The 108,460-nt window shown below is 44.2% G+C and carries 94 protein-coding genes and 3 pseudogenes; 60 read left to right on the forward strand and 37 right to left on the reverse strand.

Annotated features, from left to right (window positions below):
* A pseudogene (locus CXF58_RS11945) lies at positions 1-110 on the forward strand (IS982 family transposase); the annotation flags it as partial.
* A gap of 26 nt (positions 111-136) precedes the next feature.
* On the opposite strand, the gene CXF58_RS11950 reads toward CXF58_RS11945, so the two are convergent.
* Positions 137-586, reverse strand: coding sequence for a hypothetical protein (locus tag CXF58_RS11950; protein WP_102077610.1), 450 nt, complete (start codon positions 584-586; stop codon positions 137-139).
* A 183-nt stretch (positions 587-769) separates the two neighbouring features.
* Positions 770-3,676, reverse strand: a complete 2,907-nt coding sequence (uvrA, locus tag CXF58_RS11955; RefSeq protein ID WP_102077611.1) for an excinuclease ABC subunit UvrA — start codon at positions 3,674-3,676, stop codon at positions 770-772.
* Positions 3,677-4,651: 975 nt separating this feature from the next.
* Here uvrA and CXF58_RS11965 point away from each other — a divergent pair.
* From CXF58_RS11965 to CXF58_RS12010, 10 genes are all read left to right on the forward strand, one after another.
* A complete protein-coding gene (locus tag CXF58_RS11965) occupies positions 4,652-6,016 on the forward strand; it encodes an MFS transporter (RefSeq protein WP_102077612.1) in 1,365 nt (454 codons plus the stop codon).
* A 108-nt stretch (positions 6,017-6,124) separates the two neighbouring features.
* Positions 6,125-6,769: a single-stranded DNA-binding protein gene (ssb, locus tag CXF58_RS11970; RefSeq protein WP_102077613.1), complete on the forward strand. Its 645-nt coding sequence runs from the start codon at positions 6,125-6,127 to the stop codon at positions 6,767-6,769.
* 269 nt (positions 6,770-7,038) lie between these two features.
* Entirely contained in the window at positions 7,039-7,362 is a 324-nt protein-coding gene (locus CXF58_RS11975; RefSeq protein WP_068403902.1) for an H-NS histone family protein, read from the forward strand.
* Between the two features lie 209 nt (positions 7,363-7,571).
* The gene (gspN, locus tag CXF58_RS11980; RefSeq protein WP_068403900.1) at positions 7,572-8,396 is read left to right on the forward strand and encodes a type II secretion system protein N; all 825 of its coding nucleotides are present in this window, start codon (positions 7,572-7,574) and stop codon (positions 8,394-8,396) included.
* The gene (locus CXF58_RS11985) at positions 8,397-9,329 is read left to right on the forward strand and encodes a type II secretion system protein N (protein WP_227678611.1); all 933 of its coding nucleotides are present in this window, start codon (positions 8,397-8,399) and stop codon (positions 9,327-9,329) included.
* Positions 9,330-9,440: 111 nt separating this feature from the next.
* Complete coding sequence (gene gspD, locus CXF58_RS11990; RefSeq protein ID WP_102077614.1) at positions 9,441-11,705, forward strand: type II secretion system secretin GspD; 2,265 nt, start codon at positions 9,441-9,443, stop codon at positions 11,703-11,705.
* Between the two features lie 324 nt (positions 11,706-12,029).
* Positions 12,030-12,209, forward strand: coding sequence for a hypothetical protein (locus tag CXF58_RS11995; RefSeq protein WP_102077615.1), 180 nt, complete (start codon positions 12,030-12,032; stop codon positions 12,207-12,209).
* A 51-nt stretch (positions 12,210-12,260) separates the two neighbouring features.
* Complete coding sequence (locus tag CXF58_RS12000) at positions 12,261-13,262, forward strand: TatD family hydrolase (protein WP_180952585.1); 1,002 nt, start codon at positions 12,261-12,263, stop codon at positions 13,260-13,262.
* Between the two features lie 166 nt (positions 13,263-13,428).
* Positions 13,429-14,235 carry a tRNA threonylcarbamoyladenosine dehydratase gene (locus CXF58_RS12005; protein WP_416375582.1) on the forward strand — a complete coding sequence of 269 codons (807 nt, stop codon included), beginning with the start codon at positions 13,429-13,431 and terminating at the stop codon, positions 14,233-14,235.
* 21 nt (positions 14,236-14,256) lie between these two features.
* Positions 14,257-16,071, forward strand: a complete 1,815-nt coding sequence (locus CXF58_RS12010; protein ID WP_228706604.1) for a GAF domain-containing hybrid sensor histidine kinase/response regulator — start codon at positions 14,257-14,259, stop codon at positions 16,069-16,071.
* 116 nt (positions 16,072-16,187) lie between these two features.
* Here the strand turns inward: CXF58_RS12010 and efp are convergent, their stop codons facing one another.
* Positions 16,188-16,760 (reverse strand): elongation factor P, encoded by a 573-nt coding sequence (gene efp / locus CXF58_RS12015; protein ID WP_102077618.1) that lies wholly within the window; start codon positions 16,758-16,760, stop codon positions 16,188-16,190.
* Between the two features lie 173 nt (positions 16,761-16,933).
* On the opposite strand from efp, the gene epmB reads away from it, so the two are divergent.
* The 8 genes and pseudogenes from epmB to CXF58_RS12055 all read left to right on the forward strand — a co-directional run bounded on the left by epmB (position 16,934) and on the right by CXF58_RS12055 (position 26,252).
* Entirely contained in the window at positions 16,934-17,941 is a 1,008-nt protein-coding gene (gene epmB, locus CXF58_RS12020) for an EF-P beta-lysylation protein EpmB (protein WP_102077619.1), read from the forward strand.
* A gap of 294 nt (positions 17,942-18,235) precedes the next feature.
* Complete coding sequence (locus CXF58_RS12025) at positions 18,236-19,771, forward strand: hypothetical protein (RefSeq protein WP_102077620.1); 1,536 nt, start codon at positions 18,236-18,238, stop codon at positions 19,769-19,771.
* A 266-nt stretch (positions 19,772-20,037) separates the two neighbouring features.
* Positions 20,038-20,862, forward strand: a pseudogene (locus tag CXF58_RS12030) (EAL domain-containing protein).
* Between the two features lie 160 nt (positions 20,863-21,022).
* A complete protein-coding gene (locus CXF58_RS12035; protein ID WP_068403883.1) occupies positions 21,023-21,478 on the forward strand; it encodes a c-type cytochrome in 456 nt (151 codons plus the stop codon).
* Positions 21,479-21,562: 84 nt separating this feature from the next.
* The gene (locus tag CXF58_RS12040) at positions 21,563-22,522 is read left to right on the forward strand and encodes an AAA family ATPase (RefSeq protein WP_226928936.1); all 960 of its coding nucleotides are present in this window, start codon (positions 21,563-21,565) and stop codon (positions 22,520-22,522) included.
* A gap of 35 nt (positions 22,523-22,557) precedes the next feature.
* Positions 22,558-23,646 carry a hypothetical protein gene (locus tag CXF58_RS12045; RefSeq protein WP_068403880.1) on the forward strand — a complete coding sequence of 363 codons (1,089 nt, stop codon included), beginning with the start codon at positions 22,558-22,560 and terminating at the stop codon, positions 23,644-23,646.
* A complete protein-coding gene (locus CXF58_RS12050) occupies positions 23,643-25,883 on the forward strand; it encodes a transglutaminase TgpA family protein (protein ID WP_102077622.1) in 2,241 nt (746 codons plus the stop codon). The genes CXF58_RS12045 and CXF58_RS12050 overlap by 4 nt, the downstream gene beginning before the upstream one ends.
* A 67-nt stretch (positions 25,884-25,950) precedes the next feature.
* A pseudogene (locus tag CXF58_RS12055) lies at positions 25,951-26,252 on the forward strand (DUF4031 domain-containing protein).
* A gap of 61 nt (positions 26,253-26,313) precedes the next feature.
* On the opposite strand, the gene CXF58_RS12060 reads toward CXF58_RS12055, so the two are convergent.
* On the reverse strand, positions 26,314-27,192 hold the full coding sequence (locus CXF58_RS12060) for a LysR family transcriptional regulator (protein ID WP_068403872.1): 879 nt from the start codon (positions 27,190-27,192) through the stop codon (positions 26,314-26,316).
* Positions 27,193-27,402: 210 nt separating this feature from the next.
* Here CXF58_RS12060 and CXF58_RS12065 point away from each other — a divergent pair, with 210 nt between their 5' ends.
* Complete coding sequence (locus CXF58_RS12065; RefSeq protein ID WP_068403870.1) at positions 27,403-28,527, forward strand: S-(hydroxymethyl)glutathione dehydrogenase/class III alcohol dehydrogenase; 1,125 nt, start codon at positions 27,403-27,405, stop codon at positions 28,525-28,527.
* A gap of 86 nt (positions 28,528-28,613) precedes the next feature.
* On the opposite strand, the gene CXF58_RS12070 is transcribed toward CXF58_RS12065, so the two are convergent.
* Both CXF58_RS12070 and CXF58_RS12075 read right to left on the reverse strand, forming a co-directional pair.
* Positions 28,614-28,862, reverse strand: a complete 249-nt coding sequence (locus CXF58_RS12070) for a DUF2164 domain-containing protein (RefSeq protein WP_068403868.1) — start codon at positions 28,860-28,862, stop codon at positions 28,614-28,616.
* A 29-nt stretch (positions 28,863-28,891) separates the two neighbouring features.
* The gene (locus CXF58_RS12075; RefSeq protein WP_102077623.1) at positions 28,892-29,566 is read right to left on the reverse strand and encodes a DsbA family oxidoreductase; all 675 of its coding nucleotides are present in this window, start codon (positions 29,564-29,566) and stop codon (positions 28,892-28,894) included.
* 341 nt (positions 29,567-29,907) lie between these two features.
* On the opposite strand from CXF58_RS12075, the gene CXF58_RS12080 reads away from it, so the two are divergent.
* The 6 genes from CXF58_RS12080 (at position 29,908) to CXF58_RS12105 (ending at position 36,895) form a co-directional block, all read left to right on the forward strand.
* Positions 29,908-30,600, forward strand: coding sequence for a 2Fe-2S iron-sulfur cluster-binding protein (locus CXF58_RS12080; RefSeq protein ID WP_068403865.1), 693 nt, complete (start codon positions 29,908-29,910; stop codon positions 30,598-30,600).
* A complete protein-coding gene (locus CXF58_RS12085; RefSeq protein WP_068403864.1) occupies positions 30,597-31,589 on the forward strand; it encodes an FAD binding domain-containing protein in 993 nt (330 codons plus the stop codon). The genes CXF58_RS12080 and CXF58_RS12085 overlap by 4 nt, the downstream gene beginning before the upstream one ends.
* 2 nt (positions 31,590-31,591) lie before the next feature.
* On the forward strand, positions 31,592-34,012 hold the full coding sequence (locus CXF58_RS12090; RefSeq protein WP_068403862.1) for a xanthine dehydrogenase family protein molybdopterin-binding subunit: 2,421 nt from the start codon (positions 31,592-31,594) through the stop codon (positions 34,010-34,012).
* Positions 34,013-34,165: 153 nt separating this feature from the next.
* Positions 34,166-35,416 carry an XdhC family protein gene (locus tag CXF58_RS12095; protein WP_068403860.1) on the forward strand — a complete coding sequence of 417 codons (1,251 nt, stop codon included), beginning with the start codon at positions 34,166-34,168 and terminating at the stop codon, positions 35,414-35,416.
* Complete coding sequence (locus CXF58_RS12100; protein ID WP_068403858.1) at positions 35,413-36,186, forward strand: NTP transferase domain-containing protein; 774 nt, start codon at positions 35,413-35,415, stop codon at positions 36,184-36,186. Before CXF58_RS12095 ends, CXF58_RS12100 begins: the two co-directional genes overlap by 4 nt.
* Positions 36,187-36,373: 187 nt before the next feature.
* On the forward strand, positions 36,374-36,895 hold the full coding sequence (locus tag CXF58_RS12105) for an HdeD family acid-resistance protein (RefSeq protein ID WP_068407267.1): 522 nt from the start codon (positions 36,374-36,376) through the stop codon (positions 36,893-36,895).
* 111 nt (positions 36,896-37,006) lie between these two features.
* On the opposite strand, the gene CXF58_RS12110 is transcribed toward CXF58_RS12105, so the two are convergent.
* The 6 genes from CXF58_RS12110 to CXF58_RS12140 form a co-directional block, all read right to left on the reverse strand.
* On the reverse strand, positions 37,007-37,666 hold the full coding sequence (locus tag CXF58_RS12110) for a class I SAM-dependent methyltransferase (protein ID WP_102077624.1): 660 nt from the start codon (positions 37,664-37,666) through the stop codon (positions 37,007-37,009).
* 375 nt (positions 37,667-38,041) lie between these two features.
* Positions 38,042-38,656, reverse strand: a complete 615-nt coding sequence (locus CXF58_RS12120; protein ID WP_068407263.1) for a hypothetical protein — start codon at positions 38,654-38,656, stop codon at positions 38,042-38,044.
* A gap of 50 nt (positions 38,657-38,706) precedes the next feature.
* On the reverse strand, positions 38,707-39,333 hold the full coding sequence (locus tag CXF58_RS12125; RefSeq protein ID WP_102077626.1) for a hypothetical protein: 627 nt from the start codon (positions 39,331-39,333) through the stop codon (positions 38,707-38,709).
* Positions 39,334-39,519: 186 nt separating this feature from the next.
* Positions 39,520-40,269, reverse strand: coding sequence for a PhnD/SsuA/transferrin family substrate-binding protein (locus CXF58_RS12130; protein WP_102077627.1), 750 nt, complete (start codon positions 40,267-40,269; stop codon positions 39,520-39,522).
* Between the two features lie 3 nt (positions 40,270-40,272).
* Positions 40,273-40,767 carry a PAS domain-containing protein gene (locus CXF58_RS12135; protein WP_082894364.1) on the reverse strand — a complete coding sequence of 165 codons (495 nt, stop codon included), beginning with the start codon at positions 40,765-40,767 and terminating at the stop codon, positions 40,273-40,275.
* A 284-nt stretch (positions 40,768-41,051) separates the two neighbouring features.
* On the reverse strand, positions 41,052-41,414 hold the full coding sequence (locus CXF58_RS12140; RefSeq protein ID WP_010201036.1) for a roadblock/LC7 domain-containing protein: 363 nt from the start codon (positions 41,412-41,414) through the stop codon (positions 41,052-41,054).
* A 657-nt stretch (positions 41,415-42,071) separates the two neighbouring features.
* Between CXF58_RS12140 and gdhA the strand changes: the two genes are divergently transcribed.
* The 5 genes from gdhA (at position 42,072) to CXF58_RS12165 (ending at position 47,139) form a co-directional block, all read left to right on the forward strand.
* Positions 42,072-43,418 carry an NADP-specific glutamate dehydrogenase gene (gene gdhA, locus CXF58_RS12145; RefSeq protein WP_102077628.1) on the forward strand — a complete coding sequence of 449 codons (1,347 nt, stop codon included), beginning with the start codon at positions 42,072-42,074 and terminating at the stop codon, positions 43,416-43,418.
* A 216-nt stretch (positions 43,419-43,634) separates the two neighbouring features.
* On the forward strand, positions 43,635-44,219 hold the full coding sequence (locus tag CXF58_RS12150; protein ID WP_102077629.1) for a PepSY domain-containing protein: 585 nt from the start codon (positions 43,635-43,637) through the stop codon (positions 44,217-44,219).
* A 528-nt stretch (positions 44,220-44,747) separates the two neighbouring features.
* On the forward strand, positions 44,748-45,584 hold the full coding sequence (locus CXF58_RS12155) for an amino acid ABC transporter substrate-binding protein (RefSeq protein WP_102077630.1): 837 nt from the start codon (positions 44,748-44,750) through the stop codon (positions 45,582-45,584).
* A gap of 53 nt (positions 45,585-45,637) precedes the next feature.
* Entirely contained in the window at positions 45,638-46,321 is a 684-nt protein-coding gene (locus CXF58_RS12160) for an amino acid ABC transporter permease (protein WP_180952590.1), read from the forward strand.
* A gap of 74 nt (positions 46,322-46,395) precedes the next feature.
* Positions 46,396-47,139: an amino acid ABC transporter ATP-binding protein gene (locus tag CXF58_RS12165; RefSeq protein WP_102077631.1), complete on the forward strand. Its 744-nt coding sequence runs from the start codon at positions 46,396-46,398 to the stop codon at positions 47,137-47,139.
* A gap of 138 nt (positions 47,140-47,277) precedes the next feature.
* Here CXF58_RS12165 and CXF58_RS12170 read toward each other — a convergent pair whose 3' ends face one another.
* The 9 genes from CXF58_RS12170 to uraD all read right to left on the reverse strand — a co-directional run bounded on the left by CXF58_RS12170 (position 47,278) and on the right by uraD (position 55,002).
* Positions 47,278-47,940 (reverse strand): anthranilate synthase component II, encoded by a 663-nt coding sequence (locus CXF58_RS12170; protein WP_102077632.1) that lies wholly within the window; start codon positions 47,938-47,940, stop codon positions 47,278-47,280.
* Between the two features lie 34 nt (positions 47,941-47,974).
* On the reverse strand, positions 47,975-49,393 hold the full coding sequence (locus tag CXF58_RS12175) for an anthranilate synthase component I family protein (protein WP_102077633.1): 1,419 nt from the start codon (positions 49,391-49,393) through the stop codon (positions 47,975-47,977).
* Positions 49,394-49,462: 69 nt separating this feature from the next.
* Positions 49,463-49,753: a Trp family transcriptional regulator gene (locus CXF58_RS12180; protein WP_102077634.1), complete on the reverse strand. Its 291-nt coding sequence runs from the start codon at positions 49,751-49,753 to the stop codon at positions 49,463-49,465.
* Positions 49,754-49,964: 211 nt separating this feature from the next.
* Positions 49,965-50,801 (reverse strand): bifunctional allantoicase/(S)-ureidoglycine aminohydrolase, encoded by an 837-nt coding sequence (locus tag CXF58_RS12185; protein ID WP_068407228.1) that lies wholly within the window; start codon positions 50,799-50,801, stop codon positions 49,965-49,967.
* A 112-nt stretch (positions 50,802-50,913) separates the two neighbouring features.
* Positions 50,914-51,474, reverse strand: a complete 561-nt coding sequence (locus CXF58_RS12190; RefSeq protein ID WP_102077635.1) for an ureidoglycolate lyase — start codon at positions 51,472-51,474, stop codon at positions 50,914-50,916.
* A 59-nt stretch (positions 51,475-51,533) separates the two neighbouring features.
* Positions 51,534-52,526 carry an allantoinase PuuE gene (puuE, locus tag CXF58_RS12195; protein WP_102077636.1) on the reverse strand — a complete coding sequence of 331 codons (993 nt, stop codon included), beginning with the start codon at positions 52,524-52,526 and terminating at the stop codon, positions 51,534-51,536.
* 118 nt (positions 52,527-52,644) lie between these two features.
* The gene (locus tag CXF58_RS12200) at positions 52,645-53,973 is read right to left on the reverse strand and encodes a urate hydroxylase PuuD (RefSeq protein WP_102077637.1); all 1,329 of its coding nucleotides are present in this window, start codon (positions 53,971-53,973) and stop codon (positions 52,645-52,647) included.
* A 99-nt stretch (positions 53,974-54,072) separates the two neighbouring features.
* Positions 54,073-54,441, reverse strand: coding sequence for a hydroxyisourate hydrolase (gene uraH, locus CXF58_RS12205; protein ID WP_102077638.1), 369 nt, complete (start codon positions 54,439-54,441; stop codon positions 54,073-54,075).
* A 39-nt stretch (positions 54,442-54,480) separates the two neighbouring features.
* Complete coding sequence (gene uraD / locus CXF58_RS12210) at positions 54,481-55,002, reverse strand: 2-oxo-4-hydroxy-4-carboxy-5-ureidoimidazoline decarboxylase (RefSeq protein WP_102077639.1); 522 nt, start codon at positions 55,000-55,002, stop codon at positions 54,481-54,483.
* A gap of 247 nt (positions 55,003-55,249) precedes the next feature.
* On the opposite strand from uraD, the gene CXF58_RS12215 reads away from it, so the two are divergent.
* Positions 55,250-55,915, forward strand: coding sequence for a TetR/AcrR family transcriptional regulator (locus CXF58_RS12215; protein ID WP_102077640.1), 666 nt, complete (start codon positions 55,250-55,252; stop codon positions 55,913-55,915).
* A 45-nt stretch (positions 55,916-55,960) separates the two neighbouring features.
* Here the strand turns inward: CXF58_RS12215 and CXF58_RS12220 are convergent, their stop codons facing one another.
* A complete protein-coding gene (locus CXF58_RS12220) occupies positions 55,961-57,394 on the reverse strand; it encodes a nucleobase:cation symporter-2 family protein (protein WP_102077641.1) in 1,434 nt (477 codons plus the stop codon).
* A gap of 742 nt (positions 57,395-58,136) precedes the next feature.
* Between CXF58_RS12220 and CXF58_RS12225 the strand changes: the two genes are divergently transcribed.
* Both CXF58_RS12225 and CXF58_RS12230 read left to right on the forward strand, forming a co-directional pair.
* Positions 58,137-60,200 carry a TonB-dependent receptor domain-containing protein gene (locus CXF58_RS12225; RefSeq protein WP_102077642.1) on the forward strand — a complete coding sequence of 688 codons (2,064 nt, stop codon included), beginning with the start codon at positions 58,137-58,139 and terminating at the stop codon, positions 60,198-60,200.
* Between the two features lie 155 nt (positions 60,201-60,355).
* Positions 60,356-61,747, forward strand: coding sequence for a PepSY-associated TM helix domain-containing protein (locus CXF58_RS12230; protein WP_102077643.1), 1,392 nt, complete (start codon positions 60,356-60,358; stop codon positions 61,745-61,747).
* 12 nt (positions 61,748-61,759) lie between these two features.
* Here CXF58_RS12230 and CXF58_RS12235 read toward each other — a convergent pair whose 3' ends face one another.
* The 4 genes from CXF58_RS12235 to CXF58_RS12250 all read right to left on the reverse strand — a co-directional run bounded on the left by CXF58_RS12235 (position 61,760) and on the right by CXF58_RS12250 (position 66,062).
* Complete coding sequence (locus CXF58_RS12235; protein ID WP_102077644.1) at positions 61,760-62,530, reverse strand: iron ABC transporter ATP-binding protein; 771 nt, start codon at positions 62,528-62,530, stop codon at positions 61,760-61,762.
* Positions 62,531-62,582: 52 nt separating this feature from the next.
* Positions 62,583-63,677 carry an iron chelate uptake ABC transporter family permease subunit gene (locus tag CXF58_RS12240; RefSeq protein WP_102077645.1) on the reverse strand — a complete coding sequence of 365 codons (1,095 nt, stop codon included), beginning with the start codon at positions 63,675-63,677 and terminating at the stop codon, positions 62,583-62,585.
* Positions 63,678-63,797: 120 nt separating this feature from the next.
* A complete protein-coding gene (locus CXF58_RS12245; RefSeq protein WP_228706605.1) occupies positions 63,798-64,907 on the reverse strand; it encodes an ABC transporter permease in 1,110 nt (369 codons plus the stop codon).
* 99 nt (positions 64,908-65,006) lie between these two features.
* Positions 65,007-66,062 carry a siderophore ABC transporter substrate-binding protein gene (locus tag CXF58_RS12250; RefSeq protein WP_102077646.1) on the reverse strand — a complete coding sequence of 352 codons (1,056 nt, stop codon included), beginning with the start codon at positions 66,060-66,062 and terminating at the stop codon, positions 65,007-65,009.
* Between the two features lie 356 nt (positions 66,063-66,418).
* Here CXF58_RS12250 and CXF58_RS12255 point away from each other — a divergent pair, with 356 nt between their 5' ends.
* From CXF58_RS12255 to CXF58_RS12265, 3 genes are all read left to right on the forward strand, one after another.
* The gene (locus CXF58_RS12255) at positions 66,419-67,393 is read left to right on the forward strand and encodes an energy transducer TonB (RefSeq protein WP_102077647.1); all 975 of its coding nucleotides are present in this window, start codon (positions 66,419-66,421) and stop codon (positions 67,391-67,393) included.
* A 191-nt stretch (positions 67,394-67,584) separates the two neighbouring features.
* Positions 67,585-68,277, forward strand: coding sequence for a MotA/TolQ/ExbB proton channel family protein (locus CXF58_RS12260; protein ID WP_102077648.1), 693 nt, complete (start codon positions 67,585-67,587; stop codon positions 68,275-68,277).
* Positions 68,278-68,352: 75 nt separating this feature from the next.
* Positions 68,353-68,754, forward strand: coding sequence for an ExbD/TolR family protein (locus CXF58_RS12265; protein WP_102077649.1), 402 nt, complete (start codon positions 68,353-68,355; stop codon positions 68,752-68,754).
* Between the two features lie 388 nt (positions 68,755-69,142).
* On the opposite strand, the gene CXF58_RS12270 is transcribed toward CXF58_RS12265, so the two are convergent.
* Complete coding sequence (locus CXF58_RS12270; protein WP_228706606.1) at positions 69,143-69,682, reverse strand: DUF2799 domain-containing protein; 540 nt, start codon at positions 69,680-69,682, stop codon at positions 69,143-69,145.
* Positions 69,683-70,022: 340 nt separating this feature from the next.
* Here CXF58_RS12270 and CXF58_RS12275 point away from each other — a divergent pair, with 340 nt between their 5' ends.
* Entirely contained in the window at positions 70,023-70,574 is a 552-nt protein-coding gene (locus CXF58_RS12275) for a hypothetical protein (protein ID WP_102077650.1), read from the forward strand.
* Positions 70,575-70,855: 281 nt separating this feature from the next.
* Complete coding sequence (gene topA / locus CXF58_RS12280) at positions 70,856-73,522, forward strand: type I DNA topoisomerase (protein ID WP_102077651.1); 2,667 nt, start codon at positions 70,856-70,858, stop codon at positions 73,520-73,522.
* Positions 73,523-73,611: 89 nt separating this feature from the next.
* Here the strand turns inward: topA and CXF58_RS12285 are convergent, their stop codons facing one another.
* The 3 genes from CXF58_RS12285 to lon all read right to left on the reverse strand — a co-directional run bounded on the left by CXF58_RS12285 (position 73,612) and on the right by lon (position 78,153).
* Positions 73,612-74,169 (reverse strand): superoxide dismutase family protein, encoded by a 558-nt coding sequence (locus tag CXF58_RS12285; RefSeq protein ID WP_102077652.1) that lies wholly within the window; start codon positions 74,167-74,169, stop codon positions 73,612-73,614.
* Between the two features lie 169 nt (positions 74,170-74,338).
* On the reverse strand, positions 74,339-75,298 hold the full coding sequence (locus CXF58_RS12290) for an META domain-containing protein (RefSeq protein ID WP_180952586.1): 960 nt from the start codon (positions 75,296-75,298) through the stop codon (positions 74,339-74,341).
* Positions 75,299-75,555: 257 nt separating this feature from the next.
* Positions 75,556-78,153, reverse strand: a complete 2,598-nt coding sequence (gene lon / locus CXF58_RS12295) for an endopeptidase La (protein WP_102077654.1) — start codon at positions 78,151-78,153, stop codon at positions 75,556-75,558.
* A gap of 71 nt (positions 78,154-78,224) precedes the next feature.
* On the opposite strand from lon, the gene CXF58_RS13875 reads away from it, so the two are divergent.
* Both CXF58_RS13875 and CXF58_RS12300 read left to right on the forward strand, forming a co-directional pair.
* Positions 78,225-78,380: a hypothetical protein gene (locus CXF58_RS13875; RefSeq protein ID WP_180952587.1), complete on the forward strand. Its 156-nt coding sequence runs from the start codon at positions 78,225-78,227 to the stop codon at positions 78,378-78,380.
* Positions 78,381-78,500: 120 nt separating this feature from the next.
* Complete coding sequence (locus CXF58_RS12300; protein ID WP_068407169.1) at positions 78,501-79,874, forward strand: Na+/H+ antiporter family protein; 1,374 nt, start codon at positions 78,501-78,503, stop codon at positions 79,872-79,874.
* 516 nt (positions 79,875-80,390) lie between these two features.
* Here CXF58_RS12300 and CXF58_RS12310 read toward each other — a convergent pair.
* Both CXF58_RS12310 and CXF58_RS12315 read right to left on the reverse strand, forming a co-directional pair.
* Entirely contained in the window at positions 80,391-80,642 is a 252-nt protein-coding gene (locus CXF58_RS12310) for a hypothetical protein (protein ID WP_228706607.1), read from the reverse strand.
* Positions 80,642-81,361: a 5-formyltetrahydrofolate cyclo-ligase gene (locus tag CXF58_RS12315; RefSeq protein ID WP_102077657.1), complete on the reverse strand. Its 720-nt coding sequence runs from the start codon at positions 81,359-81,361 to the stop codon at positions 80,642-80,644. The genes CXF58_RS12310 and CXF58_RS12315 overlap by 1 nt, the downstream gene beginning before the upstream one ends.
* A 141-nt stretch (positions 81,362-81,502) precedes the next feature.
* Here CXF58_RS12315 and fumC point away from each other — a divergent pair, with 141 nt between their 5' ends.
* Entirely contained in the window at positions 81,503-82,906 is a 1,404-nt protein-coding gene (fumC, locus tag CXF58_RS12320; protein WP_102077658.1) for a class II fumarate hydratase, read from the forward strand.
* A 149-nt stretch (positions 82,907-83,055) separates the two neighbouring features.
* Positions 83,056-83,262: a hypothetical protein gene (locus CXF58_RS12325; protein WP_102077659.1), complete on the forward strand. Its 207-nt coding sequence runs from the start codon at positions 83,056-83,058 to the stop codon at positions 83,260-83,262.
* Positions 83,263-83,737: 475 nt separating this feature from the next.
* On the opposite strand, the gene CXF58_RS12335 is transcribed toward CXF58_RS12325, so the two are convergent.
* The 4 genes from CXF58_RS12335 to CXF58_RS12350 all read right to left on the reverse strand — a co-directional run bounded on the left by CXF58_RS12335 (position 83,738) and on the right by CXF58_RS12350 (position 87,440).
* Positions 83,738-84,550 carry a MipA/OmpV family protein gene (locus CXF58_RS12335; RefSeq protein WP_102077661.1) on the reverse strand — a complete coding sequence of 271 codons (813 nt, stop codon included), beginning with the start codon at positions 84,548-84,550 and terminating at the stop codon, positions 83,738-83,740.
* Positions 84,551-84,636: 86 nt separating this feature from the next.
* Positions 84,637-85,635 carry a rhomboid family intramembrane serine protease gene (locus CXF58_RS12340; protein ID WP_102077662.1) on the reverse strand — a complete coding sequence of 333 codons (999 nt, stop codon included), beginning with the start codon at positions 85,633-85,635 and terminating at the stop codon, positions 84,637-84,639.
* Positions 85,636-85,900: 265 nt separating this feature from the next.
* Complete coding sequence (locus CXF58_RS12345; protein ID WP_102077663.1) at positions 85,901-87,088, reverse strand: alpha-hydroxy acid oxidase; 1,188 nt, start codon at positions 87,086-87,088, stop codon at positions 85,901-85,903.
* A gap of 37 nt (positions 87,089-87,125) precedes the next feature.
* The gene (locus CXF58_RS12350) at positions 87,126-87,440 is read right to left on the reverse strand and encodes a glutaredoxin family protein (RefSeq protein WP_102077664.1); all 315 of its coding nucleotides are present in this window, start codon (positions 87,438-87,440) and stop codon (positions 87,126-87,128) included.
* A 222-nt stretch (positions 87,441-87,662) separates the two neighbouring features.
* Between CXF58_RS12350 and mtgA the strand changes: the two genes are divergently transcribed.
* The 6 genes from mtgA to CXF58_RS12375 all read left to right on the forward strand — a co-directional run bounded on the left by mtgA (position 87,663) and on the right by CXF58_RS12375 (position 92,365).
* Positions 87,663-88,349: a monofunctional biosynthetic peptidoglycan transglycosylase gene (gene mtgA, locus CXF58_RS12355; RefSeq protein ID WP_102077665.1), complete on the forward strand. Its 687-nt coding sequence runs from the start codon at positions 87,663-87,665 to the stop codon at positions 88,347-88,349.
* A gap of 177 nt (positions 88,350-88,526) precedes the next feature.
* The gene (gene ppk1 / locus CXF58_RS12360; protein WP_416375583.1) at positions 88,527-90,713 is read left to right on the forward strand and encodes a polyphosphate kinase 1; all 2,187 of its coding nucleotides are present in this window, start codon (positions 88,527-88,529) and stop codon (positions 90,711-90,713) included.
* Positions 90,714-91,089: 376 nt separating this feature from the next.
* A complete protein-coding gene (locus CXF58_RS13880; protein WP_180952588.1) occupies positions 91,090-91,260 on the forward strand; it encodes a hypothetical protein in 171 nt (56 codons plus the stop codon).
* A 43-nt stretch (positions 91,261-91,303) separates the two neighbouring features.
* Positions 91,304-91,555 carry a hypothetical protein gene (locus tag CXF58_RS12365; protein WP_102077667.1) on the forward strand — a complete coding sequence of 84 codons (252 nt, stop codon included), beginning with the start codon at positions 91,304-91,306 and terminating at the stop codon, positions 91,553-91,555.
* A 67-nt stretch (positions 91,556-91,622) separates the two neighbouring features.
* Positions 91,623-92,012: a hypothetical protein gene (locus CXF58_RS12370; protein WP_228706609.1), complete on the forward strand. Its 390-nt coding sequence runs from the start codon at positions 91,623-91,625 to the stop codon at positions 92,010-92,012.
* A 92-nt stretch (positions 92,013-92,104) separates the two neighbouring features.
* Positions 92,105-92,365: a hypothetical protein gene (locus CXF58_RS12375; RefSeq protein WP_102077668.1), complete on the forward strand. Its 261-nt coding sequence runs from the start codon at positions 92,105-92,107 to the stop codon at positions 92,363-92,365.
* A 162-nt stretch (positions 92,366-92,527) separates the two neighbouring features.
* Here the strand turns inward: CXF58_RS12375 and CXF58_RS12380 are convergent, their stop codons facing one another.
* A complete protein-coding gene (locus CXF58_RS12380) occupies positions 92,528-93,241 on the reverse strand; it encodes a MiaE family protein (RefSeq protein ID WP_228706610.1) in 714 nt (237 codons plus the stop codon).
* Between the two features lie 572 nt (positions 93,242-93,813).
* Here CXF58_RS12380 and CXF58_RS12385 point away from each other — a divergent pair.
* The 11 genes from CXF58_RS12385 to ispD all read left to right on the forward strand — a co-directional run bounded on the left by CXF58_RS12385 (position 93,814) and on the right by ispD (position 108,418).
* Positions 93,814-96,018, forward strand: coding sequence for a malate synthase G (locus CXF58_RS12385; RefSeq protein WP_102077669.1), 2,205 nt, complete (start codon positions 93,814-93,816; stop codon positions 96,016-96,018).
* 526 nt (positions 96,019-96,544) lie between these two features.
* Positions 96,545-97,654: a porin gene (locus CXF58_RS12390; protein ID WP_102077670.1), complete on the forward strand. Its 1,110-nt coding sequence runs from the start codon at positions 96,545-96,547 to the stop codon at positions 97,652-97,654.
* Positions 97,655-97,953: 299 nt separating this feature from the next.
* Positions 97,954-98,991 carry a porin gene (locus CXF58_RS12395; protein WP_102077671.1) on the forward strand — a complete coding sequence of 346 codons (1,038 nt, stop codon included), beginning with the start codon at positions 97,954-97,956 and terminating at the stop codon, positions 98,989-98,991.
* Between the two features lie 230 nt (positions 98,992-99,221).
* Complete coding sequence (locus tag CXF58_RS12400; RefSeq protein ID WP_102077672.1) at positions 99,222-100,856, forward strand: CTP synthase; 1,635 nt, start codon at positions 99,222-99,224, stop codon at positions 100,854-100,856.
* Between the two features lie 247 nt (positions 100,857-101,103).
* The gene (gene kdsA / locus CXF58_RS12405; RefSeq protein ID WP_068407128.1) at positions 101,104-101,979 is read left to right on the forward strand and encodes a 3-deoxy-8-phosphooctulonate synthase; all 876 of its coding nucleotides are present in this window, start codon (positions 101,104-101,106) and stop codon (positions 101,977-101,979) included.
* Between the two features lie 27 nt (positions 101,980-102,006).
* On the forward strand, positions 102,007-102,261 hold the full coding sequence (locus tag CXF58_RS12410; protein ID WP_068407125.1) for a hypothetical protein: 255 nt from the start codon (positions 102,007-102,009) through the stop codon (positions 102,259-102,261).
* Positions 102,262-102,533: 272 nt separating this feature from the next.
* Positions 102,534-102,758 (forward strand): heavy-metal-associated domain-containing protein, encoded by a 225-nt coding sequence (locus tag CXF58_RS12415; RefSeq protein ID WP_068407122.1) that lies wholly within the window; start codon positions 102,534-102,536, stop codon positions 102,756-102,758.
* 313 nt (positions 102,759-103,071) lie between these two features.
* Positions 103,072-105,420 (forward strand): heavy metal translocating P-type ATPase, encoded by a 2,349-nt coding sequence (locus CXF58_RS12420; RefSeq protein ID WP_102077673.1) that lies wholly within the window; start codon positions 103,072-103,074, stop codon positions 105,418-105,420.
* 331 nt (positions 105,421-105,751) lie between these two features.
* A complete protein-coding gene (eno, locus tag CXF58_RS12425) occupies positions 105,752-107,068 on the forward strand; it encodes a phosphopyruvate hydratase (RefSeq protein WP_102077674.1) in 1,317 nt (438 codons plus the stop codon).
* A gap of 134 nt (positions 107,069-107,202) precedes the next feature.
* A complete protein-coding gene (locus tag CXF58_RS12430) occupies positions 107,203-107,511 on the forward strand; it encodes an FtsB family cell division protein (protein ID WP_068407112.1) in 309 nt (102 codons plus the stop codon).
* Between the two features lie 115 nt (positions 107,512-107,626).
* Entirely contained in the window at positions 107,627-108,418 is a 792-nt protein-coding gene (gene ispD, locus CXF58_RS12435) for a 2-C-methyl-D-erythritol 4-phosphate cytidylyltransferase (RefSeq protein WP_228706611.1), read from the forward strand.
* Positions 108,419-108,460 lie beyond the last annotated feature (42 nt).

A 108,460-nucleotide genomic window follows, 5' to 3' on the forward strand; every position in this document is an offset into this window, starting at 1 on the left:
TCACGGGGTTTATCACAAACTTGCTGTCAGGTTTGATTGCTTATTGCTGGTTTCTCTATAAACCCACCATCAAAAACATGCCTCAGCAGGGACAGGTAGCCACATTGTAAATAGTATCAATGAGTTACAATGTGGCTTATCCCGAACTGGGGTTAATATCAATAAGTCCTTTATTTGATAGATCTGTTACGATTTCTTGAAGCTCAAGTTTAGAAGCATTCATAATACTATAGTCTAAACTACCTAAATTTAAAAAGTCTTCTCTGCTATCTTCTATCATTACAGCCAAGTTGTATAGAAAAGATCGTTCATGATCTGATAGGCTTAAAGCTCTTACTTCTTGAGTTTTATTATTAATACTTTTAGAGAAGTATTTCCAGATATATGGAATTATCAGAAATAATAATAGTGTGCCAGAGAATAAAAGACCTCCAATTAGTGGAAGTTTCCATTCATCTGGAACCTGAGGGATTATGCTAGGTATAAATGAGTGTCCTAATAATATAGATATGCATACTACAAAAACTGCACTAACAAATGCATGTGAAGTTTGCAATTGTTTTATTATTTCTGTTAGCCAATCCATAGATACTCTTTTAAATTTTTTGCTAAAATTTAGCTTTAGTTTACTCTAAAAAATTTACTTTATAAAAATATTAGCAGTGAAAAAAGCAAAAAGTAAGATTAAGCCATCATAACTAGATTCTAGGCAACAAAAAAGGCCACTCCCTAAAGAGTAGCCTTTTCATCAATTATTACCTAAGTTCTATTAACTCACTTCTTTCATCTTTTGCTTAAGCATTGGTTTCAAGAACTCACCAGTATATGAGCCTTTCACTTCCGCTACTTCCTCAGGCGTGCCTTCCGCGATAATCATGCCGCCACCTTTACCGCCTTCAGGGCCAAGGTCAATCACCCAATCGGCCGTTTTGATGACGTCGAGATTGTGCTCGATGACCACGATGGTATTACCTTTATCGCGAAGGGTGTGGAGGATATGCAGCAGCTTATCGATATCATGGAAATGCAGACCAGTGGTTGGCTCATCCAATATATACAGCGTCTGTCCGGTATCACGTTTGGCAAGCTCACGCGCTAGTTTGACGCGTTGCGCTTCACCGCCTGATAGCGTTGGCGCTGATTGACCCAAACGGATATAGCTCAGACCAACGTCCATCAGCGCTTGCAGGCGACGATGAATCGCTGGAATCGCTGAGAAGAATTCAGTCGCATCTTCAACTGTCATATCAAGCACGTCAGCAATGTTTTTACCTTTATAGTGAATCTCTAGCGTCTCGCGGTTATAGCGTTTACCATGACAGGTATCGCAGGGCACATACATATCAGGTAAGAAATGCATCTCAACTTTGATAAGGCCATCGCCTTGACACATCTCACAGCGACCGCCTTTGACGTTAAAGCTAAAGCGTCCGGCTTTATAACCACGCGCGCGCGCTTCTTGGGTTTGGGCAAACATCTCACGCACTGGCGTAAATACACCGGTATAGGTTGCAGGGTTTGAGCGCGGCGTACGACCAATCGGGCTTTGATCGATATCAACCATTTTATCCAAATGCTCAAGACCGCTAATGCTGTCATGCTTATCAGCGATAAGCGTTGACGCATTGTTTAACTGGGTGGCAGCGATAGGCATTAAGGTGCGGTTAATCAAGGTCGATTTACCAGAACCAGAAACGCCTGTAATACAAGTCATAATGCCAATCGGCAAGCTCAAATCGACATTTTTTAAGTTGTTGCCTGTTGCGCCTTTTAGCTCAATCGACATCGGTACTTGTTTAGGTTTGGCTTTACCTTTTGCTTCAACTTCGATGGTTTTGGCTTTATGACGAATACTTGGAATCTCGATTCGTTTCTCACCGGACATATACTGCCCTGTGAGCGAGCCCTTGGTTGCCATAATGTCATCAACCGACCCTTGCGCAATGATATGACCGCCATGAACGCCCGCGCCGACACCGATATCAATCACGTGATCGGCTTGGCGAATGGCATCTTCATCGTGCTCGACGACCAGTACCGTATTGCCCAAATCGCGTAAACGCGTGAGGGTTTTAAGCAAGCGATCATTATCGCGTTGATGCAGGCCGATTGATGGCTCATCGAGCACATACATGACGCCCATCAGACCCGCACCGATTTGGCTGGCAAGACGAATACGCTGCGCTTCACCGCCTGATAGCGTTTCAGCAGAGCGGGCAAGGGTCAAATAATCAAGCCCGACACTGACAAGGAAGTTAAGACGTTCATTAATTTCTTTAAAGATTTTTTCCGCAACTTCACCTTTATGACCGCCAATCTTGAGCGTTTTATAATAGTCAGCAGCATCACCGATAGACAGCTTGACGATTTGAGCAATGGTTTGATCGTCTACGCGGACGTTGCGTGAGATCTCATTCAGGCGCGCGCCATCACAGACGTTACAAGTAGTATCCGCCAAATATTTCGCCAACTCGTCACGTACTAGGTTGCTTTGGGTTTTGGCATAACGACGCTCTAAATACGGCAGTACGCCTTCAAACGGCACAGTTTTATTGGTTTTACGTCCGCGCTCATCAGTAAAATTAAAGGTCAGTTTCTCTTTACCCGAGCCATGCATGATGATATCTTGCTGCGCTTTTGGCAGGTTTTGCCATGGCGTATCCATGTCGATTTTAAAATGATGACAAACGGTCGATAGCAAACCAAAGTAATAGGCGTGCCGCTTATCCCAGCCATTAATCGCCCCTTGATTGAGCGATTTTTCATGATGGGTAATCAGCTTTTCTGCAGAGAAATACTGACGTTTACCGAGACCGTCACAACTTGGGCAAGCACCATAAGGGTTATTAAAACTAAACATCCGCGGCTCAAGCTCAGAAACCGCGCGATCACAAACAGGGCAAGAATGCTTGGCTGACATGACTTGATTTTCGTCACCGCCTTCTTTTGGATTGCCATCCATAAAGTGCAGCGTGACTAGACCTTGACCTAAGCGTAGGGCGGTCTCTAAACTTTCAGCAACGCGGTTACCCAAATCATCACGGACTTTAAAGCGGTCAACGACCACTTCGATGGTATGCTTTTTCTTTTTATCGAGCGTTGGTAGCTCATCGGTATCATAAACATCACCGTCGACGCGTACGCGGACAAAACCTTGCCCAATTAATTGCTCAAGTAGCACTGTATGCTCGCCTTTACGCTCACGAATCACCGGCGCAAGTATCATGATCTTGGTATCTTCTGGCAGCGCCATGACTTGATCGACCATTTCAGTCACCGACTGTGCAACCATTGGCTCGCCATGCTCAGGGCAATAAGGCGTCCCGATACGCGCATAAAGCAGACGCAAGTAATCATAAATCTCGGTAATCGTCCCAACGGTCGAGCGCGGGTTATGGTTGGTCGATTTTTGCTCGATAGCAATCGCTGGCGACAGGCCTTCGATACTATCAACTTCTGGCTTTTCCATCTGTGAGAGGAACTGACGCGCATACGCCGATAAGCTTTCGACATAACGGCGCTGGCCTTCGGCATAAAGCGTATCAAACGCCAAGGATGACTTACCAGAACCTGATAAACCGGTAATTACCACGAATTTATCGCGTGGAATGTCTAAATCGATGTTTTTTAGATTGTGCGTACGTGCGCCGCGTATTGCAATATGGTCATGTGCCATCGTTGATAGGTTTCCTATTTGCTAATGGTATATAAAATCTAAACGTTAAATATAGTTAATGAAAGGGCTGTTAAAAGCATATTTGGTTGTTAAGTTGCTATGGCTTTATAAAAGTCTGCCGTTATCACGGAATTTTCTTAATAAAACAACAGTTATAAAATGGTTCTTTACAAACTAATAGTTTTTATAAAGCGCCAGTGATAAAGGTTTATATAAGCGTAACGTTCAAAGCTAACTTAAGTCTTAACCTTAAAATCAATAAAATAATCTAAATGAAATGTTTGTTAACTAACATAAGTGCTTTGTTATAGATTGAATCCAGCTTTGTTTTTCCGCATGGTTTGCGAAAAAATGTCTGTTTTGAATATTGTTAGTTGTAAGTACTGCTTGTTTAAGTATTGGTTGTTTATGTCATGCTACTTTAGATTTTATTATTTTAAATATCGTATTTCTTAAAAGCTTGGCTGCTTTAAAAGTTAATATAGTTAAGTCTTTATAAAATCGATACAGCCCTGATCTAAACCCTATCGAGAAAAAATGGGCACAGGCTAAGTTTCTACGCCAAGGATGGATGGAGAATAATCTACCTAAACTGTTTCATGATATGGGCTGTATCGATTTTATAAAGACTTAACTATATACTTGCTATATATCTGTATCATTAAAATCAGTCTAAGAACAGCCCTACGGTCAAGGCAAGTATCTTGTCAACGTCTTACTTTATTGTCATGGCAGCGGCATTATTCAAGGTGTAATGAGCCATTAGATGCACTTGGTAACAAAATTATCGCCTCCATAAAAAGCGCAAGTAAAGGCCAACCGTGCGGCTGCAGCAGTAAGATAAAAGTTTCGGCAAGCAAACGGCGAATGACTTATACTAGTGGGCTTAATTTGTAGGCTAACGCCTTGATAAAGGCGTGATAATACCAGCAAGCCGCAGTGATAAACCAGCAATGATGAACCAGTGAGGCAAGTATGAATAGCGTAGAAAAACGGGCAATTATTGGGGTCGGTGGTATCTTCGCCTTACGGATGATTGGCCTGTTTATGATTGTGCCCGTGTTTTCGGTGTATGGTGATAATTATGCGCACGCAACGCCGTTTCTGATTGGTTTGGCGGTCGGTATTTATGGGCTCGGGCAAGCGTTATTTCAAATACCAATGAGCCTTGCCGCGGATAAATTTCCGCGTAAGCCGATTATCTTTTTGGGGCTTATATTATTTGCTATTGGCGGCATCATCGCTGCCAATGCCACTGATATTTACGAGGTTATTATTGGGCGCGCGCTGGCAGGCAGTGGCGCGGTATCGGCGGTATTGATGGCACTACTTGCTGATGTGACGCGTGAAGAGATGCGCACCAAAGCGATGGCGACCATGGGTTTGACTATTGCTACCTCTATTATGCTGGCCTTTGCCTTCGGGCCTTTATTGGTCGGCTCGCTAGGCATCTCAGGGCTGTTTTGGCTCACCGCTGGTTTCGCTGTTTTAGCAATGTTGCTATTATTGTTCGTACCGACGCCGCTACGCGTGCTTAAGCACAACCTCGATAACAAGTCGATTGGTCAGCAATTGGCTGATGTGCTAAAAATTGGCGATTTAAACCGTTTACATATCGGTATTTTTGCCCTGCATTTAACCATGACGGCTATCTTCGTTATCTTACCGCATCAGCTTAGTGAGGTACTTGGTTTATCGGTACGTCAGCAGGGTTTGGTTTATTTGCCGTTATTATTTATTGGTTTTGCCGTAGCGATACCCTTTATTATTATTGCTGAAAAGAAACGCAAAATGCGCCAAGTATTTTTGGCAGCGATTGCCTTGATGACCGCGGCTCTGGCATTATTAGCACTTGGTAGTCAGGTCGGGGTTGGTATTATTCTAGGCTTGTTGCTGTACTTTATGGGCTTTAATTTACTCGAAGCGACCATTCCCTCATGGATATCGAAGCGTGCGCCCGTTGCCAATAAAGCAACGGCGATGGGGCTAAACTCATCGAGTCAGTTCTTTGGTGCTTTTGTTGGCGGGGCGATGGGCGGTTTATTGTTAACCCAGCCGAATTTACTGGCGTGGGGCGTATTGGCTGTCATTATGGGCGCGGCATTGCTGCTGATTATTCCGATTGCTGATCCACCGTATTTATCAAGCACCACGGTGACCATTCCCAAAGATATTAATATCCAAGACTGGTCACGGCAAATGCTGGCGGTAGACGGCGTTGATGAGCTGGTCGTGATGGCAAAAGAGCAGGTCGCTTATTTAAAATTGGATAAAACGCAATTGACAGATTCTGCACGACAAGAGCTGTCGCATTTAGCGCAAAGCCCCCTAGATATTTAACAGAAAAATGGTTAAAGTGAAGTCATATTACTGCTAGTATTCATACTCTATATTAAATACTCGATTAAAGCTGGCAAACAAATTATTTATAAGTAAAAGGACGATATTATGCGCGGAGTTAATAAAGTTATCATCATCGGTAACCTTGGAGCAGACCCCGAGGCTCGCCAATTCAGTAATGGCGGTAGCGTGACCAACATTTCGGTTGCCACCTCAGAGCAGTGGACTGACAAGCAAAGCGGTGAAAAAAGAGAAGCGACGGAATGGCATCGCATTTCATTGTTTAACCGTCTAGGTGAAATCGCAGCACAATATTTGCGTAAAGGCAGTAAGGTTTATATCGAAGGTAGCTTGCGTACGCGTAAATACCAAGATCCTAACGGCCAAGACCGTTATATTACCGAGATTCGTGCTGAGCAAATGCAAATGCTTGATGGTGCGACTGGCGGTAGTAATGATGGCGGCGGCTTTGGTGGCGCTCAAGGCTCGAATCAATATCAGAACCAAGGCGGCTATGGCAATCAGGGCGGCGGTTTTGCTGGTCAGAACCAAAACCAAGGTGGCCAAAATAACTATGGCCAACAGGGAAATAACCAACAAGGCGGTTATAACCAAGGCGGCGCTCAGGGTAGCAACCAAAACAGCTTTAATAATCAAAATGCGCCTGCACAGCAGAACCAATTTAATAAACCTGCCCAAACAAAACCGACGGCAATGCCTGACGGTCCGGTAGATGATGATATTCCTTTTTAGGATACGTAATCTAATAATGTTGAATGAATCAGAGAAAAGAGCTTACTTTTAGAGGCTCTTTTTTTTATATGATAAATTCTATTTAATATAAAAGTTTATTTTCTCAAAAATAATTATTTGCTTGCTGATATTTATTATTAAATATCAATCAATACTTGTAGCGGTTTATATTTTTGTTTATATTACTGCTACTTACGATTTTTATTACGCATAAGTTTTTAGTAAAAATCCAACTCGGTTATAACCTTAATATAAAAGTGGAGTTTACGATGAACAAAAATAACGTCATAGATTTAAATAGTTTAAACGTTGATGAGCTACGTGCGATTACTGAAAATGCGCAGCAATTGATTGAAGAAAAACAGCATCAGCGTTTATATGACGCCTATATGCAGTTTGAAAAAATCGCTGAAGAAAGCGATGCCAGCATCGAAGAAATTCTACAAGCGGGCGAGAAGCTGGAGAAAAAACGCAGCATTAAATATCGCAATACCGATAATAATGAAGAAACTTGGACTGGACGCGGACGCAAACCGACTTGGTTGGTAGATGCACTAGCGTCAGGTCGCAAGCTTGAGGATTTTGCCATTTAGCCATTTAAAAACTCTTGGTTAAAGGCTTATTCTATTCTGCTTTCATGTATTATTAATTATGATGGTTTTATAAAATAAGTTGCTAGATAAAAGCCAGTCTCTTTATCGCCACTATTTTGGTGCAAAGATACTGGCTTTTTTTCTGTCATCTGTACGCCATTGTTTGCTATGATAATGACGTTTTTGTCTTCTATAAGAGTTAGCTAACCGTGCCTCACGTTTCCACGTCGTCTCACAAGCGTCCCCGCAAGCTCTGGTGGCTACTTGGCTTTATATTATTTGCGCTATTTGCCGTGTTGCAAATGCCTGCCGCGTGGCTGCTTGAAAAATATGCCCCTGATACGCCGTATGTACAACATGTGTCTGGCAATTTATGGCAGGGCTCAGCGATTTGGCAGCTACCTGTGTCAGCAACACCGCTTACCGGTGCTGCTGAGTGGTCGTGGCAGCCATGGCATCTACTATTAGGCAAATTAGGCGCAGAGGTCGATATCAGCTCAGAGCAGACCCGCTTAAATGGTCAGGTGAAAGTAGGCACCAGCTCATGGCAAATTCAAAACATGAGCGGTAAGATTGCCCCTGAAACTTTATCAAATGTGGTCGATTGGCAGCTGCCTAATACCCCCATTCAGGTCAATAACGTTTCATTAAAACGTCAATCTGCTAAAAATTCTGAAGCAGGCAATTCAGATAGAAACGCCGCCGGTTTTAGTGAGGCCAGTGGTCAGTTAACGTGGGTTGGTGGCGAAGTCGGTTATCCTAGCGGTGGTAAGGTTTTTTATCTCACCATGCCTGCGCTGCGAGCTGAGCTCAGTGCCGAGCAAAAAAATAATAAAAATCTGCTGCATGTCAATCTTATCAACAATCAAGATAAGCGCTTGGGCGATTTGTATATCGATGGCGATAATATGCTAGATGTGAGCTTAACCCAGCGTTTACTAGAAAATATGCCAGAATATAAAGGGCAAGCTCCGCAAGACACGCCTGTGGTCAGTGTGCGCCAGCCATTGCTTAGTGGCTTAGGGGCGCGCTAGATGATGAATGTTGCCGATGTATCTAGCCGTTTAAAACCTGTTATTAATACCCTCAATCGCTTTGCCGCAGCACTATTGCTATTAGCGATTATTTGGCTATGCTGGAGTGCTGCGCGTTTACTCTGGTTGCTGCTAGCTGCGCCATTAGCGCCTACCTTACCGCTTGCTCCTTTACAGAGTACAGCGAACACCAGTACAGATCATAGTGGTTTATTTGCCATTTTTGCGGACCCTGATCCTATCGCTGCGCCCGTACAACCGCCGCCCAATGTTTTGTTAAAAGGTGTACTTATCGCCATACCAGAGAGTCTGTCTTCGGCGATGCTGGACGTCAATGGCGAAGTAAAAAATTACCGTATCGGTGACACTTTAAAAGACAGTGACTATACGCTGGTCGCCGTCGATTGGAATGAAGTCATTATCGCCGATGCTTACGATAAAGAAGTCGTCATCAGAATGCCAGAAGCCATGCCGCTTGATCAAAGTGCCATGCTGGCGGGTGCGGTGGGCAATCAGCGTTTGCCTGATAATAGTATGTTGCCAAACCTGTCTAATGCGCCAATGTCCGAGCAAGGCAATCCTGAAACTGAGCAAAATGGCCAAGAAAATGGTCAGGCAACCGATCAAAGCGCGCCGCAGTCGCCAATTGATGAAGCCGTTACCGAATTACAGTCAAACCCAGCCAGTTATTTAAGTCGGATGGGAGTGATGGCATCTGGAGAAAGCTATCAGGTCACCGCCGCCATGCCAGCCAAACTGCGTAACCGTTTAGGGCTAGAGCCGGGCGATAAGGTACTAACTGTTAATGGTCAAAGCGTTGGCAGCAATCCCGGCCAAGATGCCAGTATACTGCAGCAAGTCAAACAATCTGGCGAAGCGCAAATAGAAGTACAGCGCGGCGATCAAGTTATCACCATTCGCCAGCAGTTTTAGTTAAAAAGTTCATCGGTTAATACATTTGGTTCATATTATATTTAGCAAAAGTTTTATTCAGCAAGCACGAAAATCAGTATATCCGCGTCATCACTGTAGGTAATTATCAATATGGTCAGTTCTCAAAATTTTTCGGTCACGCCTTTGTACCATATCTTGCAGCGTTTGATGCGTTTGTGTCGGCCGCTATGTTTAGCCGTTCCGCTATGGGCAGCGAGTACAGGGCTTGTTAGTGCAGAAAGCTGGAAAGTTAATCTGCAAGATGCCGATATCAAAGCATTTATTAATGAAGTGGCGACCATTACCAATCAAAACTTTGTCCTTGATCCGCGTATCAACGGTAACGTCACCGTCATCTCTAATAAAGCGCTATCGCGTGACGAGATTTTTCAGCTGTTTTTAAGTGTCATGCAGGTCAATGGTATTGCCGCTATCGATTCGGGTACGACCATTAAGCTGGTACCAGATAACGTCGCCAAACAATCTGGCGTGGCGGTGGACTTACGCGGGGACAGTGTCGGTGAAGCCTTAGCGACACGGGTGATTTATTTGACCAATACCCAAGCGGCAGAAGTGCTTGGTGTCATTCGGCCCTTGATGCCGCAGTCCGCCCATGCAGCAGCGGTACCGGGCGTTAATGCGCTAGTATTGTCTGACCGTGCTGATAGTCTTAATCAGCTCACGTCACTTATCCGCGATTTAGACAGCAACGTCAATGACAGTTTGCAAGTCATACCGCTGCGTCACGTCGACGCTGAGCGTATGATGGAGTTGATTAGCGCCTTGGTGGCAAGCGCGGGTAGCGGGCAAGCGCAAGGTGGCAGTAATCAGCTAAAAGTCATTGCCGATACCTCTAGCGATAGGCTGCTCGTCAAAGGCAGTCCGGAGATGATTGCCAAAGTTCAAGAAATGGTCAATCAATTAGACACTACGCCTTCGAGACGTTTAAGTGGTCTGCGCGTCTTTCGCTTAAAATATGCCAGTGCCGGTCACATTGCAGAGATGCTGCGCGGCTTGCTTTCCAGTCAGTCTATTAATAGCGCTGGTGCGGCTTCAACCTTAGAGTCAGCTTCGCTAAACGGCGCCAGTAGTACAGGCTCGGCCCTTAACAATAATACTAATGCGCTTACCAACAGTGCTGCAAATACCAATACTGGTGCTACGGGAGCAGCGTTATCTACGGCAAGTTCAGGTGGCACAGGTAATGGTATTGGCGGGCGACCTTTTAGCATTATCGCGGATGAAACGCAAAATGCTGTTATCGTCAATGCCGCGCCCGAGCTGATGTTTGAGATTGAAGATGCCGTCGCTCAGCTCGATAGCCGCCGTGCCCAGGTTTTGATTCAAGCGGCGATTGTTGAGGTTTCAGGCGATGACGCTACCCAACTTGGCGTGCAGTGGGCCCTGGGTAATGCCAATAGTGGCTATGGCGTGGTGAACTTTAATAATGTTGGCGCGAGTGCCGTCTCGCTTGCCGCCGCCGCGTTATCAGGTGGCGCAAATATTAGTGCAGCAGCGGGCTCTATTGCTGGAGCGTTAATTGGTATCGGCGATAGTAAAAAAGACAGCCAAGGTAACACTCAGTTTTATGGTGCAATCTTACAAGCGCTTGATTCGTCGACCAGCGCCAATCTGCTGTCGATGCCATCAATTTTAACCTTGGATAATGAAAAGGCCAGTATTTTAGTCGGTCAAAACGTACCTTTTGTCACCGGCTCTTATACCACCGGCAGTGACTCATCGACCAATCCTTTTCAGACCATTGACCGCCAGGATATTGGTATCAATCTAAATGTCATTCCTCATATTGGTGATAATGGCACCGTACGTCTAGAGGTCTCGCAAGAGGTCTCATCCGTAGTGCCCGGCAGCGCCGCCAATGCCAGCGGTCTTATTACCAATAAAAGCTTGATTAACACCACCATCCTAGCCGATGATCAGCAGACCATTGCTTTGGGCGGTTTAATGCGCGATAACACCACCACTCGCCAACAAAAAGTTCCCGGTTTGGGCAGTGTACCCGTCATCGGACGGCTGTTCCGCTCTGATAATGACAGCACGCAAAAGAGTAACTTAATTATTTTTTTACAGCCGACCATCTTACGTGACGGCGGCGCTGTCGCTAGTGTGACTGAGCGCAAATACAATCAGATGCGCGTCCTGCAACTGGTTATCGATAAAAACGGTACCATTAAACAGCTGCCACTTAGTGGTACAGAAGGCTGGAATGGCAATGTCAGCGCAGACTATGAATTGATGCCCCTCAATCCACTGGTGCCTAAGCGTGACCAAACGCCAAAGCCAACTTCGCAAGGGTTTACTAAAGTAGATACACCTAGTACTAGTGGTATCACCACGTATCCTTTAAAACGCTAAATTCTAATATAGAGCGCTTGCGAATGGATAACGTAGGCGCTAACTTCTTGATTAAAGTAAAGCCCACCTCATCAGTAAATGTACGGCATGATAGCGCTGCCGTACATTAGCTTGCGTATTCATAACACAGATAAACATAGGGCGTCTTCAAGCGGCGTATAATTGTAGTGTCTCTAATAACATATTGCTTTTATAAGCAATTTTTTAAGATAATTATTTAAATAACTGTCATTTAAGTAGACTGGTTTAAGTTAGTAATTTTTAAGTTAATAAGTGAAAAATAGCTAGAATCTTAAAAGTAGCTAGAACCTATAGGCGGCACTAATGAGCAATCTTGATAATGAAAAGAAAAAGAAATGTTTAGCCTTAAGTGCAGTCGCCATGGCTCTATTACTGATTCCGCGGCGTAGTAGTAAAAAGGCCGATAGCCAATTATCAAATCATAATAAAGATGCTAAAGGGCCTGATGAAAAAGCAGCTAACAAATTATCTAATTTGAAATAAACGTCTATATTTAAGGAAAATAATGAAAATTATTAAATTTGGAGTCTATTGATGACTGCGATTGACGCCTCATTTAACGCTAATGAGAAATTGCCTACTATTTTCCCTCTCATTGATACTCATACCCATTTTGACGCTCCTGTGTTTGATGTCGACAGAGAGGAGCAAATACAAAAAGCGTATCAGCGAGGCGTGCGCCATTTGGTATTGGTCGGTTATTTACACAGACACTTTGACCGTTTATACGTAACTAAAGAATTTATTAATAAACAGTCGCACGCTATTTCAGAATTCTCTGTTTCAGAACAGGCATTTAAGCAAAAAGAGAAACCTTTCAATGCGCATATCGCCCTAGGTTTGCATCCTTTTTATATCGACCAACATACCGATGAGCATTTAGAAAATATGGCGCAGATGTTAAATGACAAACGTCCTTTAGCCATTGGTGAAATCGGCTTTGATACCTTTACGGATGAGATGAAACAACCTGATATGGTCGCAAAGCAAGCGCGTTTTTTTAAAGCGCAATTGGATATGGCGGTGAGCCACCAGTTACCTGTGATGCTACATATTCGTAAAGCGCATGCTGAAGCATTGGCGTTGTTAAAGGCGCATGACTATGATGCTCATGAGCTTGGCGGCATTGCCCATAGTTTTAGTGGCGGTGAACAAGAAGCAAAAGCCTTTGTAAAACTGGGCTTTAAACTTGGTGTGACCGGTCAGGTGACCAATCCAAATGCCAAAAAGCTGCGCCGTGCGATTCAAGCAGCGGTCGATACTTATGGTATTGAGTGTTTGGTCATCGAGACGGATTGCCCAGATATGACGCCGATAATGTGCCAAGTTTCGAGCGGTAATCAGTCAGCGCTTGGGCAAAGCCCAGATGATGAATGGGGCGATGCGCCCGCTCATAATAGAAATGTCCCAGCCAACTTACCTTATGTATTAGGCAGTTTAAGTGAATTACTTGCGGTGCCAACTGAGACGCTTGCTGAGCAATTGTGGCACAACAGTTGCAGTGCTTTACGTACCGATTGGCGTTATCCAGCTTAAAAGTAGTCCAAAATACTTATTAATAATAAACAACCTTTTAATCGAGCTTTAATTTGTTATGACCGAAGAGACACAATTGCAGCAAACTATAAATCAAACAGATACTTTAGTTAATAAAGAGGTCACTGCGCGCAGCGAGCAACAACTTGCTGCTAATAGCGTCGATGTGATTGATGAATCGTCAGCGCAGTATGAACGCCGTTTTAAAGGCACGCAAACCCTTTACGGTGCCTCTGCTGTCGATACTTTTGCCGCAGCGCATGTTTACGTTATTGGCGTTGGCGGAGTGGGTTCTTGGGCGGCAGAGGCGCTGGCGCGCACCGCCGTTGGTACGATTACGTTGATTGACTTGGATATATTGGTGGCGTCAAATGTCAATCGTCAGCTGCCAGCGTTAGACAGTACTTTTGGGCAAAGTAAAATCGCGGCAATGGCAACACGTATCCGTGAGATTAATCCGAAAGTTAAAATAAATCTGATAGATGATTTTTTAACACCTGAAAATGTCGCAGCATTATTGCCCACGCGCGAGCAAGCAAAAATGGCTATGCAAAAAAATCCGATTGTTATTTTAGACTGTATCGATGATATGAATGCTAAGCTTGCTATTGTACTGCACTGCCGCTTTAACAAACTAAAATTGGTGTGTGCAGGCGGAGCAGGTGGTAAGATAGACCCAAGCCAGATTCGTATAAGCGACTTACGGGACAGTTATCAAGATCCGCTGTTGGCAAAGCTACGCAATAAGCTGCGCCACGAAAAAGGCATCAATAGTGCGCTAAAAGAAAAATTTGGCATCAAATGTGTCTATTCGACAGAGCCGCCACGTGTTGATAAAAGCTGTCAAACAGGCGGTTTACACTGCGGTGGCTATGGTTCGGCGGTCGTCGTCACCTCAGTGGTCGCGATGCTGATGGTTAGCGAAGCATTACAATTACTGCTCAAACAGGCGGCGGTTAAGTCAAGCGTCTGACCTGAATTAACGGAGTCCATTTTGTCTACATCTAACTCGTCAGAAATCGGTTATCGTTATCCTGTCGCTGCGGAAGACGCTGAGCGTATTAGTAAGCTCAGAAAATATCAGGTACTCAACAATAATGAGGAACCAGCTTTTGCGCGTTTAACCGAGCTTGCGAAATTGTTTTTTAATATGCCAGTCGTAGCCATTACCTTTATGGATGAGGAAACCCAGTATTTAAAATCGCTGCTTGGGCTCGATGGCATTTGTACAACGTCGCGCAAAGTGGCTATTTGTAATTATACTGTCCTGTCGGATGAGGTTTTGGTACTGCCAGATTTGACAGAAGACAGTCGTTTTAGTCAAAACCCGTTGGTGACAGAAGCGCCATATTTGCGTTTTTATGCTGGCGCGCCGATTATTATGCACGAAGATGGTAAGACCTATCGTTTGGGTTCTTTATGTTTGATGGATAGGCAAGCGCACCACGATTTTACCGATAAGGACGCAGATATATTGGCGCAGTTCGCTGCGATGGCTGCCGATGCTTTGAAGCTTCAAGACCAGCAGCGCCATGCCAAGCATGCTAATGAGATGAAGTCAGAGTTTCTGGCCAACATGAGCCACGAAATACGTACGCCGATGAATGGCATCATTGGTATGGTTGAGATGCTCGCTGAGACTAAGCTGAGCGCTGAGCAACAAGAGTACGTCGATAATATTAAAGTCTCAAACGAGCACTTATTGGCGATTATTAACGGTATTTTAGATTTATCAAAGGTTGAGTCGGGCAAAATGACCATCGATTCAATACCGATGAATATATCGAGCCTTTGTAACGAAGTGGTGAGTTTATTTGCGGTCAAAGCTCGTCAACGCAGTTTGACGTTAGATTATCATTATACCGAGGCATTATCGCCTTATATCAAAGGTGATCCGGTACGGCTTAAGCAAATCATGGTAAATTTGGTCAATAACGCGATCAAATTCACCCGTGAAGGCGGACGGGTGTCCATTGACGTTAAACACATGGAAAACAACCCTTGTGAGGATAAATACGGTAATCATAAGTCTATATGCAGTCATGAGCTACAAGTAGAGCAAGCTTCTCATTATAATACTGATGATAGAGGTTCGGTTAATCATCAAGACATGACGCTCTGTATTGAGGTTACAGATACTGGTGTCGGTATCAAGCCAGAATCGCTAGAGGCGATATTTGATACTTATGATCAAGCCAATAAATCGACTCATCGCCTTTATGGTGGAACAGGTCTAGGTCTGTCAGTTTGTAAATCTTTGGTAGAGCTGATGGGCGGCTATATCGAAGTAGATAGTGCCGTCGGTATTGGTACGACTTTTACCGTATTACTGCCGTTACCTATTATTGATGAAGCACATTACGAGAACTGGCAAGGCTCAAACGACTTTGGTATGACAGAACCAAGTAATGAGCTTATTGGTCATATATTGCTGGTCGAAGATGATAGCGTCAATGCCATGATTGCTAAAAAAGCGCTCAATAATAGCGGTCATACGGTCACTCACGTCACGGATGGGCAACAAGCCATAGAGGTTTTTGCGTTAAATCCAGAGCAGTATGATGTTATTTTGATGGACCATCACATGCCGATTATGGATGGCGTACAAGCGACTATTAAGCTGTATGAGCTTTATGACCCGCAAATGCTGCCGCCTATCATTGCCTTGACCGCCAATGCGATGGATGGTGAGCGTAAAAAATATCTTGATGTCGGTATGCAGGATTATTGTACCAAACCCTTTAAACAAGAGCAGCTTAATGCCTTGGTGCAATACTGGCTGATGTATAAGCAATCGATGGAAGAATAATGGAAGAATAATGGAAGAATAATGGAAGAATATTTTTCTCATCTAAAAAGCATTTGACATTAAAAAAGCTTAACCACTAATAGCGGTTAAGCTTTTTTTAAACCGAATGAAAACGCTTAGTTAACGCGCGTTTGATAATCACCGGTACGGGTGTCAACACGAACCACTTCACCTTGCTGGACAAATAACGGCACACGTACCACAGCACCTGTCTCTAGAGTTGCAGGTTTGCCGCCACCACCTGACGTATCTCCGCGCACACCAGGATCGGTTTCAGTAATTTGCAGTTCAACAAAGTTAGGCGGCGTTATAGATAACGGCACACCATTGAATAGGGTGATGGTGCAAAGCGCGTTACTGTTTTCTTTTAGCCATTTTAGCGCATCACCAACCGCGGTTTTGTCGGCTTGTAATTGCTCAAAACTCTCAGGGTGCATAAAGTGCCAAAACTCACCATCGTTATAAAGATAGTTCATTTCTGTATCGATAACATCCGCCGCTTCCAAGCTATCGCCTGATTTAAACGTCTGCTCGAGCACGCGACCACTGCGTAAGTTGCGCATTTTGACACGGTTAAAGGCTTGCCCCTTACCCGGTTTGACAAACTCATTCTCAAGAATGGCATACGGGTTGCCATCGAGCATGACTTTGAGACCAGCTTTAAATTCGTTAGTAGAAAAACTTGCCACGGAAGACTCCTAAGGGTTGTAAGTATTGTCATCAATAATTGGATGTGGGGTTTGCGCCTTGCTGTGCTAAAGCTGTCTATGACGCTCGAGGTTTATGAATAATTCGTATGCTTTGATAGCAGACGTACTAAGAGCGTATAATAGCGGCTTTTGGGCACAGGTATAAGGTTGTCATGATAAACCATTTAATCACACAAAAAAACTGGCAAACGCAATTATCCGAAGCGATAACCTCTATTGATGAGTTGCTTGAGCTACTAAAGCTTGAATCATTGCGCTCAGAGGTCTATATACCTGAGCATTTTATGCTGCGTGTGCCGCGCGGTTTTGTGGCAAAAATGACGGTTGGTGACGTTGATGACCCTTTGCTTAAACAAGTATTGCCCAATAAACAAGAACAAATTGCTGTGACCGGTTATGTGGCAGACCCTTTAAGCGAGAATACGCACAATCCGGTGAAAGGTTTACTGCATAAATACCAATCAAGAGTCTTATTAACCATTACCGGTGCTTGCGCCATCCATTGTCGTTACTGTTTTCGTCAGCATTTTGACTATAGCGCCAATATGCCAACCGCCGATGCCAAAGAGCATATTATCAATTATATTAGCGCCCATTCTGAGATTAACGAGGTGATTTTAAGCGGCGGTGACCCGTTAAATGTTACCAACAGACGCTTATTTGCTTGGCTCGATACCTTAGAGGCGATTCCGCAACTGACCACCATCAGGCTGCATACCCGTTTGCCATTGGTCATTCCAGCGCGTTTAGATGAGGCGCTATTAGAAAGACTGTCGCAAAGTCGCTGCCAAATAGTGATGGTGATTCATTGTAATCATGCCAATGAGATTGATGCGCTGACCGCTGAGTATTTGCAGCGTGCGCGCGCAGCGGGCGTCACTTTATTAAACCAAGCGGTACTGTTAAAGGGTATTAATGATAGCGTGACGGTGCAAACGGCATTGAGTCAGCGCTTGTTTGCTGCTGGCGTCCTGCCTTATTATCTATACGTATTGGATAAGGTAGCTGGTGCTGCCCATTTTGATAGTGACGAGCGCGCAGCTATTCAGCTGTACTGGGCGTTACTCGCCGCTTTGCCTGGTTATTTAGTGCCAAAGTTGGTGCGCGAACTGCCTAATAAACCCTTTAAAGTACCGATTGATATTTACAATGAATCTTAAAATAGGCAATATAATACATCTAAATTTTAGTAAACAAATAACGGTTAAGTGATTATTACAGTTGTTTTTAGTGATAAGTTTAAAAATTTTCATACATAGGCACTGTTAAAGCAATTTGAGTCAAACTCATAGAGCGGTCACTGAGCAGTCAATTTGAAGTCTATGCCTAAATAGTTTGTGCATAAATAGTTTGTGCCCGAGTGGTTTGTGCTTAAGTGTCGTCGTCTATAAAAGTAAACTCTAGAGATAGCGGTCGACTTCTATTGGTAATCTACGCAATTACTAAGGATAGTAATGGTAAATTTATCGACATTTCAGCAGTATTTAACAGCGGATGCGCCCTTATCGCAACCATTGCCTAAATCGTTTAATAGCGATGAGCAGCATTTACGCAAATGGGCGGCGCTGTTGCCTCTGCAGGCAGAGATGCAGCAAATAGAGCAGTTAGAACAAGTGCTCACAGAGCTGCGTACGGCAAATATAGAGGATCGCCAGCGCCTAACGCTATTTAATATTGTATTGGATGCGGCCAATCAGCTGATTGCGCTGCTGCGCCAGCATTATATCTATGAAACGCAGGCTTTTAACGCTTATCAGCTGGACTATGTAGCACATGTGAAATCGCTGTACTATTTAATGATTATGGGTTACGACGGTGTTATAAAGCGAGAGACTGCTTTTTTAGCAGATAATCAACCATCACCATCTACCCATCTGTGGCAGCGCTATTTTACCAATGACAAATCTTCGTCAATTACCTTGGCCATTGCGACCTATCAGACGCTGTTGATGTATCAAAAGTTGCTGTTTGAAGAAGCGCTTTGCTACCAAAAGCCTACAGCGTCTTTATGGTCTAACATCAATCAGCTCTACTATATGGCTTGCCAACAGCGGACAGTTGATATTGATGTCAGTGCTTATATCACCACCCACTGTGCGGATACTATCCATCAGCTATATGCTCAGTTATGTTTGCATAGCTTGTTAAACGTGCGTGCCATGCGCCGAGCCAATATCTTGATGGTACAGCGTTTGCTCTTAGAGTGGAGTGAACACCTTATTATAACGGTAGAGCTGCAGACGGAGACAAAGGTGTTCGTCAATTTAAATAGTGACAGCGCACCGACGTATTTGACCGCCCATTGTGCGATTAATCCTTATGATGCCCATCATGATTGTGTATTTATCGAGTTAGCACCGCTGGTCGCTTATTTGAAATCGCGTAAGGACAAACTTATCAAGGATGGTCGAGAAGGCGCTGAATATTGCTTGCTTAACACGGTTGCCATGACATTAAGCTATCGCTATATCCAGCCTCGCTTGACACTACCCATCAAGCAAAGTGCCAAACAAGAGGCTCACGTCATCACAGGATTCAATGACATTCATTACCGCGTCAGTAACCAGCAAAGCTTATCAAGTTTGATTGTCGCCAAAGCGTTACCAGATTATCAGCAACCCCGCTACGATACCTTGCCAAAAAAACATGCCACCGATAAAGGGTTAGCGGTAGAGACATTTGACGGTAGATTTAATGGTGGCGCTGTCAATAACGACGATTTGTCCGTTTTTCGTACCTTGCGACTATTGCCCAAACCAAAAGAGCCAGTAGCAACGGCTGAGCATATGGCGTGCAAAAACGTTCATTCATTTTTTGGCCCTGAGGCATCAATAAAAAGCAGAGAGACAAATGATACCCTCGAAAAAGACTATGACCCTAAAGCGATAAAAGATATAGCAAGGATTGCTAATAATGACCTGCTAGATTCTATTGAACCGCCATCACTGCGTATTATGAGTCTGTTCTTATTATGTCGCCCTCATCAATAGATGAGCTAATGACAAATGAGATAGAGGGAAACAGCCATGTGAGTCGCTTTAGCGATACCGCTTTTACTATCTTGGTAGAAAATCAAAATACCGCTGCGCTTGAGAAATTGGCTAAGAAAATTGGCTCGACCATTAGTGATATGCTAATTGAAGTGGATAAACGGACGACAAGTACGACGGCAAGTATTGCGATCGTAAAAATAGAAAAAAATACGCCTGAGCCAAAAGTGTTGCTCGAACGGGCTCTGGATGCTATCAATCAAATTATGATTGAAACCTCCAATCATGGTGATAAATACCATTTATATGACGCTAGCGAACATGCCAATAGTGATGATCATGCCCTTGCTGAGTCTTTAGTCGATGCTATTGCTAATAATCGCTTTGAGTTGTCTTTCCAGCCCATATATGATATCAATCATGATCGCAGTGATTTCTTTGAGGTGTATCTACGCCTGCCATTAGCCGATGCAAACAATACCGTACTGACCCCTGACCAGTTTATGGCGGTGGCTAAAGCGCACAAGCTCCTTGAAAAAATTGATCGCTGGATACTGATTAATGCCTGTAAAAAAATCAATGATGTGCGTAAATCCCATCCAGATGCAAGGTTACTGGTACAACTGACCAATGCGTCGTTGATAGATAAAAAACTACCGAGCGTTGCTAGTCAACTCATCAATGCAGTTGGCGGCAGAGCGGGCGCGCTAACCTTGCAGTTTAATGAAAAAGACATTGCTGACCATTTAACCGTGGCGAAATCTCAATTTACGGCGCTTAACTAAGTAAACTGTCAGCTGGGTATTAATAATTTTGGCTCGTCTGCTAAATCGGTTGAGCTGGCCAATTTTGTGCAGCCTGATATGGTGCGCTTAGCCCGAAATTATGTCGATAGCCTTGATAACCCAGAGAATTTAGAAACGGTTAAGTCGCTCATCATGCGTACCAATGAAATTAGCGTTGATGTCTTGATGCCATATATTGAAGATGCGGCGACCATGTCAGTCGCGTGGAGCGTAGGCGCACGCTACTTACAGGGTTATTATTTAGAAGCACCTAGTAATACCATAAAAGTGGCAAGCGAGAGCTAAATTTGGGTAAATAAACTTCATGTTACATTAGCCCTGTTTAACGGTTAGCAACGATATATACTTCTACGCAGCGTTATGTTTGTTTATCCTTTTTACCTTGTATTATGGTGAAGGTAGGCGCATACATAGCCTCTGCTCCTCAATTTAAGATTATTCCACCATGTCTATTATCAAAAAATACTCATTAGGCGCTGTATGTGCCGCTATGCTATTGTTCACCGCTTGTGAAAAAACACCGCCTGATTATCGAGATCCGGTCACGCTGCCGCTTTATACTGAGGGTGATGCCGATAACGGTGCGCTGATATACCAAGACGCATGCGGTCAGTGTCATCAGCTTAACCCTGGGCTCAATAAAAAAGGGCCGCAGCTGATGAATATTTATGGCGCAAAAGCCGCCGAGCTAGAGGATTATACCTATAGCGAAGGGCTTGCGGCATCAGGTTGGGTATGGGATGCTAAGACGCTTGATACTTATATCGCTGATGCTGAAAAAGCCATGCCCGATTCAAAAATGCTGTCAGATCCGATGCCAGATAGTAAGGAGCGTGCCGATGTGATTGCCTATTTATCAACGCTGCGGGCACCGGTACCAACAGTTGATGAAACAAAATAGCAGCAACGCTCGATTGAGAAATACCTAACAGAGAGGTGTTCTTTTTTAAACCTATTTCATTAAAAAATGAGCCAAGAATCGATAATGAACCAAGCCACCAATGACTATCGCCATAATCAGCAAAAAATTGCTCAGCTAATGGCGCAATTAAATCAAATAGTGCTAGATAAACCCGAGGTGGTTAAACTGGCGCTCAGTGGTATTTTGGCAGGCGGGCACTTGTTGTTGCAAGATCTGCCAGGTATGGGTAAAACGACGTTGGCGCAAGGCTTGGCGCAATTGCTCGGGTTAAGCTTTAGCCGCGTGCAATTTACCAATGATATGCTGCCAGCAGATATCTTGGGTATGAGTATTTTTGATCAAAGTCAGCAGCAATTCGAGTTTCGTCCCGGCCCTATCTTTACGCAGCTGTTACTCGCCGACGAGATCAATCGCTCTAGCCCTAAGACACAAAGCGCGTTATTAGAAGCGATGGAGGAGCGGCAAGTGACACAAGATGGGCAAACCTATCTATTGCCGCAGCCATTTTTTGTCATAGCCACCCAAAACCCATTGCAGCAAGCGGGCGTCTATCCGCTGCCTGAATCGCAGCTAGATCGTTTTTTATTGTGTTTGTCGCTTGGTTATCCATCGCCTGCCGCTGAGCGCGAGCTGTTAAAGGGACAAAATCGTCGTGAGCTATTAAAAAAGCTGCCCGCAGTGCTTGATACGCAGGCTGTATTATTAGCGCAGCAAGGGGTCAAGCAAATATATGTCGCCGATGTGGTGTTGGATTATCTGCAAAGACTGGTCGCAAAAACGCGTGCAAGCTTTGATTATCATGGTTTATCACCGCGTGGTGTGCTATCACTACAGCGTGCGGCGCAAGCATATGCTTATGTATCGGGACATATGGAGGTGACGCCTGAAGATATTCAAGCGGTGTTTGCGGCGGTCACTGACCATCGACTTGGCCAGCGTTTCGTGCCTGCGCATGTGACGGGAGGACAAGCGACACAAACCATCGCCCAACGCATTTTGGCAGATGTGGCTGACGTTGTTTAATTGTTTGCATCTTTTATGGTAAGGATAGGGTAGTCATGAGCATATTGCCAAAAGCCTTAACCGTACCAGCTCGCTCAGTGTTAAGCCGTTGGTTTGCCTCGCGTGCGCCCAAAAGTGATAGTGCGACGCTGAATTTGCGTAACGTCTATATCTTTTTTAGCCGTGAAGGGTTGCTGTTTGCCGTTTTATTAATCATCACCTTTATCGCTGGTATCAACTATGGTAATAACTTGGTATTGGGGCTGTGCTTTTATCTCATCAGCGTCTGGCTCATTAGCTTTCATGTAACCTTCGCCCATATCTCGGGTCTGCAAGTCCGTCTGCTTGATATCACCATGGCAGAAGCCGGCGCGCCTGTTTGGGTCACGTTGCAGCTGCGTAATGACAGCCGCCGACCAAGACGGCAGTTATTATTTACCTTTGAGCAAATTGTCTCTGCGCAAACTGAGCAAAAGCCTCATAAAAAGGTCGATAGAAAAGCCAATAAAAACAACGATAACCAACATGAGATTCACGCTGATAGTCAGCCCTCAGTATTGGTCACGCGCCTACAAGACGAGCAAATCATTCGTTTGCCGGTGCAAACACATCGTCGTGGGCAGCTAGAATTACCAAGATTAAAAATAAAAACTGTGTATCCGTTAGGGATTATGCGCGCATGGTCGTATGTTTATTTCGCCCGTAGCGCGTGGGTTTATCCAAAACCTGAAGTATTTGACTGGCAGGCACAATATGCCATTGCCAGTCCGGAGGATTTGCCCATAGGCGGGCAATATCGCCAAGGTCAAGACGACTTTGACCGGCTTGATAATTATATCGAAGGCGAGTCGTTAGCCCGCGTTTCTTGGGGTCACGTGGCGCGCGGCGAAGGGATGTTTACCAAGCATTTCGCTGATCCTGTTGGCCATGAGCAAACCTTAGACTATGCTGATATGCCAGCGGCGCAGCATGAACAAAAACTGGCGCAAATGGCGTATGGGGTGCTGACATTGGGTGAACTTGGCGTCCCATTTAATATACGCTTACCGAATGACATGCGTTTTGATCAATCCTCTCATGCACCGATGGGTGAAGGTGAGGCATTTGCACGAGCATGCTTGTTAAGGTTGGCAAAAGCACCATGACCAACTTTCAAAATTACTCTGCAAATGAGACAGAGATAAATCCTGCGAACTTTGCACAATTGGCTTTGGGTCAACATATCACTTCTCACACTGAGCAGGCTAGCGATGCTAAATGGACTCGCAAGCTATTTGCCTTGCCAGCGTATTATTGGGTATTAATTGCGCAAGTTATTGTTATTTTACCGCATGCCGCGCACTTGCCGTTATGGCTTATAGGTTTTGCGCTGGTCAGTATCATTGCCCAACTACCGCGTATTAAAGCTAAGTTTAAAAAACTGACGCATCTAAAGCGCGTTTATCAAAGCATGCAAATGCTTGGCTTCTTACTTGGGCTTGTGGGCTTATGGGTGACTTATAACACGGCGTTTGGTCTGGATATGGGTGTGGCATTTTTAGTACTGTGCCTTATCAGTAAGCTGTGGGAATTGTACAAGCGCCGTGATGCCTATGTGGTGCTCAATTTATCTTTGTTTGTCCTTGCTTCACTGTTTTTGTTGGATCAAGGCATTGTGACAACACTAGAGGTAATCATCGGTGCGGTCATTGTATTGTTGGCGTTTATAGCGCTTAACGATGATGGCAATACTCGCGGTGATGGTCGCCTGCGTACTTTGGGTGTGCTGGGTATTGGCGCATTGCCGCTGTTGGTCGTGCTGTTTTTATTCTTTCCGCGCTTGCCGCCGCTATGGTCAGTACAGCTCTCAGGTCAGCAAGCGTCTACAGGTGTCTCTGACAGTATGTCGCCCGGCGACTTTGCAAATTTGGGCCAGTCGACTGAGCTGGCTTTTCGGGTAGAGTTTGCAGTTAAGCGCCCGCCACAGCAGCAGCTTTATTGGCGTGGTTTGGTTTTTAGTAATTTTGACGGGGTCACATGGCGTCCCAGTCCGCAGCAACGAGAATGGCAACCCGCGCCGCAAATGCCAAATTGGATAGCGAATGCCTTAGCGACCGTTCCTGATGAGGTGAAAATTACCCCGAATCGTTATCAAATTATCTTAGAGCCAACGCAGCAAAACTGGCTATTTGGCCTTGATTATCCTTTTGCTCAGCAGCAAGATATCAGTATTACCTCAAATTTTACCTTACGAAAAGATCAGCCAGTTACCCAGCAGCTGCGCTACGATGTCTTGCAGTTTGCGCCGATGCGTATCGACCCTGTGCTGTCTGAGGCGTCGCGCCGTCTCAATCTTGCACTACCAAGTAGCGGTAATCCGCAAGCACGCCTACTGGCGCAGCAGTTATTTGCCCAGTCTGGCTCGGATCCCGTGCGCTATATACAGGCAATCGAGCGCTGGATAAATCAAACGAACTTTCGCTATACGCTATCACCGCCACGTTTAAATACCAACCGTATTGACGAGTTTTTATTTGACACCAGAGCGGGGTTTTGTGAGCATTATTCTTCTAGCTTTACTTTTATGCTGCGCGCCGCTGGTATTCCTGCTCGCGTTGTCGCCGGCTATCAAGGCGGAGAGCCTAGTCGTAACGGTAACGTTTGGGAAGTGCGGCAGATGGACGCGCATGCTTGGACGGAAGTCTGGCTTGACGGTCAAGGCTGGGTACGTGTCGATCCGACAGCTTTTGTCGCCCCTGAGCGCGTCGAGCAAGGCATGGATGCGTTGACACAGGCGCGAGGAGCAGCAATGTTTGGCGAGGGCGCTGGGGCACAAATCAGCTATCAGCAGTATCAAATGCTGCAAACCTTACGCCGTCTGTCAGACCAAGCGAGCTACTATTGGCAAAAGGACGTCGTTGGTTACGATCAAGATAAGCAAGCGGATTCGCTACTGAAATGGTTTAATATTCGCTCAATCATGCAGCAAATCACTTGGTTGGCAGTAAGTGCCATTAGCGTTATGGCAATGCTTGTGTTTGTTATCTGGCAGCGTCGCCGCAAACGTTGGCACCCAGCAGACCTGCCGCTTGCCCAACTCTCAAAACGCATCGCTAAAGCGGATAAATCGTTAGCGCGTTCAGAGAGTGAAGGGCAGTTGGCTTGGCTTGCGCGTTTGGCAAGCGCAATCGATGATGACAGTGGTCAAAATAGTAGTAAGCATAATAATGCCAGTAAGCTAACTGCTAGTGGTGATTCAAAAGTTGTCCAAGTAAAAATTGAGCAGATTCAACAACACTATCGCAAGCTACGCTATGGCCGTTTAAGTACCCTTACAACCAGCGATAGCGAATATCAAACGGTGCTTAAACAGCTCAAGAAAGAGACAAGTGAATTGTTTTAATGGCTGTTTTTGAAGGTGCTGTTTAGAGCGTGATAAATTTTTAGTAAAAATAGAGGAGTGCAGGCATATGGCAATTTACGTGGATTTTATGCAAATAGAATTTAAAGGCTATAAATGGTGCCATATGCTGGCTGATACCTTGCTGATACCTTGCAAGAGTTGCACGATTTTGCCGCACTGATTGAAGTAGATAAGCGCTTATTTCATCAATACGCCAGCTATCCGCATTATGACGTCACGGTGCAAATGCGTAAAACCGCGCTTGAATATGGCGCTATAGCGGCCGATCGTAAGAAAATTATTGAATGTGCAAAAAAGCTAAAAGTAGAGTTAAACGCTCCAATAACACGTGCTAAGTCGTCAAAATAAGACTTTACTTAACTTACAACAATAAGTAGCCTTAATCCTAAATCGCCACTTTCAAGCTTTATTAAGATAAGCGCTCTGCTAAATAGTCCACCAGCAATCTGATTTTTGGCGATAAATGACGATTGTGCGGATAAATCGCCCAAATCCCTTCCTCAGGCTCTCTATAGTCATCTAACACGCTAACCAGTGCACCGGACGCTAAGTGTTTTTGTACATAATAATCAGGTAGCTGCACGATACCCAAGCTTTTTAGTGCCGCATCGACTAGGCTGTGACCGCTGTTATATTGCACGCTGCCAGAGACGCGTAAGTTTATTTCCTTATCAGCGTTTTTATCATTTTCTATAAAGTGCCAATAATCCCGCGTACCAAGTAAGCAATTATGTTGTCTTAAGTCGACTAGAGAATATGGTACGCCGTACTTTTCTAGATAAGCGGGCGCGGCACAGACAAAATTGGTACGATGACTAAGTTTTTTTGCCATCATCGTTGAGTCGCTTAATTTGCCAATACGAATCGCCAAATCATAACCACCCTCAATTAAGTCAATTTTTTGATTGCTTAAAAAAGCCGTCACTTCGATATCGCGGTATTGCACCATAAAATCATTGATAAGGGGCAATAACTGCTGTTCGCCATAGGTGACAGGGGCGGTCAGTTTAATTCTGCCTTGGGGTTTGGTTTGTAAATTGCTTACGGCTTGTTCGGCCGCATCTAAGCCGTCAAGCACACCGCGGCAATGCTGATAAAATACCCGACCTTCTTCAGTCAGCGATACCTTGCGCGTCGTACGATAGAGCAATTTAATGTTAAGGCGTTTTTCTAAGGCGCTTATCTGCCGACTGACCTGCGCGGTTGAAATACCCAATTCTTTTGCTGCTCGTGTAAAGCTTTCGTATTCCGCCACATAGACGAACTCGCTAATGCCATCCCAGCGCATGATTATTACCATTGTGTAAAAGATATTTGCAAATATAGCATATTGTTATCACAGCAGAAACAACTATAATGGACAGCATAAAATGAATCCTTTACAAACAGCTCAAATATAAACTGCTATAACTAGCGCTTGCCTCTATCAAGTAAGCGCTATAAGCTAAATTGGTCTGCGGATAATAAACGATAAAATTAATTAAAAAGAGAGAATACTATGTCAGATAACTTTATCAAATCCAAAGCCGCCATTGCGTGGGGGCCAAATGAGCCATTGTCTATCGAAGAAGTGGATGTGATGCTGCCCAAAAAAGGCGAAGTACTGGTGAAAATTGTCGCCAGTGGTGTTTGTCATACCGATGCGTTCACCTTATCTGGTGAAGACCCAGAAGGTGTGTTTCCTGCAATTTTAGGCCACGAAGGCGGCGGTATCGTTGAGCAAATCGGCGAAGGCGTCACCAGCGTGCAAGTCGGCGACCATGTCATTCCTTTATATACTGCAGAGTGCGGCGTCTGTAAAATGTGCCGCTCAGGTAAAACCAACCTGTGCTCGGCGGTACGTGAGACCCAAGGTAAAGGCTTAATGCCAGACGGTACGACGCGCTTTTATAAAGATGGCGAGCCAATTTACCATTATATGGGTTGCTCAACCTTTTCTGAATATACAGTGTTGCCAGAGATTTCATTGGCAAAAGTGAACAAAGAAGCGCCGCTAGAAGAAGTTTGCTTACTTGGTTGCGGCGTGACCACTGGTATGGGCGCTGTCATGAATACTGCAAAAGTCGAAGAAGGTGCAACGGTTGCCATCTTTGGTTTAGGCGGTATCGGACTATCAGCGGTTATCGGTGCACAAATGGCCAAGGCCAGCCGTATTATTGCCATTGATATTAACGAAAGCAAGTTTGAATTGGCCAAAAAATTGGGCGCGACTGATTGCATCAATCCAAAAGACTACGATAAGCCAATCCAAGATGTCATCGTTGAGCTGACCGATGGCGGCGTTGATTATTCGTTTGAATGTATCGGTAATGTTGATGTCATGCGCTCAGCGTTAGAGTGCTGCCATAAAGGTTGGGGCGAGTCAGTCATCATCGGTGTCGCGGGCGCAGGGCAAGAAATATCAACCCGTCCATTCCAGTTAGTCACAGGTCGCGTCTGGCGCGGTTCAGCCTTTGGTGGTGTCAAAGGTCGCTCAGAGTTGCCAGGCTACGTCGAGCGCTACCTAGCAGGAGAAATTCCGTTACAAGACTTTATTACTCATACCATGCCGTTAGAAGATATCAACGAAGCTTTTGACTTGATGCATAAAGGTGAGAGTATTCGCTCTGTGGTGCATTTCTAGAATGATGCTTAGATAGCTAAGCTTTTTTAACGCTATTAAATAAAAATGCCGCTCCTATAATGGGGCGGCGTTTTTTTGTATGCCTTTTAATCTTTTTTAAAGCTGTGCATATCTTCTAAAACGCCTGTAAATCTATCGTATAACCAAGGTTCAATATCGTCGACCACTTGATTGTAGAGAAGTGGTCCCAAGGTTTCGATTATAAAATCCAATAAAAACTTAGCAGGCAGGTTGCCAATATCAACATCAAATTCCTCGCTCATATACTCTCTAAGCTTATCCAAGACAATTTCTTCTGCTTCGTCTGACAGCGTCAGTAATTTTTCTTTACTCATTAATCATAGTCCTATTAGCAAAGCTTTATTTACTCTTGCATAGCAGCCAATTGTTGTAAAATATTGACGTAATTGTCCACGCCTTGCGCGCCGCTGACCAAGTGCCGCTCATTAAAAATCATTGCTGGTACGCTTTGGATACCTTGCTGCTGCCAGTGGCGCTCTTCTGCGCGTACCTCTTTGGCAAAACGCTGATCCTCCAGCACAGCCAGCGCCTCTTCACGATTAAGTCCAACTTCCGCTGCAATATCAGCCAGCACCGTATTATCAGAGATGTTGCGACCATCGGTAAAGTGCGCGCCAAATAACGCCTGCTTTAAGTCATGCATCGGCTTTTGTCCTTGTTGACCTGCCCAATACAACAGCTGATGCAGATTAAAAGTATTGTGTATCCGCGTGTCATCGTTGAAATTAAATTCAAAGCCAACTTCATTGCCCGCTTGCGTCATTCTAAGGCGGCTCGCGTCTGATTCTTCCTTGCTCGAACCGTATTTTTTCATAATGTGCTCGCGCAAATTTTGTCCTGCGCTTGGCATATTAGGATTTAGCTCAAATGGATGCCAGTGTATTTCGTGCTCGGTATTGGTTTGCTTGAGCGCCTCAGCCAATTGACGATAACCGATGATACACCACGGGCAAACCACGTCTGAGACGATATCGATGCGCAGAGGTTTTCCGGATAGCGGTTGATTTGAGTTTTCCATATTTTTATACCTATTTTATTGATTATGTTCGATTTATTTATAGAAGGTTTTATAAAGTTGAATCCATATTAAGAGAATGAAATCGTGATTACAATGGTTGCTAAGTTACAGGTTCTACTAACGAGGTTAAGCAGCCAACCGCAGTTGTAAAGGAGAGTTATCGTAGGTTTAAAAGTTGACAAAAAAGTTTTGTCCTCACTATTTGCTTAAAAAAACTACACTGCAATGACTACAAAGTAAAAACAAAGCGCTGTTTTTGATACGCCATAATGAAACGATTGACGCTGTTTAAGAGCGTGCACACTTATCCTTTTATGAATAACTGCCAGCGAGAAGCCAGCATGTCTACCTTGACGTTAACGATTAATCAGCAAGATTATCAGCTCGATAATCTTGATCCGCGCACGACATTGCTTGATGTCTGCCGCCAGCATCTACAAATTACTGGACCCAAAAAGGGCTGCGACCACGGTCAATGCGGCGCTTGTACCATGCTCATTAATGGGCGACGGGTTAATTCTTGCCTGACCCTTGCGATCATGCACGACGGTGATGAGATTACGACGATTGAAGGCATTGGAATGCCTGAATCGCTCTCAGACTTACAGCAAGCGTTTAAAGACCACGATGCGTTTCAGTGCGGTTACTGTACGCCGGGGCAAATTTGTTCAGCCACTGCTTTGATTGAAGAGATTAAGCAAAACTGGCCAAGCTATGTGACTACCGATTTGCAAAATCCTGATGGCTTGCTGGTACAAGAAATCGCCGAACGCATGAGCGGTAATATTTGTCGCTGTTCGGCTTATCCGAACATTATTAATGCCATCTCGCAAGTCTTGGAAAATAACGTAACAGGTAAAGCTGTCTCTACTACTATAACTACAAAAAATACTATACCTACAAAAGGCTCAGATGCTGCAAGCGTTACCGGTATTTGGTCGCCGCCGCCTAGTGAAACTCAGCTTAGTAAGCCGTCGCAAAATGAGGCGTCACAAAATAAAAACCATAACGCCCAATTAGGAGCTCACTTATGAAACGCTTTGACTATGTCCGTGCCGAAGCTCCTGAGCAAGCAGCGACTGCTGCCAGCCCAAAAGATGCGTCATTTATCGGCGGTGGTACCAATCTCTTAGATTTAATGAAGTTTGAGATTGAAACACCAACCAAATTGGTCGATATCACCCGTCTTGAGCTTGAGCAAATCGAAACGACTGCTGATGGCGGATTACGTATCGGTACGCTGGTCACCAACAGTGATTTGGCGGCGCATCCGGAGGTCATTGCCAATTATCCGGTATTATCGCGCGCTATTTTAGCTGGCGCGACGGGTCAACTGCGTAATAAAGCCACCACTGGCGGTAATTTTTTACAGCGCACGCGTTGTTATTATTTTTATCAGACCGACAGTCCGTGCAATAAACGTGAACCCGGTAGTGGCTGTCCAGCGATTAATGGCGAGAACCGTACCCTAGCTGTTTTAGGTACAAGTGATGCCTGTATTGCTCAGCACCCATCGGATATGGCGGTGGCAATGCGGTTGCTTGACGCTGTCATTGAAACGGTGAAAGCAGATGGTTCGACCCGTTCTATTCCAGTCAAAGACTTTTATTGTCTGCCAAAAGACACGCCGCATATCGAAAATGTCTTGGAGAGTGGCGAGCTTATCACTCATGTTGTTTTACCATCGCCTATCAAAGGCATGCATACTTACGACAAAGTACGTGACCGCGCTTCTTACGCCTTTGCCTTAGTGTCTTGTGCGTCTGTCATAGAGAGCGATGATACGGGTAATTTGGCGACTGTACGTTTGGCGTTTGGTGGTATTGGGGTGATGCCGTGGCGTAATGAAGACGTTGAAGCATTATTAACGGGCACGGCGGGTGATGACGCTACGATCGCACAAGCCGCAGACTTATTATTAAAAGAGGCCAAAGGTCACGGTCAAAACGATTTTAAAATACCATTGACGCGTCGCCTACTTAAACAAGTTATTCAGCGCGCCTTAGCGGGCGAGGGAGCATAATCATGTCATTATTGGACTCAGTATTGCCATCAGAACCTACCAAAAAAATGATGATGAATGAGCCTGTCGATTCGCTTTTTGACAAAACAGCAAGCAATTTGGTCGGCAAACCGATTAACCGTGTTGATGGTTCGTTAAAGGTCAGCGGACAAGCACCTTACTCAGCAGAGTTTTATCGAGAAAATCAAGTTTACGGCGTTTTAGTTGGCGCGAAAATAGCCAAAGGACAAGTGGAAAATATCGATAGCAGTGCTTTAGAAGATATTCCTGGCATCATCAAAGTGGTGACCGATCCTAAGCATTTTTTGCGAAACTCACAGCAAGGCGGTGAGACCGAAGCACCAACCCAAGGCGCTAGCGAGATTTATTATCACGGGCAGCCGATAGCGGTAGTGGTTGCTGAGACTTTTGAAGCGGCGACCGAAGGCGCTAATGCCCTTAAAGTCACTTATAAAAATGAGACCGAACAAGCGGCATTAAACTTTACCCAAGAGCTGCCAAGTGCTCATGATGTCAATGAGCAAAAGGGCCCAGATAAAAATTCTGTTACAGGCGACCCTGAAAAAGGCTTGGCGCAAGCGGAAATTACTCTCGATCGCTTTTACCATACGCCAAGTCAAAGCAACTCGCCGATGGAGCCGCATGCGACGCTGGCTTATTGGGAAGACGATAAGCTCATCATGTATACCTCAAACCAAATGATTGCACCTTGCAAACAGCAAGTGATGGATGCTTTAGATCTAAAAAAAGATCAGGTCCAACTAATTTCTTATTTTGTTGGTGGCGGTTTCGGTAGTAAATTGGGTATCGCGCCTGAGTCGATTGCAGCAGCGATTGCGGCAAAAGAGCTTGGTCGTCCGGTGCTGATCAGTATGACGCGTCCGCAAGTGATGGAAGCGACCGTTAGACGCTCAAACACTCGCCAGCGTATCGCCATTGGCTGTGATAAAGACGGCATCATCAATACCTTTATTCACGATACCGTTGGCAGTAATTTACCGGGTGAGGCATTTTTTGAGCCGACAGCATTATCGACTAAATATTTATACCGCGGTGAAAATCGCCGCGTGAATTATAAACAAGTAGATATGAATTACGTGCTTTCTGGCTCTATGCGCGCACCCGGTGAAGCGGTCGGTATGATTGCGGTTGAATGTGCGATGGATGAATTGGCCACGCAATTGAATATCGATCCGCTTGAGCTGCGACGTCGTAACGAGCCTGAGCAAGACCCAAGCCAAGACATTCCGTTTTCGACGCGGCAGCTACTTGCTTGTATGGAGCAAGGGGCGGCGCAATTCGGTTGGGAGCAGCGCAATCCTAAACCTGTCAGTCAGTTAGAGGGAGATTGGTGGATTGGTACGGGGATGGCGGCATCCGCTCGTGGTAACCAATTAAAACCGTCAGAGGCGCGGGCGACACTGCAAGTTGACGATTCAAAAGCCCTTGGCATTAAAGCCATTATCGAAACCGATATGACCGATATCGGTACGGGCTCTTATACGGTATTTTCTCAGGTTGCCGCTGATTTACTAGGCTTACCAATAGACCATATCGAGATGAAGCTGGGTGATAGTGAGTTGCCACCGGCTTCAGGTTCGGGTGGTAGTGTGGGCGCCGCAAGTGCAGGGAGCGGTATCTATCTTGCCTGTGAGCAACTACGCGATATGTTGGCAGAAAAAGTCGGGCTTTATCCAGACACCATTCAGCTTGATAAAGGTCAGATTAAACGAGCAGGTGAACATGACCCTAGCGTAACAGAAGCAGCGGTTGAAACGCTTAAAGACAAAGCGCTAGATTTAAAAGATACAGTCACTGAAAAAACGGGTTTAGCTTTACCCGAGTCTGCTGCAGAAAAATACGATTTTAGCAATTTTCAGTCTTATGCATTGGCAGATATTATCGCTGCATGCGATGAGAAAAAAATGAGCGCTAAAGGTCAAATCAAACCAGGAAAAAATGCCAAAAGCCATCGCCAAGCGTCGTTTGGTGTCAATTTCGCGGAAGTCGCCGTCCATAGAGTGACTGGCGAGATTCGTCTTAAACGCATGACGGGCGCCTTTGCTGCCGGACGTATTCTTAACCATAAAACCGCCACTTCACAATGCTACGGGGGTATGGTTTTCGGTATTGGTTCGGCGCTTATGGAGGAAATCATCCATGATAAGCGTGATGGTCGCCTATGCAATCATGATCTTGCTGAATACCATGTGCCGGTCAATGCCGATGTGCCGCAACTGGAGGTAATATTGGTCGAAGAAGATGACCCTTATACCAATCCCATGCATATCAAAGGGATTGGCGAAACCGCGATTTCTGGAGCAGCGGCGGCTATTGCTAATGCTATTTATAATGCGGTCGGTGTGCGCGTTTACGATTTCCCAATCACTCTTGATAAGCTGCTTTATGAGTTGCCAGAATAACTATTGTTGATAGTCGATATTAACGAATGGCTAACTGATGCTTGATATAAAAACCCGCTAGCGGCCATCACTAGCGGGTTTTTATAAGGCGAAATGCAATTTTAATCATTAAAACTGAAACTAAAATAAAAATAAATAGAGATAAGAGGCACTATGAATCAGGTCGCTGATATTCTAAAGCTCGCAGGCGAGGCGCAGCAGCAAAACATCGGTGCGGTGTTAGCAACGGTAGTACGTACCGAAGGCTCGGCCTATCGTCGGCCTGGGGCAATGATGCTTATCTGCGCTGATGGACGCTCGGTTGGGATGATTAGCGGTGGTTGCCTAGAACCACATATCATCAAACGTGCTTTTTGGTTGACGCGTCATGGCGCAAACGTGCAGGTTTATCAAACGGGTAGTGATGAGAGTGACGAGGCAGATGATGATAGTGAAAGTAATGGCAATGGAAATGGCGATTTAGAAAATGAGCTAAATTTCGGTTTGGGCTGTAATGGCAAGGTTCATGTACTGTTTGAGCGTTTGACAGCCGCAAGGCCGTTTTTAGAAGTTATTCGTCATGTTCGTCGTAGCCAAAATCCTACAACGATAGCGACGTTAATTCGCGCAAATGATCAATACCATTTACCCATTGGGCTTCGGCTAGATTTGAAAGACTATATTGCTAACGAAAAAATAACTTTTGTCAGTGGCGCTAGTATGGGCAATAAAGGGTTCATTGAGCAATCGAATATTTTTACTCATGAGATTAGAGATACCATTAAAAAACTGTCAACGCATGAAGTTTCTAACAAAAATACCGAATACGTTGTCCTAAAAAACGGTGATATCACCACAGAATGGCTTATCCAGCGTCTACAACCACAACACCGTTTGCTTATTTGCGGGGCAGGGAATGATGTGATGCCGCTTGTGACCATGGCAAAATTACAAGATTGGCATGTCAGCGTTATTGATAGTCGCGTTCACTATGCCACGCGTCTGCGTTTTCCCGAAGCGGATATCGTGATGCCAGTCGCATTGGACGATAATGAGAAACTGCTGAAGCTCAGTCGTCATGCGGCGGTCGCGTTGATGTCGCACAGTTTGACCCAAGACCGTGCCCGTCTTTCACTATTGTTAGAGCATCCTACTCATTATAAATATCTTGGGCAATTAGGCCCAAGTTATCGAACCGAGCGCTTGGTAAATGAGATTCGTGCTGTCAAAGACAATCCGGCAAGTTTAAGTGAGGGCGTGAAAAAACTCCACTATCCGATTGGTTATAAATTAGGCGGTGATGGCCCTGAAGCTTTAGCACTTGGCATCATGGCACAAATAAGCGCCGTTATGCATAAGCAAACTGCGACTGCCAAATTTTCAGCGAGCAATAATACGACATCTGAAATATTGAGCGATGTATGAAGAAAAGTGACTCGACGTCAAATAGCGCCGCAATATCAAATCAAAACCTTGAGCAGCAAACCAACCATGGCATTATTATTTTAGCCAGTGGCCTCAGTCGTCGTCTGGGTCAAGCTAAGCAGCTGCTTTGTAAAAATGGTGTTCCGTTAATTAGCCATATGATAAGACTGGCAGCAAGCACAAATCCGCAAGTTATTATTGTTGTTATTCCTAAAAACAAGGCATCGATAGCTAGTGAGATAGCAAAACTAAGCGACACCCATCTACATATCGAAACTGTCATTAACCAAACGCCCGAAACTGGTATGGGACATAGTCTTTATACTGCTATTGAAGCCTTGACTCAGTTTGTTAATGATAAAGATTTTAATCATGAAGCGCTTGAGCGAGTGTTGATTATGGGGGTTGACCAAGTTTTATTGGATATGGAACATGTTAATGGATTGCTAGCCGGTAAGCATCTAGTGGCTGCTAGCGCTTATGAGTATTGGCAGATTTTCGATACGTTATCAAAAGATGACCATATCGAGCGTAAAGCCGAGGTCAAAAATGAAACGAAAAATCCCATCGTTGGTCTACCGTTAGTTATCGATTATCAGCTACTTAAACAATGGCAGTTTCATATACGTGGAGACAAAGGCCTACGTCATTTAATCAGAGCGCTCTCGCCCAGTGAAATCAGTACAGTCTTCAATAAACAGCTGAGCTATGATATCGATACGCCCGAGCAACTTGCCTATGCCCGACAGCAGGGCTGGGTTGATAAATAATTTGACGCCAAGAATCGTTTGGATGATAGGTATATTACGCCTAAACCGTTAGCAGGGTTATAAGCATAGTACAACGCCTAGGCACCGATGGTAACAGGATTACCTGAATACATTACTACCGTCATACAAGGCTGCCAATAACCTGCGATATCATTTGCGCATTATAAATATAAAGTAAGGGGATCTTATGAGTCGTACACTGTGGCTAGTCGTTGGTATCATCAGTATTCTTGGCGGTATCTTTGCTTTTTTTAATCCGCTTAGCGCCAGTTTCGCTGCCGAACAACTGGCTGGATTCGTCTTTCTTTTGGTTGGTATTTTACAGTTTATTGCCCTGTTCCGTGCTTATACCACGACGGGTAAAGTGTTGGCGGCCATCGGCGGTGTACTTGGCATATTTATTGGTATTGAGCTACTACAAAACCCGCTACAAGGTATTTTGACCCTAACCATGGTGATTGCGATTTTATTTATGGCAACGGGTATTGTCAGAGTAATAGTTGCTTTTGGTTTACGCCGAACCGTGGCTTTTGTGCCAATATTAATCTCAGGGCTTATCTCGATTGCGTTGGCTATCATGATATTCACCAGCTATCCGCAGTCAGCGACTTATATTCTTGGCGTCCTATTGGCCATTGAGCTGATATCTAATGGTATCTCATTAATCATGTATTCACGTGTGCAACCACCTTTGGTTCGACGCTTGTAAATACATAAACTTATAAATGACACTAGCAATAAATCGCGATATAAAATGCATAAAAAAGACGCCGTAAAATGGCGTCTTTTTTTATTCTATAAGTTTTGATTGTTTTAAATATTAACGCGAAAACGTCAAAATATGCCCTTTAAAAGGTAGCTCAAGATAAGTGGTGTCCTCAGGTTTCACGTGCTGACTGCTAAAGCCAAATTCAACCATCTTATGGGTCAGCTTGTTTTTGCGCCCGCGTCCAGGGTCAACGACGATAACCTCACAAGTTGGCAGCGCATGACGTTCGATAAACTCCGCTAAGATATCAATATGCTGGTCTTCATATAGCAAGTCACTACCAATGATGATATCAAACTTGCCAAGATGGCTATTGTCTTCAGCCCAGTCTAAGCGTTCAAAGTTAATTTCTTTATTATTGTTCAACGTGGTATTTCTATCCAAAAAATACTCAACCGTCGGGTGATAATCGGTCGCAGTAATATCGGCATGGCGATGGTTCAGTAGTAGACTTGATAACGCCATACCGCAGCCAACTTCCAAGATACGCTTGCCTGCAATATCATAATCAAGCATATGATTGGCCAGCACCAAGCTTGACGGCCAAATTACGCCGAACATCGGCCACGACGCCGAGCAAATACCAAGGTCCAGCGCCTCGTTATCGGGGTCACTAAATTGTTGATTGTCGCGTAGGGTGCAGATATGAATGTCAGTATTGCCAATTTCAATCGTTTGATAACGTAAGCGCACAGTGGTTAGCGAAGCCATAAACTGTCCTAAAAATAAGCAAGAATGCAAGGTTTGGCAAAAGTTGCCACGTTCGGGGAATGTAGTTATTAATAAAGATGATTTAAAACATTGGAAATGTGAAGATGAGGAAAATCTAGCAATGGAGGTTTTTATTAAAATTATAAATTTAACGGAAAAGTAAACAGTTGCTTATAATAAGTATAATCTAACGTTTAAACCTTTATTGTTAATTCTAAGGGTATTGTTATTACGCGATAAAATTATAAATGGTAATTTTTATTATCATATTCAGTAGTTTAAGTTACAGATACAAAAAATGCACCGCTTATGGTTAAAGAGTGCATTTATAAGAAGCAACTGGTTTTATTAAGTGTAGTTTGCTAAATATTCGGTCTAATTAGTAAATCTAAGCCCAGACGTTTTAAGCGCCCATACCAACTCAACAAAGGCACGGTTGTTGGTTAAAGGTTCGCCATCGATGATAAGCACGTAGCCTGAGCCATCAATCCATAAAAATACAAAACTGGTTTCAGGAATCAGCAAATCAACTTGCTGAAAGAAAGAAATCGCTTGGCTCTCTACTGCCCAGCCGCGTTGTTTTTGGCGTAGCATAAAGCCTGAAAAGTCCGCCGCCGCCACACTGAGCATATCCGCTTCTTCTTGGCTATAGCCAATCCGTGCCAGACAAAACCCTTCATCAGAACCAATCGCCGCGCGGCGTTTACCCGACAAGCTTGAAACCACATACGGTAAAAATTGATCAAGCGGCAAATTTGGCGCGGGCAAAAATAGCGACAGCTTCTCAATCCAGCCATGTTCTAAAAAGCTGTCTAACCATTCATCAGAATAGCGCTCGAGCCAGTCAGCGGCCAGCAGCGTCTCGTTATGCGACAATAAATCTTGCAAGGATAACTGCTCAGGCGTTGGTTCACTTTGCGAAAATGCCTCAAAAATGCCAGCTGGGGTCAAGGTCAGATAGGTTTTATCAGCGTTTAAATAAGAAGACATAGCGGCTACTCGTTAGATGAATGTTGATGATGCTATGAAAAATAAGCACGTTAAGCGTCTTGTGTGTCTTTGGTTTGCTCAAGTTTTTGCTGACAGTCATTCCAGCGCGCATCGAATTGCCAATCGCTTTTACCCAAGCGAAACCAAACCAAGGAGAATGCCAGACGGTCGTGACGCGCGATACAATGGGCAAAAAACTCGTTTTCGATTTGCTCTATGGTATCCCAGTCTTGATTGTCACGCGCGAGCATCAAATCGTTGGTGATGTCTTTAGCGATTTCTTTGGCGTCATCGCTACTGATACGCAGGCGCTGCGTCTGTTCATTTAAAGATGGTGAGACCAGTACGCTCCAGCGCGTTGCCAGCATACTGTTTTTTTGGATATAGCTTTTTTTATCGATACAATCACGAAAGCCTTGCTCGATAGGCGGCAGCATGCGCCCTTGCAGACGGGTAAACATATTGGTGACATCATAAGGGATGTCATACCAGCAGCCATAAAAAAAATCGGCTACCGCGCCTTGTAGTGGTTCTTTTTCGTTTAACAGTAGGGCAGCATTGATACGTTGTTCGTGAAAATGGCGGTTGTTGGGTGCGATAAATATTTTACGCGAATAAAGACGATAGACGCGCCGTGCTGCCATTTCACTTTCTTTGATGAGATCTAAATCAGACATAAGCGTGTCCTGTTAGTCATAGCACTATGCAAAAAGCGATTAAAAAGTTATTCAAAAAGTATTAATAAAAATGCTATTAGGCCACCACTTTGCTCAATCGCTATGACGTGATAGACCATAGCGATGGTTGCTTAGCATTATTGTAGCCTAATAGGCTATGACGGCAGTAAGATGCCAATGAACCTGCTAGTCAAGTAACGTTTGCATCAAATCAATCATAAATTCTGCGTCTTCTTCGTTCATAGCTTCAAAACCTTGCGGCATACCAAGTTCAGTCAACGCTTCTTTACCATCATCATCGTTATGCAGATTCAAAATGGCATCCATCAAAATGTCAGTATCCGGAAAGCCGTCTTTAATCAGCAAAACGTGGCTGATATCGGCCAAAGCGCTTTCGATTAACACTGATAGCTGCGCTTTGGTTAGGCGTGAAAAGCTATGGAAAATCTCTGCCAAAAAGAACGCTGCTTGCGCGTCACCCTTAATCACTTGGCGCGCCGCTGCCTGATATGTTTCAGTCACTGACCAGTTAAGGTCATTATCTTCGATATCGACCGCTTCAAGCAGGCGTAAACCAATCAATTTTACATCGTGGTTATCAGCCATTGCTATAGTAGCGCCAGCTTTGATGTCGTCTAAGCTATTGATATCGCTATTTGCCGCCGCGGCGATGACCATCTCATCAGATTTGCCGATAGGGCGCGCAACCGCATGGTAACCGTGCTCACGGATAAGGGTAGCCGCATCAAAAGGGTTGGCATAAATAACTTGAATATCACCTTCACTGATAACGGTTTCTTGCTCAGCATGCGAGGTAGGGATGTTTAGGTGCATGTTGAGATTGGCACGCTTTTGAATCAAAGTATTAAACATGTGCCAGCCTGCAAAACGCTCCGGCGAAAAATCAGGCGCGATTAACATATTATGTGTCGTCATGATTTAGCCTTCCTCATTTTGTTTCATTTCGGCATATTGGGCGATTGCCGCATCAATCTTGCTGCGCGATGGTTTACGGCGCACAGAAGTATAACCAACCGTTTCGCCGCGGCGCACGTTTGGTACGACAGTCGCGTAAACCCAATAGTGACTGCCATCTTTGCATAAGTTTTTCACATAGCCATGCCATTTTTGCCCAGCGTCGGCGGTCGACCATAGGTCTTTATAAGCCGCTTTTGGCATATCAGGATGGCGTAAAATATAATGCTGCTTACCGATTAATTCATCGACATCATAGCCGCTAATCTCGACAAAGGCATCATTCACGTGCGTCAAAACGCCGTTTAAGTCGGTACGTGAGACGATTAATTTACCGTCAGGATAAGGGCGTTCGATACCAGTGTCATAAACAGTGCGCGAAGTGCCGTCGTGGTAAGTCAGAGTGACTTCTTCTGCTGGCATGTCAGGCTTCATGGCGTCGGGGAGTGGAGAACCCATTGTAATCTCCTTCATTTATCATGGTTGTGATAATTATTAAAAAGCGTAAACCTTATTGAAAAAATATTTGGTTTAAGCGTATGACTTAAATTTATATGGCAAACTGACAATTAAACTCAGGTTTTAAACCGCACTGTTAGATTTATTCAATATAAACGGTATGCAATACCTTAAATAATTTTTATAAGACAAGGCATGATTTTTCATTTAAAGTGTTGTTTATCAAGTAGTTTATAGCGCTGATAGCCCATAAAGTCTTAATGACAGAACTTTAAAAATAAGTATTAGATAAGTTTTGCCAAGGCTTCTGAGGCGCGCTTAATATCTAAGAATATCAAGCCAAGTTTGGCGTTTGGTTTTGCCATAATGGTTAATACCGCCTCATCACCTGATGAGGTCATAATCACATAGCCTTTTTCGCCTTGGATCATAATACGGTCGATGCTACCACGAGCCAATTCACGACCTGCGCGGTCACCTAGTGATAATAAAGCAGCAGACATCGCGCCAACGCGGTCTTCATCAACGCCTGTAGGCAGCGCCGATGCAATCATAAGACCGTCGTTCGAGATAAGGGCAGATGCTTCAACATCGGCAGATGAGCTGTTTAGGTCTTCCAAGATTTGCTGGAATGAGTCTGTACGCATAACGATTTCTCTGTGACGAATAAATAAGGGGATAATTGGGATTGAGGATTTGCTGATTTTAGTCTTCGACTAGCGGGCGATATTATAAATCCTTACTATCACCATTGATATGGCTGAACAACGTTTGAAGCCTTAATATTCGGTGTTTTTTTTACCGCTCAATACTATTTCACTACCGTTTATCGCAATTTCATTGCGATTAATAAATAAAAGTTGGCATAGTTTAAGTTATTTAGTGTTTTTATTTTCTATTAAGATGTTTTTATTATAGAGTCAAAGTAGCAAGTAAAAAAAAGCATTGCCGAAAATGACTCAAATAAGCACGGTCATTTTTTTGACTAACGAGTTTTCACGGCGGGTTTATTGATAGATTATAATGAAATAAATATCCTTTATAAATTTTGATGATGGTGATATTTACTAGACTTATACAGCAAAAAAATGCTATATAGTTATGAGATAAAAATTGTTTGTGCTTCTGGGTTTACGATTTAGAGACACATTCAGTTGGCTTCTAATCCCCCAGTTTCTATATTTACTAGCGTATAGAAACGATTTCAATCTCACATTGGTGTTTTAAATCCCATCGTTTGTATTTAAGCGATAAAACACCCGCGTGAATCAGCACGATGACCATTTTTACCCTAAGGAACCTATATGAGTATCAGTCAGGCAATCGAAAAAGTCGAAGCACGTTACGCCCATCAACCTGAGTTTATTCAGGCGGTAAAAGAAGTTGCAATCACCATTGCTCCGCTATACGACGCCCATCCGGAATATGATACGTTCAAAATATTTGAGCGTCTTGTCGAGCCTGACCGTGTTATCGCTTTTCGTATCAATTGGGAAAACGATAAGGGTGAAGTGCAGGTCAACCGCGGCTGGCGTGTACAATTCAGCAACGCCTTAGGTCCTTATAAAGGCGGCATCCGCTTTCATCCTACCGTCAACCAATCGGTCCTTAAGTTCTTAGGTTTTGAGCAAATTTTCAAAAACGCCTTAACTGGATTGCCGATGGGCGGCGGTAAAGGTGGCGCTGATTTTGATCCTAAAGGTAAGTCTGACAGCGAAATCCGCCGTTTTTGCTATGCCTTTATGCGTGAGCTGCATCCATATGTCAGTAAAGACATCGATGTACCGGCAGGCGATATCGGCGTCGGTGGACGTGAAGTCAGCTATATGTTTGCGATGTATAAGAATCTAACGCGTGAGCACGGCGGCGTCTTGACCGGTAAAGGCGTGGGTTTTGGTGGTAGCTTAATGCGTACTGAAGCGACCGGCTATGGCGCAGTTTACTTCTTAGAAAACATGCTTGCCGCTCAAAACGATAACATCAAAGGCAAAAAAGTGTTGGTATCAGGTGCCGGTAACGTCTCACTCCACGCCGCTGAAAAAGCCCACATGCTGGGTGCAACAGTACTGACCGTATCTGATTCACAAGGCACGCTGCACGATGCAAACGGTATGGACCAAGAAAAAATCAACTGGCTAAAAGAGCAAAAAGCCCAAAGTAAGCCGTTGTGTGATTATGTCGGTGTATTCGGCGGTGAATGGTTGGCTAAGCAAAAACCCTGGCATATCAAAGGTGATATCGCCATTCCATCAGCGACCCAAAACGAAGTTGATGAAGACGATGCCAAATTAATGGTTGAAAACGGCATTAAATATATTGCCGAAGGCGCTAACATGCCACTGACCGCTGATGCGATTGATTATGTGCGTTTGCACCGCGTCCATTATGCACCAGGTAAAGCGGCCAACGCAGGCGGCGTCGCGGTATCGGGTCTTGAGATGTCACAAAACTCTGTACGTCAATATAAAACCTTTGAAGAAGTCGATGAGCGCTTAAAGTGCATTATGAAAAATATCCACGACTGCGCTGCTGACGCTTCAGAAAAATATAACCAGACCGATAACGGTTATATCGACTATATGACAGGGGCAAATATCGTTGGTTTCAAACGCGTTGCTGATGCCTTATGTGCTTATGGTATCTTGAACTAAACTTGTCTTAATACGAAAGCTGTTTTTCATAAACCGCGCTTATCTAAGAAGATAGGCGCGGTTTTTTTGTCTGCAAACAATGATGATACATTAGGATACTTTTTTGCTGCACAGGTCTATCTCATCAGCGTTATGATAAGAAAAACGGTAGAGTTGAATAAAAAATACGGTAAAAAAATCGATAGTAATAAATAAAAATATGAATCAGGAGACGATATGATGAATAAAATTCTCAAAGGTTTTAAGCTAACAACATTGGGTGCTTGTCTGACATTGGCTTTGACGACGGGCGTCATAACTACAGCCGCCAGTGCCGCTACTAATGTAGACGAAATACGCGCCGCGCAAGCCGCGAAAATTAGCTTGAAGCAAGCCATTACTATCGCCAGTAAATCAGCTTCTGGTATTTTAATCAGTGCCGATTTTGATGAGGATGATAGCGATGCCGTCGGCAAAGGTGGCGTCTATGAATTAGAATTCAGTACCGATAGCGTCAATTACGAAATCAAAGTAGATGCCAATACTGGCAAAATTGTAAAAAAGGAAACGGATCGTCTTGATGGCGATGATATCAACGCTTACCAAGTTCAAAAAAAAGTGAAAACCGATATTATGAAGGCCATCAATATCGCTGAAAAACAAACAGGTGGTAAGATATTAGAAATTGAATTTGAGAATGATCGCGATTATGCCAATCATACAGCGTATTATAAAGCTGACCTATTAAAAGGTAACAAGATTGTTAGTATTAATGTCGACGCTAACAGCGGTAAAACATTTGCCAATAAGTTCAAAAAGTAGCAGTTATTTTGATAAAAATAGTATAAAAGACATCAGTCATCAGGTTGATGTCTTTTTTATTGAAAACGGCTTATTTACTATGCGGGCACTCAATATAATAAACGCTTAATATAAGTATAACCAAAGTAAGCTCGTCTTACCCTTATTATGAATAAGTAGTTTCATCTAAAAAGTCGCTATATAAAGCTTTATAAATGAGTAAAGCTTAACAATCTTACGCATACTCACTGTTTTTGTACGTTTATTCTTACCCAACTGCGCTAGTATATAAGCAAGTCATGGTTGCATAAGTAGGCTTGCCGTTAAAAATATTATGAATATTAACCGACACTTAGCCTATTTAATGCAACATAATAGAAAAATAGTATTGAAAAATAGCCGCAGTATCCTCAAATCGGGAAGCCAAAGCCAAAGCCAAGCATGATAGTCAATAGGCACAATTTTTAGTCAAGACTGCTTGTAATGCTTTCACCCTATTTATTGGTTTGCTACTTTTTGCCTTATTCACCTACTTTATAAGGACGTCTTATGAAACGTCGTACGCTTTTAGCCTTTGCCGCCAGTACGGTATTACTTGCCGCTTGTAATCAGTCGCCTACCACTGATGCTGATACCAATGCAGCCGATAGTGCGGCGACTGGTGGTTCTGATTTGCTCCAACGTATCAATAATGGCGGCACTATTAACGTCGGTACTGAAGGTACGTATCCGCCGTTCACCTATCATGATGAGAGCGGCAAACTTACCGGTTATGATGTCGAAGTAACGCGGGCGGTCGCTGATAAACTTGGGGTCGATGTTGAATTTAAAGAAACCCAATGGGATGCCATGCTAGCAGGTTTGGATTCAAAACGTTTTGACATGGTTGCCAATCAGGTAGGTTTGACCACGCCTGAGCGCCTAGCAAAGTACGATAAAGCGACTGAATATAGCTGGTCAGGCGCTGTGGTATTGGCACCGACTGATGACAATCGTTATAGCTCGTGGGAAGCGCTAAAAGGACTGCGTTCTGCACAGTCGCTTAGCAGTAATTATGGTGAGCTGGCAGAGCGTTATGAAGCTGAAATCGTTCCCGTCGATGGTATGGCGCAAGCGATTCAGTTGGTCAAACAAGGCCGCGCTGACTTTACGATGAATGACAACCTTGCCGTATTGGACTATCTAAAAAAATTCCCAGACGCCAATCTTGAGATTAAATTGGTTGCACCTGCCAGTGAGCAGACGGGTTCGGGCTTGGTGCTGCTGAAAGGTGATGACGCAGTTGTCGAAAAACTCAATGGCGCCATGACTGAGCTAAAAGCTGACGGCACGCTAACCAAACTTAGCGAAGAATTCTTCGGTGCTGATATAAGTCAACAAAAATAATGCTAGCGTCTATAACCTCAGTATTAAGCGATTTATTGGCACTATTGCCCTTTATGGATGCTGCACGCGCCCAAATCGTTATCAACTCATTTTGGCCAATGCTCAAAGGCGGTATTTATTATTCGATACCGCTGGCATTGATATCATTTGCGATTGGAATGGTGATTGCGCTGACGGTAGCTTTGATTCGCATCGTGCCGCGTGCAGGATGGTTCCATGAGATACTTTATCGGCTTGCTCGTATCTATGTGTCTGCCATTCGCGGTACGCCGATGTTGGTGCAGCTATTTATTATCTTTTATGGCTTGCCAAGTGTTGGCGTGAAGCTCGACCCGTTTCCGTCAGCGATTATCGCCTTTTCGTTGAACATTGGCGCTTATGCGTCGGAAACGGTGCGTGCGTCGATTCTGTCTATTCCAAAAGGTCAATGGGAAGCGGGCTCCACAGTTGGTTTAACCTATCTACAAACCTTTCGCCATGTGATTTTGCCGCAAGCGCTGCGGGTGTCGGTACCGCCATTGTCCAATACCTTTATCAGTTTGGTAAAAGACACGTCTTTGGCGTCATTGGTGCTGGTCACGGAGCTGTTTAAACAGGCGCAAATCATTACCGCCCGTAATTATGAGTTTATGCTGGTTTATACTGAAGCGGCGTTTATTTATTGGGCAATTTGTCTGTTTTTAACCTTTATTCAGGGCAAACTTGAAACCAGACTTGATCGTTATGTGGCGAAATAAATTTTTGCTAAGAAATACAGCCATATTATCGTTTTTTACCATCAGCGTTTTTTTATTTGTAAGCGGAAACCTCTATGATTCAAGTCACTAATATCCACAAAGCCTTTGGTAGCAATCAAGTGCTCAAAGGCATCGACTTGTCCATTGAAAAAGGCAAGGTAGTGGTCATCTTGGGTCCATCAGGGTCGGGTAAAACCACGTTTTTGCGCTGTCTGAATGCGTTAGAGATTCCTGATCAAGGGGTAATTGCATTTGATGATGGCAGCTTGACCGTCGACTTTGCCACCAAGCCAAAAAAGAAAACCTTACTCGCTTTGCAACGCAAGTCAGGCATGGTATTTCAGTCTTATAATTTATTTCCGCATAAGTCAGCCATTGAGAATTTGATGCTTGGGCCGACGGTGGTACAAGGACAAAGTAAAGCGCAAGCGCGCGAGCAAGCGTTGGCGTTACTTGATAAAGTCGGCTTATCGGATAAAGCAGATTTGTATCCGTTTCAGTTGTCTGGTGGTCAGCAGCAGCGTATTGGTATTGCTCGTGCGCTGGCGATTGAGCCGTCATTGTTGCTATTTGATGAGCCAACTTCGGCGCTTGACCCAGAGTTGGTACAAGATGTGCTTGGAACGATGAAGCAGTTGGCTTCTGAAGGCTGGACGATGGTGGTGGTGACCCATGAGATTAACTTTGCGCGTGATGTTGCTGACCATGTGGTCTTGATTGAAGACGGTCACATAGTCGAAGAGGGTAGCGCCAAGCAGCTATTTGAAGATTCAACGCATCCACGCACGCAAGCGTTTTTGCAGCGTATCGAGCAGTAGTTCATTTTAAAAAAAGACTGGCTTCTAAATAGCCAGTCTTTTTTATTGTATAGTAAGTGAAAAGCAATACCGTAGCGTTTTTAGGACATTTTGACTATACCTTTATGCTTTTTAACATTAGCCTTTTAAAACCCTGCATTACACCTGCAATAAAAAATTCGTTAATAAACGCTTCGCCCCCTCAGTCGCAAACGACTCTGGGTGAAATTGCACACCTTGTATCGGGTAAACAGTGTGCGCAAGTCCCATAATCTCATCACCTGCGACCGCTGCATCTGTCAGTCTTAAGTCATGATGGGCGTCATTACTCACGACGGCGGTAACAGTTAAGCAATCTGGTAACGTATCTGCCTTTACCATCAAGGAATGATAGCGCATGATTTCTATCTCTTGTGGCAAGCCTTGATAGACACCTGCATTATCATGGCGAATGGCTGAGACTTTGCCATGCATTGGTACGCTGGCTCGTACCACTTCGCCGCCAAAGACATGCGCAATGCCCTGCATGCCCAAGCAAACGCCCAATAGCGGCGTCGTCTTGCCCATAACCTCAATCACTTCGGCGCAAATACCAAAATAGGCCGAGTCGTCAGGCGCGCCAGGGCCGGGTGAGATGATAATGCGGTCAAGATTCATCGCCTGCACATCAGCCAAGGTAATTTCGTTATTACGTTTGACGATGACATTTGCCGCTTGTTTAGCGCCGTCTTTATCACCATCCATGGTCTGTAAAATCTCGCCAATATATTGATAAAGGTTAAAGGTAAAAGAGTCGTAGTTGTCGATAATTAAAACATTCATAAGGCATAAGCTCTTTAGCAAAAATATAATGGATTTACGCTGTCATAAAGCTGTCTAACACCACTTTCATCGCTGACAGCTTACGCTGGATTTCTAAGTATTCATCAGCAGGATTGGAGTCGTAAACATTGCCGCCGCAAGTTTGCGCATAAGCCGACTCACCATTGATAAATAGACTGCGAATAGGAATGGCAAAAATACAATCACCATTAAAATTAAATGAGCCAAGTGCGCCGCCATAAGCACCGCGACCATCAGGCTCAAGCTCATTAATCACTTTAATGGCTTCCACTTTTGGCGCCCCTGATAAAGTACCGGCGGGGAAGTTGCTGGCAAGGGCGCTAAACATGTCTTCATCGGGGTGCAAAATTCCGACGATTTCAGAAGAAATGTGCTGCACGTGTGAGAAGCGTTTGATATCCATGAGGCTACGCACCTTTACCGTACCAAATTGTGCCACACGGCCGATATCGTTGCGATGCAAGTCGACCAGCATATTGTGCTCGGCAATCTCTTTGGCATCATTCAGTAGCGCGCGGGCAAGCTTACGGTCTTCTGCGATATCGACGCCGCGCTTAGCAGTGCCTGCTAATGGGTAGGTTTCCATCTCACCTTGGCGCAGGCGAAACAGTAGCTCAGGCGAGGCACCAATAATGCATTGCTGAGCAAATTTCATAAAATACATATGCGGTGACGGATTAACCGCGCGTAGCTTTTCGTAAATCGGCATCTTATCGCCGGCAATGCGATATTTGGATTTAAAGCCAACTTCGCACTGAAAGATGCGCCCAGAGATGATGTCTTCTTTGACTTGCAGCACCGCTTTGGCATGCTCCTCTTGACTCATGCCATCCCCCAAAAACTCTACTGAGGGTGGTTCATAATTGAGGATGGGGGCTTCAAGTAAGGCTTTGATTTGCTCGATGCGATTTTCTTGCTGCGCGGTTGGATAGTAGAAATAGAAAATCTCACCGGTCATCTTATCAAGCGTTAAGCCATCTAAATACACGCCAAATTTAAAGGGTTCAAAATCATCACTGGCTTTGGCGTTGAGACTTGGCTCAAAGAAATTAACACTGTCATAACCCAAGTAGCCAACCAGTCCGCCGCTTTGGTCGCGCGCAATAACGTGCTGCGGGGTGATGCTGCGTAATAGCTGATAAGGATTGTCAGTTTGATAATGTGTGGTTTCGGCGGTTTTATTATCAGTAATTGCTAAGGTGGTACGGTCGATAGCGGCAATAGTCATCACTGGGTCAAAACCAATGGCATGGTGGCGCGCCATATGTCCATCCTCGCCCAATGATTCAAGCAAATAACAAGTTTCAAAAGCGTGCTCAATACGCTTAAATAACGCAAAAAAATCTATATCCTGCGTGAGTTTGATACGCTGTGGTTTGCTAGGAATTTCGATAGCAGCAGGTTGGTCAGGCTTGGAAGTAGAAGCGGTCATAACGATGTCCAAAATAGTTCAATGATTTATCAAAAAAATAAGGCAGAATGAAATTATGTTTTTGCCCAATTAAGCGTCTTTTTTATGCGAATTTTCTCTATGAGTTTTAAGTAGGGCGCTCACATCGTGACTTTGCATGGCTTTCGCACCGCGCGAGACAGTGGCGATACCGACGCCGAGCTGCTCAGATATCTCACGCTGGGTAATACCGCGCTCTAACAAATCAAAAATACGGATGCGATTGGCGATTTCTTGTTGTTCTTTATCGGTCAATAGCGCAGTAAGTAGCTCGTCGATAGCGCTACTATCGTGACAGCTGGCCAAATGAGTTAATAGACTGTGATAAGGATTGGCGCTCATAATATATAATCTTAGTAAGAGAAAGGATAATAAGCAAAATATTGTTTCGTTTCAGTATTCTAGTACAGTAGTACAAGAAAAACAAGTAACGTGTTTGGACGTTTAGCGTTATTTGTTTAACGCTTGATGTTGAAGGTTAAATTGAAAATAAAAATAATAGCCAGCGCATGGTGATATGCTGGCTTTTAGGTCATTTATAATTTTAGATAAATTAACGCTGTGGACGTATAAACGGCATGTGTCTATTTACGTCTTTATAGAGTAAATACCTAAATGGACCAGGACCCCCGGCGTAACAAGATTGCGGGCAAAATGCGCGTAGCCACATAAAATCACCTGCTTCAACTTCGACCCATTCACCGTTTAAGTGATAGACGGCTTTACCTTCTAGCACATATAAACCATGTTCCATGACATGGGTTTCATCAAACGGAATCACGCCGCCTGGTTGAAAAGTAACGATATTGACGTGCATATCGTGACGCATATCAGACTGTTCGGTAAATCTCGTGGTTTTCCAAACACCATTGGTTTCTGGCATCTCAATTGCTTCAACATCATGATCGCTGGTGACAAAGGCTTCTGGCGCATCAAGTCCTTCTACAAACTGATAGGCTTTGCGAATCCAGTGAAATTTAACAGGCTCATTACTATTATTTTTTAGCGTCCATTGACAGGCAGGTGGTAAGAAAGCATAACCACCGGCTTCAAGATGATGGGCTACGCCTTCGATAGTAATATCCATCTCACCTTCAACGACAAACAGCACGGCTTCGGCATTAGTGTCGAGCTCAGGCTTGTCGGAGCCGCCGTTTGGGGCGACTTCAACAATGTACTGTGAAAAAGTTTCTGCAAAACCGCTTAAAGGACGGGCAATCACCCACATGCGCATGCCTTCCCAAAACGGCAGGTAGCTAATCACAATATCAGTGAGTACCCGTTTGGGGATAATTGCATACGCTTCGGTAAAAATAGCGCGGTCAGATAATAATTGAGTTTGCGGCGGCAAGCCGCCAGTTGGGGCATAATAGGTACTTTTAATTGGCATTATTAATAATCCTTAGGGGGTTTTGCCATGAAAATTGGTGTCTGTCTTTAAAGAGCAAAGAGTGAGTATGTTTTATTAGCTAGAACTTTCTCTTTATAAATGGCTTGAAAGACTAAATTGACTTTACGCTTTGTGTATTTGGGTCGGCGTGCGCATTTTCTACTTCAATATTCACTTGCCAATCATCAATCGCCAGTTCGTAGCAGTTATTACCCTCACCGTTGATACGGTCAATGACCAAAAAATCTGAGTCGCGACCAAGTGCCAACAGTGGATGGTGCCAGACATTGGCGTCGTATTGCACGCCTTGATGCGATTTGACATAAAACACTGATAAATCAGCGGCCGAACGTGGTGGTTCACCAGCTGGTGCGACGACGACAATATAATCTTGACCATTCATCGAAAAAAACGCTTGCGACCCAAAGGGGTGATACTCCATCACCGATAAGACGATAGGCAGTTCGCGCTTTTTGGCACGAAAGATACTGAAGCCAACATCGCCGCCGTCAAGCGTAGCCTGCGTAATCGCATGATGCCGACACGCATAGCCTTTATTAATAAAGAAGCAGTTTTCAGAGGTCTGCTCTTCTTTGTCATAGGGTTCAATCACCGTACCATAAGGTGCAAATTCGGCCTTGGTTAAAGGCCTCGCGATGATTGTGGTAGTCATGATGTCACCTTCTAATTAATGAGTAGTTTTATGTATTTAGTTTAGCTAGCGCCAGATGATTACATCCAGTTGGCGATGTTATCGTCAGTAGCTGGATGGTTTTCATACCAGTGTTTGGCAATCTCATCGCGGCGGCATATCCAGACATCGGGCTTACCAGTGATGTATTGCAAGAATTTTTTGAGAGCAGTGATACGGCCCGCACGGCCAATGATGCGGCAGTGCAAACCAATGGTCAGCATTTTAGGTTCGTTTTTACCATTTTTATCGCCTTCTTCGTATAAGGTGTCAAAGCTGTCCTTTAAGTATTGATAAAAAGGCTCAGCATGGGTAAAGCCGGGACTTGAGGCAAAGCGCATGTCATTGGTTTCTAAGGTATAAGGAATCACCAAATGCGGCTTACGAGTGATTTTATCACCATCTTCTACTTTGACATTGAGCCAGTAGGGCAGCTCGTCGGCATAAGAATCTGAATCGTAAATATAACCGCCTTGTTCGGCGACCAGCTCACGTGTGTTGGGGCTATCGCGGCCGGTATACCAACCAAGCGGCTGACGACCAAGCATACGCTCGAAAATTTCGGTGGCGCGGCGCACGTGTTCGCGTTCCGTTTCGCGGTACATGTATTGATAAGTAATCCAGCGTAGCCCGTGACTGGCGATTTCGTGACCATCTTCTAGCACGCGCTCGATAATATGTGGCGTTTTTTCAGCAGCGGCGGCGCAGGTAAAGGTAGTGATGGGTAAACCATACTCTTTAAAGGTATCTAACACGCGCCAAACGCCCACGCGGCTACCATACTCAAAGGCGGATTCGATAGATTGGTGGCGGTTGTTAAATTCGGGCGTCCCTAGTACATCCGATAAAAAACGCTCTGATTGGCCATCGCCATGAATGACGCTATTTTCCGCGCCTTCTTCAATGTTTAGTACAAACTGCACGGCAATTTTCGCGCCGCCCGGCCAATTGGCCTTTGGCGGATTGCCTGCATAGCCTTTTAAATCACGCGGGTAGGTGTCGTGATTAAAATCACTGGTTATTTTTTGACTCATTTTTAAGCTATCCTAAATACAATAAAGCAAATTAAAGGTGAGCATTTCTACTATCAGCTCATTAACTAATTATCTGACTAAATAACTGTTTTATTAAAATAACTGTCTCATTAAATGACTATAGCCCTGAAGCGTAAGCGACGAGTTGTTGGCGTTCTGCATCAGTCAATTGGGTGAGATTGCCCAGTGGCATATAGCCAGTTTGTACCGCTGTGACAATTTTGGCTTGATGGATTTTCATATCTGCTGGCGTCTGCAAAATGATGCCCGCTGGCGGTGCGGCAAATCCTTGCTGGGTTGGCTGCGCCGCGTGGCAAGTGGTACAACGGGTGTGGACGATATTCATAATGGCATCATCTGCTGAGGTAGCCACAGGTACAGCATTGGCAGCGTTTTCATTGGCAGCGCCAGTTTCGGTAGCAGCACTCATTTCCGAGTTATCGGCTGAATCAGCAGTAACTGGCGGCGTAGTGTCTGATGTAGTGTCTGGTGTAGAAACAGAGGCGCTAGCAGTGGGTAATGATTCAACAGGGGCAGGACGCATCCAAATAATCAATAATACCGTTGCTAATGCCGGAATCCAGAGGAACTTTGGTTTGTGATGTCCCAAGTGTTTTTGATTAAAATAATGACGTACCGTTGCCGTGATGATACCGACAAATACCAACACCAACCAACCGTGCGCATGCGAATACATCATCGGATAGTGGTTGCTAATCATGGTAAAGATAAGCGGCAAGGTGAAGTAGTTATTCATCAGCGAGCGGTTTTTTGCTTGTAGCGCCAAATCGGCCACTTCTTTGCCCGGTTTTACGCCGCGGCGCACACAATCTACCAGCGCGCGCTGAGCAGGCATAATACCAAAGAAAACGTTCCCCGCCATTACCGTACCCAAAATAGCACCGATATGGATAAACGAAGCACGGTCACTAAACAGCTGATAAGAACCCCAGCAAGCGATCACTAGTAATATAAAGATAATACTGCTAAAAATCATCGAGTTTTTACCAAGACGGCTACGAACAATCACTTCATACAAAAAGTAGCTACCAAATAAAAACAATAAGCTGGTCGAAATCGCGCCGATACTGCTGCCAAAAGCGACTTTGCTGGGATCAATCAGATAGGCAGTCGCATTGAAATAATAAACGATAGCCAGCATCGCCATGCCGGTAAGCCAAGTGGTATAAGCTTCCCATTTAAACCAATGCAGGGTTTTTGGCATCTCTTCTGGTTCAAGCTTATATTTGGCAATTTCATAAAAGCCGCCGCCGTGTACCGCCCATAAGTCGCCGGATATACCTTTGTCCGCCTTCCACTGTGGCGGCTTACGCAAACTCATGTCTAGCCAAACAAAGTAAAAGGAGGCGCCAATCCAAGCCACGCCAGCGATGACGTGAAACCAGCGGAAAAATAAAGCGACCCAGTCGAGAAGATATGCACCCATGCGCGAATTGTCCTTTTCTTTGCAATACTCTTTTATTCAATATTTGGTTCAGCGTTTTTTAGTTTAAATCTAAAGCGACACCCCTATAAATCCGTTAAGCTATGAGCCGCGATAGGTACTATAGCCGTGTGCGCTGAGCAGTAGCGGTACATGGTAATGACCGCCATCACTGATCATAAAATCGATGACTACTTGCGGGTAAAATGCCGTGAGATTTTGCGCGTCAAAATAGGCTTGGGTTGCAAACGTCAAGGTATAACGCCCAACGTCTAAGTGATATTTAGCGATATCGATACTAGTATCAAATTTCCAGCTGTCAGCGGCAACTCGACCATCGGCGTTGGTGACACCTGTTGCCAATAGATAGGTCTCACCGTCTGCAGGCACGCGGTGTAGCGTGACCGCGATATCAGCGGCAGGTTTGCCAAGATGGGTATCTAAAATGTGGGATGAGAGAGTACCTGACATAATAATTCCTTTTATATAGTAAAAATAGGCACATTTATCTTAAGCAGTGCCGAGTAGTTTTTGTAAGCGTAAACGGGTGATTTTATTTTGCTCAGTAGCCGCATTGAGTAGCTCAGTGGCGCGGTCATTTGGCAGGCGTGCCAGTAATAAATCCAGCATTTCTTGCGCGCTTTTGCCGGTCGCAAAGACGATAAAGATAAAGCCAAATTTAGCGAGATACGCTTGATTGCCTTTTGCCAATGCTTCAATGACATCCATGTCAGCATTATTGGCGCCAGATTGCTCATACGCCGCGCTGTCTTGCGTATTGCGGTATTTTTCTTTTAATGAGTCAACGTTGCCGATTTGTGGATGACCATCAAAGGCCTCAAGCAAATTGGCTTCTTGGGTTTGCGCTTGCTGCCAAGCTTTGTCGCTACTGGCAAGTAGGTCGTTTATATCTGCAAAAGGGCGAGCACCTGCTACGTCATGCGCCCATTTGCTACTGGTGCAGCAGGTCAATAGTTTTGAGAGTGCTTCGGCTGGCGAGAGGGCATTAAATTGCGCTAGTGATAAGCTCACGGTGACATCCTTTTCATTTAAATTTTAAGCTTTTTATTGTTATGTTTTAATTGAGTTGTAAGTGGTTTAATAACATCCATTCTGCTTAAACCTGACCATTTGGTCAACTGTTTTATGCAAAATATTTTTATGCGCTGGCGAAAACCCTGCTATATTTTCGCTAAATAAAAAATAAAATTGGCTTATCAGTGCCGTTATATGTTGCAATATGGCTACTTATTTATCCTTCTATCCAATGGTTTATCTTATGCCCCAACCTAATCAAACATCTCAATTGTCCGATTCTGAGGCGCCTATTCATCGTAATCAGCAAGATATCCGCGCCCAAAATCAAGCAGTAATTTTGGCAGCTGCAGAAGAGGAATTTGTCCTACAAAGTTATCGCGGCGCCACGATGCAGGGCATCGCTGATCGAGCAGGATTGCCAAAAGCCAATGTCCATTACTACTTTAAAAATAAAAAAAACCTCTACAAAATGGTTTTGCGCTCTATTATTGAAGAATGGAACGACGGCTTGGTGACAATGACCGTCGATAGCGACCCAAAAGCCGTGATAGAGAAGTTTGTGCGCACCAAGTTACACCAAGCGTTTGCGCATCCAAACCGTCATAAATTGTTTGCGTTAGAGGTCATCGGCGGCGCCCCATATTTACATGACTTTATGTCGACAACCATGAAAGAGTGGGCGCTTGATAAATCACAAGTAATGAAAACTTGGCACGAGCAAGGCAGAATTGGCATCGCTGACCCATTGCAGCTGTTGATTTTGATTTGGGCAACGACGCAGCGTTATGCAGAATTTGAAACAGAAATCGTCGGTCTGCTGCAAAAAGACGCTTATGATAAGCAAGATGAAGCGCGCGCGGCTGACTTCTTAATACCCTTTATTCTGCGCGGTTGCGGGCTTGAATAGCGGATTTTACATAGCGCGCCATTTATGCAACCAAGCCCGCCGCCGTTATAACGGCTGACCTTCAACCTCACTTTTCGGCAACATGCGCACAGGTTTTAGACCATCTTCTATATGTTGATCAGACGTATCAAACTCGACGCCATAGTTCTTTGGCAAAATCATATCCAACGTGATAGCGACGATACCCGACATGGTCACTGCCGAGCCAAAGATATTGCGGAACAGCTGCGGCGTTTGGGCAAAGACATCAGGAACAAACGCGATACCCATCGATAAACCAAGCGAAGTCGCAATAATCAAAATATTACGATGGGTAAAATTTACCGTGGATAGGATGCGGATACCCGCAGTAGCAACAGTTGCAAACATCAGTAGCGTCACGCCGCCAACCACAGGCTTTGGCAGCTGCGTAAAGACAGCGCCAAGGATAGGGAATAGCCCCATGGTAAATAAAATCGCCGCCACATAAAAACCCACATAGCGGCTGGCGATACCAGTCATTTGAATGACGCCGTTATTTTGGCTAAAGGTAGTGACGGGGAAGGTATTAAATACCGCGGCAATCCATGAATTGACGCCATCACCTAGCACGCCGCCTTTGATACGCTTTTCGTAGACAGGACCTTGAATAGGTTCGCCTGAAATCATTGAGGTTGCGGTCAAATCGCCTGAGGTTTCGATACTGGTAATGATATACATAAAGGCAATCGGAATAAACGCTTGCCAATCAAAGCTTAAACCGTATTTAAAAGGAATAGGGACGGTAAGTAACGGCGCTTCAGAGACTAAAGAGAAGTCAATACGCCCCATCAACATCGCCGCAAATAAACCAAGCATCAAACCGATAAAAATAGCGCTTGAGCGAATCACTTTATTATTGACGATGCTAATCAGCACCACGCTGACCAGCACCCCGCCGCCCAGTAGTAAATTTTCCATACTACCAAAGTTTTCGGCACCAACCCCGCCCGCCAAATCAGTCAGCCCCGTTTTGGTCAATGACAGACCAATGGTGACAATGACGCAGCCAGTAACGATAGGGCTCATCAAAGATTTAAGTTTGGTGATGAATTGGCTTAAACATATCTCAACAAATGCGCCGAAGAAAGACACGCCAAAGATGACAGAGAGAATCTCCTCTGGGCCACCGCCTTTATTTTTTACCACAAAACCTGCGGCAAGGACAGCAGCCAAAAAGCCAAAACTCGTGCCTTGTAAAGCCATCAATCCGGAGCCGATCGGCCCTACCTTGCGAGTCTGAATAAAGGTGGCGACCCCTGATACCATCAGTGACATGCTAATCAGATAGGGGATGTGCTCTCCCAATCCCAAAGCGCCACCAATGATTAAAGAGGGCGTGATAATACCAACGAACGCGGCAAGTACGTGCTGTACCGCGCCTAAGAATGCTTTTGCAGGAGCAGGGCGGTCATGCAGTCCATATAATAAATCAGGGTTTCCTTGAGTAACTTCACTCATTTTGGCTTTCTCCTAAAGTGACTTTTAGTCCAATCTCTGAAGGTAGACCTAAACAGCGTAGAAAAACTGATGATTTGAGAGTTGAGTCTGTAACTTAAAAAAGCCTTTCAGTAACCTCTAAATCTCCATCTTGTTTGTCTAGCTATCTAAGCATTTACTGATTTTCCAACAGAGAGTCGCACTTTTCCGTGTGCTAATAAATAAAAGCAGCTCACCATTATTTATCAATATTGCCAGTTATAGTGATTAAAACCTGACTAATTAGTCAGCTATCTAAGGGTATAGCGAAAGCCTTGCTTATTGCAATGTTTTTTTTGCGATTAAAATATTAATTTGTTTCATCTCGGCGATTTAACAAAAACCTTAACGCGCTTATGACAAATAAAATTGCGACTGCTATTAAGTACTTAATAGCAGTCGATGTTAGGTGCTGCTTAACTTTCACAATGTCATCTATCTGGTTGAATTAAATTCCTCACTTTATTTATTGCCAAATTGTTAATACTTCGTTATTATGCCTGTCATATTTCAAATGCTAATCATTATCATTAGTATTAATCATGTTATTTCTATATGTGTTTATTGACTAAGTAGGCGTGGTCAATCAATAAAACACAAAAGTTTTAATAGAGAGTAAAAAGCAAAATCCCAAACTGTCTTTTTCGGACCATCTTTTTCAAACTGTCTTTCTAAAGTGGCACTTAAATCCTTCAATCCTAATAGTAAGTAAAGTGAGTGTGTTATGCGTGAAGTTAAGTCAGCAACATTTTCTAATCAATTAACGGTGTTATCGGTCGCTGTTTCAGCAATCCTGTGTTCACAGCTGGCGGTTGCGGCAACGGATGTGCCTAGTACGACCTTACAAACCATCACCGTAACTGCCAATAGCTCGGTACGTGAAAAGGTGCAAGAGGACGGCGTCGATGTCGAAGACTATACGCCTGCACAGCAAGCGAGCCATTTAAGCGATTTCTTAAATGTGGTTCCAGGCGTGACCATAGGTGGTACGTCATCGGTCAACCAGCGCATTCGTATTCGCGGTCTTGAAGATAGCAACCTAAAAGTCACCATTGATGGCGCGCGCCAAGAAGGCAAGTTGTTCTATCATATGGGCGATATCACCATTGATCCTGATTTGCTCAAACAAGCGGATGTGGCAGTGGGCAACAATTCTGTCACGCTCGGTAACGATGCACTTGGCGGCGCGGTTGCTTTTAAAACGGTCGATGCCGCTGACTTACTTAAACCTGGTCAAAAGATTGGTGCCAAGCTAAAAGCAGGTTATGCCAGTAATAATGATGAGCTATTGACGTCAGCCACGGTTTTTGGCGCACCATCTGATAATGTCGATTTATTGGCTTATTATGGCAAGCGTGATACCAGCTCAGGTGAAGACGGTGAAGGTCGTGAGTTGTTTGAAGACAGTGAGAGCGAGAGCTTCTTATTAAAAGCCGGTGCTTATGTTGGTAATGACCATCATGTAGGTGCAAGCTTTAGCCGTACTGAGAAAGAAGGGATTTTCCCATTCCGTCCAGATTTTCCGAGTCGCTCTGAGCCACCGATTCCGCAACAGGTAAAGCGCGATACTTATGGTATTGATTATAAGTTTAATCCTAGCAATCCGCTGATTGATATAGATACCAATGTGTATCAGACTAAAACCCGTATTTTGCGCGATTCTGAATATCTTACAAATCCAGGTTTCGATTTTAACGCTGAAGTCCAAACCACAGGCGCAAAAATCCAAAATACCAGTGATATCGCTACCAATGTTGGCACGCACAAGCTGATATCTGGAATTGAGCATTATAAAAAAGAGTCAGAGATGGAGCGCGACTTCGTCAAAAAAGGCTCAGATGAAGCAACCAATACTTCTGTTTATCTAGAAGACCAATGGCAAAATGGTAAGCTTACTTTAACGCCTGGTGTGCGTTATGACCGCTACAAATCTCCTGAGTTTATTTCTGGTGGCAAAACCTATGATAATGTCGTCGGTGCACTTGCTGCAAGCTATGAGATTGCACCACTAACGCAAGTATTCGCTAGCTACACACAGTTATTTAATGGTCCGGATTTAAGCCAAACAATCTTTAATTCGGATGGTGATAAAACGTACGTTAATAATGACTTAAAAGCAGAAGAAGGATCTAACGCTGAAGTAGGTATTATCACAACCTTGCGCGACCTAACAGTAGCTGGTGATGCACTGCAACTAAGCGGTAAATACTTTGAAACTGATATCGAAAACTATATTGAATTTGTGAGATCAGGTGGGACAAGACCGGGCTTGAACTGTGCAAATGGACAACCAGGTGGCGATTGCCAAGGTGTCATCAATAAAGATGAAGATTATAAGATCAAAGGCGTCGAGCTGGCTGCTGACTATAAAATGAATGACTTTAGTATGGGTTTGAGCTATTCGCGAGCGCGCAGTAAAGGCGACAAAACAGGCTATAGTATTCCATCAGTGACCGGAAGCAGCTCAGAATCAGGTGATAAATATATGGTCAATTTGGCTTATAGTCCAACGGAGACCACAGATATTGGCTGGCGCAGTACCTATGTCGCTTCAGTAATGCCAAATACTAGCGCGAATGATATTGAAAAACCAAGCTATGACGTTCATGATATCTTTATGAACTATTCGCCAAAACAAATTGAAGGACTAAAAGCGACGGTTGGCGTTTACAATCTTTTCGATGAAGCTTACGCTAGCCACTCATCTCGCCTAAACCCGATTGATGATGTTGCTACTGACTTCGAGCCAGGTCGTAATATCAAAGCGTCATTGACGTATCAGTTTTAAGCCTGTATTTATTTTCTAGTCGCAAAAGAGCCAGCTTTTTATAAAAAAGAGCTGGCTTTTTTATCACCATTTTTTGGCACTCAAGCTTTCTTTTTAAACATTACGCTTCGGCTGTAGCCCCATTAACCCTATATATTCATAAAGAATCAGCACTCATGACTTCACTTTCCTTCTCTTCTTTTGCATCGAATATACGCCGTATTTGTCTATGGATTCATCGTTATACTGGGCTTGTGATGGCAGGCTTTTTAATCATGGCTGGCATTACTGGCTCGTTATTGGCTTTCCATGCCGAGTTGGATGATGTGTTTAATTATAAATTGGCTAAGATTGAACGGCAAGATGCGCCACAGCTTCCTATTGAAACCCTGCACGATAAGGTGGTCGCCGCCTATCCAGAGTACAATTTTTCTAGTATGCCAACATCATTAGAAGCGGATAAATCTGCAGTATTTTCGGTCGATAGAGCCAGAGGTCAAAGCGCTAAAAATCAACCTAAAGCCTCGTTTCAAGAGGTTTATGTCAATCCTTATAACGGCGATATCGTAGGAACGCGTGATAAAGACGCATGGGCGTGGCGTAATACCATGTGGAAAGTGTTTTGGTTGCACCGTGATTTATTGCTTGGCGATATCGGTAAGCTGCTGCTAGGTGTGATAGCCCTTATTTGGACGATTAACTGCTTTATTGGCTTTTACTTGACCTTTCCTAGGGCGGTTAACAATAAAAAAGTGTCGCAAAAAACTGTACCTAAAACTGCGCCTAAAAAACGTACGTCTTTTATTAAGCGCTGGCTACCGGCGTGGAAAATCCGCCGCAAAACCAATACCTTTAAGTTCAATTATGATTTGCATCACGCTTTTGGTTTATGGTTGTGGCTGATGCTATTTGTCATTGCGTGGTCGAGTGTCGGTTTTAATTTAAAATCGGTCTATCAACCCGTGATGCAAGTAGTGGTCGGGTTTGAAGGTAGAGAGAGTAAAAGAGAAGAAAAAGGCAAATCAAAGACAACAGATAAATCGAGCAGGCAGAATAGGGTAGATGCTGCGTCAGTTATCAACTCAACGGCTGCGATTAATAAAGCCAATAGTATTGCGTATTTAACTGAGCAAGCGCATATTGCTGCGCAAAAAAACGGCGTAACCGTACAGCAGCCATTGGGGATCCGCTGGCTTGCGGAGGAGGGACAATGGCAAATGCGTTTTAAAACCGACAAAGACATCGGCTCGCACGGTGGTGCTTCGTCTATCACCGTGGCTGCGGCGACTGGCAAAGTTGAAAAAGTCACTTTCGGATATCAAAGCGTATTTGGTAATAAAATCGACCAATGGTTTTCAACCTTGCACATGGGGCATATTGGACAGGGTAACGCTCATTTACTGTATCAAATATTCTTAGCAATGATAGGGTTGGCCGTGGCAGTCTTGTCCGCTACCGGTGTGTATTTATGGGTTAAAGGTCGTCAAAGCCGATTAAAGCAAAAACTGACCATTAAAAATAAATTTTCAAACCATTACGGAAAACCAGCTATTAAAAAACAGCTATAAAACACCCCGTACTTAAACCGTATCGACAATCACGGGTCGCCCTTGATGGTTAAGGACAGTCACATCGACTTTATATAACTCTTTCATGGTTTTATGGGTGAGTACATCAACAGGCGCGCCGGTTGCCAGTACGCGACCCTCTTTCATCGTCACTACCGTATCGGCAAATTGCGCGGCTTGATTGATATCATGTAGGACAATCACCACCGTTTTTTGCTCATTATGGCTCAATTCGCGCAGCTCACGCATCAGACGGCCAGCATGATACATATCTAGATTGTTGAGCGGCTCATCAAGGAGTAGGTACGGCGTATCTTGGCAAACAATCATCGCAATCAGCACGCGTTGACGCTGACCCCCAGAGAGCGTCGATAAAAAGCGCTCCGCTAACGGCTCAAGCTCAAAGCGTTCGATAATGGCCTGCACTTTTTGCTGATCATCAGCAGTCGGTTGCCCTTGATGATAAGGGTAGCGCCCAAACATCAGCAGCTCATGCACACGCAGGCGACCTTGTACTTGGTTGTCTTGCCCGAGCATGGCTACGGTCTTAGACAGCGTTCGTGCATGACAGCTGACAATATCATGCTCCTCATTCCCTATAACGAAACTGACCTGTCCTGATTGTAGCGGTTGCAAGCGCGCCATCACTGAAAACAGCGTCGATTTACCCGCGCCATTTGGCCCTATTAAAGCAATCACTTGCGAGGGTGGTAAAGACAGGCTAATGTCATGCAGGATTTGCTGTTTGCCAATATGGTGGGAGACATTATTTATTTTAATCATAGCAGTTCTTGTTTTTAGAAAAGTTTAACCGTTGCGTTTTAAAAAGTCATCATTAGCGGCGATAGGTCATAAATATGAGTAATAAAAATACCAAGCCGCCTGCCAGTTCAATCACCACTGACAATACGCCTGCCATGCCGAGCACTTGCTCAAATATGGTTTGACCGAGGACCAAGCAAATCATCGCCACCAAGCTGACCAATATCAGACGCTCACTATGATACATATGGCGCGCGATACGATTGGTCAAGGCGCAGACCAGTAAGCCAAAAAAAGTCACCGGACCGACCAAGGCAGTTGCCGTAGCGACCAATACCGCAATGACGGTTAATAGCCCGAATGCGAGGCGTTGATAGTTGATACCAAGGTTAATTGCTTGTGGTTTGCCCAGCATCAAGACATCGCATTGATAGCGCCAGCGCCAGATAAATAGCGCACTGATGACGCAAATAACAAAGCTAATGCCCAAAAGCTGCGGATTAACCGTATTAAACTGTGCGTAACTGGCCGATTGGACAACCACGAAGTCATCGGGGTTAATGAGCCGTGCAACCAGCGCTGATAAGCTGCGAAATAATACGCCAAAGATAACGCCTACCAGTATCAGCCGCGTCAAATCCTGACTGCTTTTTGAAAATAACAGCCGAAACAACAATAAGGACGCGCCAAACATGAGGACGATTTCAAGGGTAAATTTGGTAATGGGGTTGATGCTGGTAAAACTAATTGCGCCTAAAAAGAACACCAATAAGCTTTGTAATAACACATACAGTGAGTCAAAGCCCAATAGCGACGGCGTCAAAATAGGATTGTGGGTTAAGGTTTGAAAGAGCAGGGTCGATACGCCAATCGCATAGCCGACGACCATTAGCGCCAGTAATTTTTTACCGCGTAATGGCAGGGCAAAGTCCCAATAGCCATTGACGTTAAGTGTCAAAAACAGCGTCATTGAGATAAGTAAAATAATAGCGGCAATGGATTTTGGATGACCAGCGATAAAGGTCCAAAGTTTTGCTAAAGGGTTGTGACGGCAAGTATCTTCAAGGCTGTCATTGTCTAAAGTAGCATTTGCTAGAGCGCTCTTTTTTGCCGAGCCAGTCTTGGTAGAATTGTCATTTATAAAGTTATGCTTAGACGATGAGAACATGAATAAATCCTACTATGCTACCTTTAATAATAACAACGCCAAGCTTATCTAATCAGACAACAGGACGAATAAATTAAGAAAAGTGTTAATAATCAGGCAGCGACAAGATTGCGCTAGGGCTTATTGCTCAGCAGGCGCACGTAATAACAACCATAAAAATATCACCGTGCCGACCACACCAAAAACTGTCGCCACAGGCACTTCAAAAGGGTAACGGATGGAGCGCCCGATAATATCACAAAGTAATACGGCTGATGCGCCCAAGAGCGCGACTGCGGGCAAGCTGCGACGTAATTTATCACCCATGATGCGGCTAACGATATTGGGTACGACCAAACCGATAAAGGGAATCATACCAACGGTTACGACGACGACAGCGCTCATCATCGCCACCATGCCAACGCCAAGCCACGTTACTTGCCGTTTACTAATCCCCAAGTTTAGCGCGATATTGTCGCCCAAACCGACGATGGTCAGTTTATCGGCGATAATATAAGCCAGCACGCACAGCGCGCCCGTCAACCAAAGTAGCTCGTAACGTCCGGCTAATACCGAAGAGAAGTCGCCAAATTGCCAAACGCTAAGCATCTGTAATGATTCAGTTTGGTAGGCGATAAAAGTGGTTATCGCCTCGATAATGCCACCAAAGACAATACCAATCAGTGGAATCATCAAAAAATCCGTCGGCGGAACGCGATGTATCAGCAGCATAAAGAGCATCATGCCCGCGACTGCCGCAATGGTTGCGACACCCATTTTGACCAGTAGCGCGCTGGCTGGGAATAATAAACTGACTACCAGTAATCCCAATGCGGCGCTTTGGGTCGCCCCAACCATCGAGGGTTCCACGAAGCGGTTTTTAAGCACCACTTGAATAATCATCCCAGCCACCGCCATCGCGATACCCGTCAAAATAATGGCAACGGTGCGCGGGATGCGGCTCACCAACATTAATGAGCTATCAGAGTTGGCGCTTTGACTGATAAGGCTTTGCAAAATACCTGACCACGAAAAATCTGCCACCCCAATGGATAAGCTTAATAACACCAAAAGCCCCATAATAATGAGGCTGGCTGTGTTTATTAACCACGGCGGTATCGCAGCGCGGCGCTTTTTATCACGGGCGTAGCGGCTGCCACTACTTGCACTCGGCTGCCAGCTTGATGGCGCAGCTGGCAGAGTAGAGCTGGTTTTAACGCTGGCTTGAGCACGAGGTGAAAATAATGGCATAACGGCTACTGGCTTACGAATAGGGTGTGAAAATTTTTATGGACAGCAATAACTGTCATAGGCAACAGCTGCTACTTGTATCTTGTGTAGCGTTAAAATTTATTTTGCCTTAGTAAAGGCGTTTTTAATCGTCGTTAAATCCTGTAGCCACTGATAATAACCACCAAAGGCTAAGTAAGAGTCTGGGCTTAGATACACCACTTGGTCTTTATCCCATGCAGTGGTTTGCGCCACCAATGGGTTGTCCAATACGGCTTTGGCACCCGCACCATCTTCACCGATTGCAGCGCTACGATCGACGACGAACAACCAATCTGGATTGGTCTTTTGTATGTATTCAAATGAGATAGGCTGACCGTGACGCGCATCAGTGATTTTATCATCTGCCATTGGAATATCTAATACGCCGTGAATAAAACCATAACGCGACTTATCACCATAGGCTGACAGCTTATTGCCATTGACCATAACCACCAAGCCTTTGCCTTTATTTTCTTTGGTTAAGGCTTTGGTCTCGTCAATCAGCGTGTCAATATTGCCTTGCAATTTTACTGCTTGATCGCTTTTGCCAAATAACGCGCCCAAATCGTGTAGGCGCTGCTTGCTTGACTCATAGATATTTGCCGTATCGATGCTCATATCCAGCGTGGGTGCGATACTCGATAGCTCATTGTATTTTTCTGCCATACGCGAGCCGATCAAAATTGCTTGCGGCTGCATGGCGTTCAACGCTTCAAGGTCAGGCTCGAATACCGTGCCGACTTCTTTAGGATCAGGATGTACTTTTGACTGTAAGTTATCTAAATGTAGCCCACTTGGCATACCGTCAACTGCCACGTCAAGCGCCGCCAAATCTTGCATCAAGGTCATATCATAAACGACCAATGGTGATGGATTCATGGCCAAATCGACTTTACCTTTTACCGTATCAACTGCGATGGTCGCAACAGAAACGTTGTCATTTTCAGCCACATTCGAGGCCGCATCAGCCGTTTGGTTTTCAGCTTTGGTTTCTGTTATCTCATTATCACTTGAGTCAGGCGAGCTACAACCCGCTAAGCCAACACTAGCAATGAACGCGGTCATCATGGCGGTCAATAATGGACGTTTAACATGGGGGCTTGCAGTACGATTAGAACATAAAGTAGTAGACATAAATAACTCGGTATATCAAAGGTTTGGTTGGTATTGTTATAAAAATGCTAAAAAAACAGCAGAATAATGCTAAAAAATAGCGGCTTTATAATTAAAGTTTTACGATCATTTGCTATTTTCACTATAAAAACAACTGCCATGATAAAGTAATTGAGACTTATTATCAATATTAACGATAATGGTTTTTATTAACTGACTTTTCGTTCATTAACTTTTTAGTTTTAAACAACTTTGCGCAAGAACTTTTCTTAAGATAGGCAACAAAAAAACAGAGAGATTAAAAATTTACTATTGATAATAGTTATCGTTTGCATTATTATCTACGCCATTCTATAACGGTTAAATGTTAGGGTGTTATGAGTTCAACGGATTTAGAAGCGCCACCACTCAGATTGATACTTATCGCTATTATTTTAGTGGTCGGGCTACACCTGCTTACCGCAATCGCTTTGGTGATCATCAAAGCGGCTACGCTTAAAGATGAGCCTATTAAAGAGACGCCGCCGCTTGAAATCCAAATGGTCACATTACCTACTGAACCCATCGAAAACATGGTTACTGAGGTAGAGGAAGTGCCGCAAAGTAAAGCTGAATCTATACCAGCGCCTAAACCCGAACCAAAAACGCAGCAAAAAATGAAAGCGGTTACGCCAGTAGATCCAGTGGTAATAGAAGAAGAACCAATCGTTCAGAAAGAAAAACCTGTACAGGCGCCGCCTATAAAAGAACCACCTGTAAAGAAAAAAATAGAAGACAAGCCACCAGTTATTGATAAGTCAGTTGCTGACGAACAGCGCCGTATAATAGCTGCGCAGGCAGAAAAGGCGGCGCAACAAGCTGAACGTCAAGCGCAAGCAAAAGCACTGCAAGAAGCGCAGGCGCAAGCGGCTCGTGACGCTCAAGCGCAGGCAGACGCCAATGCCGCCAAAGAGGCGGCGCAAAAGGCAGCGCAAGCAAAGGCTGAAAGAGAAGCTGCAGCCGCTGCTCGAGCAAAAGCAGAGGCTGCAGCCAAAGCTGCGGCTGCGGCAAGTAATGAGCCTGTCAACTTTACCGCCAGTGCTGCGAACTGGGCATCGGCGCCAAACTTTAGCTTTCCTGACCGCGCCGCTCGCCGCGCCCGTTCGGGAGATACGCTCAACGTGGTGTTGGTATTAAGAGTCAATAAACAAGGCGGTATCGATAGCGTACGTGTGGCCCAATCGTCAGGAAATCCGCTGTTAGATAAAGAAGCACAGCGCCAAGTGCGTTCAGGTAAATTCAAACCCTTTACCAAAAACGGCGCGCCAGTGGTCGGCAATGTCACTCTGCCAATTGCCTATGCGGTTCCTTAAATATAAAAGACTGGGTGTAGAAAAGCGCATTTATACAAGCAGATATAAAACAACCGACACATAAAAAATATAGTGAAATACAGCGAAATATAGAGAAATATAGCAACGATGTACGAAAATAGTTATCAAAACTCGTACTGCTAACAATCATAAAATGACAAGTAACGACATCCCACATTAAGGAGTCTGATATGGACTTTACAACCTACTGGCAATATAGCGATATGGTGACCAGAACCTTATTCTTTTTGCTTCTTGTTTTATCTATTGCCTCTTGGGTGACGGGTATCATTCGCATATTGCAAAGTCGCAAACTGGCAGCTAGCGTCGCCGATGATTTGAGTGCGCAGATTCATAGTAAGCAGGCCAGTTTGGTTGAAAGCGATGCCGCGTCTCGGCGTTTGGTAATTGAGCAGACGTTACTCAAGCATATCGGTCGCTATCGTTTTGCCAGTGAGCGCGGCTTGCCGATACTTGGTACGACAGCAGCAATCGCGCCGTTTATCGGTCTGTTTGGCACGGTGTGGGGTATTTTCCATGCGCTGCATAATATCGGTGTCAGTGGTCAAGCAGGATTAGGACAAGTCGCAGGACCTGTCGGTGAGGCCCTTATTATGACCGGTTTAGGGATTGCTGTTGCGATTCCGGCGGTGGTGTTTTATAACCTTGCGATACGTATCAATCGCCTCGTCATGTATCACGCCAATGATAGAGCGCATGATTTATTGGCACAATCTAGCGAGCTTGCTGCAGTGCAACAAGCGCCAATTCAAAAGCCAGCAGTCCAACGTGATACTACTAATCAAGTAACGCAGTTAACGAAGCAGGCAAATGCAGATAAACAAGCTGAGCATTATCATAAATCCGCACCATCGCAGTTGTAGTGATGGTTCAGTAGAGATAATAAGCCAAAAAAGCACGAGCAGAAAAGACGACAATTAACGGTATTGAGAACAATTATGGCATTTCAATTGGGTGACGATGACAGTCAAAGCATGAATGAGATGAACCTTATTCCGCTTATCGATATCATGCTGGTATTGATGATTATCTTTTTATTGACAGCGACCGTACTGAATCCAACGGTGCCATTGGATTTACCGAAAACCAGTGCCGAGGTCAATGAAACACCGCCCGAGGCCATTCAAATTAGCATCGATAAAGATGCGGGTTTGTTTTGGGATGACAAGCCTATCAGTATAGAAGCATTGGAAAAGCGTCTGCAACAACAATCAGCAAACGGCAAAGATCCTTCTATCCAGCTGCGTGCCGATAAAGAAAGTAGGTATGATACCGTGGCGCAAGTATTGGCGGCGGCCAGTCAAGCAGGATTAACAAAGGTGGCTTTTGTTAACGAATAAGGTTTAAACGACTGATTAATAAGTAGGTTATCGGTGAAAATAGCTTTTAAAACAATAAGCTAGCAAGATAAATAAGTAAGCTTAGTAATAAGAAAATAACCACGACAATAACAAGAATAATTAAAATAATAAACTTTCTCTCCCGCCTCGCTTGGGCAACCTTGCGAGGTTATCTTTTTTTAGCAACCTTTAACCTAAGTCAGTAGATATATGGCATTCGGTAGGTGATATAGTGAGTGAAAATTAATATCGATACATCATGCACTGCTGATATCAGTTTTTCTTGCTTGCTGTGCCTACGCAGACAGAGACTACAAAAAATTGATATCAGCAATACCGTCGCGTTTTCAGGATATTTTGACTATATAGCGAGCATTAATCATAGTAATTACCAAGCATAACCAAATGGGCGATAACCGTAGCCAAAACGTCCAGGTCCATAACCGAACGGATAGGGCGAACGCAGATAATCAAGGTCGCGCTGGCGCATATAATAGTAGCGTCCTTGTGCGTAGGCTTCTTCAAGCTTTTCGATGCCTTCGAGCGGACAGACAGGCTGCCAATCATAACCTTCGCGGCCAAGTTTATAAGCATTGAGCTCGGTACAGTAGTTTTTTAGTCCTTGCTGACGACCTTGCTCCCACAATACGCGGTTTGGCGTTGCGCCAACGACACTTGCGCATTGATTGGTATAATTGCCAAAGTAAGCACCTGAGCGTCCATGAAGTCCATCGACATAGCCGACTTCTTGCCAGTTACTATTTTGGCATTGTTCGGGCGTCAGACTTTGGGTGGTCGCGCAGCTCGATAAAGTCAGTAAAGCTACGCCTACTAGCGAGATGGTCAGCCCAGAGTTACCCATAAGTTTGCCGACACTTTTACTTACTGATGCAGCAGTCGATGAGTTTTGTTTAAGAAGATAATTCATAATAAACCTGCGCGCGTTTAAAATTATGGTTTATCATAGCACTTTTTTAGGCGACCAACTTTTTGCATCTTGTTACTGAATCAGTGGTTTTATGTACTAAGTATTTGATATGTCACTATAAATAGCAAGGCGTTGGTAAATATCAGGTGTGCCTAGCAGCTAGCCCTTTATAGAAGATAGTATTTACGAGCGCTTGATTTTTAAAGGTTTACGCTCATTATAAGCGACTAGATAGTCGCCGTTTATATTTAAGCTGTTATATAAAGAGCCCCGCTGATAGGTTATTCAGCCCGTTTTAATCACTAGCACACCATTAATTTTGTTAAAAGGTCAGACTGTTATGGGAATGTGGATTGCGATCGCCATTGTACTATTCGTATTAGGGAGTATGATGGCGCTCAAACCTAGCGGTATCGACCAGCGTTTGGATAAGCTGCGTATGACGGCGCGCCGTTTGCAGCTCAATCCCAAGTTAGTTACTTGCCCTGATTGGGTAAAAGGCAAGGACAATGAGTATGGTCGCGGCATGATTGGGCAATATGGTTTGGTGCTCGATAATGTCAAGCTGCCATTAACTCGCTATCAGGTGCTAGATGGACAATGGCGTCCGGCTAGCAATGCCAGTAGCGACAACAACAGCTTAAACAATACCTTACCTGTACAAGCCAATTTTAGTTTAGATAAAGAGCCTTTAGCGCTGCCCGCTAGCATTGAACCATTTGTAAAAGCATTATTGGTTAAGTCGAATAGCATTATTATTTATTGGGAAGATATTGCTTATGTGCGTCCGGCGACCAATCCTGCTTATCAGCAACAAGCGATTGAAAGCGACTTATTAATCATGAAAAAGAACCTTGAGAAATGGGCATCACAGATGCAAAAGTCGGCATAAAAATCGCACGGCGCTAGTAAAACATTTTTTCGTCTCCATAAAGAGGCAATATGCAAGTCCTTTTGGCAAACTCTCAGTCATTTTAAGTTGACAGCTTAACGCTTAGCAGTGTAACGTCTTTATAACTGTATCTATGCGTTATGGTTATTGTTTGTTTTATAACCGTTTTTATCGGCAGCCATTACTACAATAATTCGCTGAGCCATTATAACTAACTATTATAAATTGCCAGCTGCCGAGTTTATCCTTATTTTAATTTACTTATTATGGTGTCGTCACTTATGGCAAAAACCGCAACCAAAAAAAGCCCAGCCACGGCAAAAGACCAACCCACAGGCAAGTCTTTGGTAATTGTAGAATCACCCGCCAAGGCAAAAACCATTAACAAATACTTAGGCGACGACTTTATCGTCCGCTCAAGTATCGGTCATGTCCGTGATTTGCCAGTGGGCGCGAGCAAAAGTGCGAAGAAGCCAGCGGCGAGTAAAAAAGATGACAGCCTAAGCAAAGAAGAAAAAACCCAGCAGGCATTGGTACGGCGCATGGGCGTTGACCCAGAACATAACTGGGCGGCTGTCTATGAAGTATTGCCTAATAAGACTAAGGTTATCAAAGAGCTAAAAGCCTTGGCCAAAGATGCTGACAAAATCTATTTGGCGACGGATATGGATAGAGAAGGGGAAGCGATTGCTTGGCATCTCAAAGAAGTTATCGGTGGCGCAGACAGTAAATATGAGCGCGTGGTCTTTAATGAGATTACCAAATCCGCCATTCAAAATGCCTTTAAGCAACCATCGAAACTCGATATCGACCGCGTTAACGCGCAGCAAGCGCGGCGCTTTTTAGACCGCGTCGTTGGTTTTATGGTATCGCCGCTACTTTGGCAAAAAGTCGCTCGCGGTCTGTCAGCAGGTCGCGTGCAGTCGGTTGCCATGCGTTTGGTCGTCGAGCGTGAGCATGAGATTCGCGCCTTTATCCCAGAAGAATACTGGCAGATTCACGCCGATACTCACGTTGCTGATAGTAAAGCCAAAAAAGTGGCAGACGCTGAGCACATTGCGATTCGTCTAGAGGCAACGAAGCAAGGCGGCAAAACGCTAAAGCTTGTTAATAAAGAGCAGACCGATAAAGTCCTAGAAGTGCTTAACTCAAACGACTTTATCGTGAAAGAGCGCGAAGAGAAGCCAACACAGTCGCGTCCAAGTGCGCCGTTTATCACCTCGACATTGCAGCAAGCCGCCAGTACGCGACTGGGTTTTTCAGTTAAGAAAACCATGATTTTGGCGCAGCGTTTATACGAAGCTGGTCATATTACTTATATGCGTACTGACTCGACTTTCTTGTCTGGTGATGCATTAGCCGCCGTGCGTGGCTATATCGACGACAGTTATGGCAATAAATACGTGCCAGAAAAGCCAAACTTCTATGGCAATAAGCAAGGCGCACAAGAGGCGCATGAGGCGATTCGTCCGTCTAATGTCAATATGAAATCGGCGCAGTTAAAAGGGGTTGAGCGTGATGCCATTCGTCTATATGAGCTGATTTGGCGTCAGTTTGTCGCGTGTCAGATGACGCCTGCGAAATACTTATCCGTGAATCTGTTCGTCGCTGCCGGCGATGTTGAGCTAAAAGCACGCGGTCGCACCCTAGTGTTTGATGGCTTTACTAAAGTCATGCCACCAGCGAAGACTGACGATACTTTATTACCTGATGTCAAACAAGGTGATAAGTTAACGCTCGATAAGCTCGATCCGAGTCAACACTTTACCAAGCCGCCACCGCGCTACACTGAGGCAAGCCTTGTCAAAGAGTTAGAGAAGAAAGGCATCGGTCGTCCATCGACTTATGCGTCTATCATCTCGACCATTCAAGATCGCGGTTATGTGAAGCTTGAAAATAAACGTCTATTTGCCGAAAAAATGGGCGATATTGTCACCGATAGATTGACCGCCAGTTTCCCAGATTTGATGGATTATACTTTTACCGCTGCGCTAGAAGACAAGCTTGACCATGTTGCTGAAGGCGATACCGACTGGAAAGATGTCCTCGATAACTTTTATGGTGACTTTAAAAAGACCCTAGATCGTGCCAAAGAAAAAGACGGCATGCGTCCGAATGATCCAACCGATGTGCCAGACGTCCATTGCGATATTTGCGATCGTCCGATGCAGCTACGTACCGGCTCAACGGGTGTATTCTTAGGCTGTACTGGCTATAATTTACCGCCAAAAGAGCGCTGCAAAGGTACCAAGAACTTGATGCCGGTCGAAGCGTTTGCCAATCTTGATGATAGCGACAGCGATGACGAAGCGGCCGAAGTTAAAGATTTGATGGAGAAAAAACGCTGCCCGAAATGCGGTACGGCCATGAATGGCTATATCGTCGACGGTGGTCTTAAGCTGCATATCTGCGGTAATAACCCAGATTGCGACGGCTATATCTTAGAAGAAGGAAAGTTTGAAGTACCGGGTTCAGATGCGCCAACCATCGACTGTGACAAATGTGATGGACAGATGGAGCTAAAAACCGGACGTTTTGGGCCATACTTTGCTTGTCAGAAATGTGACAATACCCGCAAAGTGCTTAAAACTGGTGAAGCGGCACCGCCGCGTATGGAGCCAATCCATATGCCGGAGCTAAAATCGACCAAGCATGATGATTACTTTATTTTGCGTGAAGGGGCGGCTGGGATGTTCTTAGCGGCGTCTAAGTTCCCAAAAGTACGCGAAACCCGTCCACCAAAGCTGGCTGAGCTACGCGAAATCAAAGATAAGATGGAAGACAAGTTCCAGTATCTGTTTAAAGGTCCAGATGAAGATCCAGATGGTAATCCAACCATTTTGCGCTGGTCGCGGAAGAAAAAAGAGCAGTATATCGGCTCTGAAAAAAACGGTAAGGCTACCCGTTGGGGCGTGTACTGGCGTAATGGTGAATGGGTAGAAGAGTAAAACCTTTTGCCTTTAGATCAATAATGTATAGCCATAAAAAAACCTCTTAGATAATCTAAGAGGTTTTTTTGCTATTAACTTTTAGGCTATTAGTTCTTCTCGATGATACCGCAAGCAACGCGCTCGCCTGAATTACCCGCTGGCTGACTCTTATAATCATCAGCACCGCTATGGACGATAAAGGCTAAACGGTTAACACTGTATTTACCCGCATCAGCGGCAGAGATTTTCTTATTCACATAGTTGATAGTAGCAACGCCATTCGCATCGGCGGTTAAGTTCGGCAAATCTCCTGGATGACCATTCATATCATCAGGATGAGAGTGCGGTTTTTTGTCTGGATTAAAGTGACCACCAGCCGCTTTACCCATATCGGCACAGCTACCGGTTTCATGAATGTGCAATGCCACAGTCTTGCCGGGCTGCAAATTCATCAGCTTACCATAAACTTGGACACCGCCATCGACTGGGCGTAAAAACACTTGACCCACTTCATTTTTATTACCAGCGACTGCATTGATCGTAGATTTTAACGCAGGTTGGTTAAGTGGATTGCCCGTTTGCATTTGACCTTTGACGGTTTGGCAACCTGTCATCGCTAGAGCTGAACCACATAATAGCGCACTTGCAAGCATCGTCTTATTCATTATTATCTCCATTTATATTTATTTGTTGTGATAAATTTCTGTTATTTATTAAAATACTCAAACATTGCTCAATGTCGCAATCAGTATAGCTAAGTTTTAAATATAACTATTCATCAAATGCGCAACAATCAGTTAATAAATGTAAATAACGTATGCGTTTGAAAAAGGTTTACAGCGTTTTCTTTACTTCGTTTTTCCAAATGAGTGTTTCGCCGGTTTCGAGTTTTTGCGTCAATAGATAATAGGGTAAGCTTGAGGAATCGGGATTGGCATTTGCTAATCTTTGTAAGGTTAATTGGCTTTTGCTTAACTGTTCAAGCTCACGAATTTTATCTTCAGCAGCTTCACGTTTAGGACTACATCCCATCATAGTTTGCGGGCTTGAACCAATCAACAATTTATTGTCAGGCGTTAAAATGTAAGAACCACCAACCCCATTACAATCAGAGTTAAAGCCAACGTGATGCTCATCGTTATATAGTGGGTAAGCAAAGTAGGCAGTCACTGGAAAATCTGGACGACTAAGCTCAACGATGGTGTTTTTATTGCTATTGACCGCGCTTACTAGTCGCCATTGATATTCTTTTAGAAAATCATAAGTAATGGGTGGTCCTGTTACTGGTTGTAGGCTCTTAAGTGTACCTTCGAATATAAGCTGCTTGTCCTGAACATTTAATGCTAATTCATAAGGTTTAGGCTTTGTTGAAATGAGTTTATTCAAAAAGGAGAATGATTTTGATGGTGTTTGTGGAGATGGCGAAATGATTCTAAGGTTAAAATGTCCTCTACTATATTTAGGGAATAATTGGTCTAAATACTTAAAGATATTGCTGGCTGCTTGTTTATCAGTTATTAAGCAAGAAGGTTGGGTAACGGCCGTTACACCGTATGAGCTGTAAGTATAACCATGATAACCATCATGGTTTAAGCGGTAGCGCTGGCAGTCATATTTAAATACTAAATTGCTCGGACGTACATCAAGCATTAACGGCGGTACAGTATCTAAATCGTTAACAATACCCTGATTGTCTATCCAGCGCACCAGCTTCCAATCAAAGCGATTGACACTTTCAACATTTATCACTTGCTCAGATAGTATGGGAGCAGAAGTGCTAGAGCCAGTTACCATTGAGTTAGCAGAGGTAGAGTTATCTTTTGCAATATTAGACTGACAACCTATTAGCGCTACCGGAAGCGAAACAGCGAGCAATAAGGATAGAGTTAAGCGCTTTAAAATCAGGTGGTTTAACATTATGGCTATTACCAAATAAACATTTGTCTAAAATATAGCACAGGGTCTTAACCAGATTGTTTTTTATTATTGCCAAAAAAAAGCCCCCCATCATGACGATGAGCGGCTTTTGAATGTACAAGACTAGGTTAAGATTAGTTATGCAGCGCTTTGCTTGAGGTTTTATCAACTGTCACTTTGGCAGGTTTAAGCGGCACTGGCATACTGACCAAAGCAACTTTTAATATCTCATCAATCGTCGCTACTGGCTGAATGGTCAAGCCTTCTTTGACATTATCAGGGATGTCGGCCAAGTCACGCTCGTTGGTCGCTGGAATCAACACATGCTTGATACCACCGCGATGCGCAGCAAGTAGCTTCTCTTTGAGACCACCGATGCGTAGGATTTTACCGCGTAAGGTAATCTCGCCTGTCATCGCAATATCTGGACGAATGGCAATGCCCGTCAAGGCAGAAACCAGCGCTGTCGTGAGCGCACCACCAGCTGATGGACCGTCTTTCGGGGTCGCGCCTTCGGGCATGTGCACGTGGACGTCAGTGGTTTTAAAGGTCTCGTAATCAATCCCTAAGCTGTCACCGCGAGCACGTACTACGCTCATGGCAGCACGAATCGACTCTTTCATCACATCGCCAAGTGAACCGGTAAAGCTCAGCTCGCCTTTACCTTTCATCGCCACCGCTTCGATGGTTAATAGCTCGCCACCGACTTGTGTCCAAGCAAGACCAGTCACACGACCAATCTCAGGCTCTTCTTCTGCCAGACCGTAGTCATATTGATGCACACCTAAATAGTCATCGATGTTTTTGTCATCGACTACTACCAGCTCGCGTTCTGCTTTCTTCGGAGCGCGTGCACCATGGGTTTCAACCGAACCGCGAACCACTTTACGGCAGATTTTATTGACTTCACGCTCAAGGTTACGCACCCCGGCTTCACGCGTATAGCTACGCACGATGCTGTGCAGTGCTGCTTCAACGATTTCAATTTCGCCTTCTTTAAGGCCATTATTTTTAATCGCTTTCGGCACGAGATATTTCTGCGCGATATTGACCTTTTCTTCTTCGGTATAACCCGGCAGACGAATAACTTCCATACGGTCAAGCAGGGCAGGTGGAATATCCATGCTGTTAGCGGTACAGATAAACATCACTTGCGATAAATCTAAGTCCATATCTAAATAATGGTCGTTAAAGGTATCGTTCTGTGATGGATCTAGCACTTCAAGCAATGCTGACGCTGGATCGCCGCGGAAGTCTTGCGCCATCTTATCGATTTCATCCAATAAAAATAACGGGTTTTTGACTTCGGCTTTCGCTAATGACTGCACGATTTTACCCGGCATCGCGCCGATATAAGTACGGCGATGACCACGAATCTCTGCTTCATCGCGGACGCCACCAAGTGCCATACGCACAAACTTACGACCCGTGGCGCGCGCAATCGACTCACCCAATGAGGTTTTACCGACACCCGGAGGACCGACTAAACAAAGAATCGGACCGCGCAGTTTTTTCACCCGCGATTGTACGGCGAGGTATTCTAGGATGCGGTCTTTCACATCTTGCAAGCCATAATGGTCTTCGTCTAAGACGGTTTTCGCTTTATCTAAATTGATAGATACTTTGGTCGTCGCATTCCACGGCGTATCCAAAATCCATTCAATATAATTGCGCACCACTGATGATTCACTCGATGCAGGCGGCATCATTTTAAGTTTTTTCAGCTCTTGCTCGGCTTTTTTGCGCACATCTTCTGGCAAGTCAGCATCTTCTAAACGCTGCTCAAGCTCAGCCACATCATCTTCATCGAACGCGCCGTCATTCATATCTGACAGCTCGTTTTTGATAGCTTTCATCTTCTCATTTAAGAAGTATTCGCGCTGATTGTCTTCCATTTGCTGACGAACGGCATCTTGGATATCTTGCTCGATATTTTGCTCAGCGCTTTGTTTAACGAGATATTCGGTCAAGGTATTGATGTGGGTTTTGATATCGTCTTCTTCTAAGAACGACTGCTTAATATCCAAATCCATCGACACGCGGGTTGAGATGAAATACACCAGCTCAAGCAAATCATCGATGCGTTTCGCCACGCGAGTTAGCTCACGAGCATTACGCAGACGAGCATCGGCATAGCCTTCAAATAACGTCGTTAAGGCTTGAATGGTGTTTTTTTGTTGGCTCTCACTCATGCTGATATCGAGATCAGCACGCGTAAAGCTTGCCATCAATAGCTCGTCGTGATTTTCAATATTATCAACGCGCGCACGGTATTGACCTTCGATCAATACTTTGATGCAATTTTCATCGCTATCATGCGGCATAGTGCTGACGATGCGGCACACCGTTCCGTACTGATACAAGTTATCTTGATCAATATCTTCAGTTAGCGAGTCTTTTTGCGCCACGACCAATACTTTATTGCCGTATTCAGCTTGTGCCAATTCCACGGCTTTTACCGACGGCGCACGGCCGACAAATAAGGCAATTTGCATATGCGGATAAACAACCACATCACGCAGTGCTAGTAGCGGCAGATAACTCTCTTCACCGTCTTTTGCCTTAACGTTTTCAGCTTCGATGTCTGCAGCGCTGTCCTGAATAGTTTCAGACGCCGAGACGTTTTCTAAGGTATCGTCAGATGAAGTGTTTAGCGCATTATCATCAGCAACGTTAGATGAAACGTCGACATCGATGTCGATATTGTCTTGGGCAATTTTATGTTCACTCATATATTCTTCCTCGTTCACCAGACTTGTAAAGTCAAGTTAGTGGTTCATGTTTAGATAAATGGTGCTGCTAAATGAAATTGCAAGGCTATATGACGAGCCGTCATGACAATCATGACAATATTGTGTCTTTATTTGCAGGGTCGCTCCTGTCTACTAAGTTTTGCGCGTGGGATTTATGGCTAAAATCAGGTAAAATGACGCGCGTCTTAACCGCTCCGTTCAAATAGTAATGGTATAAATTGAAGTGTGGGTTAAAACGCGAGGGCGTAATAAATAGGTCGGCAATGTGATAATAGCGTGCCAATAGTCAATAGCGGACCAAAAAACATAAGGTAAGGGGCGAGAATATGACCATCAATGCGGTGCTACTAGCGGTAGTCATCATGCTAGGCCTGTCTTTGGCGCGGGTACACGTGGTACTCAGTTTGTTAATCGGGGCGCTGGCAGGTGGGTTGATTGCGGGCCTTGGTATGACCGATACCTTAAATGCCTTTCAAGAAGGTATCCGTAATGGCGCGCAAATCGCGTTGTCTTATGCCTTGTTGGGCGCTTTCGCGGTAGCGATTGCGCATTCGGGCTTACCGCAATCTTTGGCAGGGGCGGTGATTAAACGCATTGATGCTGGCGGGGCAGGTATAGGTGCAGGCGGCATGATTAAATACATGCTGTTTGCAGGGCTCGTCACCATGAGCTGCTTTAGCCAAAACTTAATCCCGATTCATATCGCCTTTATTCCTCTGCTTGTACCGCCTTTATTGCTTGCCTTTAACCGCATGCAAATCGATAGACGCCTGATTGCCTGTCTGATTACTTTTGGTCTGGTGACCACGTATATGTTTATCCCTTATGGCTTTGGCGATATTTATCTTAATCAAATCATGCTTAAAAACGTCGGTGAAGCCGGTATTGATGTATCGAATATTTCGGTCACCAAAGCTATGGCGATTCCGGCACTTGGTATGCTCGTTGGTTTGCTAGTGGCGGTATTTATCAGCTATCGTAAGCCGCGCCAGTATGCCCAATTAGCCATTGATAAAGAGGCTCGCGATGCGGTAGTAGAAAAAGACGCGTTAAGCAAAACAGCTGCCGATGCCCAAACGCAAAGTAAAATGAAAACCATCGTAGCGCTAATTGCTATTGTGACTGCCTTTGTCGTACAGCTTTATACCGATTCATTATTGCTCGGCTCGATGTTTGGTTTTGGCGTGTTTATGGCAACGGGCGTGGTCAAATGGCGTGACGCCGATACCGTTTTTAATGACGGTATTAAGCTCATGGCGATGATTGGCTTTATTATGATTACCGCCCAAGGCTTTGCCGAAGTGATGAAAGCGACTGAGCAAATACAGCCGTTGGTTGATGGTGCGGCGTCATTGTTTGCGGGTAATAAAGCGATGGCTGCATTTATTATGCTATTGATTGGCTTGATTGTGACCATGGGTATTGGTTCGTCTTTTTCAACTATTCCTATTTTGGCGGCGATTTATGTACCACTATGTATCTCTTTAGGGTTCTCACCTTTAGCAACCGTGGCGATTATTGGTACAGCTGGCGCGCTTGGCGATGCCGGTTCGCCAGCGTCAGACTCGACGCTTGGACCAACCTCTGGTCTAAACGTTGATGGTCAGCACGACCATATCAAAGACAGTGTGGTACCAACCTTTATCCATTACAATATTCCGTTATTGGTATTTGGCTGGATTGCGGCGATGGTGTTGTAAAGCTATCAAAGTTAAGTAGAGTTTGGTGTAGGCTAGATTTTTAACCCAACTTTAAAATGTCAATTACCTTGTTATTAAACTGATTCTCTACAAAAAAATCGCCTTAAAAAAAATAAACAGACCTGCCGAAAGCAAAGCAATAAAAATAGTAAAGATGACAGGAATGTCCAAAAAATCATCCCACCTAATGACGGCGGTGCATGCATCGCCATCATACCGAAACCAAATAAAAATAAAATGCTAGTCAACAGCATAGCGAAGAACTTCCAGCGACTATCCATATATAAATCCATAGTTACCAGTAGGCTTAAGTGAAACAGCATCGCCATTATTAATATAACGACTAATTCTATAGGATAGGGGTGCGGAGGAGGAATATTCTGAACGTGAAGTAAATAGGGATCTGTGCTAAAACCTAACGTGATAATAAGACCGACGAAAATGATCCACAAGATAGTAAAAACTACCCTTAGTGGTTTTGAGCGAAAGTAGCTCATTGTTGTCTTTGCAAATCCTTTATGGGTCTTTATTGTCATCTTCAAAATCCCCAATCTCACCAGTTAAACTAGCCAAAAAAGCATCACTGTCAGCCAGTAATTCATTTAAGCGTTCTTCATTGATAAGCATTCCCAATTCATCAGAACTAAAGGGCTGCTCTTGACTGTAAGATAACTGCTCTCTAGTGACTTCTGTTTTTTCTAATTGTCCCAAATGTTGCTCAACATTCTCGGCACTAGACTTGTCATCAGGGGTTTTATTATTAGTCATCAAAACCACCTCAAGCCACTTGGTGTTATCAAACCATCTAAAGGCACATCCCACGCTTGGCGCTCAAGCTGCTCAACCACTTGAAAATCATAGCACCAACCAATTTTCAATGGTTTTTTTAACCCTGCCTGATGGCTTTTACCAAGGGTTGTATCATAAAATCCACCACCCATGCCCATACGATTGCCGCTTTTATCAACCGCCACGAGCGGACAGATAATCACATCTAATTCGTGTGCCCAAAGTAACCTGCGATGATGGTTTTGCTTCATACCTAAGCTGTGAATGCGCGTCAGTATATTCAGCAGTTTCGACTGATAAATAGGTACAAAGCGCAGACGTTTATCATCATTACCATTTTTAGTACGACCGAGCGAACCAACCACAGGCAGATACGGCTGATAATTCGAACGTATAATCCAGTCCAACAGTGGCTGAGTGGGCAGCTCACCAAAGCCATCATAATATAAGCCAATCTTTGCATGCGGCGGTAAGCGTTGTTGCAATTTAATTAAATGTAAGCTTGCCATGCGCGCATATTGTCTACGCTCGCCAGCTGTTAATTGCCGACGCTGGCGGGTAAATTGTCGTCTGGGTGGATTAGCCAAGCTATCAGCGACTTTAACCTCCTTTTTAGAGCGAGCGTCATCAGCCGATAACTCAGATATCGAATCAGATAATGCAGTAGCAGATTGTTGTTGGCTGGTGTTTTTAGACATCAGTTAGCCTCACGGACTTGGAGAAATTTGTCAAAAGTCATGCTATCATAACGCCACTTTACAGCGTATTTTCCTTTATGTGCAGCGTGTGTTGCACTTTTTTCAAAGCAGCTATACAACAAACCATCAAAGAGGGTAGTTATGTCGACACAGAATCAGGCAACTCGTACCGAAAAAGATACTATGGGTAACGTGGAAGTCCCAGCTGACGCTTATTGGGGTGCGCAAACTCAGCGTAGCCGCGAGAACTTTAAAATTGGTGGCGAGACATTGCCACGTCCGATGATTGAAGCAATGGCGCTAGTGAAAAAAGCCGCTGCCATTACCAATGCTAGCCTTGAGCGTATCGAAGGCGATAAGCGCGATTTAATCGTGCAAGCTGCTGATGAAGTTATCAACGGTGGTTTAACGGATCAGTTCCCACTCGTAGTATGGCAGACAGGTTCTGGTACCCAGTCAAACATGAACATGAACGAAGTGTTGGCAAATCGTGCCAACGAAATCGCAGGGAACGCGCGCGGCAGCTACACGCCGATTCACCCGAATGACCATGTTAACCATGCACAGTCTACCAACGACAGCTTCCCAACCGCGATTCGTGTGGCGGCTGCCCGTCAGATTAACAGCCTGCTTATCCCAGCGGTAAAAGTACTACGCGATACGCTAGATGCCAAAGCCAAAGAATTCGATAGTATCGTTAAAATCGGTCGTACGCATTTGCAAGACGCGACGCCTTTGACCCTAGGTCAAGAATTCAGCGGTTATGTCAGCCAACTTGACCATTCATTAACTCGTATCGATAACGCGCTACAAGGTCTATATGAATTGCCACTAGGCGGCACAGCGGTTGGTACAGGTCTAAACGCTCACCCTGATTATGCGGTAAAAGCGGCTGAGCAATTGGCTGAATTAACAGGCTTACCGTTTGTCACCTCACCAAATAAATTTGAAGCACTAGCCGCTCGTGATGCCGAAGTGTTTGCTTCAGGCGCACTCAAAACGCTAGCTGGCAGCCTAAATAAAATCGCTAATGACGTCCGTTGGTTGGCATCAGGTCCTCGCTGTGGTTTGGGCGAATTGACGATTCCAGAAAATGAGCCAGGCTCATCTATCATGCCGGGTAAAGTAAACCCAACCCAGTCAGAAGCAATGACCATGGTCGTCGCTCAAGTCATGGGTAACGATGTCACTATCAGCATGGCTGGCGCGTCAGGTAACTTTGAGCTTAACGTTTATAAGCCAGTGATTGCCTTTAACTTATTGCAATCTATCAAGCTATTGGGTGACGCTTGCAACAGCTTTAACGAAAATTGTGCGGTTGGTATCGAGCCAGTCAAAGACAAAATCGATGACTTCTTGCATAATTCATTAATGCTAGTGACTGCTTTGAACCGTCATGTTGGTTATGAAAACGCAGCAAAAATTGCTAAGACTGCTTATAAAGAAAACAAAACTTTGAAGCAAGTGGCGGTTGAATTGGAGCTGTTAACTGAAGCGCAGTTTGATGAGTGGGTAACCCCTGCGGATATGGTGCATCCTTCTTAATTTAGATTTTTTTGGGTAAATAAAAGATCTTGTCATGTAATGTGGCAAGGTCTTTTTTATGCTGTAAACTTATATTTAGGTTACTAAATTTTGAGTGATTTAATACTCTTATACTATAGTCTACTGTTAGGCTTTATGAGGAAAGTAGAATGGAAAGTGCATGGATTGGTTTAGCAGGGCTACTAATTGGCGTTTTACTTGGAGAGTATTTTCACAGAAATAAACGGATTGAAATTTACTCTCAAAAAGTGTTTGATAAAAGATTATCTGTTCATGAAGAGCTATATAAAATTTTTCTTGAAAGTAATGAGATGGTATCAGAAGCAATGACAAACTCAACTTTGAACGAAGTATAAAGAAAAAATTTAGTTGGCTCTGTAATACATTCTCTTTGTGCGTTCACGGACAAAAACGGATTCTATTTGAATGATTGTCTTATAGTTCAGGTTGTAACCGCATATATGGGGGCTGAAGACGTTTTAAGTTATGAGGATGAGCTAGGTGCCATATCGGTAAGATCAAAAGTCTATGAATCAGCTAAAATAACAAAGAAGATGATACTTGAGGAGGCTGGTGTTACTGAGGTATTTAAGCATTTCTCTACAATATCAAAATCCAAGCCTAATTCTGCTGTGATCAGGTATTTTAGAAGATTGAGAATTAATAAGATGACAATACAATACAATACTAATAGGGTGCGTCCCATGCACCATTTTTAAGAAATAGCTATACTATCGGTGCGCTAGGCGCACCCTACAATTAAAGTAGAGATAAAAAAAGACCTTGCCACATCAAGCAACAAGGTTTTTTTTACCTAAAATTTATTTTTAATTAAAACTTATAAAGTAATCCTAGCGTCGTTGTTGCATCCGTACGCGAGTCAACCATTGGGCTGTCGTATTGCTCATTTGGCAGATAGCTTAAGCTTTGATTGGCAAATCCTGCCCAGCGCTCATTAAAATCATAATTAGCGCTAATATTGATATAAGGATTTAAGCTATTATTTGACTCATAAGCAGCGACGCCTGTCTTCGCTGACTCTTGTGCACTAACGCCATAATAATAGTTATTGTAGTCTGCATCATGGTACTCAAAGCCAATGCTTGGATAGACGGTCAGCTTATCTTTAGTGATTTTAGCAAGATAGGTCAAACGCGCTGTATTACCACCACTTTTATCTAAAACGTCAGTCGCGACTTGCAGGCGAAAACCACCCACAGGCGTACGACGCAGATATGATAGACCGGCAGCGGCTGAAGCCTTACGTTTATCTAGACCTTGCAGCGCGCCAGTTGCATCGTCAGGGTCGAACTCACTGCCATCGAGCTGCGCATAAGCAGCTAGCTGATTGGTGCCATCATTGATGATATAAGCGCCCGCTTGCGCACCGCGTGCATAGATTCTGTTGTTATCATAAAACACACCCGGCAATACTTTTATGTCGGTGCTGTCTTCCAAATCATAAGCCGACTTGACCGCCATGACGTTGACGCCAACGCTTAAAATGGCATCTTTATCAGTCGGTAAGTTGTTTTTAAACAGTGCGGCATTAGAGATGCTGGCGACACTAAATAGGGCAGTGGCGGTCAATGCGCTAAGCACAGTGCGCGTCAACGGTTTCGATAGCGCTGATGATTTAAACATGATTTGCTCTCATAAGTGGGTAGGATAAACGGTAAAAAAAGCATTGAAAAGCATTGATAAATAGAATAATAAATAAGTCTGGCATTTTACTCAATGGCGGCGAGCACTTGTAGTATTTGCTGATGGATATCTTGCCACCACCAGACAAAACCAATACTGATCAGCAGCATGACCAGCCACGGTAGCAATTGCCAAATAAGCGTCGATTTGGTCGCTGTTTGTTGTTCGTTAATTTTGCCGTGATTAAGGGCTGCTTGATTGGCATAGTTATCTAAGGGTAAGTTTACAGCAGAGTCGTGATTAAAACTGTTGTTATTATCAAAATTACCCTCATTATCAAAGCGAGGAGCGTGGTTAGAAGTAGGGATAGAAAAGTCAGTATCACTACTTGTTGGAGAATTGATATAAGTAGCCTGATAAATGTCTTGCGCTCGGCTAGGCATATTCTGTAGCGTAACAGCCAAGCGCTGACGGTAGGCAATGGCAAACGCCAATGCAATCACCAATCCTGTGACCGCGCCGCCAATATGGCCAGCATTATCAATGCCCGGTACGGCAAAGCCATATACCAAATTGATGCCCATAATAATGATCAGGCTTTTCAGATTGAGCACCATGCCATTGACTGAGATTTTAAATAGCGCGGCTATTAATAGCGCGGCACCGATACCCATGATACCTCCAGACGCGCCCGCTGATAGTCCGGGTTGTCCAGTGCCATCCAAAATACCTTGCCACGTGACATAATTGTTCAGTAAATTACCACCGATTGCCGCCAGTAAAAACAACGCCAAAAACTTCGCTGAGCCAAACATCGGCTCGGCGATTTGCCCAAAGAAATACATGGCAAAACCATTAAACAATAAATGCATCAAACCGATATGTAAAAAGGCACTACTTGCCAAGCGCCATGGTTCACTGTCCATGGTATAAGGCAGAGCATTGGCACCCCATTTTAGCAATGCTTCAGTCGATGGATTATTGGCATCGACGCCGCTCAGCACCTGCATGATAAATAGCCCGATAAAGCTGACTAATAGCAAAGTGGTGACGGGCGCGGTTTTTAATAATTGTTGAATGGTCATAAACGCAAACTATCAATAGTAAATGATGAGTAGAGTATAAAGGCTAGGGTTAAGGCGTGTCACCCATAAGTGGGTTATAGTCGATTCAACTGCAAAACGATATAGGGTTGCTAGAATAAATTTTTCGCAGCCTCTGGAGTGCGAGGCACACAGCAAGCAAGAAAAATTTATTCAAGCAGCAAGCTATTTTGGACATATCCTTTTCACACCGAACTGAATATATCAATATTTAATAAAGCTGCGCTGTTTAATAAGGACTGGCTTTTTAATAAGCATGAGTTTTAAGATTCTCATAAGTGCCTTTAACCAAAATGTCATCCGTCACTTGATTGATATCGGTATGACCACAAAACGCCATACTGATATCACACTCGTTATAAATAAGCTCTAGCGCACGGCGCACGCCATCTTCGCCATAAGCGCCAAGCCCATACAAAAACGCGCGACCAATCATCGTACCATTGGCGCCTACAGCGAGTGCTTTGAGCACATCTTGACCAGAGCGAATACCACTATCGAGCCAAATCTCGATATTGCTATTTTCCGCTCGTACCGCTTGCACGATATCAGCGAGCGCGGCAATGGAAGACAACGCCCCATCAAGCTGACGGCCGCCATGGTTTGAAACCACCAACGCATCGGCACCGCTACGAGCAGCCATGATGGCGTCTTCAGGTTCCATGATACCTTTGATAATGAGCTTGCCGCCCCACATATCTTTAATGCGTGCGACGTCATCCCAGCTTAGCGCTGGGTCAAACTGTTCAGCCGTCCATGCCGAGAGCGATGAGATATCCTCGACGTTTTTGGCATGACCGACGATATTACCAAAGCTATGCCGTTTGGTACCGAGCATATTCATGCACCACTGCGGCTTGGTCATGAGGTTTAATATATTAGCAAGCGTAGGTTTTGGCGGCGCAGATAGACCGTTTTTGATATCTTTATGACGTTGGCCGAGGACTTGTAAATCCGCGGTTAAGATAAGCGCAGAACAATTGGCCGCTTTAGCGCGGCGAATCAGGTTTGCCATAAATTCTTGGTCGCGCATCACATAGAGCTGGAACCAAAACGGCGCACTGGTGTTTTCTGCCACATCTTCGATAGAGCAGATACTCATGGTTGAAAGCGAGAAGGGCACGCCAAATTTCTCCGCTGCCCGTGCGGCGTGAATCTCACCATCGGCCCACATCATGCCAGTAAAGCCAGTTGGGGCGATAGCAACGGGCATTTTGACTTTTGAGCCCAGCATATCCGTGGCAAGCGAGCGCCCTTCCATATTGACCAGAACCCTTTGGCGCAATTTAATACGGTCAAAGTCGGTTTCATTGTTGCGATAAGTAGTCTCAGTCCATGAGCCTGAATCGACATAATCATAAAACATCCGTGGTACTTTACGCTCGGCAACACGGCGCAAATCCTCAATTTCCGTTATTTTCTTTAAATCTTTCATAAGTTTCTCATTATTATCATTTTTTACGTTGTCTGTTTTATGACGCTGCTAATAATTGCTGCAAATCCAACACTGAAAAAGGATAGTTCAAGCGTTTTGATGGCGTCAATATCACAGGAATCGTAGTAGCAAACTCCATCATCAGCACCTCATCAAAATCAGCAATATCAACATACTGATAGCGTATCGGCTGCACCGCTTGAAATTGGCTAAGCAGCTGCTCAGCGATGTCACAAAGATGACAGCCAGTCGTTCCGAGTAGCCACCATTTATCCTGATTTTCAGCCGTACCAAGATTGGGATTGGCGGCAATCATGCGTGCCCGTAACATTGCTACTGTATTATTAGCCATATTTACACTCTTATTCTTATATCTATTTATCGCCAAGCGTTAGTTTTAAATTTTTAAAGAAAAGTATTCGTAGCACTTGGCAGTATTTACATAATAAAGAAATAGGGTAAATAATGACAGCGATTGTGAGATTAGGTAAGATGACCTGCTATTTATGATTAACGCGTTAGGGTTAACAGTTTATTATGTTGACTATTTTTTAACTACTTGGATATCGCTCGCATGGCAAGTTTTGGCACATTTCTCAAACGCTTATTACTGGCATTCATGTTGTTGGTGGTGGCTTTTCATATATTGGTCGCAGGTCTGCTACTGATTTGGAAGACCCAGCCGATTAATAATAGCATGTTTATGCTGACCCATCGTTTAACGGGTGGCACGGTCACGCAAACGTGGGCTGAGTATGACGCCATTGCCAAATCTGCCAAACAAGCAGCGATTGTCAGTGAAGATTCGACCTTTAGCCAGCATAATGGCTTTGATATGAAAGGCATTAAGGCGGCACAGAAAAAGAACGAAGAAACGGGCAAAATGTCAGCGGGCGGCTCAACGATTACCCAGCAATTGGCCAAAAACTTATTTCTTACCTCGCATCGCTCTTATACCCGTAAAGCTGAAGAAGCGATTATCACGGTAATGATAGAAACCTTTTGGGATAAGCAGCGCATTTTGACCGCTTATCTCAACGTCGCTGAGTTTGGCAATGGCATTTATGGTGTTGAAGCCGCCGCCCAGCATTATTTTGATAAGTCAGCGGCCAACCTAAATCGTGACGAATCGGCTTTGCTCATCGCCATGCTGACCAATCCAAAATACTACGAAGGTCATCAAAGTGACAAACGCTTGCGCAACAAACAACGTATCATTAAAAAACGCATGAAAAATGCCGTCTTACCGCAATCCGCTTAGAAAACGATTGGCTTAGCATGTAATTAGCTTAAATTGTCGGTTGGCATTAAATAGCGTTCATAAAAAGTAAAAGATGACGGCATATCGATCACGTAAAGGATTAAAAAGGTGGCAGAGATGGTTAATAAGCAAAATAACGATCATGAAATTAACGATAGTATTGATGTCAGTACAAAAATGAATATCAAGGTCAGTACAAGCCTAGTCACAACAGAAGAAGAGCTAACGGCAAGCTCGAGCAAAGGGTTGAGTGAAATAGACTGGCAGCGTTTCGACGATGGCAGCTATTCACCGAGCAGCTACATCAATCGCGATTTGTCTTTATTGCAGTTTCATCTGCGGGTGCTGGCGCAGGCCGCCAGTCCGCGCCATCCTTTGTTAGAGCGCTTGTTTTTCCTCATTATATTCTCTTCCAACATGGATGAGTTTTTTGAGATTCGTGTCGCCGGTATCATGCAAAAACTCAATATGGGTGATGTCTCAACCAGCGCTCATGGTATGCGCCCAAGCGAAGTGCTCAGAGAAATCTCTGCTGTCACTCATAAAGCCATCAGCGAGCAATATCGCATTTTAAATGAAGATATATTGCCAGCCCTGGCTCAAGAAGATATCCGCTACTTAAAACGTGACGAGCTAACTCCTGAGCAATCGGCATGGATGAAGCAGTATTTTACCGAGCAAGTCTCACCAGTCCTCACACCTATTAGCATTGATCCGGCGCATCCATTTCCACGCTTAGTGAATAAAAGCTTAAACTTTATCGCCACGTTAGAGGGTAAAGATGCCTTTGGTCGTGATATCAATCTAGCTATTGTACCAGCGCCGCGCAGCTTGCCGCGTGTCATCCGTCTGCCTGATGAGCTGACGGGTGGTAAAGAGCATCATGTGATGCTATCTGCGGTGATTCATGAGCATATCGGTGAGCTGTTCCCGGGGATGAATGTCACTGGTTGTCATCAATTTAGACTAACGCGCAATGCCGATTTGGATTTGGCAGAAGATGTCGATGATATTGCCAAGGCACTAGAGGGCGAGCTTGAAAACCGCCGCTTTGGCGACAAGGTACGTTTAGAGGTCACTACCGATTGCCCAGCGCCGATTAGCGATTATTTGCTCAATGAGTTTGAGCTACACGACAATCAACTTTACCGCGTCAATGGGCCGGTGAACTTAACGCGCTTGCTGTTTGATTTTAATATCCCAGCGCTACGTTATCAGCCTTTTACCCATGTCGTCCCCAAACCGTTCCGCCGTGAAGTCGATAAGCTCGATAAAGCGACCAGTATGTTCGCCGCGATGCGTAAGAGCGATGTCTTGGTTCATCATCCGTTTCATGCGTTCTCGCCGATTATCAATCTATTGTGGCAAGCAGCAAGTGACCCAAAAGTGCTCGCCATTAAGCAGACCTTATATCGTTCAGGCACCAATTCAGAAATCGTTAAAGCCTTAGCGGCGGCGGCGCGCAATGGCAAAGAGGTCACGGCGGTTATTGAGTTACGCGCTCGTTTTGATGAAGCATCAAATATCGCGGTGGCTAATTATCTGCAAGAAGCAGGCGCGGTGGTGGTTTACGGTATCGTCGGTTACAAGACCCACGCCAAATTGATGCTTATCGTTCGCCGTGAAGACGATAAAATTCGTCGTTATGTGCATCTAGGCACTGGTAACTATCACGCGGCCAACGCCAAGGTCTATACCGATTATGGTTTATTTAGTGCCGATCCTGATATCTCAGAAGACGTGCACAAAATCTTCCAAGAGCTAACAGGCATGGGCAAACCGGCCAATCTAAAAAAACTCCTACATGCGCCATTTACCTTGCATGAAAAGCTCATGAGTTTTATCGATGATGAAATTGCTCAAGCCAAAGCAGGCAAACGCGCTCATATTATCATCAAGGTCAATGCGCTGACCGAGCGCCGACTGATTGATAAATTGTATGATGCGTCGCAGGGAGGCGTTAAGATTGAGCTGATTTTGCGCTCCATGTGCTGTCTACGCCCGCAAGTAAAGGATTTGTCCGAAAATATCACCGTCCGTTCTGTGATTGGGCGCTTTTTGGAGCATACGCGCATTTATTACTTTTATAATGCTGGCTATGAGCGCTTGTATTGCGGCAGCGCCGACTGGATGGACCGCAACTTATTCCACCGCGTTGAGGTGGCGTTCCCAATCGAAGACAAAAAGCTATTCAAGCAAATTTATCAAGATGGCTTAATCAACTATCTACACGACAATACTCAGGCTTGGACGCTTGATGGTAATGGCGTTTGGCAGCAATTACAACCAGCGGCAGATGAAACACCGCATATCGCACAAGAGCATTTATTAAAGGTCATCAACGGCGTTGGCGAGACAACTTAGACTAGTTCTCAACAACCTTTTTAGATTCAATAAGCATTGAAAAATCCAAATAAAAACCAAGCATCTGTATTTATCGGATCTTGGTTTTTTTATTTAACAGCGCTTATAAAGTTGCGGAATAAATTACTAAAAAGTAGCGCACTAATGAAAAGCAAGTTACAAACTGTCGGCTAACCTCACATTTATTCACACATTGATACGGCAGTACACTGGTGAGCAGTCAAAAATTATTCTTATAATTAAGTTATACCTTGTCTCTGATAGCTGATAGACAGCAGTCTATATATCAATAATTTATAAAGAGCGAGCAAGGATAAGCTAATTATAGCTAGTACAATTTTATTATAAATAAATTACAAATAAGAGGAATTGCACCATGAGTAATACCAATAATGACACATCTGATGTAAAAAAAGCGGCAGAACAAGCAGATAGCCAACAAATCGAAAAAAACCTAACCGATAACAAGCAAGTCGATAAACCTGAAAATCTAAGCGAGGAGCAAAAAACGCCTTTTATCGAAGATGATTTGCGGACTGATAAATAATAAAACTAATCTGCTGCTCTACACCAAACGCGAGGGACACGCCATGAAAGACTTTACCCAACCTAATGATGAAGAACCGGTACTAATTGATGATCCAGCGGCATTAAAGCCAAAAAATCCTAAAGACAGTTACAAAGGTCGAAAGTACGAGCCGGATATTGATGGACCTGAGCAAGCATCACAGGAAACCGATGAAGTATATGTAGACCCACGTAAAGAAGAGGATTTGCCACCTGGTGGTAAAAACGTTGCTGATTTAAACGCTTATGACTTGTCTCAAAAGAATAATGAGTAAACGTGAGAACGATAAGCGAATTTACCATAACGATAAAAATAATAATTTAAAAAACAATAAGGACATTATGATGCAAGCCAAAGATATGCCAACCAAAGATCCTGAATTAACCAAAACTCGTATTCAGGAGACTGATATTCGAGAAACCGCTATTACAGAGAATGAGGTTCATTCATCTGTTGCTCATGATGAAATCGAAGACAATACTAGAGTCAATAAAGGTACCGATACCTTTAAAGAAGGTGTGATAGAAACAGAGCATGTAAACAAAAATGACAATCCTGCGCGTCAGCCAGATCGCCGCGATCAAGAAGGTAATGCTTTCGATGAAGGGGTAAATGAGCATACTATCATGCCTGAAGCGGCTAAAAGTACCGATATAAACGATTTAAATCGCTATGCCAATATTGATAATGCGCAAACACGCGTACTAAATCCTGACGAAAAAGATTTCTAATAGTTAAGATGAAAGGTGTTTAGCGTGGCTAAGAGTGCTAGCAAATATAGATAGCTATTTTTTATATGCTTATAATTATAAAGAGAAGGCCTATGACTATACAAAACGACAAGAACGTTAATGCTACGGACGTTAATGATAAGGATGTTGATGTGCATCAGCAAAAGCTGAATCATCCAGAAAATAACTCTAATCTAAAAGATGCCGATGATAATAACGGCATTGTACCTGACGATGCCCTGCAAAAGGTCAATCCGGCAGAAGCAGAACGGTTGACGGATGACCACGATCCGCATCATGTGGTAAAAAATCACAAACAATATGATACTTCGATAACCGAAAGCGATAAATAATGGCTTTCAGGACAATAAAAGATTGAATAATATAAGAACTTGACAGTTTGTAATGTTGTTTTAGATTGCAGTATTTAAAAGGTTTAATTATTAGTGAGGTTTTATACGCTAACGGTTAAACCTTTTTTATTTCAGGTGAAAATTAATAAGATGCTTAGTTAATTAAGCAGGGTTACCACTATGAAAGCGTAGCTCGCTATCTGGACTTGATATCAGCTCTGCTTCAACTTCTTTAAAAAAGGCGACACGTTCGTCAATATTATCTTCAGCTAAAGACTGCGCCAATGCCAAATAATCTTCAAAATGGCGACTTTCTGATTTAAGTAAGTAGCGATAGTACTTCGCCAATCGTTCATCATTAATGACTTCTGCCAATGTGGCAAAACGCTCGCAAGAACGTGCCTCGATAAATGCCCCAATAATTAAGACATCTACCATCGCCGCTGGCTCGTAAGTGCGTTTATGCTTGAGCATGCCTTTGGCATAACGTCCAGCGCTCAGATATTTCCATGCTTGCCCGCGCTCATTCATGATGCCGAGCACTTGCTCATAATGCAGCATCTCCTCGCGTATCAATTGTGCCAATTTGCGCTGTAAGTCATAAGAAAACTCATAACGAAAGATTAAATTCATCGCCGTACCAGCCGCTTTTTTTTCGCAGTTGGCATGGTCTTGAATGATTAACGGCAAATCCGCAAGGGCAGCATCGACCCAAGCCTGCGTGGTACGTGCGCCTAAAAATTCATAAATAGGCGATAGGTCTACTTTTAGTGGCGTTCTTAATTGCGCGATATCGACACTGTCTTCTTGAGAGCTGTCTTCGTCAGCGTCATTATTTTGGGTTAGCGTTGCAAGTTCTTGGGTAGTAATAGTCATAGTTTTTCGGACTTTTTAAAGAGTAGATGTAAGGCAGTATTTATTAAACAATAATAAAAAGGCTTAAGAGTGAGAGCTATTATAACGACTATAACGGCAAATATTTTTAATGGCGCTTGGCATTTCTGGCATGATGGATAATCAGGCAAGCTTGGTACTTTTAAATGCTTTGGCTTAACAGATAACTATTAAGCATAATTTGATATAGTAATGATTACTCAAGGTTTATACCTCATTTCAATTCTAGCGCCTAAGCAGACTATTGACCGCACCTAAAGCCATATGGCTTATAGGATATCATTTATAGACAGCCTAAGTATTTACTTAGTGAATGGTCTTTCCTTGTTTATTTCATTATTTGATAGTAGGATGAGATTTTGCTTTTAGAATATCTTGTCTTACTATTATTATCAGTTAATAGCTAGCCAATCGGTATTATATCAACTATCCATGCCAGCGCAAAAAGTAACGCTTAGCGCCCTAGCATTGGCTTTGCACTGCTCTAAATAGTAGCAATATAGATAATAGCAATCCGGGATTAACACACTTCACGAACAGATAAGGATAACAATATGAGCCAGTCTTCTAACGCCAATCGTATTCAAAAAGGCATTCTTGCCATCGATAAGCAGATGTTCGATTTTATTGAAAACGAAGTGCTGCCGAAAGTCGGTGTTGATTCAGACAGCTATTGGTCAGGTTTTGAAAAGGTTATTAAAGAATTTACGCCGCGCAATAAAGCGCTGCTCGCGACCCGTGCCAAAATTCAGCAGCAAATTGACCAGTGGCATCTCGACAATCCTGCCAAAAATGGCGATATTGATTACCCAGCTTATAAAGCGTTTTTACAAGAAATCGGCTACTTATTACCAGAAGGTGATGATTTCAAAGTCAGCACCCAAAACGTCGATGATGAGATTGCCCATATCGCAGGCCCGCAGTTGGTGGTGCCAGTCCGTAACGCGCGCTATGCATTGAACGCAACTAACGCTCGTTGGGGCAGCTTGTACGACGCCTTGTACGGCACAGACGTCATCAGCGATGAAAATGGTCAAGAAGCCAAAGGTGGCTATAACCCAACGCGCGGCGCCGCTGTCGTCGCCTATGCCAAAAAATTCTTAGATGAAAGCTTTGCATTAGCATCAGGCTCATACACTGATGCTACTGGCTTTAAAGTTGTCGATGGCAAGCTTGAAGTCGTACAAGGCGATAGCAGTACTGAATTAAAAGATGCCGCTCAGTTTGCAGGCTTTGTCGGCGAGGCTGAAAGCCCAACTGGTATTTTGTTAAAAAACAACAACCTACATGCTGAAATCCAAATCGATGGCAGCCATCCAGTGGGTAAAGACGACCCAGCTAACATTAAAGACGTATTACTTGAATCTGCTATCACGGCGATTCAAGATTGCGAAGACTCAATCGCTGCCGTTGATGCCGAAGAAAAAGTAGAAGTGTATCGTAACTGGTTTGGTTTGATGAATGGCGACTTGCAAGAAACCTTTGAAAAAGGCGGCAAAACTCGTACGCGTAAACAAAATCCAGACCGCGAATACACCACGCCAGATGGCGGCGCACTTATCTTACCAGGTCGCTCGCTACTATTGATTCGTAACGTTGGTCACTTAATGCAAAACCCGGCTATCTTGGTTGATTTGGGTAACGGTCAAGAAGAGATTTTTGAAGGCTTAATGGATGGTTTGATTACTCCGCTATTGTCTTTAAATGATTTAAAAGGTAAAAACGAGCTATCAAACTCGCGCAAGGGCTCGATGTATATCGTTAAGCCAAAAATGCACAGCCCTGAAGAAGTCAAAATGGCGAACGATTTGTTTAACGCCGCCGAAGATTTGTTAGGCTTAGAGCGTAATACCATTAAAATTGGTGTGATGGATGAAGAGCGCCGTATGACGGTTAACCTCAAAGAAGCTATTCGCCAAGCAAAAGAGCGCGTTATCTTTATCAATACGGGCTTCTTAGACCGTACGGGTGATGAGATGCACACCAGTATGAACGCCGGACCCTTTGTCCGTAAAGGCGATATGAAATCGCAAGCATGGCAGCCAGCTTATGAGCAGTGGAACGTCGATATCGGTTTAGAGACCGGTCTACAAGGCCACGCTCAAATTGGTAAAGGCATGTGGGCGAAGCCTGATGAGATGAAAGAGATGATGGAAAGCAAAATCACCCATCCACAAGCAGGCGCTAGCACAGCTTGGGTTCCATCCCCAACGGGCGCTACTTTGCACAGCATGCATTACCATGAGGTCAATGTTGCCGATGTACAAGATAGCCTAAAATCCCGTGAGCGTGCCAGCTTAGATGATATCTTGACCATTCCATTGGCCAAAGATACCAACTGGACAGAAGAAGAAAAGCAGCAAGAACTTGATAATAACGCTCAAGGTATCCTAGGTTATGTCGTACGCTGGGTAAACCAAGGCGTTGGCTGTTCTAAAGTACCAGATATCAATGATGTAGGTCTAATGGAAGACCGTGCAACCTTGCGTATCTCAAGTCAGCATATCGCTAACTGGTTGCATCACGGCGTGGTAAGCGAAGAACAAGTCATGGATACCATGAAGCGCATGGCAAAAGTCGTCGATGAGCAAAATGCGGGCGATAATGGCTATCAGCCAATGGCCAATAACTTTGATAATTCTTACGCCTTTAAAGCTGCTTGCGATCTAGTCTTTAAAGGTCGTGAGCAGCCAAGTGGTTACACTGAGCCATTATTGCATCAAGCGCGTTTAGACTTAAAAGCCAATACGCATTGCTAGTTCGTTATTTTTAAACGTTATTTTGGGGCTACTTACCCATGGTTGAGTAGTCCTTTAATACTTAGTATTGCTCAAGCATACTTAAAGCGATATTTTTACGTCGATTATTTATAGAAGTTACCCCTATTTGCCAATGGCAAGTAGGGGTATTTTTTTGTTTTTATCTGAACAATCGTTAAACCTTAGATTAAATATGGGTTTTAGAATTTTTCGTCATCAAAGACTTAAAAATATGTTGCAAATTATGTCAAAGTTGTTATGCTTATACTCGAAGTATGAGTTTGGTAACGGATGTTACGCAGTAGGACGCATAAGACTTAAGTTTACATGGCAGTTACGTTGTTTAATCCCAGTCATGTGAGTCATGGTTTTTTATCTTACGGTAATAGAACTTCGCCACACTTGTTTCTGACCAATCTCGGTAGCCAGTTACACATTATATCTTTGAGGATTTGTGACGATACCAATATGGGCGCCAGCTAATAATAGCTTGCTCATTACTAAAATTGTAAAGTGGAGATACCCCATGAAAAAACTACTTTTAGCGACAGCAATCGCCGCCCTATCTGTATCTGCAGCACAGGCAGCACCTACCGTTTATGGTAAAGTATTCGTTACTACTGATTACGTTAATGCTGAAATTGATGGTCAGAATATGGATAATAATAACAGAATTAATGAAGACAACGGTTCATTACAAGTTAATTCTAATATTTCACGTTTAGGCTTCAGAGGCTCTGAAGCGATAACGGCCAACACTGACGTAATTTACCAATTAGAGTACGGCGTTAAAGTTGATGATAGTGGTAGCGATAACATTGGCTTCAAAAGTCGTGATACTTATTTAGGTTTAAAAAATAAAGACTTCGGTGAATTCCGCTTTGGTCGTAACTACACAGTCATTGACTATATCAATAACGTATCAGTTAATGAAGGTTATTGGGATAATCTTGGCTCTAGTACTCTGAACAACAACGACAGCTTTGCTAATATTTTGACCCCGACCGTTGGTAACCGTATCAATAATTCAATCGTTTGGAAAGCGCCTAAATACAATGACCTACCATTAGCGCTTGCGCTGATGTATGGTGCTGATGAAGACTTTATATCTGAGAGTGATCGTGACGCAGGCTATGGTGCCTCATTGATGTTTGATCCAGGTACAGGCATTACCGCTGGTATTGCTTATGAGCAAGACATGAGTGTTAGTGGTGATATTATCCGTGGCAGTGCTAGCGTCGATTTAGGTAAATATATCGCAGCTCCTGTAAAGTTAGGCGTTCTATATCAAGAAGCTGACTATGCCGGTACTACTACTGCAACAGAGGACGGTTTAGTGGTGAGTGCTGAAATGGGTCTTTCGAATTTTGCCCGTCCAGCCTCTGTTTATATTCAGTATGACAAAACCGACAATATCAGTGGTCTTGAGAATAATGACTCAAATCAAGTCGTTGTAGGTGGCAAATATGCGTTTAAAAATAATATGATCGCTCATGCCTATGCTGGTCTAAATTCAGCGGAATTAAACAATGGTCGTTTTGGTTCGAGAGACGAAGACGGCAATGTTAATGAAATCGACTTACGTGGTGATATTGATGTACTCGCTATCGGTGGCGGTCTAGAATACTTATTCTAATCTAAACATTAGAATCTAAATAAAAAACTCATCCTTCGGGGTGGGTTTTTTTGTTTTGTAATCAATACTGTGTCTTGAACAACAGCGTGTCTTAAATAACAGAATCCGTAAAATTAATAATAACATTTGTGTAAATTTTGGTTTTTTCACCTTACTGTAATATTTGGTTGGTAAAGTTGTGTCTAAGTAATGCTTCTAGCTCATATATATAAATGTTCTATAGGGTAGTCACCCTGCTATTATATATATCGGCCAATCTTAGCCAATTTATCACTCAAATCGTAAAGTGGAGATACCCCATGAAAAAACTACTTTTAGCGACAGCAATCGCCGCCCTATCTGTATCTGCAGCCAACGCCGCCCCAACTGTTTATGGTAAAGCATTCTTAGCAGCTGACTATGTTAATGCTGAATTTGATGGTCCTGCTGGCAACATGTATGATGAAGACACAATAGAAATCAATTCTCATTCTTCACGTATCGGTTTTAAAGGCTCTGAAGCCATGACGGCTAACACTGATGTTATCTATCAGCTAGAGTATGGCACAAGCATTGATGGTGATAGCAATGGCTTTAAAAACCGCGATACATTCCTAGGTGTAAACAACAAGCAATTTGGTGAGTTCCGTGTTGGTCGTAACCAATCATCATTAGATCGTATCAATAACGTTGCTACTGCTGATGGCGGCTACTGGAATTACCTAGGTAGTAAAGCTAGTAAAGATAATATGGTAGAAAGTGGTCGTATTGATAACTCAATGATCTGGACTGCTCCTAAGTATCAAGGTCTTCCATTACAGTTGTCAGCAATGTATGCTGCTGATGAAGATGACAATAGTGGTGATGGTTTTGGTGTTGCTGCTATGTTTGACCAAGGTACTGGCTTCACCGCTGGTGTTGCTTATGATAAAGACTTAAACCTTGGTAATGGTGGCTATAATCAAACTGGTGATATTATCCGTGGTACTGCTACTGTAGATTTGTCTAAGTTTGCTGCTGTTCCAGTAACATTAGGTGCTTTATACCAAGTAGCTGACTTTGATTTTGCTGATAGCGAAAAAGAGAAAGGTTTTGTTCTAAGCGCGGCTATGGGTTTACAGAATTTTGCTAAACCAGCTACTGTTTACGCTCAGTATAACAACACTTCAAACCTACGTGGTTTTGATGGTATAGATTCTGATCAAATCGTTGTTGGTGGCAAATACTTCTACCAACCAAATATGATCGTGCATGCATATGCGGGTCAAAATGATAGTGATCGTGATGTTAGATTTGACGGCGTTCGTGGCGATACTAAAACACTAGCTATCGGTACTGGTCTAGAATACAAATTCTAATCTAAACATTAGAAAACGTATTATAAAAAACTCATCCTTCGGGGTGAGTTTTTTTGTTGTGACCTTTTTAAAGCCGCAGTGGGTTATAATAGCTACGTATTTACGATGATTACGCACTTATGACAATTAAGCGTTAAAAACTGAGTGTTTTAAAGAGTTTGCGCTTTTGCCCTATATTTTGTAGCGTATTTTTAGTAAAATCCTTCTTTACCAATTACCGACAGAGTACTATGACCAAGTTTATATTTGTGACCGGTGGGGTAGTGTCCTCACTAGGAAAAGGTATTACCGCAGCCTCTCTTGCCGCAGTCCTTGAAGCACGTGGCGTGAGCGTGACGATGACCAAAATGGATCCGTATATCAACGTCGATCCAGGTACGATGAGTCCGTTCCAGCATGGCGAAGTGTTCGTCACCGAAGATGGCGCTGAGACCGATTTGGACTTGGGCTATTATGAGCGCTTCTTACGCCACTCTAAGATGAGTAAGAGCAACAACTTCACCAGTGGTCGTATCTATCAAAACGTTTTGAATAAAGAGCGCCGCGGTGAATATTTGGGTGGTACGGTACAGGTGATTCCGCATATCACTGATGAAATCAAAAGTAAAATTCTTGCCAGTGGCGAAGGCTATGATATCGCCATTATCGAGATTGGCGGTACGGTCGGTGATATCGAGTCACTTCCTTTTATGGAAGCGGTACGCCAAATGCAAGTAGAGCTTGGACGCAATCGCGCCATGCTGATGCATTTAACACTAGTGCCTTATATTGCCAGCGCGGGCGAAACCAAAACCAAGCCTACTCAGCATTCAGTAAAAGAGCTACGTTCTATCGGTCTGCAGCCAGATATCTTAATCTGCCGCTCTGACCACCATATCTCACAAGACAATCGCCGCAAGATTGCGTTATTTACCAACGTCGAAGAGCGCGCAGTCATCATGTGTGAAGATGCGCAAAGTATTTATCAAATACCGCGTACCTTGCATGAGCAAGATCTTGATGATTTAATCTGTGAGCGCTTTGGTCTTGATGTACCAGAAGCGGATTTAAGCGATTGGGATAAAGTCGTCGAAGCTCAGCTCAACCCTGAAGCGACGGTGACGGTAGCGATGGTAGGTAAATATGTTGAATTGCCAGATGCTTATAAGTCTATCAACGAAGCTTTGTTACACGCTGGTATCACTCATAAAGCCGACGTCAAAATCGACTACATCGACGCTGAGCTGTTAGAAACCGATGATGCTTTATTTGCTCGTCTAAACGATGCCGATGCTATTTTAGTACCGGGCGGTTTTGGTGAGCGCGGTACCAATGGCAAAATGAAAGCCATTACTTACGCGCGCGAAAATAACGTACCGTATCTTGGTATCTGTCTTGGTATGCAGCTAGCGGTGATTGAATATGCACGTAATGTGCTACATATCGATGCCAATTCCTCTGAGTTCCATCGTACCGCGGCCGAGCCTATCATCGGTTTGATTACCGAGTGGTTGGATGAGCGCGGCGAATTGCAGATTCGTAGCGATGATTCAGACCTCGGGGGCACCATGCGTTTAGGCGCGCAGCAAGCGGAACTGGTGGCGGGTAGTAAGCTTGCGCAAATCTATGGTTCAACCAATATCACTGAGCGTCATCGCCATCGTTATGAGATGAATAATCGCTATATCGAGCCATTAGAGCAAGCAGGTATGACGATATCAGGCTATTCTGCCAAGCAGCATTTGGTTGAGTCGGTTGAGATTCCTAACCATCCTTGGTTTGTCGCCGTACAGTTCCATCCTGAATTTACCAGCTCGCCACGCGGTGGTCATCCACTGTTTAACAGCTTTGTTAAAGCAGCAAGAAACTATAGTGATAATAAATAGTCGTTATCGCACAGCAGCTTAATAACTATAAAAAAGACTGATCTTCGGATGGGTCTTTTTTTTTGGCTTTAATTCAGACTTTTCTAATGACATTTTTTATAGGTACAGCTTTTATATCAGGCAGTTAAAATTATCAATTACGCTTGGATACTTTTTTTCATTGAGCTATCGGTTACAATAGGAAAAGTCAGATGAATAAACGTTGTTGATAACGACAGTAAATAACAATAATGAGGGTCAGCACTTCATGGAACATTTATTAACCGCACAATCACATATCAAGCTCGATACGCCAAGTGGCAAGACGATTAATATCGGTAACGACCAGCCGTTTGTCTTATTCGGTGGTATGAATGTTTTAGAGTCCAAAGAATTGGCGTTTGAGATTGCCGAGCAGTATGTGGATATCTGTCAGCGTTTGGGCATTGGCTATGTCTTTAAAGCCAGCTTTGATAAAGCCAACCGTTCAAGCTTACATTCATATCGCGGGCCGGGTCTAGAGCAGGGTATCGATTGGCTAGGGCAAATTAAAGAAAAGTTCCAAGTGCCGATTATCACGGATGTGCATGAACCTTATCAAGCAGCGCCGGTCGCTGAAGTTGCCGACATTATCCAGCTACCAGCGTTTTTATCGCGTCAGACTGACTTGGTGCACGCGATGGCAAAAACTGATGCGATTATTAATATCAAAAAGGCGCAGTTTTTAGCACCGCACGAAATGCGCCATATTGTCAATAAATGCCTTGAGGGCGGTAACGATAAGCTGATTTTGTGTGAGCGCGGTAGTGCCTTTGGCTATAACAATTTGGTCGTCGATATGCTGGGTTTTGATACCATGAAGCAGATGAATATCCCCGTGTTTTTTGATGTGACGCACAGTTTGCAGCAGCCGGGAGCGCGTAGTGACAGTGCTGGTGGTCGCCGTGAGCAAATCACCACCCTTGCTCGTGCAGGTATGGCGACAGGTTTGGCAGGTTTGTTTTTAGAGGCGCATCCAAACCCAGAAGTGGCGAAATGCGATGGCCCGTGTGCGTTGCGAACCAGTCAATTAGAGCCGTTTTTGCGTCAGCTTAAGCAGATTGATGAGTTGGTCAAAGGCTTTGAGGTATTGGATACGCATTAATGCTATAAACGACGAGGGGATAAGATCATGGCGATTAAAGTTGCACAAGTCAGTATCGAGAATATCGATGATACCGAAGGGTTTGAGAGCGTAATGACGGCGCTAAAAAACATTACCGGTGTCACAGAGATTGAGCTACAGCCTGAAAACAGAATGGCATTTATCCATTATGATGATACCAAAACGACGGTGCATGCGTTTGTTGCAGCAATTAGCATGGTCGATTACGTGACTCAACCGTTTCCTATCGATGCCCCGCAAAACCCGCGTTATCATGATTAACGTTTAGTGAGTGACTATTTACTGCGGTATTTTTAACGCTTGATAGTTTCATAAGCCATGTTTATACAAATTTCGTTTTTATAAAAATATTTGAAGCAACAACGCTTTAATAAACTTACAACCAAACGGACTTGTTGTTAACAGTAATACGGCTTATGCTAGTTGCATGCTGTATTGGTAATTAAGCGCATAAAGAGCATTATCAAAACAGTTTTTGCACATTATAAAAAATTCACTAATAAAAAATCCGTTATAAGAATAAGGAGCCTCTCATGGCAAACCAAACTAGAATTATTAATATCGATGGCATGACTTGTGGTGGTTGTGTGGCAAGCGTACATAAAGCGACTGACGGCATAGACGGCGTAGAGACAATCTCTGTTGATTTGGCTGATAATTTAGCGACCGTGACCTTTGATGACACTAAGACCACTATCGAGGAGATAGCAACTGCTATCGATGATGCAGGTTTCGATGCCACCGTTGCTAACTCTTAAGATTATTTGTATTTATAAAAGAACCGGCTCTCATGGCTGGTTTTTTTAATGGCTAAAAAATAACGAGGCAGCAATAACTAATGTCTTTTCATTTATACGCCAATAGCTCTTGATGAGTTGCAAGCATAGAAAAAGTTGAATTACCGCCAATCATAACCATTTAGTATTTATCATCAGTAGGTTTAGAAAAGGGCTATTCAAATACGCTTTCGTCTAACACCTTTATCAAGCTATTGAGCTTTTTTTCCGCGCAAACGAATGCCTAAATATCTAAACGCTATCACGCGCTTTAACGCAATAACGAGTTCTCTCTATGAATGACGCTACCCGTACCGCTAACAATGACCCCTATGAAGTTGAGACTGATATCCAGTCAAATACGCCGCTTGCGCCCAAGCGTGCGCACCTGCAACTGGCGATTGAGGGGATGACATGTCAGGCTTGTGCGTCTCGCATCGAAAAAGTCCTTAATAAGAAGCCGGCGGTCTATGAAGTCAATGTCAACTTCGCTGGTGAGACGGCTAACGTCGATTATGATCCAGCGCAAACCACGCCTGAGCAAGTGACAGAATGGGTTAATAAAACTGGTTTTGTGGCCAATTTGCAGGCCGCTGATAGTTTGTTTGCTAAGTCGGATGAAGATACCGCAACTGTTTATCCATGGCGCCTGATTGCGCTGTGGGTTTGTTTGCTACCGTTCTTGGTTGGTATGGCAGGCATGCTCGTTGGGCAAGGTATGGCGTGGATGCCGCCTGTTTGGATTCAGTTTATCTTAGCGACCATTGTCCAATTTGGGCTGGCATTGCCATTTTACAAAAGCGCGTGGGCGTCTATCAAAGGTGGTCTTGCCAATATGGACGTATTGGTGGTCATTGGCACGGTAACCATTTGGGCGTATTCTACTTATTTATGGCTGACCCATGGCGATGGCACGTTAAGCAGCTTATTACAAAGCGGGCATGCAGGCGGACACGGACCAGCTGTTTATTTTGAAGCAGGGGTAATGGTTATTGCCTTTGTGCGTACGGGTAAGTATTTAGAGGAGCGCACCAAAAAGCATAGCTTAAACAGTATTGATTTATTATTATCCCTAACACCTGATGAGGTTGAGCAGCAACAGCCAAATGGTGATTTTCATAATGTCGCGCTACAAGCGGTGCAAGTAGGCGATATCCTGCGTGCCAAACAAGGCAGCCGTGTGGCAACCGATGGTGTCGTTATCAGCGGTGCTGGCTGGTGCGTTGAGAGTCATTTAACCGGCGAGTCCGTACCGCTTAAAAAAGAAGCAGGTGATGTACTGCTAGCAGGGGCGTTGGTCGAAAATGGCAGCTTACTCTATCGCGTCAGTGCGAAAGGCAGCGATACCAAGCTCGGTGATATGGTACAAGCGCTCAGCGATGCACAAGGCTCAAAGGCCAATTTAGCGCGCCTTGCTGATAGAGTAACGGCTATTTTTGTCCCTGTGGTAGTAACGATTGCCTTGGTTACTTTTGGGCTGACGTGGTGGCTAACGGGTATGGTTGATACTGCCTTAATGCATGCGGTGTCGGTGTTGGTCATTGCTTGCCCATGTGCGCTTGGGTTGGCAACGCCAGCGGCTATTATGGCCGGTATGGGTGTCGCCGCCCGTCATGGCGTTTGGTTCAAAGACGCGCAAAGCTTAGAGGCGGCAGGTAATATTGATACCGTGGTACTCGATAAAACGGGCACATTAACTATCGGTAAGCCAACCATCGTCGATCAGGTCATGGTGGATAAATCGCTTGCCGTCGATGATGTGCTGCAAATTGCCGCAAGTGTTGAGGCGCACGCCAGCCATCCATTAGCGACGGCGTTGATTAACGCGGCTAGCGAGCGTAACTTACCACTGATGACTGTCACGGATATCAGTGTCATCAAAGGTGCGGGTATACAAGCCAATATCGAAGGCTTAGGTGTGGTAAAAGTTGGTACGGCAGAGTTTGCTAATCTAACCCTGCCAAAACTGATGCCAAAAGTATGGCAAATTGCCAGTACTGTCGCCATTAGTATCAACGATGAGCCGCTAGGCGCGTTTGCCTTAGCTGACGATTTAAAAGACGACACGCCGCAGGCAATTACTGCGCTACAAGATGCGGGTATCAATGTTATATTAATGAGTGGTGATAAGCAGTCGGTTGTTGACCATGTGGCAGGGCAGTTGGGTATTGAGCAAGCGTACGGTAAAATGAGCCCACGTGATAAGGCGAGCCAAATTGCCCTATTGCAAACAGCGGGTCACAAAGTGGCGATGGCGGGCGACGGCGTCAATGATGCGCCAGCAATGGCAACCGCCGATGCCAGCTTTGCGATGTTTGAGGGTACGGATGTCGCCCAGCATAGTGCCTCTGCACGCTTGATGGGTGAGTCGCTCATGCATATTGATGCGGCGCAAAAAATTGCCAATGCAACGGTGCGCAATATCAAGCAAAATTTATTCTTTGCTTTTATCTATAATTGCCTAGGTATTCCGCTTGCCGCTTTTGGTTTTTTAAATCCTATGATTGCCGCTGCAGCAATGGCGCTGAGCTCTATTTCGGTATTGATGAATGCGCTACGTCTGACGCGTTTCAAAACCGAGGTTGAGCTAAATAACACCGTCTCTAATACTCAGACTGACAGTAAGCGTTTAACAAAAACATAAATGCCAAACCGCCTGTCATATCGTCGCTGTTAAGAGGGATTGCACCCCCTCTTTAATGGCTGATATTACAGGCGATATTTCATTTTATGGGCGCAAGTTGGGGTAAGATAAGGGAAGTTTGGCAAAATTTATGCTATGATGCCAAGCACGATAGCTGACAGTTAAAGTATTAGATGAAGCTTTAATAAGGCATGAAACCAGTCAATTATATGAATAGATATTGTTGGTTTTGCTATAAGTGCTATACGATATTTTGCTTTACCTTTTTTGTATTGTAGTTGCCGTTATTTATCCCTCAAACTTGGCATGACCATAGGAATTAACAGACATTATGTACGCTGAAGAAACCACCAACTTCGCCGCAATTATAGACATTCGCGCTCGTGAGATTTTAGACTCGCGCGGTAACCCAACGATTGAAGCTGATGTCATCTTAGCTGACGGCACAATTGGCCGTGCTGCTGCCCCAAGTGGCGCCTCAACTGGCTCACGTGAAGCGCTTGAGCTGCGTGATGGCGATCAAGATCGCTACATGGGTAAAGGCGTCAAAAAAGCCGTTGCCAATGTCAATAGCCAGATTCGTAGCGCGCTTATGGACAAAGACGTCACTGAACAGCAAGCGATTGATGACGCTATGATTGCGCTCGATGGTACAGAAAATAAAGACAACCTTGGCGCTAATGCCATGTTGGCGGTGTCTTTGGCAACGGCAAAAGCAGCTGCTAAGTCACAAAGCCTACCGTTGCATCAATATATCGCAAACTTGCGCAATCAGACATCATTGACCATGCCGGTACCGATGATGAACATCTTGAACGGTGGCGAGCACGCAGACAATACCGTTGATATCCAAGAGTTTATGATTGAGCCGGTTGGTTTCACCAGCTTCTCAGAAGCGCTGCGTGCGGGTACAGAGATTTTTCATAGCTTAAAATCTGTCCTAAAAGCACAGGGTTTAAATACTGCCGTCGGCGATGAAGGCGGCTTTGCACCAAACTTGCGTAGCAATGAAGAAGCCATCACCGTTATCATGCAAGCGATTGAGCAAGTCGGTTATAAAGCTGGCGATGATATCCATTTGGCTCTAGACTGTGCTGCCAGTGAGTTTTATAAAGATGGTCAATATATCTTGGCAGGCGAGGGTAATAAATCCTTTGATAGCCAAGGTTTTTCAGATTACCTCGTAGGCTTGACGCGTCAATATCCTATCATCTCTATCGAAGACGGTCTTGATGAGTCGGATTGGGATGGCTGGAAATACTTAACTGAACAGATTGGTGATAAAGTTCAGTTGGTTGGTGATGATTTGTTCGTGACCAACCCTGCTATTTTGCAAGAAGGCATTGATAAACACATTGCCAATGCGATTTTGATTAAGTTTAACCAAATCGGCACCTTATCAGAAACCCTGGATGCGATCTATCTGGCGAAGAAAAATGGCTATGCAACGATTATCTCGCATCGTTCAGGTGAAACGGAAGACAGCACCATTGCTGACTTAGCAGTTGGCACAGCAGCGGGACAAATTAAAACCGGCTCACTATGCCGCTCAGACCGTGTTGCAAAATACAATCAGCTACTACGTATCGAGCAACAAGTACGTGCAAGCTACCGTGGCCGTGAAGAGTTTATCGGTTTACGTGGCTAATCAGCTAAGTAGTTGAAAAGTTAGGCTTAAAGCTAAGCGCTATATTGTCATTCGCAAGATGATATAGCGCCTAATAAGTTAATCTAATTTTCGATTTTAATTATTATCCCTTTATCACTTGGCGTTAATACTTTATGAAATACTTTAGCCAATTTATCTTACTTGCTTTAGCGGTCGCTGTACTGTTAGGGCTGCAATACCAGTATTGGCTGGGTGAAAACGGTCAATTTGAGCATCATAAATTATTGACCCAGATTGAAGAACAACAGCGTTTAAATGACAATCAAGTAGCGGCAAATAACTTGCTGCGTACGGACGTTCATGATCTAAAAACCGGCCTTGAAGCGGTAGAGGAACACGCGCGTTTAGATTTAGGCTTGATTAAGCCAAATGAAACCTTTGTACAAGTATCAACAGCGCCGACAACCCATAGCCGTTATTGATTCTATCTACTCCAAAATAAACGATTACCTATAATTTTTTCTGTTTATATTTAAAGTACGATTTTTTTTAACTTCCTTGTTATCCAATCCGGTTATATCATCATGGAATCTGACCATGAGTATCAATCAAAACCACCTTATGAATACCACACCACATATACATGCCATGATTGTCGCTGCGGGTCGCGGTAGTCGTTTTGGTGCATCAATCGCCAAACAATATACCAAGCTACAAGGGCAGACCTTGTTACAACATAGCGTGGCACGGCTTGCGAGCAGTCGTTATATTGATCAGTGTTTATTGGTGATTGCAAAAGATGATCATACAGCGCAGACGCTTAATTTTGCATTGCCTATTGAATATACGAGCGGTGGAGCAGAGCGTTGGCAATCCGTGCAAGCAGGGGTAGAGGCGCTTATTAGGGCAGGTGCGCATGACTCAGACTTGGTGCTTATCCATGATGCCGCGCGTCCAGCGGTGCCTCAACAAGATATTGATAAAGTGATTAAAGCCGCGCTGCAAGAGCCGTATGGCGCTATCTTAGCGACCCCAGTTGCCGATACCCTAAAACAATCCTATACAGCGTCCTATAAGCACGCTAGCGCTGTCTCCGAAGCTATTAATAGCGCTAAAGGTGAACAGCATCCTTATGTTGAACGTACGCTTGAGCGTAGTAATATGTGGCAAGCGCAAACGCCGCAAGTCTTTCGCTTAGCTAAGCTGCGGAAAGTGTTGGCGTATGTTGAAGAGCATGACCTTGCTATCACCGATGAAGCAAGCGCGTTTGAGTACTTAGCGCTGCCAATTCGCTTGGTCGTTGGCAATCGGCAGAACATTAAACTTACCTATCCTGACGACGGTATCTTGCTTAGCGCAATTCTTAACGCCCAGTCCCAATTGTCTTAAAAGATTTTCACCACCGTCACTATTTGCATTTCTCATTCTTTC

Origin of the sequence: Psychrobacter sp. Sarcosine-02u-2 (assembly GCF_002836335.1) — a bacterium.
Classification (GTDB): domain Bacteria; phylum Pseudomonadota; class Gammaproteobacteria; order Pseudomonadales; family Moraxellaceae; genus Psychrobacter; species Psychrobacter faecalis.

Excerpts from the sequence above, each read along its gene's own strand:
- CXF58_RS11950 (WP_102077610.1), bottom strand. The coding sequence starts at position 586 with ATGGATTGGCTAACAGAAATAATAAAACAATTGCAAACTTCACATGCA.
- uvrA (WP_102077611.1), bottom strand. The coding sequence starts at position 3,676 with ATGGCACATGACCATATTGCAATACGCGGCGCACGTACGCACAATCTA.
- CXF58_RS11965 (WP_102077612.1), top strand. The coding sequence starts at position 4,652 with ATGAATAGCGTAGAAAAACGGGCAATTATTGGGGTCGGTGGTATCTTC.
- ssb (WP_102077613.1), top strand. The coding sequence starts at position 6,125 with ATGCGCGGAGTTAATAAAGTTATCATCATCGGTAACCTTGGAGCAGAC.
- CXF58_RS11975 (WP_068403902.1), top strand. The coding sequence starts at position 7,039 with ATGAACAAAAATAACGTCATAGATTTAAATAGTTTAAACGTTGATGAG.
- CXF58_RS11985 (WP_227678611.1), top strand. The coding sequence starts at position 8,397 with ATGATGAATGTTGCCGATGTATCTAGCCGTTTAAAACCTGTTATTAAT.
- gspD (WP_102077614.1), top strand. The coding sequence starts at position 9,441 with ATGGTCAGTTCTCAAAATTTTTCGGTCACGCCTTTGTACCATATCTTG.
- CXF58_RS11995 (WP_102077615.1), top strand. The coding sequence starts at position 12,030 with ATGAGCAATCTTGATAATGAAAAGAAAAAGAAATGTTTAGCCTTAAGT.
- CXF58_RS12000 (WP_180952585.1), top strand. The coding sequence starts at position 12,261 with ATGACTGCGATTGACGCCTCATTTAACGCTAATGAGAAATTGCCTACT.
- epmB (WP_102077619.1), top strand. The coding sequence starts at position 16,934 with ATGATAAACCATTTAATCACACAAAAAAACTGGCAAACGCAATTATCC.
- CXF58_RS12025 (WP_102077620.1), top strand. The coding sequence starts at position 18,236 with ATGGTAAATTTATCGACATTTCAGCAGTATTTAACAGCGGATGCGCCC.
- CXF58_RS12035 (WP_068403883.1), top strand. The coding sequence starts at position 21,023 with ATGTCTATTATCAAAAAATACTCATTAGGCGCTGTATGTGCCGCTATG.
- CXF58_RS12040 (WP_226928936.1), top strand. The coding sequence starts at position 21,563 with ATGAACCAAGCCACCAATGACTATCGCCATAATCAGCAAAAAATTGCT.
- CXF58_RS12045 (WP_068403880.1), top strand. The coding sequence starts at position 22,558 with ATGAGCATATTGCCAAAAGCCTTAACCGTACCAGCTCGCTCAGTGTTA.
- CXF58_RS12050 (WP_102077622.1), top strand. The coding sequence starts at position 23,643 with ATGACCAACTTTCAAAATTACTCTGCAAATGAGACAGAGATAAATCCT.
- CXF58_RS12060 (WP_068403872.1), bottom strand. The coding sequence starts at position 27,192 with ATGCGCTGGGATGGCATTAGCGAGTTCGTCTATGTGGCGGAATACGAA.
- CXF58_RS12065 (WP_068403870.1), top strand. The coding sequence starts at position 27,403 with ATGTCAGATAACTTTATCAAATCCAAAGCCGCCATTGCGTGGGGGCCA.
- CXF58_RS12070 (WP_068403868.1), bottom strand. The coding sequence starts at position 28,862 with ATGAGTAAAGAAAAATTACTGACGCTGTCAGACGAAGCAGAAGAAATT.
- CXF58_RS12075 (WP_102077623.1), bottom strand. The coding sequence starts at position 29,566 with ATGGAAAACTCAAATCAACCGCTATCCGGAAAACCTCTGCGCATCGAT.
- CXF58_RS12080 (WP_068403865.1), top strand. The coding sequence starts at position 29,908 with ATGTCTACCTTGACGTTAACGATTAATCAGCAAGATTATCAGCTCGAT.
- CXF58_RS12085 (WP_068403864.1), top strand. The coding sequence starts at position 30,597 with ATGAAACGCTTTGACTATGTCCGTGCCGAAGCTCCTGAGCAAGCAGCG.
- CXF58_RS12090 (WP_068403862.1), top strand. The coding sequence starts at position 31,592 with ATGTCATTATTGGACTCAGTATTGCCATCAGAACCTACCAAAAAAATG.
- CXF58_RS12095 (WP_068403860.1), top strand. The coding sequence starts at position 34,166 with ATGAATCAGGTCGCTGATATTCTAAAGCTCGCAGGCGAGGCGCAGCAG.
- CXF58_RS12100 (WP_068403858.1), top strand. The coding sequence starts at position 35,413 with ATGAAGAAAAGTGACTCGACGTCAAATAGCGCCGCAATATCAAATCAA.
- CXF58_RS12105 (WP_068407267.1), top strand. The coding sequence starts at position 36,374 with ATGAGTCGTACACTGTGGCTAGTCGTTGGTATCATCAGTATTCTTGGC.
- CXF58_RS12110 (WP_102077624.1), bottom strand. The coding sequence starts at position 37,666 with ATGGCTTCGCTAACCACTGTGCGCTTACGTTATCAAACGATTGAAATT.
- CXF58_RS12120 (WP_068407263.1), bottom strand. The coding sequence starts at position 38,656 with ATGTCTTCTTATTTAAACGCTGATAAAACCTATCTGACCTTGACCCCA.
- CXF58_RS12125 (WP_102077626.1), bottom strand. The coding sequence starts at position 39,333 with ATGTCTGATTTAGATCTCATCAAAGAAAGTGAAATGGCAGCACGGCGC.
- CXF58_RS12130 (WP_102077627.1), bottom strand. The coding sequence starts at position 40,269 with ATGACGACACATAATATGTTAATCGCGCCTGATTTTTCGCCGGAGCGT.
- CXF58_RS12135 (WP_082894364.1), bottom strand. The coding sequence starts at position 40,767 with ATGGGTTCTCCACTCCCCGACGCCATGAAGCCTGACATGCCAGCAGAA.
- CXF58_RS12140 (WP_010201036.1), bottom strand. The coding sequence starts at position 41,414 with ATGCGTACAGACTCATTCCAGCAAATCTTGGAAGACCTAAACAGCTCA.
- gdhA (WP_102077628.1), top strand. The coding sequence starts at position 42,072 with ATGAGTATCAGTCAGGCAATCGAAAAAGTCGAAGCACGTTACGCCCAT.
- CXF58_RS12150 (WP_102077629.1), top strand. The coding sequence starts at position 43,635 with ATGATGAATAAAATTCTCAAAGGTTTTAAGCTAACAACATTGGGTGCT.
- CXF58_RS12155 (WP_102077630.1), top strand. The coding sequence starts at position 44,748 with ATGAAACGTCGTACGCTTTTAGCCTTTGCCGCCAGTACGGTATTACTT.
- CXF58_RS12160 (WP_180952590.1), top strand. The coding sequence starts at position 45,638 with ATGGATGCTGCACGCGCCCAAATCGTTATCAACTCATTTTGGCCAATG.
- CXF58_RS12165 (WP_102077631.1), top strand. The coding sequence starts at position 46,396 with ATGATTCAAGTCACTAATATCCACAAAGCCTTTGGTAGCAATCAAGTG.
- CXF58_RS12170 (WP_102077632.1), bottom strand. The coding sequence starts at position 47,940 with ATGAATGTTTTAATTATCGACAACTACGACTCTTTTACCTTTAACCTT.
- CXF58_RS12175 (WP_102077633.1), bottom strand. The coding sequence starts at position 49,393 with ATGACCGCTTCTACTTCCAAGCCTGACCAACCTGCTGCTATCGAAATT.
- CXF58_RS12180 (WP_102077634.1), bottom strand. The coding sequence starts at position 49,753 with ATGAGCGCCAATCCTTATCACAGTCTATTAACTCATTTGGCCAGCTGT.
- CXF58_RS12185 (WP_068407228.1), bottom strand. The coding sequence starts at position 50,801 with ATGCCAATTAAAAGTACCTATTATGCCCCAACTGGCGGCTTGCCGCCG.
- CXF58_RS12190 (WP_102077635.1), bottom strand. The coding sequence starts at position 51,474 with ATGACTACCACAATCATCGCGAGGCCTTTAACCAAGGCCGAATTTGCA.
- puuE (WP_102077636.1), bottom strand. The coding sequence starts at position 52,526 with ATGAGTCAAAAAATAACCAGTGATTTTAATCACGACACCTACCCGCGT.
- CXF58_RS12200 (WP_102077637.1), bottom strand. The coding sequence starts at position 53,973 with ATGGGTGCATATCTTCTCGACTGGGTCGCTTTATTTTTCCGCTGGTTT.
- uraH (WP_102077638.1), bottom strand. The coding sequence starts at position 54,441 with ATGTCAGGTACTCTCTCATCCCACATTTTAGATACCCATCTTGGCAAA.
- CXF58_RS12215 (WP_102077640.1), top strand. The coding sequence starts at position 55,250 with ATGCCCCAACCTAATCAAACATCTCAATTGTCCGATTCTGAGGCGCCT.
- CXF58_RS12220 (WP_102077641.1), bottom strand. The coding sequence starts at position 57,394 with ATGAGTGAAGTTACTCAAGGAAACCCTGATTTATTATATGGACTGCAT.
- CXF58_RS12225 (WP_102077642.1), top strand. The coding sequence starts at position 58,137 with ATGCGTGAAGTTAAGTCAGCAACATTTTCTAATCAATTAACGGTGTTA.
- CXF58_RS12230 (WP_102077643.1), top strand. The coding sequence starts at position 60,356 with ATGACTTCACTTTCCTTCTCTTCTTTTGCATCGAATATACGCCGTATT.
- CXF58_RS12235 (WP_102077644.1), bottom strand. The coding sequence starts at position 62,530 with ATGATTAAAATAAATAATGTCTCCCACCATATTGGCAAACAGCAAATC.
- CXF58_RS12240 (WP_102077645.1), bottom strand. The coding sequence starts at position 63,677 with ATGTTCTCATCGTCTAAGCATAACTTTATAAATGACAATTCTACCAAG.
- CXF58_RS12245 (WP_228706605.1), bottom strand. The coding sequence starts at position 64,907 with ATGCCATTATTTTCACCTCGTGCTCAAGCCAGCGTTAAAACCAGCTCT.
- CXF58_RS12250 (WP_102077646.1), bottom strand. The coding sequence starts at position 66,062 with ATGTCTACTACTTTATGTTCTAATCGTACTGCAAGCCCCCATGTTAAA.
- CXF58_RS12255 (WP_102077647.1), top strand. The coding sequence starts at position 66,419 with ATGAGTTCAACGGATTTAGAAGCGCCACCACTCAGATTGATACTTATC.
- CXF58_RS12260 (WP_102077648.1), top strand. The coding sequence starts at position 67,585 with ATGGACTTTACAACCTACTGGCAATATAGCGATATGGTGACCAGAACC.
- CXF58_RS12265 (WP_102077649.1), top strand. The coding sequence starts at position 68,353 with ATGGCATTTCAATTGGGTGACGATGACAGTCAAAGCATGAATGAGATG.
- CXF58_RS12270 (WP_228706606.1), bottom strand. The coding sequence starts at position 69,682 with ATGAATTATCTTCTTAAACAAAACTCATCGACTGCTGCATCAGTAAGT.
- CXF58_RS12275 (WP_102077650.1), top strand. The coding sequence starts at position 70,023 with ATGGGAATGTGGATTGCGATCGCCATTGTACTATTCGTATTAGGGAGT.
- topA (WP_102077651.1), top strand. The coding sequence starts at position 70,856 with ATGGCAAAAACCGCAACCAAAAAAAGCCCAGCCACGGCAAAAGACCAA.
- CXF58_RS12285 (WP_102077652.1), bottom strand. The coding sequence starts at position 74,169 with ATGAATAAGACGATGCTTGCAAGTGCGCTATTATGTGGTTCAGCTCTA.
- CXF58_RS12290 (WP_180952586.1), bottom strand. The coding sequence starts at position 75,298 with ATGGTAACTGGCTCTAGCACTTCTGCTCCCATACTATCTGAGCAAGTG.
- lon (WP_102077654.1), bottom strand. The coding sequence starts at position 78,153 with ATGAGTGAACATAAAATTGCCCAAGACAATATCGACATCGATGTCGAC.
- CXF58_RS13875 (WP_180952587.1), top strand. The coding sequence starts at position 78,225 with ATGAAATTGCAAGGCTATATGACGAGCCGTCATGACAATCATGACAAT.
- CXF58_RS12300 (WP_068407169.1), top strand. The coding sequence starts at position 78,501 with ATGACCATCAATGCGGTGCTACTAGCGGTAGTCATCATGCTAGGCCTG.
- CXF58_RS12310 (WP_228706607.1), bottom strand. The coding sequence starts at position 80,642 with ATGACTAATAATAAAACCCCTGATGACAAGTCTAGTGCCGAGAATGTT.
- CXF58_RS12315 (WP_102077657.1), bottom strand. The coding sequence starts at position 81,361 with ATGTCTAAAAACACCAGCCAACAACAATCTGCTACTGCATTATCTGAT.
- fumC (WP_102077658.1), top strand. The coding sequence starts at position 81,503 with ATGTCGACACAGAATCAGGCAACTCGTACCGAAAAAGATACTATGGGT.
- CXF58_RS12325 (WP_102077659.1), top strand. The coding sequence starts at position 83,056 with ATGGAAAGTGCATGGATTGGTTTAGCAGGGCTACTAATTGGCGTTTTA.
- CXF58_RS12335 (WP_102077661.1), bottom strand. The coding sequence starts at position 84,550 with ATGTTTAAATCATCAGCGCTATCGAAACCGTTGACGCGCACTGTGCTT.
- CXF58_RS12340 (WP_102077662.1), bottom strand. The coding sequence starts at position 85,635 with ATGACCATTCAACAATTATTAAAAACCGCGCCCGTCACCACTTTGCTA.
- CXF58_RS12345 (WP_102077663.1), bottom strand. The coding sequence starts at position 87,088 with ATGAAAGATTTAAAGAAAATAACGGAAATTGAGGATTTGCGCCGTGTT.
- CXF58_RS12350 (WP_102077664.1), bottom strand. The coding sequence starts at position 87,440 with ATGGCTAATAATACAGTAGCAATGTTACGGGCACGCATGATTGCCGCC.
- mtgA (WP_102077665.1), top strand. The coding sequence starts at position 87,663 with ATGGCAAGTTTTGGCACATTTCTCAAACGCTTATTACTGGCATTCATG.
- ppk1 (WP_416375583.1), top strand. The coding sequence starts at position 88,527 with ATGAATATCAAGGTCAGTACAAGCCTAGTCACAACAGAAGAAGAGCTA.
- CXF58_RS13880 (WP_180952588.1), top strand. The coding sequence starts at position 91,090 with ATGAGTAATACCAATAATGACACATCTGATGTAAAAAAAGCGGCAGAA.
- CXF58_RS12365 (WP_102077667.1), top strand. The coding sequence starts at position 91,304 with ATGAAAGACTTTACCCAACCTAATGATGAAGAACCGGTACTAATTGAT.
- CXF58_RS12370 (WP_228706609.1), top strand. The coding sequence starts at position 91,623 with ATGATGCAAGCCAAAGATATGCCAACCAAAGATCCTGAATTAACCAAA.
- CXF58_RS12375 (WP_102077668.1), top strand. The coding sequence starts at position 92,105 with ATGACTATACAAAACGACAAGAACGTTAATGCTACGGACGTTAATGAT.
- CXF58_RS12380 (WP_228706610.1), bottom strand. The coding sequence starts at position 93,241 with ATGACTATTACTACCCAAGAACTTGCAACGCTAACCCAAAATAATGAC.
- CXF58_RS12385 (WP_102077669.1), top strand. The coding sequence starts at position 93,814 with ATGAGCCAGTCTTCTAACGCCAATCGTATTCAAAAAGGCATTCTTGCC.
- CXF58_RS12390 (WP_102077670.1), top strand. The coding sequence starts at position 96,545 with ATGAAAAAACTACTTTTAGCGACAGCAATCGCCGCCCTATCTGTATCT.
- CXF58_RS12395 (WP_102077671.1), top strand. The coding sequence starts at position 97,954 with ATGAAAAAACTACTTTTAGCGACAGCAATCGCCGCCCTATCTGTATCT.
- CXF58_RS12400 (WP_102077672.1), top strand. The coding sequence starts at position 99,222 with ATGACCAAGTTTATATTTGTGACCGGTGGGGTAGTGTCCTCACTAGGA.
- kdsA (WP_068407128.1), top strand. The coding sequence starts at position 101,104 with ATGGAACATTTATTAACCGCACAATCACATATCAAGCTCGATACGCCA.
- CXF58_RS12410 (WP_068407125.1), top strand. The coding sequence starts at position 102,007 with ATGGCGATTAAAGTTGCACAAGTCAGTATCGAGAATATCGATGATACC.
- CXF58_RS12415 (WP_068407122.1), top strand. The coding sequence starts at position 102,534 with ATGGCAAACCAAACTAGAATTATTAATATCGATGGCATGACTTGTGGT.
- CXF58_RS12420 (WP_102077673.1), top strand. The coding sequence starts at position 103,072 with ATGAATGACGCTACCCGTACCGCTAACAATGACCCCTATGAAGTTGAG.
- eno (WP_102077674.1), top strand. The coding sequence starts at position 105,752 with ATGTACGCTGAAGAAACCACCAACTTCGCCGCAATTATAGACATTCGC.
- CXF58_RS12430 (WP_068407112.1), top strand. The coding sequence starts at position 107,203 with ATGAAATACTTTAGCCAATTTATCTTACTTGCTTTAGCGGTCGCTGTA.
- ispD (WP_228706611.1), top strand. The coding sequence starts at position 107,627 with ATGAGTATCAATCAAAACCACCTTATGAATACCACACCACATATACAT.